Annotated in this window: 83 protein-coding genes and 1 pseudogene (1 of these 84 cut by a window edge); 37 read left to right on the top strand and 47 right to left on the bottom strand. The window is 71.9% G+C overall.

Annotated features, from left to right (window positions below; all coding sequences use genetic code 11):
* Positions 1-770: SDR family oxidoreductase (locus AP234_RS37230; protein ID WP_160330436.1), on the bottom strand; the 770-nt coding region annotated here is incomplete at its 3' end.
* Between the two features lie 71 nt (positions 771-841).
* Between AP234_RS37230 and AP234_RS13965 the strand changes: the two genes are divergently transcribed.
* Positions 842-2,989: an acetate--CoA ligase family protein gene (locus AP234_RS13965; RefSeq protein WP_055480040.1), complete on the top strand. Its 2,148-nt coding sequence runs from the start codon at positions 842-844 to the stop codon at positions 2,987-2,989.
* Positions 2,990-3,043: 54 nt separating this feature from the next.
* On the opposite strand, the gene AP234_RS13960 is transcribed toward AP234_RS13965, so the two are convergent.
* Both AP234_RS13960 and AP234_RS13955 read right to left on the bottom strand, forming a co-directional pair.
* Positions 3,044-3,709: an NIPSNAP family protein gene (locus AP234_RS13960; protein ID WP_235558161.1), complete on the bottom strand. Its 666-nt coding sequence runs from the start codon at positions 3,707-3,709 to the stop codon at positions 3,044-3,046.
* Positions 3,710-3,889: 180 nt separating this feature from the next.
* The gene (locus tag AP234_RS13955) at positions 3,890-4,753 is read right to left on the bottom strand and encodes an acyl-CoA thioesterase domain-containing protein (RefSeq protein ID WP_055480038.1); all 864 of its coding nucleotides are present in this window, start codon (positions 4,751-4,753) and stop codon (positions 3,890-3,892) included.
* A gap of 305 nt (positions 4,754-5,058) precedes the next feature.
* Here AP234_RS13955 and AP234_RS13950 point away from each other — a divergent pair, with 305 nt between their 5' ends.
* A complete protein-coding gene (locus AP234_RS13950; RefSeq protein WP_055480037.1) occupies positions 5,059-5,856 on the top strand; it encodes an FCD domain-containing protein in 798 nt (265 codons plus the stop codon).
* 54 nt (positions 5,857-5,910) lie between these two features.
* Here AP234_RS13950 and AP234_RS13945 read toward each other — a convergent pair whose 3' ends face one another.
* Both AP234_RS13945 and AP234_RS13940 read right to left on the bottom strand, forming a co-directional pair.
* Positions 5,911-7,623, bottom strand: a complete 1,713-nt coding sequence (locus tag AP234_RS13945; RefSeq protein WP_055480036.1) for a UGSC family (seleno)protein — start codon at positions 7,621-7,623, stop codon at positions 5,911-5,913.
* Positions 7,620-7,871, bottom strand: a complete 252-nt coding sequence (locus AP234_RS13940; RefSeq protein WP_055480035.1) for a hypothetical protein — start codon at positions 7,869-7,871, stop codon at positions 7,620-7,622. The genes AP234_RS13945 and AP234_RS13940 overlap by 4 nt, the downstream gene beginning before the upstream one ends.
* A gap of 181 nt (positions 7,872-8,052) precedes the next feature.
* Here AP234_RS13940 and AP234_RS13935 point away from each other — a divergent pair, with 181 nt between their 5' ends.
* Positions 8,053-8,460 (top strand): nuclear transport factor 2 family protein, encoded by a 408-nt coding sequence (locus tag AP234_RS13935; RefSeq protein ID WP_055480034.1) that lies wholly within the window; start codon positions 8,053-8,055, stop codon positions 8,458-8,460.
* Positions 8,461-8,486: 26 nt separating this feature from the next.
* On the opposite strand, the gene AP234_RS13930 is transcribed toward AP234_RS13935, so the two are convergent.
* The gene (locus tag AP234_RS13930; protein WP_055480033.1) at positions 8,487-9,251 is read right to left on the bottom strand and encodes an FCD domain-containing protein; all 765 of its coding nucleotides are present in this window, start codon (positions 9,249-9,251) and stop codon (positions 8,487-8,489) included.
* Between the two features lie 50 nt (positions 9,252-9,301).
* Here AP234_RS13930 and AP234_RS13925 point away from each other — a divergent pair, with 50 nt between their 5' ends.
* From AP234_RS13925 to AP234_RS13910, 4 genes are all read left to right on the top strand, one after another.
* Positions 9,302-9,898 (top strand): VOC family protein, encoded by a 597-nt coding sequence (locus AP234_RS13925; RefSeq protein ID WP_160330435.1) that lies wholly within the window; start codon positions 9,302-9,304, stop codon positions 9,896-9,898.
* Positions 9,895-11,448 (top strand): AMP-binding protein, encoded by a 1,554-nt coding sequence (locus tag AP234_RS13920; RefSeq protein ID WP_055480031.1) that lies wholly within the window; start codon positions 9,895-9,897, stop codon positions 11,446-11,448. The genes AP234_RS13925 and AP234_RS13920 overlap by 4 nt, the downstream gene beginning before the upstream one ends.
* A gap of 89 nt (positions 11,449-11,537) precedes the next feature.
* Positions 11,538-12,608, top strand: coding sequence for an acyl-CoA dehydrogenase family protein (locus tag AP234_RS13915; protein ID WP_055480030.1), 1,071 nt, complete (start codon positions 11,538-11,540; stop codon positions 12,606-12,608).
* Position 12,609: 1 nt separating this feature from the next.
* The gene (locus tag AP234_RS13910) at positions 12,610-13,740 is read left to right on the top strand and encodes an acyl-CoA dehydrogenase family protein (RefSeq protein WP_055480029.1); all 1,131 of its coding nucleotides are present in this window, start codon (positions 12,610-12,612) and stop codon (positions 13,738-13,740) included.
* Between the two features lie 101 nt (positions 13,741-13,841).
* On the opposite strand, the gene AP234_RS13905 is transcribed toward AP234_RS13910, so the two are convergent.
* The 6 genes from AP234_RS13905 to AP234_RS13880 all read right to left on the bottom strand — a co-directional run bounded on the left by AP234_RS13905 (position 13,842) and on the right by AP234_RS13880 (position 20,485).
* Complete coding sequence (locus AP234_RS13905; protein ID WP_055480028.1) at positions 13,842-14,606, bottom strand: ABC transporter ATP-binding protein; 765 nt, start codon at positions 14,604-14,606, stop codon at positions 13,842-13,844.
* Complete coding sequence (locus AP234_RS13900) at positions 14,603-16,459, bottom strand: branched-chain amino acid ABC transporter ATP-binding protein/permease (RefSeq protein WP_055480027.1); 1,857 nt, start codon at positions 16,457-16,459, stop codon at positions 14,603-14,605. The genes AP234_RS13905 and AP234_RS13900 overlap by 4 nt, the downstream gene beginning before the upstream one ends.
* Position 16,460: 1 nt before the next feature.
* Entirely contained in the window at positions 16,461-17,318 is an 858-nt protein-coding gene (locus tag AP234_RS13895) for a branched-chain amino acid ABC transporter permease (RefSeq protein WP_055480026.1), read from the bottom strand.
* Positions 17,319-17,322: 4 nt separating this feature from the next.
* Positions 17,323-18,525 carry an ABC transporter substrate-binding protein gene (locus AP234_RS13890; RefSeq protein ID WP_160330434.1) on the bottom strand — a complete coding sequence of 401 codons (1,203 nt, stop codon included), beginning with the start codon at positions 18,523-18,525 and terminating at the stop codon, positions 17,323-17,325.
* Between the two features lie 106 nt (positions 18,526-18,631).
* Positions 18,632-19,546 (bottom strand): alpha/beta hydrolase, encoded by a 915-nt coding sequence (locus AP234_RS13885; RefSeq protein ID WP_055480024.1) that lies wholly within the window; start codon positions 19,544-19,546, stop codon positions 18,632-18,634.
* Positions 19,547-19,573: 27 nt separating this feature from the next.
* A complete protein-coding gene (locus AP234_RS13880; RefSeq protein ID WP_055480023.1) occupies positions 19,574-20,485 on the bottom strand; it encodes an SDR family NAD(P)-dependent oxidoreductase in 912 nt (303 codons plus the stop codon).
* A 60-nt stretch (positions 20,486-20,545) separates the two neighbouring features.
* On the opposite strand from AP234_RS13880, the gene AP234_RS13875 reads away from it, so the two are divergent.
* Both AP234_RS13875 and AP234_RS13870 read left to right on the top strand, forming a co-directional pair.
* Positions 20,546-22,126 carry a flavin-containing monooxygenase gene (locus tag AP234_RS13875; protein ID WP_055480022.1) on the top strand — a complete coding sequence of 527 codons (1,581 nt, stop codon included), beginning with the start codon at positions 20,546-20,548 and terminating at the stop codon, positions 22,124-22,126.
* A gap of 139 nt (positions 22,127-22,265) precedes the next feature.
* Positions 22,266-23,204, top strand: a complete 939-nt coding sequence (locus tag AP234_RS13870) for a Gfo/Idh/MocA family protein (protein WP_055480021.1) — start codon at positions 22,266-22,268, stop codon at positions 23,202-23,204.
* A 189-nt stretch (positions 23,205-23,393) separates the two neighbouring features.
* On the opposite strand, the gene AP234_RS13865 is transcribed toward AP234_RS13870, so the two are convergent.
* From AP234_RS13865 to AP234_RS13835, 7 genes are all read right to left on the bottom strand, one after another.
* Complete coding sequence (locus AP234_RS13865) at positions 23,394-24,428, bottom strand: LLM class F420-dependent oxidoreductase (RefSeq protein WP_055480020.1); 1,035 nt, start codon at positions 24,426-24,428, stop codon at positions 23,394-23,396.
* A gap of 6 nt (positions 24,429-24,434) precedes the next feature.
* Positions 24,435-25,646, bottom strand: coding sequence for an acetyl-CoA C-acetyltransferase (locus AP234_RS13860; RefSeq protein ID WP_055480019.1), 1,212 nt, complete (start codon positions 25,644-25,646; stop codon positions 24,435-24,437).
* 24 nt (positions 25,647-25,670) lie between these two features.
* Positions 25,671-26,846 carry an acyl-CoA dehydrogenase family protein gene (locus tag AP234_RS13855; protein WP_235558160.1) on the bottom strand — a complete coding sequence of 392 codons (1,176 nt, stop codon included), beginning with the start codon at positions 26,844-26,846 and terminating at the stop codon, positions 25,671-25,673.
* 201 nt (positions 26,847-27,047) lie between these two features.
* A complete protein-coding gene (locus AP234_RS13850; protein WP_160330433.1) occupies positions 27,048-29,444 on the bottom strand; it encodes an SDR family oxidoreductase in 2,397 nt (798 codons plus the stop codon).
* The gene (locus AP234_RS13845; RefSeq protein ID WP_055480017.1) at positions 29,441-30,397 is read right to left on the bottom strand and encodes an alpha/beta hydrolase; all 957 of its coding nucleotides are present in this window, start codon (positions 30,395-30,397) and stop codon (positions 29,441-29,443) included. Before AP234_RS13845 ends, AP234_RS13850 begins: the two co-directional genes overlap by 4 nt.
* Complete coding sequence (locus tag AP234_RS13840; RefSeq protein WP_055480016.1) at positions 30,398-32,023, bottom strand: FadD3 family acyl-CoA ligase; 1,626 nt, start codon at positions 32,021-32,023, stop codon at positions 30,398-30,400. It lies immediately after the preceding gene.
* 29 nt (positions 32,024-32,052) lie between these two features.
* On the bottom strand, positions 32,053-32,865 hold the full coding sequence (locus tag AP234_RS13835; protein ID WP_055480015.1) for an enoyl-CoA hydratase-related protein: 813 nt from the start codon (positions 32,863-32,865) through the stop codon (positions 32,053-32,055).
* 99 nt (positions 32,866-32,964) lie between these two features.
* Here AP234_RS13835 and AP234_RS13830 point away from each other — a divergent pair, with 99 nt between their 5' ends.
* Positions 32,965-34,545: an AMP-binding protein gene (locus AP234_RS13830; protein ID WP_055480014.1), complete on the top strand. Its 1,581-nt coding sequence runs from the start codon at positions 32,965-32,967 to the stop codon at positions 34,543-34,545.
* Positions 34,546-34,846: 301 nt separating this feature from the next.
* On the opposite strand, the gene AP234_RS13825 is transcribed toward AP234_RS13830, so the two are convergent.
* From AP234_RS13825 to AP234_RS13795, 7 genes are all read right to left on the bottom strand, one after another.
* Positions 34,847-35,893 (bottom strand): ABC transporter substrate-binding protein, encoded by a 1,047-nt coding sequence (locus tag AP234_RS13825; protein WP_055480013.1) that lies wholly within the window; start codon positions 35,891-35,893, stop codon positions 34,847-34,849.
* A gap of 19 nt (positions 35,894-35,912) precedes the next feature.
* On the bottom strand, positions 35,913-36,764 hold the full coding sequence (locus tag AP234_RS13820; RefSeq protein ID WP_160330432.1) for an ABC transporter permease: 852 nt from the start codon (positions 36,762-36,764) through the stop codon (positions 35,913-35,915).
* Positions 36,765-36,790: 26 nt separating this feature from the next.
* Positions 36,791-37,591, bottom strand: coding sequence for an ABC transporter ATP-binding protein (locus AP234_RS13815; RefSeq protein WP_055480102.1), 801 nt, complete (start codon positions 37,589-37,591; stop codon positions 36,791-36,793).
* 122 nt (positions 37,592-37,713) lie between these two features.
* Positions 37,714-38,439, bottom strand: a complete 726-nt coding sequence (locus tag AP234_RS13810; protein WP_083502075.1) for an enoyl-CoA hydratase/isomerase family protein — start codon at positions 38,437-38,439, stop codon at positions 37,714-37,716.
* 57 nt (positions 38,440-38,496) lie between these two features.
* The gene (locus tag AP234_RS13805) at positions 38,497-39,258 is read right to left on the bottom strand and encodes an enoyl-CoA hydratase-related protein (protein ID WP_055480010.1); all 762 of its coding nucleotides are present in this window, start codon (positions 39,256-39,258) and stop codon (positions 38,497-38,499) included.
* Between the two features lie 95 nt (positions 39,259-39,353).
* A complete protein-coding gene (locus AP234_RS13800; protein ID WP_055480009.1) occupies positions 39,354-40,658 on the bottom strand; it encodes an acyl-CoA dehydrogenase family protein in 1,305 nt (434 codons plus the stop codon).
* Positions 40,655-41,374 (bottom strand): enoyl-CoA hydratase/isomerase family protein, encoded by a 720-nt coding sequence (locus AP234_RS13795; protein ID WP_055480008.1) that lies wholly within the window; start codon positions 41,372-41,374, stop codon positions 40,655-40,657. The genes AP234_RS13800 and AP234_RS13795 overlap by 4 nt, the downstream gene beginning before the upstream one ends.
* Before the next feature lie 52 nt (positions 41,375-41,426).
* On the opposite strand from AP234_RS13795, the gene AP234_RS13790 reads away from it, so the two are divergent.
* From AP234_RS13790 to AP234_RS13765, 6 genes are read left to right on the top strand one after another with little or no spacing between them, the layout of a single operon-like run.
* Complete coding sequence (locus tag AP234_RS13790) at positions 41,427-42,725, top strand: hypothetical protein (protein WP_200926503.1); 1,299 nt, start codon at positions 41,427-41,429, stop codon at positions 42,723-42,725.
* Positions 42,722-43,906, top strand: coding sequence for a CaiB/BaiF CoA transferase family protein (locus AP234_RS13785; protein ID WP_055480006.1), 1,185 nt, complete (start codon positions 42,722-42,724; stop codon positions 43,904-43,906). The genes AP234_RS13790 and AP234_RS13785 overlap by 4 nt, the downstream gene beginning before the upstream one ends.
* Positions 43,907-43,949: 43 nt before the next feature.
* Positions 43,950-45,065, top strand: coding sequence for an acyl-CoA dehydrogenase family protein (locus tag AP234_RS13780; RefSeq protein WP_055480005.1), 1,116 nt, complete (start codon positions 43,950-43,952; stop codon positions 45,063-45,065).
* Between the two features lie 20 nt (positions 45,066-45,085).
* A complete protein-coding gene (locus tag AP234_RS13775; protein ID WP_055480004.1) occupies positions 45,086-45,877 on the top strand; it encodes an enoyl-CoA hydratase/isomerase family protein in 792 nt (263 codons plus the stop codon).
* Positions 45,878-45,910: 33 nt separating this feature from the next.
* Positions 45,911-46,654 (top strand): 3-oxoacyl-ACP reductase FabG, encoded by a 744-nt coding sequence (gene fabG / locus AP234_RS13770; RefSeq protein WP_055480003.1) that lies wholly within the window; start codon positions 45,911-45,913, stop codon positions 46,652-46,654.
* Positions 46,651-47,115, top strand: a complete 465-nt coding sequence (locus tag AP234_RS13765; RefSeq protein WP_055480002.1) for a MaoC family dehydratase — start codon at positions 46,651-46,653, stop codon at positions 47,113-47,115. The genes fabG and AP234_RS13765 overlap by 4 nt, the downstream gene beginning before the upstream one ends.
* Positions 47,116-47,219: 104 nt before the next feature.
* Here AP234_RS13765 and AP234_RS39515 read toward each other — a convergent pair.
* The 3 genes and pseudogenes from AP234_RS39515 to AP234_RS13755 all read right to left on the bottom strand — a co-directional run.
* Positions 47,220-47,513: pseudogene (locus AP234_RS39515) on the bottom strand (amidohydrolase family protein); the annotation flags it as partial.
* 43 nt (positions 47,514-47,556) lie between these two features.
* Positions 47,557-48,753 carry an acyl-CoA dehydrogenase family protein gene (locus AP234_RS13760; protein ID WP_055480001.1) on the bottom strand — a complete coding sequence of 399 codons (1,197 nt, stop codon included), beginning with the start codon at positions 48,751-48,753 and terminating at the stop codon, positions 47,557-47,559.
* 95 nt (positions 48,754-48,848) lie between these two features.
* Positions 48,849-50,090, bottom strand: a complete 1,242-nt coding sequence (locus tag AP234_RS13755; RefSeq protein ID WP_055480000.1) for a CoA transferase — start codon at positions 50,088-50,090, stop codon at positions 48,849-48,851.
* Between the two features lie 90 nt (positions 50,091-50,180).
* On the opposite strand from AP234_RS13755, the gene AP234_RS13750 reads away from it, so the two are divergent.
* From AP234_RS13750 to AP234_RS13740, 3 genes are all read left to right on the top strand, one after another.
* The gene (locus tag AP234_RS13750; RefSeq protein WP_235558159.1) at positions 50,181-51,272 is read left to right on the top strand and encodes a MaoC family dehydratase; all 1,092 of its coding nucleotides are present in this window, start codon (positions 50,181-50,183) and stop codon (positions 51,270-51,272) included.
* Positions 51,273-51,487: 215 nt separating this feature from the next.
* Positions 51,488-52,237 (top strand): GntR family transcriptional regulator, encoded by a 750-nt coding sequence (locus tag AP234_RS13745; protein ID WP_055480101.1) that lies wholly within the window; start codon positions 51,488-51,490, stop codon positions 52,235-52,237.
* A gap of 425 nt (positions 52,238-52,662) precedes the next feature.
* Positions 52,663-54,333 (top strand): lectin, encoded by a 1,671-nt coding sequence (locus tag AP234_RS13740; protein WP_083502093.1) that lies wholly within the window; start codon positions 52,663-52,665, stop codon positions 54,331-54,333.
* A gap of 47 nt (positions 54,334-54,380) precedes the next feature.
* Here AP234_RS13740 and AP234_RS13735 read toward each other — a convergent pair whose 3' ends face one another.
* The 5 genes from AP234_RS13735 to AP234_RS13715 all read right to left on the bottom strand — a co-directional run bounded on the left by AP234_RS13735 (position 54,381) and on the right by AP234_RS13715 (position 60,800).
* Positions 54,381-56,462, bottom strand: coding sequence for an alpha-galactosidase (locus AP234_RS13735; RefSeq protein ID WP_055479997.1), 2,082 nt, complete (start codon positions 56,460-56,462; stop codon positions 54,381-54,383).
* Positions 56,463-56,560: 98 nt separating this feature from the next.
* A complete protein-coding gene (locus tag AP234_RS13730) occupies positions 56,561-57,619 on the bottom strand; it encodes a LacI family DNA-binding transcriptional regulator (RefSeq protein WP_200926502.1) in 1,059 nt (352 codons plus the stop codon).
* Positions 57,620-57,629: 10 nt separating this feature from the next.
* Entirely contained in the window at positions 57,630-58,982 is a 1,353-nt protein-coding gene (locus AP234_RS13725; RefSeq protein WP_055479995.1) for an ABC transporter substrate-binding protein, read from the bottom strand.
* A 28-nt stretch (positions 58,983-59,010) separates the two neighbouring features.
* Positions 59,011-59,844, bottom strand: a complete 834-nt coding sequence (locus AP234_RS13720) for a carbohydrate ABC transporter permease (RefSeq protein ID WP_055479994.1) — start codon at positions 59,842-59,844, stop codon at positions 59,011-59,013.
* Complete coding sequence (locus tag AP234_RS13715) at positions 59,844-60,800, bottom strand: carbohydrate ABC transporter permease (protein WP_200926501.1); 957 nt, start codon at positions 60,798-60,800, stop codon at positions 59,844-59,846. The genes AP234_RS13720 and AP234_RS13715 overlap by 1 nt, the downstream gene beginning before the upstream one ends.
* A gap of 642 nt (positions 60,801-61,442) precedes the next feature.
* Here AP234_RS13715 and AP234_RS13710 point away from each other — a divergent pair.
* Complete coding sequence (locus AP234_RS13710; RefSeq protein WP_083502073.1) at positions 61,443-62,723, top strand: cellulose-binding domain-containing protein; 1,281 nt, start codon at positions 61,443-61,445, stop codon at positions 62,721-62,723.
* Positions 62,724-62,786: 63 nt separating this feature from the next.
* Here the strand turns inward: AP234_RS13710 and AP234_RS13705 are convergent, their stop codons facing one another.
* Entirely contained in the window at positions 62,787-63,770 is a 984-nt protein-coding gene (locus tag AP234_RS13705) for a LacI family DNA-binding transcriptional regulator (protein ID WP_235558158.1), read from the bottom strand.
* Positions 63,771-64,216: 446 nt separating this feature from the next.
* Complete coding sequence (locus AP234_RS13700) at positions 64,217-64,969, bottom strand: creatininase family protein (protein ID WP_055479992.1); 753 nt, start codon at positions 64,967-64,969, stop codon at positions 64,217-64,219.
* A 173-nt stretch (positions 64,970-65,142) separates the two neighbouring features.
* On the opposite strand from AP234_RS13700, the gene AP234_RS13695 reads away from it, so the two are divergent.
* The 16 genes from AP234_RS13695 to AP234_RS13620 all read left to right on the top strand — a co-directional run bounded on the left by AP234_RS13695 (position 65,143) and on the right by AP234_RS13620 (position 82,899).
* Positions 65,143-66,531, top strand: a complete 1,389-nt coding sequence (locus AP234_RS13695; protein ID WP_152990399.1) for a transcriptional regulator — start codon at positions 65,143-65,145, stop codon at positions 66,529-66,531.
* Positions 66,532-66,644: 113 nt separating this feature from the next.
* Positions 66,645-67,961, top strand: coding sequence for an ABC transporter substrate-binding protein (locus tag AP234_RS13690; RefSeq protein WP_055479990.1), 1,317 nt, complete (start codon positions 66,645-66,647; stop codon positions 67,959-67,961).
* Between the two features lie 12 nt (positions 67,962-67,973).
* On the top strand, positions 67,974-68,906 hold the full coding sequence (locus AP234_RS13685; protein WP_055479989.1) for a carbohydrate ABC transporter permease: 933 nt from the start codon (positions 67,974-67,976) through the stop codon (positions 68,904-68,906).
* Complete coding sequence (locus AP234_RS13680) at positions 68,903-69,751, top strand: carbohydrate ABC transporter permease (RefSeq protein WP_055479988.1); 849 nt, start codon at positions 68,903-68,905, stop codon at positions 69,749-69,751. The genes AP234_RS13685 and AP234_RS13680 overlap by 4 nt, the downstream gene beginning before the upstream one ends.
* Before the next feature lie 5 nt (positions 69,752-69,756).
* Positions 69,757-70,866, top strand: coding sequence for a mandelate racemase/muconate lactonizing enzyme family protein (locus AP234_RS13675; protein WP_055479987.1), 1,110 nt, complete (start codon positions 69,757-69,759; stop codon positions 70,864-70,866).
* A gap of 64 nt (positions 70,867-70,930) precedes the next feature.
* A complete protein-coding gene (locus AP234_RS13670) occupies positions 70,931-71,764 on the top strand; it encodes an amidohydrolase family protein (RefSeq protein WP_055479986.1) in 834 nt (277 codons plus the stop codon).
* Complete coding sequence (locus tag AP234_RS13665; protein ID WP_055479985.1) at positions 71,754-72,572, top strand: amidohydrolase family protein; 819 nt, start codon at positions 71,754-71,756, stop codon at positions 72,570-72,572. The genes AP234_RS13670 and AP234_RS13665 overlap by 11 nt, the downstream gene beginning before the upstream one ends.
* On the top strand, positions 72,569-73,357 hold the full coding sequence (locus AP234_RS13660) for an SDR family NAD(P)-dependent oxidoreductase (protein ID WP_055479984.1): 789 nt from the start codon (positions 72,569-72,571) through the stop codon (positions 73,355-73,357). Before AP234_RS13665 ends, AP234_RS13660 begins: the two co-directional genes overlap by 4 nt.
* A gap of 10 nt (positions 73,358-73,367) precedes the next feature.
* Entirely contained in the window at positions 73,368-74,621 is a 1,254-nt protein-coding gene (locus AP234_RS13655) for a hypothetical protein (RefSeq protein ID WP_055479983.1), read from the top strand.
* A 32-nt stretch (positions 74,622-74,653) separates the two neighbouring features.
* Positions 74,654-77,128 carry a hypothetical protein gene (locus AP234_RS13650; protein WP_055479982.1) on the top strand — a complete coding sequence of 825 codons (2,475 nt, stop codon included), beginning with the start codon at positions 74,654-74,656 and terminating at the stop codon, positions 77,126-77,128.
* Positions 77,129-77,259: 131 nt separating this feature from the next.
* Complete coding sequence (locus AP234_RS13645) at positions 77,260-78,186, top strand: fumarylacetoacetate hydrolase family protein (RefSeq protein ID WP_083502070.1); 927 nt, start codon at positions 77,260-77,262, stop codon at positions 78,184-78,186.
* 231 nt (positions 78,187-78,417) lie between these two features.
* The gene (locus tag AP234_RS13640; protein ID WP_055479981.1) at positions 78,418-79,275 is read left to right on the top strand and encodes an FAD binding domain-containing protein; all 858 of its coding nucleotides are present in this window, start codon (positions 78,418-78,420) and stop codon (positions 79,273-79,275) included.
* Complete coding sequence (locus AP234_RS13635) at positions 79,272-79,736, top strand: (2Fe-2S)-binding protein (protein WP_055479980.1); 465 nt, start codon at positions 79,272-79,274, stop codon at positions 79,734-79,736. Before AP234_RS13640 ends, AP234_RS13635 begins: the two co-directional genes overlap by 4 nt.
* Positions 79,733-82,051, top strand: a complete 2,319-nt coding sequence (locus tag AP234_RS13630) for a xanthine dehydrogenase family protein molybdopterin-binding subunit (RefSeq protein ID WP_055479979.1) — start codon at positions 79,733-79,735, stop codon at positions 82,049-82,051. The genes AP234_RS13635 and AP234_RS13630 overlap by 4 nt, the downstream gene beginning before the upstream one ends.
* 213 nt (positions 82,052-82,264) lie before the next feature.
* The gene (locus tag AP234_RS13625) at positions 82,265-82,474 is read left to right on the top strand and encodes an acyl carrier protein (protein WP_055479978.1); all 210 of its coding nucleotides are present in this window, start codon (positions 82,265-82,267) and stop codon (positions 82,472-82,474) included.
* A 134-nt stretch (positions 82,475-82,608) separates the two neighbouring features.
* On the top strand, positions 82,609-82,899 hold the full coding sequence (locus AP234_RS13620) for a hypothetical protein (RefSeq protein ID WP_055479977.1): 291 nt from the start codon (positions 82,609-82,611) through the stop codon (positions 82,897-82,899).
* Here the strand turns inward: AP234_RS13620 and AP234_RS39170 are convergent.
* Complete coding sequence (locus AP234_RS39170; RefSeq protein ID WP_268778053.1) at positions 82,880-83,011, bottom strand: hypothetical protein; 132 nt, start codon at positions 83,009-83,011, stop codon at positions 82,880-82,882. The two genes, AP234_RS13620 and AP234_RS39170, sit on opposite strands and share 20 nt — an antisense overlap.
* 40 nt (positions 83,012-83,051) lie before the next feature.
* Here AP234_RS39170 and AP234_RS13615 point away from each other — a divergent pair, with 40 nt between their 5' ends.
* Complete coding sequence (locus AP234_RS13615) at positions 83,052-84,317, top strand: glycosyltransferase family 4 protein (protein WP_055479976.1); 1,266 nt, start codon at positions 83,052-83,054, stop codon at positions 84,315-84,317.
* A gap of 40 nt (positions 84,318-84,357) precedes the next feature.
* Here AP234_RS13615 and AP234_RS13610 read toward each other — a convergent pair whose 3' ends face one another.
* The 10 genes from AP234_RS13610 to AP234_RS13565 form a co-directional block, all read right to left on the bottom strand.
* A complete protein-coding gene (locus AP234_RS13610; RefSeq protein WP_055479975.1) occupies positions 84,358-85,836 on the bottom strand; it encodes a condensation domain-containing protein in 1,479 nt (492 codons plus the stop codon).
* A gap of 440 nt (positions 85,837-86,276) precedes the next feature.
* Positions 86,277-89,435: a non-ribosomal peptide synthetase gene (locus tag AP234_RS13605; RefSeq protein ID WP_055479974.1), complete on the bottom strand. Its 3,159-nt coding sequence runs from the start codon at positions 89,433-89,435 to the stop codon at positions 86,277-86,279.
* Entirely contained in the window at positions 89,432-91,303 is a 1,872-nt protein-coding gene (locus AP234_RS36210; RefSeq protein WP_055479973.1) for a non-ribosomal peptide synthetase, read from the bottom strand. The genes AP234_RS13605 and AP234_RS36210 overlap by 4 nt, the downstream gene beginning before the upstream one ends.
* Before the next feature lie 6 nt (positions 91,304-91,309).
* Complete coding sequence (locus tag AP234_RS36205; protein WP_055479972.1) at positions 91,310-92,728, bottom strand: condensation domain-containing protein; 1,419 nt, start codon at positions 92,726-92,728, stop codon at positions 91,310-91,312.
* On the bottom strand, positions 92,729-92,959 hold the full coding sequence (locus tag AP234_RS13590; protein ID WP_063842892.1) for an MbtH family NRPS accessory protein: 231 nt from the start codon (positions 92,957-92,959) through the stop codon (positions 92,729-92,731). It lies immediately after the preceding gene.
* Positions 92,956-94,446, bottom strand: a complete 1,491-nt coding sequence (locus AP234_RS13585; protein WP_055479971.1) for a condensation domain-containing protein — start codon at positions 94,444-94,446, stop codon at positions 92,956-92,958. The genes AP234_RS13590 and AP234_RS13585 overlap by 4 nt, the downstream gene beginning before the upstream one ends.
* The gene (locus AP234_RS13580) at positions 94,443-94,688 is read right to left on the bottom strand and encodes a phosphopantetheine-binding protein (RefSeq protein ID WP_055479970.1); all 246 of its coding nucleotides are present in this window, start codon (positions 94,686-94,688) and stop codon (positions 94,443-94,445) included. Before AP234_RS13580 ends, AP234_RS13585 begins: the two co-directional genes overlap by 4 nt.
* Positions 94,682-96,289, bottom strand: coding sequence for a condensation domain-containing protein (locus AP234_RS13575; RefSeq protein ID WP_083502068.1), 1,608 nt, complete (start codon positions 96,287-96,289; stop codon positions 94,682-94,684). The genes AP234_RS13580 and AP234_RS13575 overlap by 7 nt, the downstream gene beginning before the upstream one ends.
* Complete coding sequence (locus AP234_RS13570) at positions 96,289-97,839, bottom strand: AMP-binding protein (RefSeq protein ID WP_055479968.1); 1,551 nt, start codon at positions 97,837-97,839, stop codon at positions 96,289-96,291. Before AP234_RS13570 ends, AP234_RS13575 begins: the two co-directional genes overlap by 1 nt.
* Positions 97,836-100,731, bottom strand: partial view of a non-ribosomal peptide synthetase/MFS transporter gene (locus tag AP234_RS13565; protein WP_083502067.1) — the 3' portion only. Its footprint extends 2,681 nt past the window's final position; only the last 2,896 of its 5,577 coding nucleotides appear in the window; the start codon falls outside the window, past its right edge — the gene reads right to left on this strand; its stop codon occupies positions 97,836-97,838. The genes AP234_RS13570 and AP234_RS13565 overlap by 4 nt, the downstream gene beginning before the upstream one ends.

Genomic DNA, 100,731 nt, shown 5'->3' with positions numbered 1-100,731 from the left:
AGGAACTCGACGGCCGCCGCCACCTCGTCCGCCGACTGGCCGCGCCCCAGCGGGATGGTCCTGGCGAGCCATTCGTCCAGCGAGATCCCCTCCCGCTCGGCCAGCTTGGCCAGGCCCGGGTTGGGGAACCGCGGGTCGCCGGCCGCGACGCCGAGCGGGCAGACGGTGTTGCAGCGGATGCCGAGCGGGCCCAGCTCGCGGGCGAGCACGGCGGTGAGGTGGTTGACCGCGGCGCGTGCCACGCCCACCACTCCGGCGCCCTCGACCGGGGTGAGGCCGGCGTACGAGGAGAGGGTCACGATCGCGCCCCCGCCGGCCGAGGTCAGCGCGGGCACGCAGGCACGGGCGATCAGCCAGGCCGTGGTCAGGTTCCAGTCGAGGCCGCGCCGCCAGGCGAGCGGGTCCACCTCGGCCAGCGGCCCGTCGCCCAGGCCGGTCCCGGTGGCGCCGACGAGGTTGCAGCAGGCGTCCAGACGGCCCAGCTCGGCCACGGCCGACGTCACCAGTTCCGCGACGGACACCGGATCGGTCGGATCGACGCCGAACACCGGGACCGGGCGCCCGCTGATCGCCGACACCTCGTCGGCGACCGCGCGCAGCGCCGCGTCGTCGGCCCGGCCGGTCCCGGCGGTGTCCCGCCCGGCCGGCGTGATCGCGTCGGCCAGGACGAGCCGTGCTCCCGCCCTGGCCAGCCGTACCGCCGTGGCCCGGCCGATGCCCGGCGGCCGGGCGGCTCCCACCACCAGAACCGTTTTCGAACTGAGCTCCATGGCACTCCCACACGCTACAGTATTTCTATCTATCTTATCCATGATTGAATCTTTGAGCTAGGCTCCGGGGCATGACCACACGCGACCACGGAGGCGGCGCACTCGACGTCGGCGGCCGCCCGCTCGCCCTGCGAGAAATCGACTGGAATCCCCTGTTCGCCCCCCGCGTCGTCGCGGTGATCGGGGCGACCGACACCGAGGGCAGCCCGCAGCGGACCCAGTGGCGGCAGATCCGCGAACGCCTCCTGGCGCGGGGCGCTCTGGCCGTCCACCCCGTCCACCCCAGCAAGCCCGCCGTCGACGGGGTGCCCGCTTTCCGTAACGTCCTGGACATCCCCGAGGACGTCGACGTGGCCATCCTGCTCGTCCGCGACCCCCTGCCCGTGCTGGAGGACTGCGTCGCCAAGGGGGTGCGCTTCGCCTTCGTCTTCGCCGCCGGCTTCGCCGAGCTGGGCACGGCCGAGGGGGACGCGGCCCAGCGGCGCCTGGCGGAGGTCGCCCGGGGCCCGATGCGGATCATCGGTCCGAACACGAACCTCAACTTCTACGAGCCGTGGCGGGACGGGCTCCCCGGGCGCAGGCTCGTGGTGCTGACCCAGTCCGGCAACCAGGGCCGCCCGATCGTGCAGGGCCAGGAGCTCGGCATCGGGATCCACACCTGGGCGACCCTCGGCAACGAGGCCGACCTGGAGTTCGCCGACTTCGCCGCGCACCTCGCGAAGTCGCCGGACGTGGGCGCGATCGCCGCGTACATCGAGGGGTTCGCCGACGGCCGCACCATGCGCCTGGCCGCCGACGAGGCCATGAAGGCCGGCGTGCCGATCGTGTGCATCAAGGTCGGGCGCACCGGCCAGGGCCAGGCGATGGCCAAGGCGCACACCGGGCACCTCACCGGCCCAGACGCGGTGCAGGACGCCGTGTTCCGCCAGTCCGGCGTCATCCGGGTGGACGACATCGACGAGGCGATCGAGATCTCCGGCGCGTTCTGCCGCACGCCGCCCCTCGCGGGCGACCGGGTGGCGCTGTGCGTCATGTCCGGTGGTACGGGCTCGCATGTGGCGGACCTGCTCGGCGTGGCCGGCCTCCGGCTGCCCCGGCTGGAGGAGCGCACGCTCGAACGGCTGCGCACCCTGCTGCCGGGCTACCTGCACATCGACAACCCGGTGGACACCGGCGGCATCGCGACGGCCCGGCCCGAGGGGCGCCAGGTGCTCGAGGCGCTGCTCGAGGACGCGAACACCGACGTCCTGCTCGCGCCGATCACCGGGGTGTTCCCCGGGATGAGCGACGCGATCACCCGCGACCTCATCGCGCTGCACGCCCGGGGCGGCAAGCCGATCGTGGTCGCCTGGACGTCGCCGATCCGCGACGCCGACCACCGGGCGCTGTGCGAGGCCGGCATCCCGGTCTTCCACTCGTTCCGCACGGCCGTACGCGGCATCCGGGCGATGGCGGACTTCTGGGCGGCGCACCGCGACTACCGCAGCCCGTTCGAGGACGCGCCGCGTACGCCGTCCCCGGCCGCCGCGGCGGTGCGCGACCGGCTCGCCGCCGGACCCCGGGGCGCCGTGCTGGACGAGGTCGCCGCCAAACGGCTGCTGCGGGAGTACGACATCCCGGTGGTGGCGGAGGCCGTGGCCGCCTCGGCGGACGAAGCGGTCGAGGCGGCGGAGCGTTTCGGCTACCCGGTCGTGGTCAAGGCGCTCGCCGACGGCCTCGCCCACAAGTCCGACCTCGGGCTGGTGCACGTCGGGCTCGGCGGCCCCGACCAGGTGCGCGACGCCTGCGCCCGCATCGACACCGCCTGTGCGGCGGCGGGGGTGCGGCACGCGGGCGTGGTGGTCCAGCCCCAGATCACCGACGCCGTGGCCGAGCTGATCCTCGGGGTCAGCCACCAGCCGCCCTTCGGCCCGACCATCACGTTCGGGCTGGGCGGGGTGTTCACGGAGGTCATGCGCGATGTGTCGTTCCGGGTGCCGCCGTTCTCCCGGGCCGAGGCGCTGCGCATGATCGGGGAGACCCGGGCGATGACCGTGCTCGGCGGCGTACGCGGCCGGCCGGCGGGCGACCTCGACGCGGTCGTCGACGCGGTGATGCGGCTCCAGACGCTGGCCCTGGAGGTCGGCGACGCGATCGCGGAGCTGGACGTCAACCCGCTGCTGGTGCGCCCGCGCGGCAGCGGCGTGGTGGCGGTCGACGCGCTCGTGGTCGCGACCTGACCCCCACGACCGGCCGGCCCGTACGCCGGGCCGGCCGGTCGGCGCCGTCCGCCGCTATTCCGGCCAGTCCTCGCCTCGGTCGGCCCGGCTGGGCTGACGGCCGATCCGCATCGGGGACAGCGGGGCGTCGACCAGCAGCATCCGGTCGAACGACGTGACAGACGCCCGCAGGCGGGACTTCCATCCGCCGTCCGCCGGGTCGGCGTCATAGGCCGTCTCGAACTCGGCCCACTGTTCGTACGTGGGCACCGCCCAGAGCAGGAAGCACTCCGAGTCGTCGCCGAGCGCGGTGCGCCACGCGCCCACCGGCTCCCAGCCGAACCGCGCGTAGTACGGCACGGCCTCCGCGCGGACCAGCTCCAGGAAACCGGCCGCCCCGCCGGGCGCCACCTTGACCTGCTCGTGCGCGTACAGCTCGCCGCGTACGCCGTCGGCGCACAGCTCCTCGATCGTGCGGGTCCACGGCGCCGGCAGGAGCAGCCGGTCGATGCCGCCGGAGCGCATGTCGGCGGCCGCGGCCCACCAGGCGGCGAGCTTGGGGTCCTGCAGGTCGGGGTGGCCCAGTTCGTGCCGGAACGACGACGCCAGCCCGGCGAATCCGTCCTCCTCCCAGATGTTCACCACGCCCGGCCACCACGCGGTCGAGCCGACGATCCCCCACACCCCGTAGCAGAGCTGGTTGCGCTCCTCCTGCGCGATCGGACTCCAGTTGGCGGTCATGTGCTGCATGTACCGGCCCCGGTTGGGCCCGGTGATCTCGATGAACTCGTGGATGTAGATCTTGTCGTTGATGGCTGACCTCCACTCGGCCCTCGGCGCGGGGCCTCCCGCACCGGCCGTTTTCCACTAAATGTCAATCATTGCATTGAAAGGAATCGGCGGACTCGGGCGGCCGCCGGGTCAGCCCGGTATCAGCCGCGCGGTCTGCCCGGCGACGCCGGCGAGCGTGGTCCCGCCCGACCACATGACGACCCGGCCCACGGCCATGCGCTCGGCGCTGGCCACCAGGCTCACGTCGAGCAGGATCCACTCGGCCACGGGCCCGCCCAGCAGGCGCAGCGACGCGCTGACCGTGATCGCCCCGGCCAGTCCGGGAAAGGCCCGGAGCAGCAGGTACGGCACATGGTCGCTGACCACGGCCAGCCGCACCTCGTCGGGCGCGGCACACCGCAGCCGCGCCCACAGCAGCGCCGAGGCGGCCGCCCCGGCGCCGGGGCGCTCCCCCGCCTCACGGACGTCGAGCAGCACGGAGGTCCCGGTGCCGGGCCCCGCCCGGTAGGTGCGTTCCGGACAGTCCTGCGGAGCCGGCGGCCGGGGCGGATCGGCGCCCCAGCGGACCTGTCCCGCCGCCGGGCCGGCCACCGCGGCCCCGACGAAGGCCGGCCGGCCCCGGTCCGTCGCGGTCACCCGGTAGTGGCCCAGCGACCTCCCCTCGGCGAGCGGCTCACAGTGCACGCCGAGCCGGCTGCCCGCCTCGACCGGCCGCAGGTAGCTCACGGAGAGATCGGCCAGCCGCCGTCCGGTCGACCGCCGGACCGCGTCGGCGAGCATCCCGAGACCCCAGCCGCCGAAGAGCCGGCCGTTCGGGCCGCAGAGCTCGGGGCCCACCGGCACCTCGAACGACGATCCCGCCGGGCCCGGGACGAGGCCGCCGCGCGGCCAGGGCGCCTCGACCGGGTCCTGGCCCGCTCCTCGGCCGGAACCGTCCTGCTCGCCGCCCGCGTCGGCGGGCGCCGGGCACTCGGTCACGTGATCACTCTCCATCGGCTCTCCTGATCGTTTTCCCGCCGCCTTCGGTGCGACCACACGTCTCCCGGAGAACTCCGCTCCCGCTCCCGTCTCCCCGGACAGACCCGCAACCCTACTATCATAGTAATGATTGACAGATCTTGGACACACGCCGACGCCGGCCCGGGGCGTACGGAATCATCGACCGGGGAAGCCGGTTCCCACCGCGACTTTCCCGTCCTCGAAACGCTAAGCTATAGCTCTAATGATTGTATGATTGACGGCGTGATCAGCTAGATCTTGACATCGCCGGTCCGTAATCCTGATTGGGGAGGAGTCCCGTGCGGCAACTACGACAGCCGCGTCTCGCCGAGATCGTCGCCGCCAAGCTACGCGACGACATCTTGGAAGGTCGGCTGACAGAGGGTGACAGCCTCCCTCGCCAGGAGCATCTGTTCACCGAGTTCCGGGTCAGCCTGCCCGCGGTGCGCGAGGCGATGCGCATCCTGGAGACCGAAGGTCTCGTCTCGGTACGGCGAGGCAACGTCGGAGGCGCCGTCGTACACCTGCCCACACCCCAGCGCATCGCCCGCACCATCAGCATGGTGCTGCAGACCCGGCGGACCACGATGGCCGACGTGAGCGGCGCCCTGCTGCACCTCGAGCCCACCTGTGTCGCGCTGTGCGCCGAGCGGCCGGACCGCGCCGAGACGACCGTGCCGGAGCTGCGCCAGGTGATCGCCGAGCAGCACGAGGTCCTCGACGACCCGAAGCAGTACGCCATGAAGGCCCGGCGGTTCCACGAGAAGATCGTCGAGACCTGCGGCAACGAGACGATGATCGTCATCATCGGTTCCCTCGAGACGATCTGGACCGCCCACGAGTCCACGGTGTGGCTGGAGGCGTCCCTGAACGAGCAGGCCGCCCCCGACTCCCCGGTGGCGCGCAAGTCGCTGCGCGCGGCGCTGCGCGACCACGAGAAGATCGTCGACGCCATCGAGGCCGGTGACAGCGCGGCGGCCGTCAGGCTGGCCAGCGCCCACCTGTCCGCCACGCGGCGATCGAGCCTGGAGTCGACCAAGAACCACACGGTGAGCACCGAGCTGCTCGACAACCTGGACTACGGCTCCAGCCGTTGACGGCACAGGGCGCGGCCACCGGGAACGCTCTCCCGATGGCCGCGCCCGCGCTTGTCAGGGGACGACGACCGGTTTGGTCACCGAGTTGGTGCCCCCGAAGCAGAACTGGCTGCGCCCCGCCTTGGCGCCGACCACGAAGAACTCGAAGCACTCCGCCGACGGGTTGACCGTGACCATCGTGTCCGGGGCGTCGAGCAGCCACCGCAGCTCCGGGTGTGAGGTCTCGAAGGCGTCCATCGACTGGTTCAGCATCAGCTGGCGGAACGGCAGCTTGGTGCGCCGGTGGATCGCCTCCCTGATGCGCTCTGGCGTCCAGCCTGCCGCCGCGAAGGCCGCGGCGTGGTCGGGCGCCATCAGCAGCATGTTGGAGAACGTGCCGTGGAAGGGATAGCCGGCGGACAGGGGCGCGTCCTGCTTGATCAGCCACGCGCCTGCCGCCGGCGTGCCGACCGCGTGGCTGGTGAGCGTCGACCAGCTCTCGATGAGCCGCTCGGGGTCGGAGTTCTGGAAGTCGAAGAACTCCGTCATTCCGTACGGCACGTTCACGGTCACCGTCGACTGCTCCGGGGCGAAGCCCTGCTGGACCCGCCAGGGGTCCCAGGGCGTGGCCTCCTCGTTCTCGGCCACGCACGCGGAGAACTTCATCGGGGTGCCGATCGTGTCCATGTCGGTGATGCCCGGATAGGACAGCCCCACGTTCATCATGATGAGGCGCAGCGCCCGGCCGATGGCGACGTTGACCGCCGAGACGGAACCGGGGCCGAGCGCGCAGATCCCCCGGTTCATCCCGATCTCGTCGGCGATCGGGCCGGAGACCAGCACGAGAGGCGCCTGCGGCCCGGTCGACATCGCCCAGGTGCGCAGCCCGATGGACGGATCGAGGATGCACTCCATCATGGCGAGGATCACCGGCATCGTCTCCGGACGGCACCCGGCCATGACCGCGTTCGCCGCGACCTTCTCCACCGTGCCGATGCCGAATCCGGGCGCGAAGTCGCCGATCACGTGGTCGCCGTCGAGTCCGGACGCCTCCACCATCGCGTCGACCTTGCGCCGGGTCGGGGGCATCAGCGGCATTCCGTCGCTCCAGCCGTTGACCACGAACCGGCGCTGCATCTCGTCGAAGGCGTCGAGCAGGTCCGCGCCGTCGTAATGGAGTTCCGGGGCGCCCTCGAGGACCATCGAGTCGAACTCGGGCAGCACGTCGTAGACGGTGCGGTCGGTCGTCAGGCAGGCGACCACCTCCTCGAAGGAGTCGTCGACCATGGCGCGGATCTCGTCGGTCGTCCTGTTCGAGAAGCACTCGGGGACGATCACCGGGCACGCCTCGGGCACACCGAAGGTCTGGGCGCTGAAGCGGGCGTCCTCGGTGAAGATCTCCGCGGTGTAGCCGATCGCGGGGACGCCCCGGCGCTCCACCTCGCACAGATCGCGCACGAGCCAGGAGCAGCAGCTGCCGCAGTCGGCCGTGGTGGCGACCACGGCGTCGGCCCGCCGCTCGATCAGGTCGAGCTGCTCCTCGGACAGGTAGCGGGTCGTGCCGCCGAGCGCCCCCGTCATCTCGACGAACGTCACCCCGGTGAAGCGGGCGTCGATGAGCTCCCGGGCCCGCGCGAGCGCGTCCAGGCCGTTCTGCTTGCCGTTCCAGTACAGCACCACGGTCGCCCCGTCCAGCGTGGCCGGCCGCGGCGCCGGAGGGAACCGGTCGCCGTCGGCGCGTGACCTCGGCGTCGCGACCGGATTGACGATGGTCAGCCGCGTGTTCATGCCAGAACCTCCACCACGAGCTCCTTTTCGGGGTTGCGCCGGCGCAGCGTCTCGGCCATGAGCTGCCGCAGCTCGTCCTGCGGCAGGATGCAGACGTCGTCCCGGCAGTCGGGGCCCGCGCTGCCGGGCCGGTAGCCGACGCGGATCACCGCACCGTCCTCCGCCAGGAGGGTGACCTCGCCACCGTCCCGGCGGACCATCCGATCGAACTCGGCGACGAGTCGCGCCCCGACCGATGTCTCCGCCATGTCTGCGCCCTCTCCTTCGTATCACCGTTCCGGATAATCCAGGAACCTAGTCTTCTCGTATGCCCGTAATCAATAGCTCTGCCAGGGATTAAACCAGGAACCTATACGTCGCACTCAGGGTACGGTCATGAACGACGGCGGGCCTCTATGATTGCCATCATTTACATGTTAGGCTGCCGTCATGTCCGACGCCAGCCCGGAGCACGACGACGTGCTCATCCGAGCGCTCATCGGGCGCGCCGCGTACCTCGCAGACGAGGGCACTCCCGACGACTACCGCTCGCTCTACACCCATGACGCCACCTGGACCTTCGGGGCCGACACCCAGACCGGCGTCGACGAGATCGTCGCGGCCACCCGGCGGCGGCGCGCCGGAGGAACCAGCGGACCCGGTACGGCCACCCGTCACCTGGTGGTCCCGCTGCACGTGACCGTCGAGGGCGACGCCGCCACCGCGGTGTCGTACTTCCTCTTCTTCTGCGACACCACGTCGACGCCCGTGGTCCGGGTGTTCGGCGTCTACACCGACGAACTCACCCGGACGGCCGAGGGGTGGCGGATCCGGCGGCGCGTGAGCCGCGCGGGATGACCGGCCGCTTCCGGCCTCCCGATCCGCTACCCGGGGCCGCCGAACTGGTGGACGTCAGACCAGGCGATCACCTGCGCGGTCTGGCGGGGGTAGCCCTGCCTGAGCCGCCGGCCGAGCTCCTCCTGGAGCTCACGCATGGCCTCGCGGGCCCGTTCGGGGTCTCGCGCGGCCACCGCGGCGTGCACGACGCGAAGACGCGCCAGCACCTCGGCGCGGTGCGGCTCGTCCGGCACATAACCCCCGCTGTTGACGATGGCGCGCAGTGCCGGGCTGAGAAACGCGAGCAGCTCGTTGTGGCCCGCGGCGGCCAGGCGCAGCCAATATCTTTCGTACGCCTCCGCGAAAGCGCGGTAGGACCCCAGCCCGCTTTCGATCTCGTCGAGATCCGCGGCCATCATGGCCAGCTCCTCGTCGGTCGCGTGCCGCGCGGCGAGCTCCGCCACACCGGGCTCGATCACCGTCTTGACGTCCAGCACCGAGTGCAGCGGCGCCCCGGCGAACTGCAGCAGCAGCGCGATCGTCGAGGCGAGGTTGCGCCAGTCCGGCTGGACGATCTCCGGTCCCCCGTTCGGTCCGGGGCGCATGACGATCAGGCCCTGGTGTTCCAGGAACCGGAGGGCCTCGCGGTAGGTGCCGCGGCCCACGCCGTGGCGTCGCATCGCCTCGGCCTCGGGATAGTAGCGGTCACCCGGACCCATGCCCGCCTCGCTCATGGTCTGAACGATCTGTCGGGCCACCTCGAGGGAGAGCTTCGGGCGCCGCACGGATCCGGCGCCGGGTTCGGGGCGCACATGGGGATTGTATGCGGCACGGCCGGGCGTTCCGGCCGGAAGGAGGGACCGTGCACGATCTCGGAATAGTGAGCCTGTGTCACGTCGGCCTGGCGGTCCGCAGCATCGCCGAGTTCCGCGCCACATGGGGCGCCCTGCTGGGCGTCGAGAAGTGGCTCGTCCAGAAGGTGGAGCAGCCCGACGGACTGCTCCAGCTCCACGGCGAGCTGCTCGCCGGGTCGAGGTCCACGGTGGCCATGGCCCGGCTCGGCGACATCGCGATCGAACTCGTGGAGCCGCACCAGGGCCGTACGCGCACGTCGCAATGGCTCGACGAGCATGGCCCCGGCATCCATCATCTGGCCTTCTGGGTCGAAGACCTCGGCCGGGCGATCGACGCGCTCGGCGAGCGTGCCGAGGTGAGCTACTCCCTCGCCGCGCGGCGTCCCGGCCTGACGCCGCCGTGGGGGGCGGTGGTGCGCGGCAGCGGGGCGCCGCCCGTGGCGCCCCCGCCCGGCGGTCCGGGATTCTGGGCCTACGTCGAGGACCGGAACGCGCAGGTGCCGTGGTGCCTGGAGCTGCTGGACGCGGGCAGCGCCGACACCGTGCGCGCCATCTTCGGCGATCACCTCGTCTATCCCGATCCCCCCTGCGAGGACCAGCGATGACCACCACGCTCGACGAGCTTCTGGCGTCCGCCGCGAAGGACGCGGCCGACGTCACCGCGTTGATCTGCGAGGGCGAGGCGGTCTCGTACGCCGAACTCGACGAACGGGTCCGGGCGGGCGCCGCGGCCTGGCAGCACCACGGCCTGCGCCCCGGCGACCGGGTCGCGGTCTGGGCCGTGAACACGATCGACTGCACCGTGGCCATGTTGTCCGCCGTCATCGGCGGCGGCGTGCTCGTACCGCTCAACCCCCGCTACACGATGTCGGAGGTGGGCGAGATCCTGCCGCGGGCCGACTGCCGTTTCCTGCTCGCACCCGACCTGATCGCGGGCCGCCGGCTGGCGGAGGAGGCCCGGTCGATCGCCAGCGCCGCCGAGGTCGTGACGCTCGGGGAGAAGGTGCCGGAGGGCGGGGTGAGCTGGCGCGATTTCGTCGCGGCAGCGGCCGGCCGCCCGGCGCCCCAGGTGGCGGCCGGCGACATCATGACGATCCAGTTCACCTCCGGCACCACGGGCCGCCCGAAGGGCGCGCTGCTGCGGCAGCGGCCGATGATCGTGACGGCGCGCACCTGGGCGGAGGTGGTCGGGCTGCGGCGCGGCGACCTCTACCCGGTGACCTATCCGCTGGCGCACATCGGCGGTTTCAAGACCGGGCTCATCTCGCCGTTCCACGCCCGCGCGACCGCGGTGCTGATCCCGGTCGTGTCGGCCGAGTCCGTCGCCGACGTCGTCCGCACCCACCCGGTCGCGTTCCTCAACGCTCCGCCCGCCGTGCAGCAGTACATCCTCGCGGCCCGGCGGGCCGGCGAGATCCCGGGCGAGCTCGCGATCCGGACGGCGGTCATCGGGTCGGCGATCGTCCCGCCCGTCCTCGTCCAGGGTCTCGTCGACGAGCTCGGCGTCGACGACGTGATCATCGGCTACGGGCTCACCGAGGCCACCGGGGTCTGCACCATGACCCGGCCGGGCGATCCGCTCGACCTGGTCTGCGGCACGATCGGCCGGCCCATCGACGGCGTGCGCGCCCGGATCTGGGCTCCCGACGCGACCGGGCACCCGGTCGTGGGCGAGATCGAGATCACCGGTGACAACGTCATGGCGGGCTACCTCGACGATCCCGACGCCACCGCCGAGGTGATCCACGACGGCTGGCTGCGTACCGGCGATCTCGGCTGGATCGGCGACGACGGCTACGTGCGGATCGCGGGGCGTGCCCGGGATCTCGTCATCGTGGGCGGGTTCAACGTCTACCCCGCGGAGATCGAGCACGCGCTCGCCGAGCATCCGCACGTGCGGGAGGCCGCCGTCGTCGGGGTGCCCGACGAGCGCCTCGGCGAGATCACGGTGGCCTTCGTGGTGCCGGCGGACGGCACCGGGCAGGACTGCGCCGGTGAGGAGGCTCTCGTCGGGTGGTGCCGGGAGCGGCTCGCGAACTTCAAGGTGCCGCGGCGCGTGTGGGCGGTCGACCGCCTCCCCCGTGGAAGCGTGGGCAAGGTGGCCAAGCTCGAGCTGCGCGAACGCGCCGTCGAGCTGCTGCGCCGGACCGGCTGAGCGCCGTCGCCCGCCGCCGGCACTTGCTCACCGGATCCATCAATGAAACTATCATTGTAATAATAGTCATAATCCACCTTCGGAGTGGCATGGACATCCAGCTCAGCGCGGAGCAGCGAGCGTTCCGCGAATCCTGTGGCAAGCTGGCCGCCGATCTCGCCGCGCGGTGGCACCTCGGCCGCGGCCCGCACGACGTCGCCTCCGCCGTCCCCGACGAAGCGGCGTGGTCGCGCGTCGCCGAGGCCGGCTGGCTCGCGCTGCGCCTGCGTGAGGAGAACGGCGGCGCCGGAGCGAGCGTCGTCGACGTGACCGTGCTCGTCGAACAGCTGGGCTACCACGCGGTGGCGGCCCCCGTGCTCGGCACGGTCATCGCCGCCGAGCAGCTCCAGACGTGGCAGGCTCCCCCGGGCCTGCTTCAGGAGATCGCGGAGGGCGCGGTGCGGGTGGCGCCGGCGTTGGACCGCGACCTGACGGGGTTCGCCGGGACCGCGGCGGAGGCCCTCGCCTGGGACGCCGCCGGCGCCGAGATGGCGGTGATCCCGACGAGCGGGGCCGTGCACGGCCTCGGCGGGCCGCTGCCCTTCACCGACCTGACCCGCGAGGTCCGGCCGCTCGACGGCCGGCCGGTGGACCCGTCGTCGCTCACGCTCACCGCGCCCGGCGACGACGCGGCGGCGCGGCTCGACGCGTTCGCTCTGAGCCTGCTCACCGCCGATCTGCTGGGCACGATGCAGTCCGCGCTCGACGCGGCCCTCGATCACGCCCGCACCCGCGTGCAGTTCGGCGCGCCCATCGGGTCGTTCCAGGCCGTGCAGCAGCTTCTCGCCGACAGCCACGTCCTCGTCGAGGCCACCCGCAGCGCCTCCTACTACGCCGCCTGGGCGGCCGACGCGCTCGACGGACGCGCGGCTTCGCGCGCCGCGCGTACGGCCAAGGCGTTCGCCTCGCGTTCCGCCGTCGAGGTGTGCGAGAACGCCGTCCAGGTGTTCGGCGGCATCGGCATGACCTGGGAGGCGCCGGCGCATGTCCGGCTGCGCCGCGCCCACGCCGATCGCCGGGTGCTCGGTGACGAGCACCACCACCAGGGAGTGATCGCCGACACCGAGTTCTCCGGCCCGGCCGATGCCGGCCGCGCCGAAGCCGACCCCTCCAGGAGCTGAGATGGACTTCTCCGACGCCCCCGCCGTCGCCGACTTCCGGGCGGGGCTGCGCGCCTGGCTGCGCGACCATCTGGACGAGCACCGCGACGCCAGCGGATACGAATCCGCCGAGTCGGTCGAGCGGACCCTGCGCTGGCACCGCGCCCTCGCCGGGGCCGGCTACGTGGGCGTCTCGCTGCCGGCCGCCTACGGCGGGCGCGGCCTGCCGGACATCTACGAGGCCGTGGTCAACGAGGAGCTCGCCGCGGCCGCCGCCCCGCCGCCGCCGCCGATCGGCCACATCGCCCACGCCATCGCCGACTTCGCCGACGAGGACCTCAAGGCACGGGTGCTGCCCGGCCTGGTCGGCTGCGAAGAAGTGTGGTGCCAGGGGTTCAGCGAGCCGGGAGCGGGGTCGGACCTGGCCGGGATCTCCACCACGGCGACGCCGGACGGCGACCGGTTCGTCGTCAACGGCCAGAAGATCTGGACCAGCGGCGCGATGTGGTCGCGCCGGTGTCTCCTGCTCGCGCGTACGGAGACCGACCTGCCGCGCCATCGCGGCCTGTCGATGCTCGTCGTCGACATGGAGACCCCCGGCGTCGACCGTCGCGAGATCGTGCTCGCCAGCGGCAGCCGGGAGTTCGCCGAGGTGTTCTTCGACGACGTGGCCGTACCCGCCGCCGACCTCATCGGCGAGCGCGGCCAGGGCTGGCGGATCGCGATGCACATGCTCGCGTACGAACGCGGCCCCGCCGACATGGGCTGGGTCGGCCGGCTGGGCCGGGTGCTGGCCGGCGCGCGGGACGACGTGCGCTCCGGCCGGGTGACGGCCGACGCGCCGCTGCGCCACCGCCTCGCGGCGGCCGCCGTCGACGTCCAGGTGATGCAGTGGCACGTGACCCGGTCGCTGGCGAACCGGGCCGCGGACTCGACCGGTTCCGGCGGCTCGGTCGACAAGCTGCTCGCCACCCGGGTCGAGCAGAACCTCTACCGCGTCACCGCCGACCTCGCCGGGCCGTCCTTCACGGTGGGCCCGTCGGGGCCGTTCGCGGACTACCTGTGGTCGCGCGCCCAGTCGATCTACGGCGGCACCCAGCAGATCCAGCGGCAGATCGTCGCGCAGCGGGTGCTCGGCCTGCCCCGCGGCTGAATCGTGCGGATGCGAGCGGGAAAGAGAACCGCTCGCACCGCCGGAACGGCCGGGGCGGCCACCTCCTCAGGAGGTGGCCGCCCCGGCCGTTCGACACCGGACTAAGGCTCACCGGCCCCGTCGATCGCCGGGACCCGGCCCATGCAGACGTCCTTGAGCCGCTCGAGGTCGTCGATCTCGCCGACGGGCGAGCTCAGCGTCACCTTGCCGATGTCGAGCACGATGACGTGGTCGGCCACGTCGACGGCCGCCTCGACCGCCTGCTCGACGAGGAGGATCGCGAGGCCGGACTCCTTGAGCAGCGCCACCCTGGACATCACCTCGGCCACGATGGACGGGGCGAGGCCGCCGGACGGCTCGTCCAGCATGAGCAGGCGGGGTTTGGCCATGATGGCCTGCCCGATCGCGAGCATCTGCTGCTGGCCGCCGGAGAGCGAGCCCGCTGGATGCCGGCGCTTCTCCCGCAGCACGGGGAAGAGCTCGTAGACGCGGTCGCAGTCGGCGTCCAGCGCCGAGCGGCGTACGCCCAGCGTGTAGCCGCCCAGCCGGAGGTTGTCCTCGACCGACTGCTGCCGGAAGACCCGCTTGCCCTCCTGCACGTAGCTGATGCCGGCCTTGACCCGCCGGTGGGCGGCGAGGCGGTCGATGCGACGGCCGTCGTACTCGATCCGTCCGCCGTGCACCGGGTTCAGGCCGGCGACCGCGCGCAGTGACGTCGTCTTGCCGGAGCCGTTGCGCCCGAGCAGCGCGGTGACCCGGCCCGGCCACACCTGGAACGAGACGTCCCAGACCACGCGGAGGTCGCCGTACCCGGTGGCGAGCCCCTGCACGTCGAGCAGCGGCACATCGGGCAGCGGCGTGGTCATTTCGCCGTCCTCTCCGGAAGCGTCCCCGCTTCCTCCACGGCGGGAGCGTCGCCGGGTTCGACGATCCCGAGGTATTCGTCGCGGACCCGGACGTCGTTCTCGATCTCTTCTGGCGTGCCCTCGGCCAGGACGGCGCCGCGCGCCAGCACGACGATCCGGTCGGCCAGCGAGAGGACCAGGCCGAAGTTGTGCTCGACCAGGATGACCGCGCAACCGGCGTCGCGGATCCGCCGGATCACCGCGGCGAGCGTCTCGACCTCGGCCTCGTCCAGGCCCGAGGCGGCCTCGTCGAGCAGCAGCACCTTGGGCTCGCGGACCAGCGCCCGCGCGACCTCGAGCATCCGCCGCTGACCGAGGGGCAGCGTGGCCGCCTCGGTGTCGAAGAGGTGCGCGAGTCCGACGAGGCGCAGCATGTCCTCGGCACGAGCGAGGTCGTGGCGGCGGACCCGGCGGAACTTCGGGCCGCGCAGCACCGCGCTGAGGAAGCCGACCTCGTCGCTGGTGTACCGCCCGGAGATGACCACTTCGGCGACCGACACGCCCGGCGGGATCAGCGGCGTCTGGAACGTCCGGGTGACACCGAGCCTGGCGATGCGGTGCGGGGACGCGCCGTCGATGGCGGTGCCCGCGACGGTGATCCTGCCCGCGTCCCTGCGGTAGAACCCGCAGACGAGGTTGAGCAGCGTGGTCTTGCCGGAACCGTTGGGCCCGATGAGCGCGGTCACCTGGCCGGGCTCGGCGCGCAGGGAGACCTCGCGCAGCGCGCGGTTGCCGCCGAACGCCTTGGCCACCGCGTCCACCTCGAGCGCGCCGCCCTCGATGGGCGGCAGGTCGACGGCTTCCGCCGCGCCGCCCCCCGCCGCGCCGGCCGGCCGCCGGGGCCACAGCCCGGCCGCGCGGTCGAGCCGGCGGATGCCGGTGCGCAGGAGCCCGGCCACCCCGCCGCGCAGCAGGACGCCGCCGATCAGCAGGAACGCACCGAAGAACACCAGGGAGTACTCGGCGAAGTTGCTCGACTGGTCGTTGTTGAACTGGATGATCGACGCCCCGAAGACCGCGCCGTACACGCTCATCGAGCCGCCCAGGATCGAGGCCGCCAGCGCGCCGGTCGCCATGTGGAACGTGAACGCCTCCGGCGTGACGAACAGGTCGAGGTTGGCGAGGAGCGCGCCGCCGAAACCGGCGGGCACCGCGCCGATCGCGTAGCCGGTGAGCTTGGTGCGGAACACCGACATGCCGACCGACGACGCGAGCACGGGGCTCTGTTTCAGCACCTGGAAGGCGATGCCGTGGCGGGAGGCCACCACGTTGCGGAACACGGCGAACCAGATGATCGCCACGATGACGATCACGTAGTACATGGCGTCGGGGGCGAGCGACCGGCCGAACAGCGTCGGGTTCAGCATCGTCGACAGGCCCAGGTGACCGCCGGTGTCCTCCTCGAAGATGTCGACGATGTCGGGCACCAGCAGGACGAGGAAGAACGAGGTCATCGCGAGCGACCACGACCCGAGGCGCAGGCCGGGAATGCCGGTGAGAATGCCGACGGCGAGCGCCGCCAGCCCCGCCGCGACGATCTGCAGCAGGAGATCGGTGTGGCCGGCCGAGGAGAGCATGCCGGCCGTGTAGGCGCCCGCCGCGTACATCGCGGCCTGTCCGATGGCCAGCTGCCCGGCGTAGCCGAGCGAGATGTTGAGGCCGCTCACGACCAGCGCGAGGATCAGCGTGAGCTCGATCTGCCTGGTCAGCTCGTAGCCGGGCCCCAGCAGCGGCAGCACCAGCACGAAGAGCCCGATCGCCGCGGGGAACACCCAGGTCGGCACCTTACGGACGGCGGTCCACAGTTGGAGCATGTCACACGGTCCGTTCCTGGACGCGACCGAAGAGCCCGGTCGGCCGGATCATCAGGACGAGCAGGAGCAACACGAAGACGCTCAGGTTGGTGAAGTTGGAGCCCAGGTAGCGGGCGACGTACTGCTCGACGAGCCCGATCGCGAACCCGCCGAGCAGACCGCCGTACATGCTGCCGAACCCGCCGATGGCGAGGGCGACGAAGCCCTTGATGGCCAGGGCGGCGCCGAGGGAGGCGACCGCGAACGTCTTCGGTCCGATCGCCGCTCCCATCAGGCCGCCCAGGACCCCGGTGACGGCGAAGGCGGCGAACGCGAGCATGCGCACGTCGATGCCGCGCAGCGTGGCCGCCTCCTCGTCCTGCGACATGGCGACGACGGCGAGGCCGCCCATCCGCCGCCGGGTGTAGAAGGTGATCGCGACCACCAGGGCGACCGCGAACACCACCAGGGCGACCTCGACCGGGAAGACCCGGCCGCCGAGGATCGTGAGGACCTCGGCACCGGCGAAGAAGGGCACCTGCAGGGGCTGGGTGCCCCAGATGAGCTGAGCTACGCCGGTGAGGATCGTGCCGAACCCCAGCGTCGTGATGAGCTGCGTCTGGTGGTCGGACACGGGCCGGATCGCGATCCGTTCCTCGATCGCGCTGAGAACCGCGACCACGACCATCGCCAGCGCCAGGACGGCCACCGTCGGCAGCTTGAACGTCACGTAACCCGTGTAGGTCACGAACGCGCCGATCATCATCAACTGCGCCTGCGCGAAGTTGAAGGAGTGGGAGGCGATGAAGACGATGTTGTACCCGATCGCGACCAGGGCGTATACCGCGCCGAGCGACAGGCCGGCGTAAATCAGCGTCATGCCGTCAGTTCTCCGCGCTGCCGATCTGGCCGTCCTTCAGCACGCCGGGCGCGACGAACGTGTGCGTCTCGATCGGCAGTTGCGGCTGGTGGTCGTCGGCGGTGTAGGGGTAGGTGTCGTAAACGGCGGTGCCCGCCTTGGTGTTGACCTCGGGGAGCAGCAGCGCGTCGGCGACCGCCTTGGTGTCGTTGCTCTTGGCGTGGTTGGCCGCCGCGGCGAGCAGCATGACCGCGTCGAAGTTCAGGCAGTTGTTGAGGCTGGCCTTGATCTCGCCCATCGACTTCATCGCCTCGATGGCCTTCTTGGTGGCCTCGCTCGCGGTCGCGACGTTGACGCTCGTGGTCACCTCGATCTTGAGGTTCTTCGTCTCCGGAGTGCCGATGAGACCGTCCGGCGGCATGGTCGTCACGAGCGGGGTCGAGGTCACCGACGTGTCGCCGAGGATCGGCACGTTCCAGCCGAGCTTCGTGATGCCCTGGAGCACCAGGCCGACCGGGGCGCCGTATCCGTTGAAGACCAGGACGTCCGGGTTCTTGGCCTGCAGCGCGGAAATCTGCGCGGTCATGTCCAGTGCCTTGGCGTCGTACTCGACGACCGAGGTCTCGTAGCCCTTCTCGGTGAACACCGACTCCGCCAGCGCGCCGAACTGCTTGGCGTACGCCGAGTTGCCGTGCAGCACGGCGATCTTCTTGTACCCGTTCTGCTCGAACTGCGGCAGGTATCCCTCGACGACCGTCTTGAACGGCGCGGCGAGGTGGAACGCGTACGGATTCTCGGCCGGCTTGTTGGTGTCCGCCGAGTTGCCGGAGTCGAGGAAGATGATCTCGTTCTGGCGGAGGATGCCCGCCACCGCGGTGCTGACGTTCGACCCGGACGCCACGAGGTAGGCGTCGGGCCTGTCCTTGGCGATCTGGGCCCGGAGGTTGGAGAGCGCCTTCTGCGGGTCGGCGTTGTCGGGGGACTCGATGAGCTCGACCGGCTTGCCGTTGATGCCGCCGGCGTCGTTGACGACCTTGACGGCGGCCCTGGCCGAGATGACGCCGGTGGTCAGCTGGTCGGTCTGGCCCCCGGCGTCCGAGCCGGCGCTGATCATGATCTTGTATGGCGCACTGTCCGCCTGTGGCTCGTCCCCGCTGCCGCCACAAGCGGTCATCACCATGGAGCCGACTGCGGCTAGCCCGACGAGAAGTCTGAGGCGACGCTTCACGGTATCTCCACTTCGGAGGTGATCACACAATCTTGAGATAGTTATCTTAACTAAGATAGCTATGTTCATAATGATTGCATGGCACGCTGTTGCTTGGCAAGGCCGGTCAGGAGCTCAGCAGCCGCCCGGCCGCGTCGAGGAGCGCCGCCCGCGCGCGCCGGGTGACGTCGAGGTCGGGGAACATTCCGGTCGCGCCGTGGAACAGGCCCGGGTACATCCGCAGCTCCGTCGCCACGCCCTGGTCGGCGAGCCGGCGGGCGTAGTCGATGCCCTCGTCGCGTAGCGGGTCGGCGGAGCAGACGCCGATGTACGCCGGCGGCAATCCGCGCAGGTCGGCGGCCCGCGCCGGGGCGGCATAGGCGGGCACGCCGGTCACGCCCCGGAGGTAGTGCGCCCAGCTGTCCAGGATGTTCATACGGGTCCACATCGGCGTGTGCTCGTACCGGGCCGAGCCGGTCTCCGCCCGGTCGTCCAGGACGGGGATCTCCAGTAGCTGGGCGGCGAGGCGCGGGCCGCCTTCGTCACGGGCCCGCAGCGCGATGCCCGCGGCGATGCAGGCGCCGGCGCTCGAACCGGCGATCGCGATCCGCCCGGGGTCGACGGCGAGTTCGCCCGCGTTGGCGGCCACCCAGCACAGCACCGCGTGGCCGTCGTCGTGCGCCGCCGGGTACGGATGCTCGGGCGCGAGCCGATAGTCCAGCGACAGCACGAGGCCGCCGGTCGCCCGGGCCAGCTGCGCCGGCAGCGGCTGGTCTCCTTCCGCGTCGCCCATGACGAAGCCGCCGCCGTGCAGATAGACGATCGCGGGCGCCGCCGGCGCGGGCGCGGCGGGACGGAAGGTCAGCGCCGGGACACCGGCCGGCTCGGCACGCGAGCGGACGAGGTCGCCCGGGACCGCGAACGGCGGCCGGCCGGCGCGCAGGGCGGCGAGGCGGGCGCGCGCGGCGACCGGATCGGCGATGTCGGTGGTCGGCAGAGCGTGCGCGTAGGGGGCGAGCTCCGGATCGAGGAAGAGCGGCACGTTGCCCTCCGGGCTGAATCAGGTTCTTCAGTCGAACGGGACGACCGGAGCGGGGGCGGCGGTCGCGGGCTCGCCGTACGCGATGCCGACCGGCGCCTGCCGCGCGGAAAGGATCTCGCGAAAGGCCCGGTCCACGTCGTCGTAGGTCCATACCGGACGGTCGAGGACCGGCGTCATGATCGCTGGGTGGGTCATCAGTGAGAGCCCGGTCCCGGAGATGCGCACCACCTGGCCGTGCACGTCTCCGGCCCGGTCCGACAGCAGGTAGGCGACGACGGGAGCGTTGCTCTCGGGCGACGGCGCGGCGAACGGCGCGTCGGCGTGCCCCTTGGCGATGAGGTAGTCGTCGGTCATCCGGGTCATGTGACCGAGGGAGAGCGGCGACAGCGCGTTGACCCGGACACCGGTGCCGGCGGTCTCGGCGGCCCAGGCGTAGGTCAGCGAGGCGACCGCGCCCTTCGTGGCGGCGTAGAGGCTCATGTGCGGCAGACCCAGGTGGGCGCCGGAGGTCACGTTGAGTATGGCGCCGGAACCCTGCCGGAGCATCGGCCCGACGGCCTCGGCCGCGCAGTTGGCGACACCGACGACGTTGACGTCGAGGAGGCGGCGCAGCAGCCGGTCGTCGTACTCGACGAAGTCGCCGATCGCCATGAGCGCGGCGTTGTTGAACAGGCCGTCGATCCGGCCGAACTCGTCGACGCACCGCGCCACCAGGGCCGCGGCGTCGGCCCGTACGGAGACGTCGCCCGGTTGCGCGACGGCCCGGCCGCCCTCGGCCTCGATGCCGGCGGCCGTCCGCCGGGCGGCCACTTCGTCGATGTCGTTGACCACGACACGCGCCCCCAGCCGCGCCAACTCGGCCGCGGCGGCGGCCCCCACACCGCGGCCGGCGCCGGTGACCACGATCGCGTGGCCCGTGAGTCCGCTCGCCGCCTCCATGGTCACTCCTCACTTCGTCGTGAGGTTGTAAACATAGCAATAATAGAATAGACAGGCAATATGCATGACGTCATCGTGGTCGGCGCCGGAATCGGCGGTATCTACGCGGTGCACCGGTTCGCCCGGCAGGGCCTGTCGGTCGTGGGGGTCGAGGGCGCTTCCGGCGTCGGCGGCGTCTGGTACCACAACCGCTATCCGGGCGCGCGGGTGGATCTCGAGGGGATCTACTACTCCTACTTCGATCCCGAGCTCTATCGCGAGTGGACATGGACCGAGCGCTATCCGTCACAGCCCGAGCTGCTCGCGTACCTCGACTTCGCCGCCGAGCGGTGGGACGTCAAACGCCGCTTCCACTTCGACACCTGGGTCACCGGCGCCACCTTCGACCCGGCGGCCGACCGCTACACCGTGACCACCGACACCGGGCTCACGCTGCAGGGCCGGTTCCTCGTCATGGCCACCGGCCCGCTCTCCGCCGCGCGGGTGCCGGACTTCCCCGGGCTCGACGAGTTCCGGGGCGAGACCGTGCTGACCGCGCAGTGGCCGGACGAGCCGGTGGAGATCGACGGGAGACGGGTCGGCGTCATCGGCACGAGCGCGACCGGCGTCCAGGTGATCCCCATGCTGGCGCCTCGCGCCGGCCACCTCTATGTGTTCCAGCGGACGGCGAACTACTCCGTGCCCGCGCAGAACGGCCCGGCGGACCCGGAGCGCCACAACGCGCACGTCGCCCAGGTCGAGGAGCTGGCGCAGCGGTGCCTCCAGCATCCCGGCGGCACCGATCTGCCGCTCGGCGCCGGGCCGGCGGCCTCGTTCAGCGCGGAGGAGCGGACCGCCCTGCTGGAGCGGCGCTGGGCGTACGGCGGACACGCCATGGGCACGGTCTTCACCGACCAGGGCACCGACCTGTCCGCCAACGAGATGGTGGCCGAGTTCGTCCGGGCCAAGATCCGTGAGATCGTCGCCGATCCCGGCACGGCCGAGAAGCTCATGCCCACGGCGTATCCGATCGGCACCCGCCGGCTCTGCGTGGACACCGGCTACTACCGGACGTTCAACCGCGACAACGTCACGCTGGTCGACATCCGTACGGACCCGATCGAGCGGTTCACCGAGACCGGCATCCGGACCGGGTCCGGGCACTACGAGTGCGACCTGGTGGTGTTCGCGACCGGGTTCGAGCCCTTCACCGGTTCGCTCTACAGGGCCGGCATCCGCAACGCGGAGGGCGTCGGGCTCGCCGACCTCTGGGCCCGCGGGCCGCAGACCTACCTCGGGCTGCAGGTGCGCGGGCTGCCCAACCTGTTCATCGTCAACGGGCCCGGCTCGCCGTCGGTGCTGGCGAACTTCTTCCCCACGAGCGTGCAGCAGGCCGACTTCATCGGCGACCTGATCGCGCACATGGCCCGGCACGGGCACACCCGGGTCGAGCCGACGCGGGAGGCGCAGCGGGAGTGGACGGCGCACGTCGCCGAGATGGCCGCCCCGATGCTGCGCTACCGGACCCCGAACTACATGGTCCACGTCAACGAGGACGACGGGAGCCGGGTGTTCATCCCGTATCCCGGCGGATTCGACCGGCACGCGCGAAAGTGCGCCGAGGTCGCCGCGGACGGCTACGCGGGTTTCGCGTTCTCCTGACCGCCCGGCCGCCCAACCTTGTTGCTATCATATCAATGATGAGACAAAACTTGATGTCTACGGCGCCCTGTGCAGAGGTGGGCATGACCTTCCCCGCTGATCCGCGGCCGAACGTGCCGGTCGACCTGGTCGTGGTCCGATGACCGCCGTGCGTGTGGGCGTCATCGGCGGCGGCTTCGGCGCCAACGTGATGGCCCCGGCGTTCGCGGGCACCGACGACGTCGAGGTGGTCGGGGTCGTCTCGCCCCGCGACCGGGCCGCCGTCGCAGAGCTCTGCCGGCGCGACGACGTCGATCTCATCAGCGTCCACTCCGCGCCGGCCGCCCACGAGGCGGACGTCGTCGCGGCGCTGGAGCACGGCCGCCACGTATTGTGCGACAAGCCGTTCGGCGCCGACCTCGAGGCCGCGAGGCGGATGGCCGGGCTCGGCGCCGCCGCCGACGCGCTGTGCCTGCTCAACTTCGAGCTGCGTTACGAACCCTGGCGGCGACTGGTCACCTCGCTCATCGACGCCGGGACCATCGGCACGGTCGAGGCGATCGACTGGCACGAGAGCCGGCCCAACTGGCGCGTCCGCCCCCGGGGATGGCAGTCGGACCGTGCCGCCGGCGGCGGATGGCTGGGCGCCTCGGTCTCGCACACGCTCGACGCGATCAGGCTCTGGGCCGGTCGGCCCGAGATCGCGTCGGCCGCCTTCTTCGGCGGCACCCGTTCCGGCCTCACCGAGACCGGGTGCGCGCTCGCCGGCATCACGGAGCGCGGCGCCCGCTTCACCGTCGTCAGCGCCGGCGCGGACGCCCGGCTGGTCGCACCGCGTGTGGTGATCTCGGGCACGGAGGCGACCTTCGAGCTGCGCGCCGACGGCGGCCTGCGCCTGGACGGCGCGACGCTGCCGCCGGACGCGATCGACGCCGAGTGGGGCCCGGAGACGTTCATGACCGCCGTACGCACCTGGTGCGCCCTGGTCAGGGACGCCGTCGTGACGGGAGACGCCGCGGGCCTGCCCACGTTCGCCGACGGGCTCGCGTGCGCCGAGCTTCTCGCGGACGCCAGAGCCAAGGCGTCCTGGGCCGATTGAATCGCCGACCAGAATGCAGGGAGCGGAGCGGGAGGGAGCGAGGACCGCACGCCGGGCCCCGCTCGGCGGGGCCCGGCAGCGGACCGGAGCCTCCTCCCGGCGCAGCGACCGCCGCCGACCGGGGGCTTCCTCAACTCACGGACGCGGCGGGCGGGATACGACCGACCGGCGGGGTGGTCGGCCGTACGCTCAGCCCTTCACCAGCTCGGCGATGGCGGCGAGGCTCGCCGCGTCCCCGGAGACCAGCATCGTCGTGACGAGTGACGACCGCCAGGCGTCGAGCTCTTCGGCGATCTTGGCGCGTGGCCCCACCAGCGCGACCTTCTCCACCATCGCCAGCGGGATCGCGGCCGCGGCCTCCGCCTTGCGGCCGGCCAGGTAGAGCTCCTGGACCCGGGCGCACTCCGCCTCGAAGCCCATCCGGGCGAACGCCTCGTAGTGGAAGTTGGCCCCCCTGGCCCCCATGCCGCCGACGTAGAGCGCGAGCATCGGCCGGACCCGGTCGGCCGCCGCCTCGACGTCGTCGTCGAACTCGACGTTCACCCGGCACGTCGCCTCGAACGTCTCCGGGCCGCCGCCCTCCCCTCTCCGGGCGAACCCCTCGGCGAGGGCCGTGCGATAGTACGCGTCGTCGTAGGGTGAGTAGAACATCGCCAGCCAGCCGTCGGCGATCTCCGCCGCGAGCGCCACGTTCTTCGGGCCCTCTGCGGCCAGCAGGATCGGGAGGTCGTCGCGCAGCGGATGGATGGTGGAGCGGAGCGGTTTGCCCAGCCCGCTGCCGCCCCGATAGGGCAGGCGGTAGTGTTCGCCCTCGAACTCCACCCGCTCGCGCGCCATCGCCCTGCGCAGGATCGCGACGTACTCCCGGGTGCGGGCGAGCGGCCTCGGGTACGGCTGGCCGTACCATCCCTCCACGACCTGGGGGCCTGAGGCGCCGAGCCCGAGCACGAACCTGCCCCCCGACAGGTGGTCGAGCGTCATCGCGGCCATCGCCGTGGCCACCGGGGTCCGCGCCGACATCTGGATGATGGACGTGCCGAGCCGCATCCGCCGCGTCCGGCAGCCCAGCCAGGCGAGTGGCGTGAGCGCGTCCGAGCCGTACGCCTCGGCGGCCCACATCGAGTCGTATCCCAGGCGCTCGGCCGTTGTCACCAGGTCGGCGAGCCCCGGCGGCGGCCCGGCCCCCCAGTAGCCCAGCGCGAGTCCCAGCTTGAGTTCGCCCACCGCGGCTCAGCCGATCCGCTCGAAGACCGCGGCGATCCCCTGGCCGCCGCCGACGCACAGCGTGGCCAGGCCGAACCGCTGCTCGCGGCGCGCGAGCTCGCGGGCGAGGGCGCCGACCATGCGGGTCCCGGTGGCGCCGACCGGATGGCCGAGCGAGATCCCGGACCCGCGGAGGTTGACGCGCTCCAGGTCCTTGTCGCCGAAGCCCCACTCGCGCATCACCGCGATCGCCTGTGCCGCGAAGGCCTCGTTCAGCTCGATGACGTCGACGTCGGACATGGTGATGCCCGCGCGCTCCAGGGCGATCCGCGTGGCCGGGACCGGGCCGATGCCCATCCGGTGCGGCTCGACGGCCGCGACGCCCGACGACACCAGCCGCACCAGCGGCCGCAGCCCGAGTGCCTCGGCACGCTCCGCCGTGGTCACGACGCACAGGGCGGCCGCGTCGTTCTGGCCGCTCGCGTTGCCCGCGGTCACCGTGGACTCGGGGTCGACCGCCGCCCGGATGGGACGGAGGCGGGCGAGCGCCTCCATGGTGGTGTCCGGCCGCGGATGCTCGTCGGTGTCGACGATCACCTCGCCGCCCTTGACCGGTACGGTCACCGGCAGGATCTCCTCCGCCGCCCTGCCGTCGCGCTGCGCCGCCACGGCACGCGAGTGGGACAGGACCGCGAGGGCGTCCTGCTCCTCGCGCGGGATCCCGTACTCGCGGCGGAGGTTCTCCGCGGTCTCCAGCATGCCCCCGGGGACGGGGTGGCGGCGGCCGCCCGCGGTGACCCGGCCGCGCTCCAGGCTGTCGTGGAATCGGACCTCGCCCTGGCCGGCGCCCCAGCGGATGTCGCGGGAGAAATGGGCGGCGTTGCTCATGCTCTCCACCCCACCGGCGATCACGAGTTCCGCGTCGCCCACGCCGACCTGCCGGGCGGCGTACAGGACGGCCTGGAGCCCCGAGCCGCAGCGCCGGTCGACGGTGAGGCCGGGCACGGTGACCGGCAGGCCCGCGTCGAGGGCCACCACCCGGCCGATGGCCGGGGCCTCGCTCGTCGGATAGCAGTGCCCGAGGACGACGTCGTCGATCACCTCCGGGGCGATGCCCGTGCGGTTGATCAGGCCGCGCAGCGCCTGCGCGCCGAGCTCGGCCGCGGGCAGCGCCCGCAGCGCCCCGCCGTAGCGGCCGATCGGCGTCCGTACGGGTTCACAGATCACAGCGTCACGCATGATGCACTCCTGTCGTCAGCGGGATCACCGCGCGGTCGCGGTGCGGAGGAGCCCCCTTGCGATGATCACCTTCTGGATCTCGCTGGTCCCCTCGTAGAGGCGGTACAGCCGGGCATCCCGGTAGAAGCGCTCGACCGCGACCCCGTGGATGTATCCGCTGCCGCCGTGGATCTGCACCGCCCGGTCGGCGACGCGGCCGACCATCTCGCTGCAGAAAAGCTTCGCGCTCGACGGCGCCAGCCGCCGGTCGGCGCCGCTGTCATAGGCCCTGGCCGTCTCCAGGACCAGGGCGCGACCGGCCAGGAGGTCGGTCTGCGACTCGGCGATGAGCGCCTGGACCTGCTGGAACTCGCCGATGACGGTGCCGCCCTGCTTGGCCGAGGCGGCGTAGGAGACGCTTTCGTCGACGAGCCGGTGCGCCATGCCGACGCAGCAGGCCGCGATGTGCAGGCGGCCCTTGGCCAGGGAGCGCATCGCGGCGCCGAACCCCTCGCTCTCCACCTCGCCGACGAGGCGGGAGGCGGGCACCCGCACGTCCGTGAAGAAGATCTCGGATGTGGTCGAGCCGCGCTGGCCCATCTTCCGGTCCGGCGGCCCCACGGTCACCCCGGGCGTGTCGGTGTCGACCACGAAGACCGAGATGCCATCGGCGCCGGGGCCGCCGGTGCGGGCGAAGACCAGCAGGATGTCCGACCGGCCGGCGTTGGTGATGAAGCGCTTCTGCCCGTTGACGACGTAGTGGTCGCCGTCGGCGACGGCGCTGGTGCGCAGCCCGCTCGGGTCGGAGCCGGCCTCGGGCTCGGTGAGCGCGAAGGCGGCCACGCACTCGCCGGCGGCCATCCGCGGGAGGAACTCCCGCTTCTGCCGCTCGGTGCCGAAGTTGACCAGGACCTGCCCCGCGATGCCGTTGTTCGTGCCGAACATGGAGCGGAAGGCGGGCGTGGTGTAGCCGGCCTCCATCGCCAGCAGCGCGTCCTGGAGCGCGTCGCATCCCAGGCCGCCGTACTCCTCCGGAAGCGCGTAGCCGAACAGGCCCATCTCGGCGGCTCCGCGCCTGATCTCCTCGGGAATCTCGTCGGTCTCCTCGATGACGTCCTCCGCGGGCACCACGACCTCGCGTACGAATCTCCGGACCGTTTCCAGAACCGAGGCGAAGTCCCCGCCGTCCATCCCCACGCCCTCTCCAGTAGTCTCTATCATTACTATAATAGTATAAATACTGGGACGGTGAGGCGGGCCTAGGGAGTGTTGAAAAAGTGCTGTCCGTCGCGAGCGTGGATCCAGATGGATGCATCGCAGGGCGGAGGAGGAGCTCGTAGCCGGAGGCTACGGGCGACGAGTCCGACGCCGCGAGGCGCCATCTGGGCCGCGCGTAGCAGGACATGACTTTTGAAACACGACCTAGGCGGTGGCGCCGCCGTCGACGACGAAGTCGGCGCCGGTGCAGTACGCGCCGGCGTCGCTGGCGAGGAACGCGACCATGTTCGCGATCTCTTCGGCGGTTCCGGCGCGCGGCATCGGCTGGCGCGACAGGTCCAGGGCGGCGGCATCGATCATCGGCGTGTCCACCACCCCGGGGCAGACGCAGTTGACCCGGATCCCGCGCGGGGCGTACTCCTGGGCCGCCGACCGGCTCGCCCCGCGCAGGCCCCACTTCGACGAGGCGTACGGCAGCGCCCCGCCGTGGCCGCGTATCCCGGCGGTCGACGCCACGTTGACGATGGAGCCTCCGGTGACGGACATCGTGGGCGCGACGGCCCGCATGCCGAGGATCGGGCCGAGCAGGTTGACGTCGAACATGCCGCGCAACTCGTCCTCGGTCCATTCCTCCAGCGGCGCCTTGCGCCAGACGCCGGCGTTGTTGACCAGGACGTCGATCCGCCCGTGCATCGCCGCCGTCTCGGCCACCACCCGTGACCAGGCGGCCCCATCGGTGACGTCCAGCGGCCGGAACGACGCCGACGGGCCCAACCGGCCGGCCAGCGCCGTACCGTCGCGCTCGTTCGTGTCGGTGATCACGACGGTCGCGCCGAGCCGTACGAACAGCTCGGCCTCGGCCGCTCCCTGTCCCCTGGCGGCCCCGGTGATGATCGCGACCTTCCCGGCCAGACTGATGACGGGCCGGTCGGCCGTCGTACGAACGGCGCTCGTCGGGCCGGTCATCGCCTCGGTCCCCTTCCGCTCCGTCAGCACGAAGCCCTCGTATCCGTCGGCCCGCACCTGGTCGCAGATCCTGCGATAGTTGCCGAACCCGCCGATGTAGGGCATGAAGATCCGGCTCTTCCCCTCGATGTTCGCGCCCATGTACCAGGAGCCGGCCAGGGGGAAGAGCGTCCTGTGCGCGGCCTCGCTCACATGCTCGGTCCACTTGGCCGCCGCGTCGGCCCGCGCCTCGACCTCGGTGACGCCCCGGCGCCGGCAGTCGGCGATCAGGTCGATCAGCCAGTCCACCTGCTGCTCCGCGGTCAGGACCATGTTGGCGAGCACCGACGGGCTGCCCGGCCCGTTGACGGTGAACAGGTTGGGGAAGCCGGGGATCGCCATGCCGAGGTAGGTGACCGGCCCGTTCGCCCACGCCTCGCCGATCCCGGAGCCGCGGGCGCCGCGGATGTCGATCCGCGTCACCGCGCCGGTCATCGCGTCGAAACCGGTGGCGTAGACGATGGTGTCGAGTTCGTACGACCCGGTGGCGGTCCTGATCCCCCGCTCGGTGATCGCGGTGATCGGTTCGCGGCGCAGGTTCACCAGCGTGACGTCGGCCCGGTTGAAGGTCTCGTAGTAGCCGCTGTCGGTGCAGATCCGCTTCGTGCCGATCGGGTGGTCGACCGGGACGAGGTCGTCCGCGACCCGCCGGTCGGTCACGATCGCGCGGATCTTGGCTTCGGCGAAGTCGCGGGCCAGCCGGTTGACGGCCTCGTCGACGGTCTGGTTCGGGAAGGTCTTCCCGAACAGGACGCCGCCCTCCCGCCAACGCGCCTCGAACGCGGCCCGGCGCTCGGCCTCGTCGATCTCGAAGGCTCCCCTGGGGTAGGTCTCGTGCGGGGTTCCCGCGCCGCTGTAGGCCGACTTCCTGCGCCGCTCGGGATACTCCGCCCGGATGCGTACCTGCTCCTCCTCGGTCAACGGGCGGTTGAACGCCGGAACGCTGTAGTTGGGCGACCGCTGGAAGACCGTCAGCGAAGCGGCCTCCTCGGCGATGATCGGGATCGACTGGATGCCCGAGGAACCGGTCCCGATGACGCCGACCCGCTTGCCCGCGAAGGAGACGTCCTCGTGCGGCCAGCGCGCGGTGAACAGCACCTCGCCCGCGAAGTCGCCGGCTCCGGGGATGTCGGGCCGGTGCGGGGCCGACAGGCTGCCGGTGGCCAGCACCAGGAACCTCGCCCGGTACGCGTGGCCGGTGTCGGTGGTCACCGTCCAGGCCGACGAGCCCTCGTCGAACCGCGCGCCCTCCACCCGCCGGCCGAACCGGAAGTGCCTGCGCAGCCCGAACCGGTCGGCGACGTGCTCCAGGTAGGCGTGGATCTCCGGCTGGGTCGCGTAGCGCTCGCTCCAGACCCAGGAGTCCTGTAACTCCGCGTCGAAGGAGTAGGAGTAGTCGACGCTCTCCACGTCACAGCGCGCGCCCGGATAGCGGTTCCAGTACCAGGTGCCGCCGACGCCGGGGGCCGCCTCCACACCGATCGTGGTGAATCCCGCCGCGACCGATCGGTGCACCGCGTAGAGTCCGGCGAAGCCGGCGCCGACGACGAGGACATCGCAGGTCTCGGGCCGGGGGGTGTCGTCGCTGGTGTTCATGCGGGGGCCTTCCGAGGGGTCGCGCCGGGGAGGATCGAGGTGATGTCGGCCCAGAGGATGTCGCGGGCGCAGACGGCGGGCCCGAACGCGGCGATGGTCAGGAAGCCGTGGAACAGCCCGGGATAGTGGCGGTGGACGAGCGGCACGCCGCAGCGGGCGAGCGCCGCGGCGTAGTCCCGGCCTTCGTCGCACAGCGGGTCGAGCCCGGCGGTGACCACGACGGCCGGCGGCAGGCCGGCGTGATCGGCCGCCCGCAGCGGCGCCACATGGTGGGCGGGCTCCGGCACGGTGTCGCCGCCGAGGTACTGCCGCCAGTACCACCGCATCGCGTCCCTGGTGTTGAAGTATCCCGTGGCGTACCTGCGGTAGCTGTCGGAGTCGAACGACGGCTCGATGACCGGATAGACGAGGACCTGCGCCGCGATCGGCGGTCCGCCCAGGTCCCGCGCCATGAGGCAGACGACGGCCGCCAGGTTGCCGCCGGCGCTGTCGCCCGCGGTCACGATCCGGTTCGGGTCGCCGCCGAGTTCGGCCGCGTGCCGCGCCGCCCACCGCACCGCGGCGTACGCGTCCCGGGCGGCGGCCGGCGCACGGTGCTCGGGAGCCAGCCGGTAGTCGACCGAGACGACCACCGCCCGGGTGTGCTTCGACATCCGGCGGCAGAACCCGTCGTGGCTCTCGAGGTCGCACAGGACGAAGCCGCCGCCGTGGAAGAAGACGATCACCGGTAAGGGCTCGCCGCCGTCACCGTGCGGATGATAGATCCGCACGCGCAGCGGCCCGTCCTCGGTGTCGATCACGCGGTCTTCCGCTGCTTGGACGTCATCGAGGTTGTCGACCGGCACGCGCCGGGCCGCCACCGCCGCCCGCGCCTGTGCCCCGGTCATCAGGTGAACCGGTGGAAACCCCTGGTCCAGGACCTGCAGGAGTCCGGACACCTCCATGTCGAGCATTCACACCCCCTGGTGACGCCGGGGCGCGCCGCCGCGGAGGTCGCGCTTGAGGATCTTTCCGCTGGCGTTGCGCGGGAGCGTGCCGACGAACTCCACCGTCCGGGGGACCTTGAAGTTGGCCAGCCGCTCACGGGCCCAGGCGATGATCTCGTCGGCCGAGGCCTCGACGCCCGCGCGGGGCACGACGTACGCCTTGGGCACCTCGCCGAGCCGTTCGTCCGGCACGCCGATGACCGCCAGCTCCGAGATCGCCGGGTGCCGGGCGAGCACCTGCTCGACCTCGGCGGGCGAGACGTTGAAGCCGCCGACGAAGAACAGGTCCTTGATCCGGTCGGTGATCTTGAGGTTCCCGTCGGCGTCCAGCGTGCCGACGTCGCCGGAGCGCAGCCAGCCGCCGGCATCGATCGCCTCGGCGGTGGACTCGGGGTCCTCCCAGTATCCGGGGGTGACGTTCGAGCCGCGGATCAGCACCTCGCCCGGCTCGCCCGTCGGCAGATCGCACCCCTCGGGGTCCACGACCCGCAGCTCGACTCCCGGCAGCGCCCGCCCGTTGGACCGGGCGATCACCTCGGCGGAGTCGCCCTGACGGCACATGGTCGCCGTGCCGAAGCACTCGGTCATCCCGTAGGCCGTGATGAAGTGTTCGAACGGCAGCTCGGAGCGGGCGCGCTCGACCAGCGCCACCGGCACGACGGCCGCTCCCGTCGCGGCCACGCGCAGCGAGCCGAGGTCGTAGGAGTGACGCTCTGGGCTCTCCAGCAGCGAGTAGTAGACCGTGGGCGGCCCGTTCATGACCGAGATCCGGCAGGACTCCACGATCCGCATGACCTCGACCGGGTCGAACACCGCCAGGGGCACGATGGTCAGCCCGTGCATCAGGCAGGTGATCAGGCCCGCCTTGTTGCCGCCCGTGTGGAAGAACGGGAGCGACACCAGATAGCGGTCACCCGGCCGCAGCCCCCAGATGCGCCCGTAATCGGCGTACAGGTCCAGGCAGGGCCCGTGCGGGATCATGACGCCCTTGGCCGCTCCGGTAGTGCCCGAGGTGAAGATGATCTCGCTGAGGTCGCCGGGCTCGACGGCCAGGGCGGCCTCGGTCGCGGCGCCGGCCGGCACGGCGGCGCCTCCGGCAAGGAAGTCGCCCCAGCCCATCAGCCGCGGGTCGTCCTCGGACGCGCCGTCGAGCATGTCGACCACGATCAGGTCGGTGAGCGCCGCCTCGATCACGTCGTCGTCTTCGTCGCGCCGCCGTACGGCCGAGGCGTAGCCGTAGCCGAGGAAGCCGTCGTCGACGAAGACCGCCCTGGCCCGCACCCGGGCCAGGATCTCGCGCGCCTCCCGGCCGCGGTAGCGGGTGTTGAGCGGAACCACGGTGGCGCCGGCGCAGTGCAGGCCGAGCGAGGCGACGACCCACCGGTGGGTGTTGGGCGCCCAGATGCCCACCCGGTCGCCGCGCCGGATGCCGAGCGCGATCGCGGCGCGCGCCGTCTCCAGGGCGGCGTCGAGCAGCCCGCGGTAGGTCAACGTGGTCTCGCCGTCGATCACGGCGAGCCGGTCGGCGTAGCGCTCGGCCCGGTCCAGCAACATCCGCGGCACCGTCCGCGTCGCCGCCTGGTCAGTCTCCATTGGCCCTCCCGGCCCTGTCGATGCGGCCGTCACTTTCCGGAGAACTTCGGCTCGCGCTTGTCCATGAAGGCGCTCAGGCCCTCCCGGAAGTCCTGCGCCCGCGAGGAGATCTCCAGGGAGAACGCCTCGGCCGGCAGCTGCTCGCGCAGCGCGGCGTCGCCGGCCTGGTTGATCAGGGCCTTGGTGAGCCCGAGCGCCACCGTGGGCCCGGCGGCCAGCCTGGCCGCGAGCGCGCGTGCCGTCTCGCCCGCCGTCCCCGGCTCCACCAGGTCGTGGACGATCCCCCACTCGAGGGCGGTGCGTGCGTCGAGGCGTTCGCCGAGCATGAGCAGGCGGCGGGCCCGCATCGGCCCGACGGCACGCGTCGTCAGCCAGGTGGCGCCGCTGTCGGGCGTCATCCCCCGGGTGATGAACGGCTGCCAGAAGGTCGCCGAGGTGTCGGCGACCACGAAGTCACTGGCGAGCGCGAGCTGAAATCCGATCCCCACCGCGTAGCCCGTCACGGCGCAGACGACCGGCGCCTGGAGCTCGCACATCATGGGGATCAGCCGGTGGGCCTGCGAGGGCAGCCGCCGCTGGATCGCTCCCGGCCGCGGCCGCCCCCCGCCGCCGGAGTTGCGGGTGACGATGTCGAAGCCGCTGCAGAAGTCGTCGCCCTCGCCCGACAGCAGAACGGCGCGGACCGCCTCGTCGTTCTGTGCCGTCTCCAGGGCGTCGATGAGCGCGCGCAGCGAGCGGTCGCCCAGCGCGTTGCGCCGTCGCGGATCGTTCAGCCGCAGCTCCAGCACGCCTTCCGCCAGCCGAACGGTGACCCCCTCGACGGCGGGATAGTCGCTATGCATGCAAGCATTATAAAGATTGCCCCTTACCTCGCCACCCCTAATCACTCGATGTAGACTATCTTTATAATGATTGATGATCGCGTGAGGTAGGAGAGGCCGATGACCACGAGCGTTCCGCAGGGGGATGAACCACCCTCCCTGCTTTCGTACCGGCGACCCGAGCCGTCCCTGGTGCGGCTCATCGAAGAGCTTCCGGCACTCGACGAGGCCACCGTCGTGCACTCCACCGGCGGCGCGCTCACCCTGGCCGGGCTGCGCGCCGCCGTGTCCCGGGTGGCGGAGGGGCTGACCCTGGCCGGCGTCCGGCCCGGCCACCCCGTCGCCGCGCTCGTCGGATCGGGGACCTCCGGCGTGGTGGCCATGTTCGCGGTCTGGACGGCGGGCGGCGTCTACATGCCGATCAACGGCCGCCTGACGAGCCACGAGGTGGCGGAGCTGATCGGCGACACCCCGGTCTCGCTCCTCCTCGGCGCCGCCGCCGACCTCGACCGGCAGATCGTCGACGTCGGCATGGTGGAACTGGACGAGAAGGATTGGACCGTACGGCTCCGGCGGCCGGTGACCGACGCGGCGCCGGCCTACGACCCCGAGATCGCCCTGGTGCTGCGCACGTCCGGGACCACGGGAAAGCCCAAGTCGGTCTTACTGCGGCACGGCGGCACCATGGACGCGCTGGACGCGAGCCTGCGCAAGCTGCGCCGGCAGCGTGTCTCGGAAGCGCGCGAACCGGCGACGACGATCCGGGTCAATCTGGTCCCGCTGTCGCTGGCGCTGTGGGCCGGGATCTTCAACACGCTCTTCTCCTTCCGCGCCGGGTTCGGTGTGGTCCTGCTCGACCGGTTCACCCCGGCGGGCTTCGCCGAGGCGGTGCGCGCGCACCGGCTCACCTCGACCGTGCTGGCGCCCGCGATGATCACGATGCTCTGCGACAGCGACGAGGTCGAGATGCTGGAGCCGCTGAAGATCGTACGCTCGATCACCGCGCCGCTCTCCCCTGTCACCGCGCAGCGGTTCCACGACCGTTTCGGCGTGCTCGTGCTGAATTCGTACGGCCAGACCGAACTCGGCGGCGAGGTGGTCGGCTGGACGATCGACGACATCCGGCGTTTCGGCACGGCCAAGCTCGGCGCGGCCGGCCGGCCGTACGACGACGTCGACGTGCGCATCCTCGACGAGAACGACCGGGACCTGCCGATGGGCGAGCGCGGCCACATACACATCCGCTCGCCCTACCGGATGCGCGGGTACGCGACGCCGCGCCCGAACGGCGAGGACCGGTTCGTGGACGGTTTCCTGCGCACGGGCGACGTCGGCCGCCTCGACACCGACGGGTTCCTCTGGATCGAGGGCCGGATCAGCGACATGATCAACCGTGGCGGGCTGAAGGTCTTCCCCGACGAGGTGGAGGAGGTGCTGAGGCGGCATCCGGCCGTACGCGACGCGGCGGTCGCCAGCGTGCCCGACCGCCGCCTCGGCGAGGTGCCCCACGCCTGGATCGTGGCCGCTCCGGGGCGGCGGGTCGATCCCGCCGCGCTGGAGGCGTGGTGCCGCGACCGCCTGGCCCCGTACAAGGTGCCGGTGGCCTTCACGGCCGTGGACACGATGCCACGCAACGAAGCGGGCAAGGTGCTGCGCCGCGAACTGCGGGCCACCGCACCACCCCACCCACCCCGGCCGTGATCTTGCGAATACTCGCATGCAGGTACCGAGAACAGGGACTTCGCGTTCGCGATCTTGCAGTTTCTCGCAGACCTACCCACTGAGCAGCGAAAACATGGTTCGTGATCTTGCACTTATCAACTGCAAGATCACAGACCGTATAGGCGCACGTCAGAGGGCTCGCGTGCGAGAAACTGCAAGATCACGGGGGGGACAGCGGAATCGGCCGCGGGTCCGGTGCTGGAAGGCACTCGGTCCCGCGGCCGATCGTCGTCAGGTCAGCGTGGTCAGGTCAGGGCGATCGCCGCCCGGCTCAGGTGATCTAACCGACGGCCTCGGCGCGGATGCCGTCGTCCATCAGCCGATCGACCGGAAGGATCTCCGGATAGGTGAGGATGCCCTCGACCCGCATGAACATCTCCTGCATCTGGGTCAGGGTCTTGTCGTTGACGGCCAGGCTGGCGTCGAAGGCGTAGAGACCGCCCCCGCTGATGGTGTTCTCCGGCACCTTCATGAAGTCCGCCAGCATCTTGACGATCTCGGCGTCCTTGCGCCAGTCGCCCTCGAACCGCTTGACGGCGCAGGCGTTCGCCTTCAGGAACCGCACACCGGCGTCCCGGTCCTCCTTCAGCAGCTTGGGCCCGTACATGATGCCCGCCGTGGTGTCGCTGCCGTAGGCCTGCTTGGAGTCGGTGAGCGCGTGCGCGATGTCCTGATCGACCGCCTTCTGGGTCTCCGGCGCGAACAGAAGGGCGCCCTCGACGCCCTTGTTCTTGAGCGCGGGCACCATGTCGGAGCTGCCGAGCGAGACCAGCTCGACGTCGGCGAAGGTGAGACCGCCCGCCTCCAGCGACCTGCCCAGCAGGTAGGAGGTGGCCGAGCCGACCGAGCCGAGCATGGCGACGCGCTTGCCCTTGAGGTCGGCCACCGACGTGACGTCCTTGACGCCGAACAGGCCGCTGGGCGCCTCCTCGCCCTCGGGCGTGTTGATCGAGCCGAGAGAGGCGACCATCTTGAGCTCGGCGCCCTTGGCCACCTGGTTGAACATGCCGGCCGACGGCGACCCCACGTAAACGTCGATCTTGTCTGAGGCGAGGAAGGCGATGGCGTCGGCCGGGTTCCTGATCGGCTGGAACTCGACCGTCAGGCCCTCGTTCTTGTAGCAGCCCATCGCGTCGGCGACGAAGGCCGGGGCGAGCGAGGTGCCGGAGATGTAGCCGACCTTGAGCGTGCGAGAACTGTTACCGCCGCCGGTGGCCGTGGTGTCGGCCGTCTCGTCGCCGCCGCAGGCGGTAAGACCGCCGAGCGCGAGGATCGAGACGGCGAGCGCGACCACGACGCGACGGCGCGGAAAGAACCGTGCGGTCACGGGTGTTCCTTTCGGGGGATCATCTGTTCCAGGGAGTGAGCAGCCACTGGACGCCCCGCAGCACCAGGCCGAAGGCGACGCCGATCAGCGAGATCGACACGATGCCGACGTACATGTGCTCGGGGACGCCGAGGTTCCATGAGTTCCATACGAGAAAGCCCAGGCCGGCGTCGGCGGCGACGAACTCGGCACCGACGATGACGATGACGGCGAGTCCGGAGGCGATGCGCATCCCGGTGAGGATCTGCGGCAGCGCGGCGGGCAGGGTGATGTGCCACAGGGTCGCCCAGCGGGAGGCGCCGCAGGAGCGGCCCACGTCGTGATAACGAGAGGAGACGCCGCTGACCGCGTCGATCGTGTTGATCAGCACCACGAAGAAGCAGGTGAGCGCGACCAGCAGGATCTTGCTCGTCTCGCCCAGGCCGAAGATGAGCAGGAGCAGCGGCAGGATCGCCAGCTTGGGCACCGTGTACAGGGCCGAGATCGTCGGCTCCAGGGCCACCCGCAGCAGCCGGACCGAGCCGATGACCAGTCCGAGGAGGACGGCGGTGAGGCCGCCCAGCAGGTAGCCGGCCACGATGCGCTGCAGGCTGGCCAGCACGGACTCCTGGTAGACACCGCTCGCCACGAGCTCGGCCCAGGACTCGGCGATCGTCGTGGGCGCCGGGAAGTAGTTGCTCTCCAGCACCCCGGCCGCGGCCAGATACTGCCACAGGGCGACGAGCGCGACCGGTACGGCTATCGCCACGCCGCGCTCGGTGAGCCTGCGGCGCCGGGCGTACCCGCGCGGGTCCGTCTCCGCCAGTCCGGGCTTGATCGACCGCCAGCCGCCGCCGGCGGCCGCCACGCCACCGGCGTCTGAGGAGCTCACGGAGCCTTGGTCGCGGATCGCGGCGGTCATGCGGGTTGCAGTTCCCTTCGCAGTCGGTGCCAGATCTCGTCGCGCAGGGTGGCGAAGTCGGGCGAGGCGCGGATTTCGTCGGGGTCGCGGGGCCGGTCGAACGGAACGTCGATCACCGTGGCGATCCGGCCGGGCCGGGCGCTCATCACCGCGATGCGATCCCCCAGCAGGAGCGCCTCGTCGATCGAGTGGGTGACGAAGACGACGCTGTTCTGGTTCGCCTGCCACAGGTCCAGCAGCTTCTCCTGCAGGAGCAGGCGGAGCTGGGCGTCCAGCGCGGCGAGCGGCTCGTCCATGAGCAGCAGCTCGGGTTGTACGGCGAGGGCCCGCGCGATCGCGACCCGCTGTTTCATGCCGCCCGAGACCGTGTCGGGGTAGGCGTCCTCGAACCCGGCGAGGTCGAGTTGCGCGAGCCAGTGATCGGCGAGCTCCCGGGCCCGCGACCGGCGGACGCCGGTCTGGAGCAGCGGGAAGATCACGTTGTTGCGGATCGTCTTCCACGGGAACACCGAATAGTCCTGGAACACGACCGCCGACAGCGACCGCGACGGGTCGTCGTGCCGCATCTCCAGCGTGCCGCTCGACGGCTTCTCCAGGCCCGCCATCACCCTGAGCAGGGTGGTCTTGCCGCAGCCCGAGGGGCCGAGGAGGCAGAGGAACTCGCCGTCGCGTACGTCGAGGGTGATGTCCTCCAGCGCCCGTACGGAACCGGCGCCGGTGGAGAACACCTTGCCCAGCCGCCGGACCGCGATCTTGACATCGGTGGCCGGAGTGCCCTCGTGCGGTAATGGCGGCATCGTCAACGCCTTTCCCGGAGCGCCACCGCAGCGCGTCTCCTGTAGTTCAATGATTGATAAGATACGGAGCGTGGTGGGCGCCTACAAGCCCTAACCTAATATTCGGTCATACCGAAACGGTCTCAGCGGGGCGTCGTCAGCTCCCGTGCCACCCTCGACTCGATCTCGAAGGCCTCCGCCAGCGTGCCGCGCGAACCCTCGCCCACCGCGCGTTTGAGTGCGCGCACCGCGGCGGCCGGCCGGGCGGCGACGAGCTCGGCGATCTCCAGGGCCCGGTCGAGCGCCGTTCCGTCCGGCACCACCTCGCCGACGAACCCCCATTCGCGCATCCGCCGGGCGTCGTAGGGCTCTCCGGTGAGCATGATCTGCATCGCGGCCGGATGGCCGATCTGCCCGGGCAGGCGGGCCACCGATCCACCGCTGGCGATGAAGCCGTGCCGCACCTCCGGGAGGGCGAACCGCGCCGACTCCGCGGCCACGCGGATGTCGGTGGCGCCGACGAGCTCCATTCCCGCGCCGTAGCAGACGCCCTCGACGGCGGCCACCACAGGGACGTCCAGCACGACATCGCGCAGCAGCGCGAAGTGCACGTCGGCCCACACGTCGGCGGCGGGCTCGGCGCGTACGGCCGCCGCGATGTCGTCGGAGAACGTGGCCAGGTCGGCGCCGGAGGAGAAGTCCGCTCCCCCGGTGACCACGACGGCCCTGGCGTCGCCCTCGCCCGCCTCACGCCACGCCGCGGCGAGCGCGCGGAAGCCGGCCAGATCCAGCGCGTTGCGGCGTGCCGGCCGGTCGAGGGTGATCAGCACGACCCTCGGGCGGGGCTCGGTCACTACGATCATCACCATCTCCTGATCATGAAAGGGGTCGCGGGGCGGGACGGCGCGGCGGGCCGTACGACCACGTCACCGCCGTCGTATGCGGTCGCGCAGCCGGGCGACGGCCTCGGCATGGGCAGGCTGCCGGACCGACCAGTCCTGGCCGATCTGCTCGATTTCGGCCGCCATGACGGGATCGGTGAGGGCCCGGCTCAGCCGCATGGTGGCCTTGGTGCGGCGCACCAGCTCCGGCGACCGGCCGGCCGCCCGTGCCGCCATGCGGTTGACCACGTCGAGCAGCTCACCGTCCTCGACGGAGCGCCAGACGAGCCCGCGCAGCTCCGCCTCCTCGGCGGTCAGCACGTCGCCGAAGAGCACCATCGCGGCGACGCCCTGACGGCCGACACGCTGCTCCAACCGCCACATGTGCCCGCCGCCGGGGTGGATCGCCACGTCGAGGAAGCGCGGGTCGAAGGTGGCGCTCCGGGCGGCCACCACCACGTCGCACGCCAGCACGAAGCTCACCCCGGCCCCGATCACCGGCGCGTGCACCGCGGCCAGCACCGGGATCGGCAGCCCGGCCAGCGCCTCGAACCCCCGGTAGACGGCCGTCGGGTCGTCCGCCGGCACGCCGAGCGAGCCGAGGTCGCCCCCGGCCGAGAACACCGGCCCCTCGGCCCGCAGCACGACCGCCCTCGCCTCCCGGGCGCGCGTGATCTCGGCGCACGCCTCGGCGAGCTGCCCGACCAGCACGGGGTTCAGGCTGTTGCGCCGCTCGACGTCGGCCAGCGTGATCCACGCGATCTGCTCCTCGACCGCCAACCTGACGGCCTGTCGTTCGGTCACCATGTCCTCCAGGTGGGTGTCTCGCGGCCGTCGGACGGCGGTCTCAGCGGCGCAGATCGAAAGCCGGTTCGGGGCGTGGCCGCGTCCGGGCGGGGGGCTCAGCTTCGGGGCAGTTCTCGCCAGGGCCTGCCCCGGTAGGGGTCGAAGTCCTTGGGGAGGCCGAGCACGCGTTCCGCGATGACGTTCTTGTTGACCTCGGTGGTGCCGCCCTCGATGGTGTTGGCGCGGCTGCGCAGCATGCCGCGCACCTCCGCGGGCATGGACCGCCAGTACTCCTCCGGGGTGGCGGCGGAGCCGGGCCAGGCGAGCGCGTCCTCGCCGGCGAGGTTCGCGGCCATCTCCTGGATGCGCTGGTTGAGGTCGGTGCCGTGCACCTTGCCGATCGAGCTCTCCGGTCCGGGAGGCAGGTTGCCGGCGATCCTGGCGCGGACCCGGCGGTTGGTCCAGGTGCGGACCTGCTCCTCGCACCACAGCTCGACGATGCGGGCGCGGGTCGCCTGGTCGTCCCAGCCGCCGGGCAGGCCGGACTCGGTGCGCCGCCGGGCCAGCCGGACGAGGTGTGAGGCGCTCACGCCGCCCACGCGGTCGACGCCGCCCCCCGAGCCGGACCCCGACACCATCTGACGCTCGCCGGCCAGGGTGGCCTGGGCGACCCGCCAGCCGGCGCCGGGCTCGCCGACCCGCTGGGAGTCCGGGACGCGGGCGCCGTTCAGGAACACCTCGAAGAACTCCGCCTCGCCGCCGATGTGCGGCAGCGGCCTGACCTCGATCCCGGGTTGGCGCATCTCGATCAGGAAGTAGGTGATGCCCCGGTGCTTGGGGGCGTCGGGATCGGTGCGGGCCAGCAGCACGGCGAAGTCGCCCTGGTCGGCCCAGGTCGTCCACACCTTCTGACCGGTCACGATCCAGGTGTCGCCGTCGCGCTCGGCCCGGGTGGACAGCGAGGCGAGGTCGCTGCCGGAGCCCGGCTCGCTGAAGAGCTGGCACCAGAACTCCTCGGCCCGGGTGATCGGCTTGAGGAAGCGCAGCCGCTGTTCCTCGGTGCCGTACGCGAACAGCGCGGGGGCGGCGAGGTTGAGACCGAGCGGGTTCAGCCGGGGCAGGTGGTAGGCGCGCAGCACCTCCTCCGCCGCCACGGCCGCGGCCCGGGTCCAGCCCAGCCCGCCGTACCGCACCTCCCAGGTGGGCGCGACCAGGCCGGACGCACCGAGCACCGGGTACCACTCGCGGTACTCCCGCCGGGTGCGCACCGCGCGTACGGCACGCGGCCCACCGCGCTCGCCCGCTTCACGCCAGGCGGCGGGCACGTTGGCCGCCACCCACGCGCGCACGGCCTCGGCGGCGAGATCGGGGCTGACATCCGGCCCGGTGGGGCCGGCGAGGGGGGCATCGGTATCGGTCAAGGCTGAACCTCTCCGTGGTGGTGAGCGGTGCGTGCGGCGGTCAGGCCGCGATCCAACGAACGCCACAGCGCCGCCTTGAGTCCGCCCGCGACCTCGGGGTCGGCGCGGGCGATCGTCTCGGCCACCCGCTGCGCTGCGTCGAGCAGTTCCGCGCCGTCGACCACCTCGCCGACCAGGCCGAGCCGCCGCGCCCGGGCGGCGTCGAGCCGCTCGTGCGCGCCGATGAGCACGAGCCGGGCGGCGACCGCGGCCGGCAGCCGGTGGGTCAGGCCGATCGCCTCCCAGGCGCTCACCTGGCCGACGCTGACGTGCGGGTCGAGGAAGGTGGCGTGGCTCGCGGCCAGCACGACGTCGGAGTCGACGACGAAGTGCAGTCCGCCCCCGGCGCACACCCCGTTGACCGCGGTGACGACGGGTTTGCGCACGCCGAGGTGCCAGCCGGTCAGCTGGAGCGCGCCCTCCCGGGTCCGTCGGCTGGATTCGCGCAGGCTGGCGGGGTCGCGGGCGAGCGCAGCCATGTCCAGCCCGGTCTGGAAGGCCCGGCCGCGCCCGGAGACGACGATGCAGCGCACCTCGTCGTCCGCGTCGAGCTCGCGCCAGGCACGCGGCAGCTCGGCCATCATCACGGCGTCCATGGCGTTGCCGGCCTTCGGCCGGTCGAAGACGAGCCAGCCCACCGGCCCCCGACGTTCGACCACCAGCGTCTCGTACGTCATCCGACCCCCTGTTCCTCGACAGGCAAAGCATATATAAGATAGCAAAGAAAAGGTGAGAGAAGGCAGGCAGCAGCAGATGGCTCCGACGGACGAGAAGACCCGTCCCCGCATCACGGACGAGGGGGTAGCGGCGCTGCGCGCCCGCATCGGCATCCCCCAGCCCAACCCCGTCCCGCCCCACTACCTGAGTCCGGGCACCGACGCGTTCCGGATCGTCGCCCGCTCCTACGGCGACGACAACCCGCTCTGGTGCGACCCGGACCACGCCACCCGCTCCCGCTGGGGGCGGCCCATCGCCCCTCCCTCGCTGGTCGGCGGCGACAGCCTGATCGGCGAGGACGTGCTCACCGCCGAGGACCTGGCCAGGCAGGACGAGGTGAAGGGCGACCCGCTGCGTGGCGTGCACGCCTTCTACTCGGCCTGCGAGCGCGAGTGGTGGTCGCCGCTGTACGCGGGCCAGGCGGTGCATCGGCGCAACGCCCTGGTGGGCGTGCTGGACAAGCCGAGCCGGTTCAGCGGGCGGGCCGTGCACGAGTGGAACGCCAACGTGTTCGCCACGGCCGACGGCACCCCGCTGGCCGGCCAGTACCGGCTGATGATCCGTACCGAGCGCAGCGAGGCGCGCAAGCGCAAGAAGTACGACGAGGTCGCGATCGAGCCGTGGAGCGAGGAGCGGATCGCGGAGATCGACGCGCAGTACGCCGCCGAGCGGGCGCGCGGGCCGGAACCGCGCTGGTTCGAGGACGTCGAGGAGGGCGAGGAGATCAGCCCGCTGGTGAAGGGCCCGCTGACCGTCACCGACATGGTGTGCTGGCACACCGGGATGGGCATGGGCGTGTACGGCGTCGCCCCCCTGCGGCTGGGATACCGGAACCGGCGCCGCATTCCGCGCTTCTACCACCGCGACGAGCTGGGGATCTGGGACGCGATGCAGCGGGTGCACTGGGATCCCGAGTTCGCCCGGCGCTCCGGCAACCCCACGACCTTCGACTACGGGCGCATGCGCGAGACCTGGATGATCCACGCCTGCACCGACTGGATGGGCGACGACGCCTGGCTGTGGCGGCTGCGGGTGGAGTTCCGCAAGTTCAACTACGTCGGCGACGCTCAGTGGATCACCGGCAGGGTGGTGCGCAAGCACCTCATGGAGGACGGCAACGGCGTGCACCCGGCCGTGGACCTGGAGCTGGCCGCCACCAACCAGCGCGGCGAGGTCACCGCGCCGGGCACGGCGACCATCCTGCTGCCCAGCCGGGAGCACGGGCCCGTCGTCCTGCCCCGGCCGATGGGTGGCGCGACCACGCTGGACGGCACGCTGCGCGCCGCGATCGAGCACTTCTCGCGGTCATGAGCGGCCCGCTCGACGGCCTGCTGGTGGTGTCGATGGAGCAGGCCGTCTCTGCGCCGTACGCCACCCGTCAGCTCGCCGATCTGGGCGCCCGCGTCGTCAAGGTGGAGCGGCCCGACGGCGGCGACTTCGCCCGGCACTTCGACACGTACGCCAACGGCACCGGGGCGCATTTCGCCTGGGCCAACCGGAACAAGGAGTCGCTGGCGCTCGACCTCAAGGCGCGGCGGGGCCGCGAAGTGGCCGGGCGGCTGATCGCGGGGGCGGACGTGTTCGTCCACAACCTCCTGCCGGGGGCCGCCGGCCGGCTCGGCCTGGACGGCGCCGGTCTGCACGCGGCCCATCCCCGGCTGGTCGTCTGTGAGATCTCCGGCTACGGCACCGGCGGCCCCTACGACGACCGCAAGGCCTACGACCTGCTCATCCAGGCCGAATCCGGGCTGACCGCCATCACCGGCAGCCTCGATCGGCCGATCAAGCCGGGCATCTCCGTCGCCGACATCGCGGCCGGCATGTTCGCCTTCTCCAGCGTGCTCGCCGCGCTGCTGCGACGCGGGCGGACGGGCGACGGCTGCGTGCTGGAGATCTCCATGCTGGACGCGATGGCCGACTGGATGGGCTACCCGCTCGTGGTGCGCAGGCACGGATCGGCGCCGGACCTCGCCTCCGGGATGAGCCACCCGGCCATCTCGCCCTACGACGCCTATCGGGCGGCCGACGGGCGGCTGGTGACGGTCAGCGTGCAGAACGACCGCGAGTGGGCCAGGCTCGCCGCCTCCGTGCTGGAACGGCCCGAGCTGGCCCACGACGCGCGCTACGCCACGAATCGGGCGCGCGTGGCCAACCGGGCGGAGATCGACGAGCTGCTCGCGGCCGTCATCGGCCGGATGGACGGCGCCCAGGCCGTCGCGACGCTGCACGCGGCCGGGATCGGCTGCGCCCTGGTGAACGACCTGCCCGAGGTCGTCGATCACCCCCAGCTCGTCTCGCGCGGGCGCTGGCTGACCGTGCCCGGCCCGGCGGGACCGGTCACCGCACCGCTCGCGCCGCCGGTGACCGCCGCGTGGCACGTCCCCGACGGCCCGGTGCCCGCCCTGGGCGAGCACACCGACGCGATCCTGCGGGAGCTGGGCTACGGCGAGGCGTCCATCCGGCGGCTGCGCGACGACGGCGTCGTCGCATGACCCCGAACAGACAGCCCGGGACTCCGGACGGACAGGAGCGGCCATGACCACCACTTCGGAAGAGGATCTCGAAGAGTTCCGCGAGAGCGTACGCGGCGCGCTGTCGGCCACCAGCACCTCCGCGGCGATCCGCACGGCGATGATGACGGAGCGCGGCTGGGACGAGCCCACCTGGAATCTGCTGGTCCGGCTCGACCTCCCCGGCCTGATGCTGCCCGAGCGGCACGGCGGCAGCGGCCTCGGGGCCGCCGAGTTCGCGGTCGCCGCCGAGGAGTGCGGCGCCCGGCTGGCCTGCGCGCCGCTGTTCGGCACCTCGGTGCTCGCCGTCCCCCTGCTGCTCGAGCTCGGCGACGAGGCCGCGATCGCCCGGTACGGCCCGCGCATCGCGCGCGGCGAGCTGACCGCGACCGTCGCGCTCGCCGAGGCCGGCGCCCGGTGGGACGTGTCGGCGGTGCGCACGGAGGCGACCCCGGCGGCGGGCGGGCAGGGCGGCGGCTGGCGGCTGCGCGGCGCCAAGAGCCACGTGGTCGACGGCGCGGCGGCGGACCTGCTGCTGGTGGTGGCCCGCACACCGGACGGCCCGGCCGTCTTCGCCGTCGAGCGCGACGCGGCAGGGCTGACCGCCGAGCCGCTGGTCACCCTGGATCTGACGCGCAAGATGGCACGGGTGGAACTGGACGGCGTCAGCGGAGAGCTCGTCGGGCCGGTCGGCTGCGACGCCGCGCTGGCCGCCGCGTCGGACCTCTCCCGGGCGCTGCTCGCCGCCGAGCAGACCGGCGTCGCGCAGCGATGCCTGGACATGGCCGTGGACTACGCCAAGACGCGCATCCAGTTCGCCCGGCCCATCGGCTCGTTCCAGGTCATCAAGCAGCGGCTCGCCGACGCGCTGATCCAGGTCGAGTCGGCGCGCTCCGCCGTCTACACCGCCACCCGGTCGCGGGAGCCGGCCCGCGACTCCCGGGTGGCCGCGCTCATGGCGAGCCGGGCCTCGACCTGGGTCACCGCCCAGACGATCCAGCTGCACGGCGGCATCGGCTTCACCTGGGAACACGACGCGCACCTGTACTTCAAGCGGGCGCGCACCAGCGCTCACCTGCTCGGGGAGGTCGACGAGCACATCGCCGCGCTCGCCGGGATGCTCGAGCGCGAGATCGCCTGACACGAGAGGACGCGACCGGCATGACGTACGAGACGATCAAGATAGAGCGGCAGGGCCGCGTGGGCTGGCTGATCAACGATCGGCCCGATGTGCTGAACGCCATGAACAACCGGATGCGCGACGAGCTGGCCGACGCGTGGCTCGAACTGGATCGCGACCCGTCGGTCCGGGTCATCGTGCACACCGGCGAGGGGCGGGCCTTCCAGACCGGCGCCGACCTCACCGAGGTGGCGACCGACGGCGTGGGCATGCAGCGCTACCAGGACAGCATGCTCGACTTCGACCTGAGCTTCACCTCCTGGCACCAGAAGGTCACCAAGCCGGTCATCGCGGCCGTCAACGGGCTGTGCGTCGGCGGCGGCCTGCACTTCGTCGCCGACGCCGACGTCGTCATCGCGGCCTCCGACGCGACGTTCTTCGACCCGCACGTCAGCGTGGGGCAGGTGACCGCCATCGAGGCGATCGGCCTGGCGAAGAAGATCCCGTTCGAGGCGGTCATGCGCATGGCCCTGGTCGGCGCCCATGAGCGGATGACCGCCCAGCGGGCCTACGAGCTCGGCATGGTCAGCCAGGTCGTCGACCCGCCGGAGACGCTGCGCGAGGCGGCGCAGGAGCTGGCCGAGAAGATCGCCCGCAACTCCCCCGCCGCGATGGCCGCGACCAAGAAGGCGCTGTTGGCCGCGCTGGAACTCGGGCTCACCGACGCGTGCAAGGTGGGCACCCAGCACCTGGTGAGCCTGTGGGGACATCACGACCAGACCGAGGGACCGCTCGCCTTCGTCGAGAAGCGCGAGCCTCGGTGGGCGGAATGACGGGAAACGACGGAACTGAGGACGTGCGTGAACATGAAACTGCTTGAGGGCCGCGCGGCCGTGGTCACCGGCTCGGCGCAGGGCATCGGCCTGGCGGTCGCCACGGTCCTGGCCCGGCACGGGGCGTCGGTCGTGGTCAGCGACATCAACGCGGAAGGAGCGCAGAAGGCCGCCGCCGATCTCGAGGCGCAGGGGCACCGGGCCCTGGCCGTGCCGTGCGACGTGACCGACGAGCAGGCCGTCGGCGCGCTGGCGGACGCCTGCCGGGACGCGTTCGGATCCCTCGACGTGATGGTCAACAACGCCGGCGTCACCCGTGACGCGTCGATGCCGAAGATGACCCTGGAGGACTTCAGGACCGTCGTCGACGTACACCTCCTGGGCGCCTGGCTCGGCACCCGCGCTGCGGGGCGGTTGATGCGGGACCAGGGGCGGGGGTCCATCATCAACATCTCCTCCATCTCCGGAAAGGCCGGAAACTTCGGTCAGACCAACTACAGCGCGGCCAAGGCCGGCATCGTCGGGCTGACCAAGGCGGCCGCCCGCGAGCTGGCCCGGCACGACATCCGGGTGAACGCCATCCAGCCGGGGCCGATCCGCACCGCCATGACCGCCGCCATGCCGCCGCGGGTGCTGGAGCAGATGCTCGCGAACATCCCGCTGGGCCGCATCGGCGAGCCGGAGGACGTCGCGAACGCCGTACTGTTCCTCGCCTCGGATCTGGCGGCGTTCATCACCGGCACGGTGATCGAGGTGGCGGGTGGGAGGCACATGTGACCCGCGTGTTCCGCGACCTCGAGGAGTTCCGGGCCGAGGCGGGCCGGACGCTCGGGACGAGCGACTGGCTGCCGGTCGACCAGCGGCGGATCGACATGTTCGCCGAGGCCACCGGTGACCGCCAGTGGATCCACGTGGACCCGGAGCGGGCGGCGCGGGGGCCGTTCGGCGGCACGATCGCACACGGCTATCTGTCGCTGGCGCTGCTGCCCGCGCTGGTGGGCCGCATCTACCGGATCGAAGGCCTGCGCATGTCGATCAACTACGGCCTGAACAAGGTGCGTTTCCCGGCCCCGGTGCCGGTCGGATCGCGGGTACGGGTCACCACCGTGCTGCAGGAGACGAAGGAGGCCGCCGGCGGCGGCGTCCAGGCCGTGCTGCGGTCGACGATGGAGATCGAGGGCGGGAGCAGACCCGCGATGGTGGCCGAGACCGTCAGCCTCTTCCACCCGCACGGCTGAACGGGCCGCCCCTCCGGAGGATCGCGATTCCGGAGGGGCGGCCGGCGGCTCACCAGCTCTTGAGCGTCGGCAGCACCCGGTCGGGTCGCGTCCAGGTACGCCTCGACGAGCCGGGCGTAGCCGCCGAAGAGCGAGTCGACGGGGAAGTTGCTGCCGAAGAACGCCCGGTCGGCGCCGAAGGTCTCCAGGCACGCGTCGATCCACGGGCGCAGCGCCGCGCCGTCCATCGTGTGCAGCGCCATCGGCAGGCCGGAGATCTTGCAGTGCACGTTGTCCAGCTCGGCCAGGCGCGCCAGGCCGTCCCGCCAGGCGGAGAAGTGGCCGGGCTCGCCGCCGTCCGGCCAGCCGGCGTGCTCCAGGACCACGGTGAGCCCCGGGACCTCGCGCAGCGCCGGCAGCCACGCGGCGACCTCGCCGGGGCGCCCGGAGGCTCCGTGCCCGTCACGAGGGCAGCCGGTAGTCCTCCAGCACGCGGCGGCCGATGATCATCCGCTGGATGTCCGCGGTCCCCTCGCCGATCAGCAGCATCGGGGCCTCGCGATAGAGACGCTCGATCTCGTACTCCTTGGAGAAGCCGTAGCCGCCGTGGATGCGGAAGGAGTCCTCGACGACGTCGCGGCAGTACTCCGACGCCAGATACTTGGCCATCCCGGCCTCGAGGTCGTTGCGCCGGCCGGAGTCCTTCCTGCGCGCGGCCATGACCATCATCTGGTGCGCGGCCTCGACCTTGGCGGCCATGTCGGCGAGCCGGAACAGCACGGCCTGGTGATCGGCGATCCGCCTGCCGAAGGTCTCCCGCTGCTGGGCGTACCGCACGCCGAGCTCGAAGGCGCGCAGCGCGACACCGCAGCCGCGGGCGGCGACGTTGACCCGGCCGACCTCGACGCCGTCCATCATCTGGTAGAAACCCCGCCCCGGTGTCCCACCGAGGATCTGCCCGGCCGGAAGGCGGTAGCCGTCGAAGAGGAGCTCGGTGGTGTCGACGCCCTTGTAGCCCATCTTGTCGATCTTGCCGGGGATCGTGAGGCCGGGCTCGACCTGGCCGAACCCCTCCTTCTTCTCCACGAGGAACGTGGTCATGTTCCGGTAGACGGAGTCGGCGCCCTCGTCGGTCTTCACCAGCACCGCGACCAGGTTCGCCGAGCCGCCGTTGGTGAGCCACATCTTCTGGCCGTCGATGACGTACTCGTCGCCCTCGCGCACGGCCCTGGTGGTGATGGCGGACACGTCGGACCCGCAGCCGGGCTCCGACATCGAGAACGCCCCGCGGACCTCGCCCGTGGCCATCCGCGGCAGATAGCGCCGTTTCTGCTCCTCCGTCCCATGCTGGATCAGCATGTAGGCGACGATGAAGTGGGTGTTGATGATCCCCGACACGCTCATCCAGCCCCGCGAGATCTCCTCCACCACCAGTGCGTAGGTCAGCAGCGACTCGCCGAGACCGCCGTACTCCTCCGGAATGGTCAGCCCGAACAGCCCCATCTGCCGCATCCCGTCGACGATCGCCTGCGGGTACTCGTCGGCGTGCTCGAGGCGCCCCGCCTCCGGAAGGATCTCCTTGTCGACGAACTCCCTGACGGTCTGAACGATCTCCTGCTGGACGTCGGTGAGTCCCGGAGTCTGCGCGAGCCTGCCCATCGGTCGATTCCCTTCTCATGCGGCCTTCCCGCCTGCTGATCGGGCAGAGCTCGCGGCGGCGGGAGGGCGGGTCGAGATCTGCGGCCGGGCCGGTCCTATCGCGGTGCGGACACGATCCTGCGCTCGTACAGGTCCCCGATCTCGTCGTCACGCAGACCGAGGTCACGGAGGATCTCGTCGTTGTGCTCGCCGAGCACCGGAGCCCGTACGACGTCGCGCCGCTCGGCTCCCCGCAGGGTGATGGGAGAGCCCGGCGCGAGATGCCTCCCGATGCCGGGATGCTCGACGACGTCCATCATCGGGTTGGCGCGCAGCTCGCCGGCCTGCTCGCGGACGAGTTCGGCGAACGTGCGATAGGTCGACCACAGCACGGACGTGCCGCGCAGCCGGTCCCGGAGCCACGCGAGGTCGTGATCGGCGAACCACCTGCCGAGCAGCGCGGCCAGCGCCTCGCGGTAGGTGAAGCGGTCGCCCTCGGTGGAGAAGTCCGCTCCGAGGGCGGATTCGAGCGCGGCGACGGCCTCGGTGAGCCCGGCCACCGCGACGAGGTCCCGCCAGTGCCGGGAGGTCAGCGCCACCACCATCACCCGCCTGCCGTCACGGGTGGCGAAGTCGCGGGCGAAGCCGCCGTACAGGTGGTTGCCGATGCGGGGCCGGTCGACGCCGGCGACCTCGGCCTCGGCGAGGAAGCCGAGATTGGCCGCGGTGGCGAGGGCCACGTCGTGCAGCGCCACCGTCATCGACTGTCCCCTGCCGGTGGTCCGGCGGGCACGCTCTGCGCCGAGGATGCCGATCGCCGCGTACAGTCCGCACGCCACGTCCCAGGCGGGCAGGACGTGGTTGACCGGGTCGGCGTGCCCCTCCGGGCCGGTCACCATCGGGAATCCGATCTCCGCGTTGACGGTGTAGTCGACCGCCGGGGCGCCGTCGTGGTGGCCCTGGATGCGCAGATGGATCACATCGGGCCGCCGCTCCGCGAGCGCCTCGAACGCCGGCCACGACCCCGCCGAGTTGGTCAGCACGATGCCGCCGCCCGGGCCGGACTCGGTGATCAGGCGGGTGACGAGTTCCCGGCCCTCGTCCGAGCGCAGATCGACGCAGAACGAGCGTTTCGCCTTGTTCAGCCCGGCCCAGTACAGGCTCACCCCCGAGGGCGCCAGCGGCCACCGGGAGTGGTCGGGCGCCCCGCCGAGCGGATCGACCCGCACCACGTCGGCACCGAGCTGCGCCAGGGTCATGCCGCCGAGCGGCGCGGCGACGAACGTCGAGACCTCGACGACCCGCAGACCGGCCAGCGGCCTGCCCGGCAGCGGAGCGGTTCCGGGAGCGAAGACCATCCGCACACCCTCTCCTCGATTTGTACGGCCATATTCACGGTCGAGATGGCCGCTGTCAATGGGGAGGCGGTTGACCATGAGGTGCCGGGCGTGAGAGTTTGGCCGTACATTTTCTCCGAGTCCGGATCGCCGCTGGAGGACGCGATGAACCCCGCCGAGCCACACCGCGTGCCGGTGGACGGCCCCTACTTCGAGGACCTCCACGTCGGTCAGCGGTTCGAGGGCGCTCCCGCCGTGACGCTCACCGAAGGCCTGGCGACCGCGCATCAGGCGATCGTCGGATGCCGGCTGCCCCTGGTGCTGGACCACGGCCTGTCCCGCCGGGTGATCGGCGACCCCGAGAGCCTCGGCGGCCCCGGCGGTCTCGCCGCGCCGAACCTGGTCTGGGACGTGGCCATCGGGCAGTCGACCCTCGCGACGCACACCGTGGTCGCGAACCTCTTCTATCGAGGCGTCGTGTTCCGCCGGGCGCCCCTGCTCGGCGACACCCTGAGCACGGTCACCGAGGTCGTCGGGCTGCGGCAGAACTCACGCCGGCCCGGCCGGGCCCCGACCGGGCTGGCCGAGCTGCAGATCGGCACGGTGGATCAGCACGGCCGGCCGGTCCTCGATTTCCGGCGCTGCGCGATGCTGCCGCTGCGCGACGCCGAGGTGGACACCGGCCACGCCGACGACCTGTCGGGGGCCGGGGCGTCGCCTCCGTCGCACGAGGAACTCCGTACGATGATCTCGCGCTGGGACCTGCCCGCCTACCGCGCGCAGCGGCCGGGCCCGCACTTCGCCGATCTGACCGCGGGGACCGTCTTCGACGTGGCGGGCGGCGACGTCGTCTCCTCGGCGCCCGAGCTGGCCCGGCTGACCCTGAACGTGGCCAAGGTGCACCACGACGCGTCCGCGAGCGGGGCGGAACGTCTCGTGTACGGCGGTCACACCATCGGCATCGCGCTGCACCAGGCCGTACGCGCCCTGCCGGACATCGTCACGGTCGCCGGCTGGCACGGCTGCGACCACCTCGGCCCGGTCCGCGAGGGCGACACGCTGACCAGCACGATCGAGGTGGAACGGCTCGAGCCGCTCGCCGAGGGCGGGCTCGCCCACCTGCGGTCCCGGGTCCGGGCGAGCCGCCCGGGGCACGCCGCCACCGACGTCCTCGACTGGCGCTACATCGCCGTACTCGCCTGAACCCCCTCCCCCCTCCCATGCCGTGATCTTGCGAAGACTCGCAGCCGACCGGTTCCTTGCGAGAATTCGCAAGATCACGGGGTGGGTTGGGGGGGTGCGGGCCGGATAGGCTTGACGGAGACTCGTCCGCAGTGGCGGCGATGGAAGGACCTTCACCGTCACCCTTCCTTCCGAGCGGAGGGTGCCGCACCGCGTGCGTGGAAACCGAGGTGGGCATGGTTGCGAGCGCCGGTCGCCGGGAGAGCGGCTATGCCGTGCTCGCCCGGGAGGTACGCAACCAGATCCTGCAGGGCCGCTACGCGGACGGACGGCGCCTGCCGACCGAGGCCGAGCTCGCCGAGCTGCACGGGGTGAGCCGCCAGACGGTGCGGCGCGCCTTCCAGGAACTCGTCGCGGAGGGCATGGTCTACCGCGTTCCGGGGCGTGGGACGTTCGCCACCTCGCGGAACGGCGCCTACATCCGGCAGTTCGGCTCGGTCGAGGACCTCATGGGCCTGTCCGTCGACACGCGGATGAGCATCGTCGTGCCGCTGCACCGGCGGGTCGACGTGGACGCGGCGGGCCGGCTGCGGCTGTCCGGCGACGCGGTCTACGCTCTCACGTTCCTCCGGCTGCACGACGCGACGCCGTTCTGCCTGACCACCGTGTTCCTCCCGCCGGAGATCGGCGTGAAGCTGACGTCCGTACCGGAGCTCGGGACCGAGGGGGCGACCAGCGACGTGACCGTCATCGGGCTGCTCGACACCCGGCTGGAGGCGCCCATCGCGCAGGCGGACCAGAGCATCACCGTCGCCCTCGCCGACCCGTCGATCGCCCGGCGGCTCGGCTGCCCGACCGGTCATCCCCTGCTGCGTGCCGACCGGCTCTACTTCGACACCGATGAGCGGCCGGTGGAGCTGGCCATCAGCCACTTCCTGCCCGAGCACTACTCCTACCGGACCAACCTGCGCCGCAGCCTCGCCTAGGTCACCGGTCGGCACGCCCAAGTGTTACCGCTCTCACATGCCCCCGTCAATGCGTTCTGGACGCCGAGCGGTCGTGAACATTCACCACAGCGCCGGTGGGGCCGGCGGGCGAGCGGGACTGTCCACCGGACTCCGGCATGCCCCTGAACAGGCCTCTGAACAGATGAAACCGGAGGTCCAGGGGAGGACGTCCGCTTTCGCCGGCCCCCCTCACCCACTCCCGGGCGACGCCCCGACGGACGGTCGGGTCTTGACAGGCGACAGCGGAGCTTCTAAATCCATATGTTATCGATAACACCGAAGTTGCCGTCCGCGTCTCCGCCGCCGCCACCCAGTGCGGCCTCCCCCGCCGCGCCCCAACCCGAGGAGAAGAGACAGTGCACCGATCACCCGCCCGTTCATCCGCCCCCGCGGCAGGCCGCCGCATGCGATCCCCGGCCGTCGCCGCCGCCGGCCTCCTCACCGCGATCGTCACCGCCTTCGCCTGGGTGGTGGCGCCGCCGGCGTCAGCGGCACCGGAACCCCTGGTCAGCGCCGCTTCCGGCCGCTGCCTGGACGTCGCGGGCAACGTCGACACGCCGGGCACCGCCCTGAACATCTGGGACTGCAACGGGCAGCCCAACCAGGCGTTCGAGTTCACCTCGGCCGGTGAGCTGCGGACGATGAACGGCACCCGGTGCGTGGACGCCTACAACAACCAGACCTCACCGGGCACCCAGGTGATCATCTGGTCGTGCAACGGCCAGGCCAACCAGAAGTGGCAGCGGAACTCCGACGGCTCCATCAAGGGCGTCCAGTCCGGCCTGTGCCTCGACGTCGACCACGCGAACACCGCCAACGGCACCCCGGTCATCCTGTGGACCTGCAACGGGCAGAGCAACCAGCGGTGGACCGGCACCACCGGAGGGGGCGGCAGCACCCTCGTGGTCGACGCGAGCAGCGTCGTGCGACCGGTCAGCCGGGTCGGGTCGGGCATGCTGTACGGCCTGGCCGACGCGAACACCCCGCCGGTGTCGATGATGCAGCCGCTGAAGCTGAAGCAGCTCCGGCAGCCGCCGCCGCTGCACGAGCACCGGCCGAACGGCTACCCGAACCCGATCGGCGACACCCTGGACATCTGGCGGAACGCCGCTGCGATCGGCGCGGTGATCACGGTCGACATGGCCGACAGCTTCGACGGGTTTCCGTACCACTGGACGAACTGGAACGACTGGTACAGCCGGATCGACAAGATGATCGCGGCGGCGAAGTCGGCGGGCGTGACCAACATCGACTCCTGGGAACCGTGGAACGAGCCGGACTGGACCTGGCCCTCGGCGTCGGGGGTCTCCTTCAACGAGGGCTGGGTGCGCACCTACCGGCGGATCCGGCAGAGCGAGCCGAACACGGCCATCATGGGCCCGAGCTACTCGTACTGGGACGTCAACCGGATGCGGTCCTTCCTGACCAACGCCAAGGCCACGAACACGGTGCCGGAGGTGGTGTCGTGGCACGAGCTCAGCGGCTGGCGGCAGGTCGTCGGCAACGTCCAGGCCTACCGGAATCTTGAGCGTGAGCTCGGCATCTCCCCGCGGCCCATCTCGATCAACGAGTACGCCTCGACCGGCGAGATCGACGTGCCCAGCAGCGCGAACCACTACGTGGCGCAGTTCGAGCGCGCGGGCGTGCGCGACGCGCAGCGGGCGTTCTGGTACGAGGCCGGCACACTCAACGGCCTGCTGTACAACGGCCGGCCGACCGCGTCGTACTGGATGTACAAGTGGTACGGCGATCAGACCGGCGACATCGTCAAGGTGACGCCGACCACGAACAACAACGACGGCGTGGCCGCCTACGACGCCGGCGCACGCGCGTTCAGCCTCGTCTTCGGCGGCGCGTCCGGCAACAACACGATCCGGGTCGACGGGATCGGCGGCCTGGGCTCCTCCGTCACCGCCACGCTGGAGTACGTCCCGGGCTCGGGACGCACGACGAACGTGTCGGCGGCGACCCGGCTCTGGTCGACCGCCTACCCCGTCACCAACGGCGGCGTCACGATCCCGATCACCGGCGAGGACCCCTCCGGCGCCTACCGGCTCACGCTGACGCCCCGGTAGGCCGCGACGGCCGCCGGCGTTCGGGGCGCCGGCGGCCGCACCCGTCGTCAGGGTTGCTCACGGACCAGGTGGACCAGGGCGCCGGCGTAGTCGCCGGGGGCCAGGTCCGCGAACAGGCCGTGGGTGAGCAGGACCGCGCCGTGATGGATCCGGCCGGTGGCCCGGTCGCGATAGCGGGCCTGGGCGTCCAGGCCGCGCAGCGGGATGCCGGCGTCGGCGTGGCCGAACCGGCGGGCACGCCGGAAGACGAGGACCACGAGCTGCCCGCCGTCCCGGGCGAGGTACTGCACGGCCGACAGCTCGCCGTCCGGCGGCAGCAGGCGGTACTGCCGGCCGTGCTGGACCAGCGGGCGGATCCGCTTGTATTCGGCGACCAGTTCGGCGGCCCGTTCCAGCTCCGCTTCGCTCCACTCGGTCAGAGCGCCCCCGATGGCGAGCACCCCGGCCATCGCGACGTGGAAGCGGAAGTCGAGCGGGACCTCCCGTCCGGTGTAGGGGTTGGGGCTGTCGGTCACCCAGGCGCCCATCACGCGCGCCGGGTAGAGCTGGGAGAAGCCGTGCTGGATCTCCAGCCGGTCGAGGGCGTCGGTGTTGTCGGAGGTCCACACCTGGTCGGTACGTCGCAGGATGCCCAGGTCGACCCGGCCGCCACCGCTGCTGCACGACTCGATGCGCACACGAGGGTGGGCGGCCCGCAGCCGGTCGAGCACGTCGTACAGGGTCCGGACGTGGTCGAGCCACAGCCGCTCGTCCGGGCCGGCCTCGGTGAAGGGGCGGTTCATGTCCCACTTGAGGAAGTCGATGTCGTTCTTGGCGAGCAACTCGTCCAGAGTGCGGTACAGCCAGTCGGCCACCTCGGGCCTGCTCAGGTTCAGCACGAGTTGGTTGCGGTGCCGGGTGCGGCGCCGGTGCGGCCGGTGGATCACCCAGTCGGGGTGGGCGCGGTAGAGGTCGCTGTCGGGGTTGACCATCTCGGGCTCGACCCACAGGCCGAACCGCATGCCCAGCTCGTGCACCCGGTCGATCAACGGCCCCAGCCCGTCCGGGAAGCGCCGCGGGTTGGGGTACCAGTCGCCGAGCCCGGCGGCGTCGTGGGTGCGGGCGCCGAACCAGCCGTCGTCCGTCACGAACAGTTCGACGCCCATCCGCGCGGCCAGCTCGGCGAGCCGGATCTGCCCGTCCAGCGAGACGTCGAAGCCCGTGGCCTCCCAGGAGTTGTACAGCACCGGCCGCGTCTCGCCCGGGTGCGGCAGCACGTGCCGGAGCTGGTAGTCGTGCCAGGCCCGGCTGGTCGCGCCGAACCCGCCCTCGCAGTAGAGCCCGGCGCAGACCGGGGTGACCAGCTCTTCTCCGGCGCCCAGCTCCCAGGTCACCGGGTCGTGGCCGAACCCGGCCGACATCGTCACCCGCTCGGTGGGCAGCCGCTGCACGGTCAGCCGCCAGCTGCCGCTCCAGGCCAGCGCGCAGGAGTAGACCACCCCGTGGTCCTCGGTGGCGCCGCCGTCGTCGATCATCGCCCAGGGATTGGCCTGGTGACCGGTGACCCCGCGGCGGCTGGTCAGCATGGTCTCCCCGTACGGAAGCTCGGCCCGGTGCAGCCGGGTCTCCGCGCTCCACTGCCCGCGTACGCCGCTGAGCCGGTATCCGGCCGACCGCGGCAGCACCCACGTGGCCGAGTCCGCGCGCACCACGGTGACCGGATCTCCGCCGTTGCGCAGCACCAGGTGGCGCTCGATCACATCGCTGTCGCCGTACCGGCGGTAGTGGCACGCCACGGTCAGCGGATAGTGCCGGTCGGCGAACTCCAGGACGAGCCCGTCGTCGGTACGGCTCTCGCCCGTGAAGACCAGCTCCAGGTCACGGGTGCCGTCGGCGAAGCGCACCTGGAGCCCGGCGACCCCGAACCGCATCGCCCCCGCGGCGGACAGGTCGAGGACCCCGTCGGCGGGGTCCTCGAATCCCCGGTGGGCGGGTCTCGGCCGATCCAGCAGAGTGCGGGCCTGCTCCAGGGTCAGCCGCGGCCCCCAGTGGAGGGCGTGCAGCCGGTCCTCCGCGTCCAGATGCAGGACATAGGAGGACGCCGGCCCGGACAGGACCCACAGCCGGCGCGAGGGGTCATGGACGATCATTACGACCTTTCGGGGGATGCGGCAGGCCACGCGGACACGCCGACGCGGCCTGATCGCGCTCGAAGCGGAACAATCAGGAAAGAAAGTCACTCAAGAGGTCACGCGTTTCGCGACAGCGGACCGCTGCTCTCTCTCAGGATGAGTGCGGGCTCGTCCCACACGGGGACCGGCGCGTCCGCCTCCGGCTCCAGCTTCCGGTGCAGCAGGCCGAAACACGCCCTGCCGAGCCCTTCGAAGTCCAGGCGGACGGTGGTGAGGGAGGGGTTGAGGTACGCCGAGGCGGGCGAGTCGTCGAAGCCGATCACGCTGAGATCGCCGGGGATGTCCCGCCCCGCCTCCCGCGCCGCGCGCATGACGCCGAGGGCGAGGTCGTCGTTGCCGCACAGAACGGCGGTCACCGACCGGTCCTCCAGCAGGCCGCGGGTCGCCAGGTAACCGGAGCGCGGGCTCCAGCCGCCCTGCAGCGGTTCTGGGGCCGGCCTGCCCGCACCTTCCAGCGCGTCCAGCCAGCCCCGGGTGCGCTGGCCGATCGTGCTGGTGGAGGAGGGGATGGCGAGGTAGTGGACGGTCCGGTGGCCGAGGCCGAGGAGATATCGGGTGGCCTGCGCGGCCGCGGCACGGTCGTCGAGCCACACCTGCCACCGGCGGTCTCCCTCCGACTCGGGATGGTGCTCGACCGCGGCGGTCACGGCCACGTCGGCGGGCAGGGCATGCAGGGCCCGGAGCCCGGGCTCGTCGAAGGCGATCACCATGACCGCCTCTCCCGGCCGGTTGAGCCGGCTCACCACGTCGGTCATGCTCGAGCCGCTTTCGAGCACGCTGATCCCGACCGAGAAGCCCGCTCCTCTGGCCGCCTCCTCCATCCCGCGCAGCGTGGCGGCCGCACCGTACAGGGCGGTGTCGGAGGTCAGCACGGTGACCGAGCGGACGGGGCCGCCCGCGAGGGCCTGCGCGAGCCGGTTGGGCCGGTAGCCCAGCTCGGCGATCGCGTCGAGGACCTTGGCGCGGGTCGCCCCGCTCACCCTGGCCTTGCCGTTGATGACGCGTGAGACGGTCTGCTGGGAGACACCGGCCACACGGGCGACATCCCAGATGCTCGCGGACCGGACCCGGCCCGACTGATCACCCTGACCTTGCATGTGACCGGTAACCCCCATGTTGCCGAGTTTACTTGATCGCGTCGTTGGACTCTTTGTTGATCTTCGTGGCGGCGTCCTGGGCCGACATCCGGCCGAGCCACACCTGGTTGAAGATGTCGAGCGCCTTCACGTTGTAGGTGGCCGACGACGGCGTGAGGGGATAGCCCATGGTCGTGCCCTCGGCGGCCTTCTTGAAGCCGGTGACGTCGACGCCCTTGGCCTGCCATGCCTGGACGAAGACGTCGTTCAGGCTCGGAATGCCCGGCCAGACCGAGCCGGCCTCGGCGACGATCTTCTGAGAGTCCGGGGAGGTCAGCCACTTCACCAGCTCCCACGCCTCCTCGGGGTGCTCGGTCCCCGCGTAGATCGCCTCGGACAGGCCGTTGTAGACGCTGCCCTTGCCGACCGGCCCGGCCGGCAGGTCGGCGACGCCGAAGCCGCCGTCCGGCAGCGCGGTGTTGTACGCCCGCAGCATCCAGCTTCCGTCCATGGCGGTCGCGGCGTCGCCCCGGCCGACCACCTGGTCGAGACTGGGGCCGTTGGGCGGGTTGGTGACCGCGGCCGGGACCGCGACGTGATACTTCAGCCGCAGGTCCTGGACGAACTGAATGGCCTGGACGCAGGAGGGCTGGTCGATGGTCCACCTGCCCCACGGGTGGTCCTGGAGCCGGCAGCCGTTCTGCAGGGCGAAGTTCCACCAGTCCTGCTGACCGGTCGGGGCCTGCAGGGCGATGCCGTACCGCTTGATCTTCTTCTCGTCGAACCCGGCCTCGCCGGGGTGCCTGCCGTTCTCGTCGACGGTCAGCTTCCGCAGCACCTCGACGAAGGTGCCGCCGTCATCCGGGTTCCAGGTGAGGTCCTCGAGGTCGGCCGGGGTCAGGCCGGCTTCCTTCAGCGCCGCGGTGCTGTAGACGAGGGCGATGGTGTCCCAGTCCTTGGGCAGGCCGTACGTCTTCTCCCCCACCTGCCAGCCCTCGACGAGCTTGGGGTCGTAGATCGACATGTCGATCTTGTCGGCCTCGATGCGCGGCCCGATGTCGGTGAGCACGCCCTGCTGACTGAACTGGGGGAAGTAGGCGACGTGGTTCCAGAACACGTCCGGTCCCGTTCGGCCGGCGATCTGGGTCTGCAGCTTGCTCCAGTAGTCGTTCCAGTTGTTGAGCTCGATCGTCACCTTGATGTTCGGGTGGCGCCGGGTGAACTCGGCGAGCGACTTCTCGATCGGCGGCTTCTGCACCTCGTCCCACATCGCGTAGCGGAGGGTGACCGTGCCGCCGGGCCCGGAGTCCGACGCCGAGCCGGAGTCGTCCGAGCCTGAACCGCATGCCGTGGCGAGGGCGAGGACGACGACCGCCGCGAGTATTGTCGTGATTCTTACCATGTGGAAATGCCCTGTCTCTCGGGGGGTTTCACTTGAGTCCGGTAAGGGCGATCGACCGGACGATATGGCGCTGGAACAGCAGGAACACCGCGATCAGCGGCAGCAGCGCGAGCGCGGCGGCGGCCAGCACGATGTGGTACTGCGAGGTGTACTGACCCTTCAGCGCCGAGATCCCGAGGGTCACGACCCTCGTGTAGTCGCTGTTGGTGATGATCAGGGGCCAGAGCAGCGTGTTCCAGGTCTGAATGAAGGTGACGGTGGCGAGGGTGGCCAGGATCGGCCTGCTGAGCGGCAATATGATCTTGAGCAGCACCGCCCAGGTGCTCGCCCCGTCGATCTGCGCGGCCGACTCCAGGTCGCGCGGGATGGTACGGAAATACTGCCGGACCAGGAAGATTCCGTACGGCGTGCCGAACGCGGTCGGCAGGATCAGCCCCAGATAGGTGTCGATCATCCCGAACTCCCGCATGATCAGGAAGAGCGGGACCAGCGTGACGATCTGCGGCACCATCATCGTGGCCAGGTAACCCCAGAACAGCGCGTCCCGGCCCGGGAACTCCAGCCGGCCGAAGGCGTACGCGGCCATCGTGCCGAAGACGAACTGTCCGAGCGTCACCAGGCCCGCGTACACCACGGTGTGCAGCAGAAAGCCTGACATGTCGTACTCAGACCAGACTTCGGCGAAGTTCTGGAAGGTGACCGGATCGGCGGGCACCCATGCCTGGGTGGTGAGCACGTCCTTCGGCGGCTTCAGCGCCGAGTTCAACGTCATCAGGTACGGCGCGAGCGAGATCGCCGCCCCCGCGAGCAGCACCGGATACAGCGCGATCCTCTTCATCGTGGCCTTCAGGTTGTTCGGCATCAGGAGAAGTCGTAGACGGTCCGCTTGCGGAAATAGAGGAACTGTCCGAGGGTCACCAGCAGGATCAGCCCGAACAGCACCATCGCGAGCGCCGAGGCGTAGCCGGTCCGGAAGAGCTGGAACGCCTGCTGGTAGATGTGGAAGTTCATGGTGTCGGTCGCCCCGCCCGGCCCGCCCTGGGTCATCACGAAGACGGTGTCGAACATCTGGAACGATCCGATCGTGTTGGTGACCAGCACGAAGAACATCGACGGCCGCAGCAGCGGCAGCGTGACCCTGAAGAAGCGCTCGACCGGCCCGGCGCCGTCGATCTCGGCCGCCTCGTTGATCTGCCGGGGGATCGCCTGGAGCCCGGCCAGCAGGATCAGCATCGTGTAGCCGGTGTACTGCCAGATGTTCACCGACGCCAGTACGGGCATCGCCCAGGCCGGATCCGACAGCCACTGGGGGCCGTCGATCCCGATCCCGCCGAGCAGCCGGTTGACCGCACCGTACTTCGGGTCGAAGATCCAGGACCAGATGATGCCGAGGGCCACCGGCATCGCCATCCAGGGCAGCACGTACAGCACCCGCAGGACCTTGCCGCCGCGCATCCGGCGGTTCAGCGCGAGCGCGAGCAGCAGGGCGAGCACGGTCTGCACGGGGATGTTGAGCAGCACGTAGTAGACGGTGTTCCACACGGATCGCCAGGCCTCGGCATCGGCGGCCAGCTCCCGGTAGTTGCCGAGGCCGACGAACGCCGGATCGCCCATCAGGTTCCAGTCGAAGAGGCTGAGCGCCAGCACCCCGAAGATCGGTGCGACCAGGAAGAGGACGAACCCGATCAGGCTCGGGGCCAGCAGGATGTAGGCATCGACGATCTCTCGGACCCTCCGGGGCAGGCCCGTCCGCCGACGTCGCCGAGGACGACCGGCGGGCGCCCTCGGCGAGTGCCTGACGGTGATATCAGTGCTCACGTTCCCACTCCTATGCGGTGACGGAGACGGCGGAGGCGACGAGCCCGCGGGTCGGAGGCGGCCCGCGGATCCGGCGGCACCCCCACGGTTGCGTACGGAAGTGTTACCGATAACACGTCGAAGGTCAACGGTCGTCGCCAAACCGAAACATGCCGCTCCGGCGATCCTCGGTGAGCTGGGCAAAGACGAATCAACGGCATCGGGCGGAGTGAGTTATCGCTCACCTTCCGCCGACATCCACTCAGAGCCGGCGGCCGTCAGACCGCGACGACGCCGGAGGGTCCTCTCACCGCGGCGGTACGTCGCCGTCCACCCCCCAGATGCGATCCGATAAAAAGGTTTTCGGATGGTCTCTCACCTATTTCTCCCGCCATGTCGTCGAAGTATCTTGCCCCGTCAGGAGCAGGCCACTATCTTCGGCAGCATCGCGGCCGATACTTTCGAAAAGGTTTCATGCGCCGGTCGCGGAAAGGAGGCCTTCCACAGACACACGACGAGCGCCGAGGTCAGGCGGCGGCTCACCCCTTCGCGGCAACGCCGGTCCAGCGATGGCGATGCCGCGCCCCCGGTGGAAGGGCGAGCGTGCCACGTGATCTCGCACTCGGCCGGGGGCCCGAGGCGTACAACACGAAGGAGAGACGAATGCGCCCCCCATGGCGAGCCCGCACCCCCGCTCCCCCACCGCCCACCGCCTCCGAGCCCACCTGGCGGAGGTTCTGCCGGCTGGTCGCGATCATCACGCTGCCGCTCCTGGCCGTGACCGGGACCGGTCTGGCGAACGCCACGAGCGCGCAGGCGGCCGTCGCCTGCCGCGTCGCCTACGCCGTCACCGCCCAGTGGGGCGGCGGCTTCACGGCCGACGTCAGGATCGACAACCTCGGCGACGCGGTGAACGGCTGGCGGCTGGCGTGGTCCTTCGACGCCGGCCAGCGGATCAGCCAGACCTGGAACGGAACGCATGCCCAGAGCGGCTCCTCGGTGACGGTCTCCGACGCCGGCCACAACGCGGCGATCCCCTCCGGCGGCAGCACCTCGTTCGGGTTCAACGCCTCCTGGAGCGGCGCCAACCCGGCGCCGGCCGCCTTCTCCCTCAACGGCGTGGCCTGCACCGGCTCCCCCGGAACCCCGACGCCCACACCGACGCCCACGCGCACGCCGACCCCCACCCCGTCACCCGGCGGGAACGCCTGGAACCCGCCGAGCAACCTGGTCGCCCCGCTGAACCAGGTGTGGCAGCACGTCGAGTCGACCTACCCCGACCTGTACCGGTTCAGGAACTACATCTGGGACCAGATCATGGCGGGGAAGGGCGACATCAACTACTGCGTACGCTGGGACTCGGGCGCCAGGGTGTCCGCCGCGCTGCGCGACCGCATCCACGCCAACCTGGCCCGCCAGTTCGACAAGTGGGTCGACCAGCTCGAAGGATGGAACGGCTGGCCGTACCCCGACGTGAACGTGAAGGTCGTCGGCTGGGCCGTACGCGACCGCGCCCAACTGGAGTGGACGGACGACTCCGTCGACATCTACGTCAACGACATCAGGGAGAACGCCCCGCAGTGCGCACCGCCGTGCGGCCGGTTCTTCCACCAGGACGGTGACTACTCCGGCTGCCCGGGCGGCGTGGCCCGTCATTACGACATGTCGCTGTGGCTCACCGCCGGGATGAGCGGCGGAGCCGGCGGCGACTGGGGACAGCGGATCGGCAGCGAATACTACGTGAACGCGCTCGACAGCGAGAACATCCACATCCTGCTGCACGAGATAGGACACGGGTTCGGCCTGGACGACTTCTACGACTGGACCCCCACGGGCGTCTGCTGCTTCATCATGAACGCGGGCAGCGCCGCCCAGATCACCGAGTTCGACAAGTGGATGCTGCGCGACTGGTGGCGCCACCTGAAGAACCGCTACGGCTACTGACCACCCAGGCCTCCGGGACCGGCGCCGCCGGTCCCGGAGGTGCGGGTACGGCCAAAGCCCCGATCACTGGGAGCTCCGCGGTCCCGTCGAGTCGCGGATGACGAGTCTGCAGGGCATGCGGTGCACGCCGGGCGTGGCCCTGCCGTCGATGGCCGCGAACAGGTGCTGGGCGGCGGTGCGGCCCAGCGTCTCCAGATTCATGTCGACCGTGGTCAACGCCGGTCGGGTCTCGGTGGAGAGCACCTCCCAGTTGTCGTACCCCACGACCGCGACGTCGTCCGGCACCCGGCGCCCCCGCTCCCTGGCCGCCTCGATGAACCCGGCCGCGATCTGGTCGCTGCCGCAGACCACGGCGTCGATCTCCGGCTCGGCCATGAGCAGCATCTCGGCGGCGTGCCGCCCCCACCGCTGGGACCAGGCGCCGGAGAGCGTCTCGCCCACCTGCGCGAGGCCGGCGTCCGCCAGGGCGGCCCGCAGCCCCTCGGCCCTGTCCCGCGCGGCCTTGTAGTCGAGCGGCCCGGTGATGTGGGCGATCCTGCGGCGGCCCATCGCGAGCAGGTGGCGGGTGGCGAGCCCGGCGCCGTCCACGTCGTCCGGCACGAACGACACGTCGTCGGAGCAGTCGGACGGCGCGTACGCGTACACGACCGGAATCGGCAGGTCACGGCTGATCGACGGGCGGGGGTCGGTGCTCTCCCCCACCACGATGAGACCGTCCACCCGCCTGGACAGCAGGGTCCTGATGTGGTGCTGCTCGCGAATGGAGTCGCCTCTGGCGTCGCAGAGCATCACGGCCATCTCCCCGGCGCCGAACGCGTCCTCGGCCCCCAGCAGCACCGGAATGCCGAACCTGCCCACGCTGTCGCTGGTCAGCAGCCCCACCGTGCGGGTCTGACCGGACAGCAGGCCCCTGGCCAGCGCGTTCGGCTGGAAGGACAGCTGCTCTGCCGCGGCGAGCACCCGCATCCGCGTCTCGGCCCGCACGTCGTCCTTGCCGTTGAGCGCCTTGGACGCGGTCGCGATCGACACACCGGCGAGAGACGCCACGTCGCTTATGGTCACCGCACGTGAACGCCTACCCGCCATCTCGATCGAAATCCTTCTAACTCGGCTGATCTGCTATCTGCCAGCATAAGACATCGTCGGTCACGAGATCCTGGCACCCGTTTCCGAAAACCTTTCAGAAGCAGCCGTACGCCCGGGATCACCACACACCCCACACTCCCTGGCCGTGATCTTGCGAATACTCGCAGTCGACGCCAGGAGCAGGCACTTCGCATTCCTGATCTTGCGGTTTCTCGCAGGCATGTCCGATGAACAGCGAAAACACCGTCCGCGATCTTGCATTGCGGCGCAACTGCAAGATCACCAAACGCCTGGGTGCAGGCCAGGCGGTACGCCTGCGAGAAACTGCAAGATCACGAAGGTGATCTGCGCAGGCCAAGGGGCTTCCCTGCGAGAATTCGCAAGATCACGGGGGAAGGGGGGCGGGCTCAGGGCGCGATCTCGGCGAACCGGTCGAGGAAACCGGCGAACTCGGCCACGAGGTGATCGACCAGGGACCTGCCCGCCTCGGGCGTCGCCGGCGCGACGGGATCCGTGACGCCGTTCATGCGGGCGACCCAGTCGTGCCGGGCGATGAAGCCTCCCGCGATGACCGGGGGCTGCACGCCGGCGGCGGGCGAGGAGGCCGGCGAGGACGCGCCGACGGGAACGTCCAGGCCGAGGAGCAGTGCGGCCTCGAAGGCCCCGGCGTGACCGGGCACGTGCCGGATGCCCGCTTCGGCGGCCAGCTCGACCAGCCGGTCCCCGCCGAGGGTCCAGTACGACGCGGCCCCGACCGTGATGTCGTGGTCGAGCACGGCGTCACGCGCGGCCTGGCGGATGATGTCGTCGTTTCCGCCGTGGCCGTTGAAGACCACGATCCTGCGGAACCCCGTGCGCGCCGCGCTGTCGATCAGGTCGCAGAGCACGGCGAGCAGCGTACGGCCGCGCAACGAGAGCGTCCCGGCGAACGGGAGGTGGTGATGGGAGGAGCCGTAGGCGAGCACGGGGGCCACGAGGACCGGTGCGCGCGCCGCCGCGGCGGCCAGCAGCGCCAGCCGCTCGCTCACCGTCGCGTCGGTGCCGACCGGCAGTTCGCCGCCGTGCTGCTCGGTGGCGCCGATCGGGATGACCAGGGTCGCCTGCGGTGACAGTCGAGCGAGATCGGAACTGGTGAGGGCACTCAGGGTGTGAGACCGCAATGCTGGCTCCAGTGGTGGATGGTTCGCGGCGGCGCCGGCGCTGTCCTGTCGGAGGCATATTACGAGCTATTTACGTACAAAATCCAGCGTCGGCGACCGGCCGACGGCAGCCGACGGCCCTGCGAACGGTGGTCGCGCCCCGACGAGCTGCGGTTACGAACTATTTTGTTTACATGCCCGGAATGCAGCCCGTCCCTCCCCGCGCCCCGCGCACCCGGCTCGGCATCGTCGTGCCGGCGGCCAGCGAGAGCGTCTTCCACGCGGCTCTGACCCTCCTGCAGGGGGTGGCGGCGCGGTGGGTGCGCTACGACGACGAGGGGGAGATCGAACCGGTGGTCCGCGCGGTGCTCCAAGACGTGGACGCCGTCTTCTTCGCCGGGCCGATGCCGCTGGACCGGTGCCGCGCGCTGCTGCCGGAGGACCTCCCGGTCGCCGCGGCCCGCCAGGGGCCCATCGACCTGGCGCTGGCCCTGCTCCGCGCCCGCGAGCAGGGGCTGGCGCTCGCCCCGGCGAGCGTGGACACCTTCGACGAGCACGTCGTCGAGGAGCTCGCCCGCGAGCTCGGCCTGCCCGTCAGGGCGCTGCGCGCGCTTCCGTACGCGCCCGGCCAGGACGTCGAGGAGATCGTACGGTTCCACCTCGAGACGCGGCGGCGCCACCAGACCCATTACGCGGTGACGGGACGCAGCAGGGTCTACGCGCGACTGCTGGAGAGCATGGACGTCCCGGTGTTCCGCGCGGTGCCGACCGTGGCCTCGATCCGCTCGGCGATGAACGAGGTGGTCCTGCGCGCGGTGTCGGCCCGGCATTCGAACCTGCGCTTCGCCGCGGCGGTCTACCGCCTGCTCGAGGACTCCGGCCTCTACGAGGCGGGGGTCGAACAGGTCAACACGCTGCGCATGTTCTTCGACGCCGCCGAGTTCGGCGAGGCCTGGGTCGAGCCGCGCGGCGACCAGTCCGTGCTGGTCTTCGCGCACAAGGGACTGCTCGAGGAGATCACGAACTCGTGGACGGCCGTACCGCTGCTCGAGGAGGCGCGTACCCGGCTCGGCGTGCGCATGGCGGTCGGATTCGGGGTGGGCGAGTCGGTCCGCGACTCGGTGCGGCACGCGGAGATGGCGGTGCGCCGGGCGATGGCCGAGGGCGGCGACGCGGGCTACCTCATGACCGAGGACGGACTGGTGATCGGGCCGATCGGCGTCGCGGCCGACCCGCTGCGCTACACGTACAAGGCCGACGACCGGGCCGACGACCGCGGCCTGCGCGAGCTGGCCAGGCAGGCCGGTCTCGGCGTGTCCACCCTCTCACGCCTGGCCGACCTGGAGCGGAGGCTGGCCGGGGCGGGCGCGAGCGCCGAGGAGATCGGGCAGGCGCTGCGGGTCAGCGTGCCGAGCGGGCGGCGCATCATCCGCGTCCTGCGTGAGAACGGCCTGGCCCTGCCGATCGGTCTCGCCCAGCCGGCCAAGCGCGGCCGGCCGAAGAACCTCTATCGCCTGGACATCAACCGCCGGTTGAACGGATCGGCCGAGCAGTCCGGCACCCGACCGCATCCGGGCTCTTGACGCGCCTCGCGGACGGCCTGCACACTGGGGCGAACCAAATACGAACCATTTCCGAACATGGCCGTAAATCCTTGCCCCTCCCCGGAACAGCGTCGGGGAGAAAGGAGCAGAGCGTGGAGCCGATCCAACGTCGCAACCTCCTCCGGGGAGGCTCCCTCATTCTCGTCGCCGGCATGGTCAGCGCGTGCGGCGTCTTCGGCGGAACCTCCGGCGGGACCGACTCCCCGGGGTCGGCTTCCGGATCCGGTCCGGTCTCCCTGGAGTTCTGGACGATCAACCTCAAAGAGGGCTACACGCCGTACATCGAAGGGGCGATCAGCCGCTACGAGCAGGACAACCCGGGCACCACGATCAAGTGGGTCGACATCCCGGACTTCGAGCAGACCCAGAGCAAGCTGCTGGCCGCGATCAGCGGCGGAGCCACCCCCGACGTCGTCAACATGACGCCGTTCATCCTGCCGAAGTTCGCCGCCACCGGCGCCGTGTACTCACTCGACGAGCTGACCCCCGACACCGCGTCGATCGCCGCCGAGTACAACCCGGGGCTCTGGGACGCGGGCGTGATCGACGGCAAGCCGTACGCTATCCCGTTCTACGGCAGCGTCTCCGCCCTGATCTACAACACCGAGCTGTTCGGCAAGGCCGGGCTCGACCCCGACAAGCCGCCGGCGAACTGGGACGAGGTCTTCGCGGCCGCCAAGAAGATCCACGAGAAGACCGGCGCCTCGGGGTTCGTGCAGACCCTGGACGACTTCGACGACGCGGGGAACCCGTCCGACATCCTGGCCGGCCAGGCGGGCGCCCCCCTGCTGTCCCCCGACGGGAAGAAGGCCGCCTTCGCCACCCCCGAGGCCGTGGCCCACCTGGAGCAGTACGCCACCGGGGTCAAGGAGGGCTGGATCGACCGCACGTCGGTCAACGGCGGCGTGATGGACGGCGCCAAGGTCCTCGCCCAGGGCAAGACCGCGATGGTCTTCCTCGGGCCGTGGATCCTGCGCTGGCTCGAGGACAACACCGACGCCGAGACCTTCAAGAAGTTCCGGGTCGCCGTGCACCCCGAGGGCGCCGGCGGCGCGGCCAACGGCTTCCTCCAGCACTTCGCCATCCCCAAGGCGAGCAAGAACCCCAAGCAGGCGCTCGACTTCGCCCGCTACTTCAGCTCGACCGTGCTCGAACTCGCCAAGCAGGCGCCGGTGCTGCCCGGAGTGGAGTCCATCGCCGAGGACCCCTACTTCCAGTCGACTCCCGAGACGAAGGTGATCGTCGAGCAGGAGGTCAAGTTCTACTGGCCGAAGCATCCGGCCGTGGCCGAGCTGTTCGCCGCGCTGCGCACCGAGTTCCAGGCGGCGCTGCTCGGCGACAAGACCTCCGAGGCCGCGCTCCAGGACGCGGCGCGTGAGTGGGATCGGATCCTCGCGAATGGCCAGTGAGCGAGTGGGCCTGTGAACGACTCGGCACTCGAGACGCGGCGTGGCCGCGCCGCCCGTCGAGCGCGGCCGGGACGGACGTGGCGCACGGTCAGGGACTCGCGGTGGGGATGGCTGCTCGCCGTCCCCGCCGTGGGGCTGATCGGCGGTTTCGTCCTCTACCCCGCCCTCAACACCCTGCTCTACAGCTTCACCGACTTCAACGGCCTCACCCCCGCCTCATGGGTGGGGATGCGGCAGTACACCACGCTCGCGACGGACCCCGTCTTCCACCGGACGCTGCTGAACTCCGCGCTCATCACGGTGGTGGTGACCGTCCTGCTCGTCTGCCTGCCGCTGCCGGTGGCGTACTGGATCCACCGCGGCATCCCGTTCCGCCGGTTCTTCCGCACCGTGCTCTACCTGCCGGTGGTCGTGCCGATCATCGTCTCCTCGGTGGCGTGGAAGTGGATGCTCGACGAGGGCGGCCTGGTCAACCACGTCCTCCTCACGCTGGGGATCGTCGACGAGCCGGTCTCCTGGCTCTCCGATCCCGGCTGGGCGATCTGGTCGGTGGCCGGGGTGATCGTGTGGCGGGCGTTCGGCATCTACCTGCTGATCTACCTGGCCGGGCTGTCCACGCTGCCGGACGAGCACTTCGAGGCGGCCGCCATCGACGGGGCCGGGCACGTACGGACGTTCGCGAACATCGTCGTGCCGCAGCTGCGCGGCTCGATCGTGCTGAGCTCCGTCATCGCCTTCGTCGCGGCCATGCGCACCTTCGACGAGATCTACGTCCTGACCGGAGGCGGTCCGGTGAACGCCAGCAAGAACACCGCGTACTACATCTGGGAGTCGGCCTTCTCGTTCTTCAAGTTCGGGTACGGCAGCGCGATGGCGGTGGTGCTCCTCGTCATCGTCCTCGGCCTCGTCCTGCTCGGGCTGCGCCTGGCGAAGGGGGCACGATGAGAGCGGCACCTCGCGGCGCGTTCGGCCCGATCTCCCGTACGGTCGTCGTCGCCATCCTGGGCATCGCGTCGGTGGTGGCGGTCGGTCCGATGCTGTGGCTGGTCTCCACCTCGTTCAAGGACCGGGGCGACGTCTTCGCCGTGCCGCCCGAGTTCATCCCGGCCGACCCCACCCTGGACAACTACGCCTACGTCTGGGGCCAGGCCGACGTCCAGCAGTACTTCGTGAACAGCCTCCTCGTGTCGGCCGGCACGGTGCTGCTCAACGTCTCCGCCGCGGCGCTGCTCGGCTTCGCCCTGGGCCGGTTCCGCTTCAGGGGGCGGCGGCTGCTGTTCCTGCTCGGGCTCAGCACGATGGTGATCCCCTTCCCGGCGATCATGCTGCCGCTGTTCGTCGCGACCAAGGAGATGGGCCTCACCGACAACCTGCTCGGGATCATCATCCCGACGGCCGCGATCAACCTGTGGCTGTCGGTCTACATCCTGCGGGAAGCGTTCGGCGGGCTGCCCGACGAGCTGGAGGAGGCCGCCGTCATCGACGGCTGCTCCCCCGCCAGGCTCCTCTTCCGCGTCATGCTGCCGCTGGTCAAGGCGCCGCTGGCCACCTCGGCGATCCTCGTCTTCACCCTCACCTGGAGCGAGTTCCTCTGGCCCCTGGTCATCATGCGCGACCACGCCAAGTTCACGATCTCGGTCGGGCTGCAGTACTTCATGTCGACGCTGACCTCCAACTGGCACCACATCGCGGCCATCGCGGTGATCGCCTCCCTGCCCGTCGTGGTGATCTTCCTGGTGCTGCAGCGCTACTTCTTCTCCGACGTCCTCGCCGGTTCCACCAAGGGATGAGCATCATGAAAGTCACGCGGCTGGAGGCCGTACCCGTCTCGGTGCCGTTACGTGAGCCGTTCACCTCGGCGCTCGGGGTCCAGTCGACCTCCGACTACGGCATCGTCATCGCCGAGGCCGACGACGGCACGATCGGGCTCGGCGAGATCTCGCTCATCTGGCACGGCAACGGCGCCGCGCTGTGCGACCTGGTCGACCGGTCGCTCGCACCCGTGGTCGTCGGGACCGACCCGTTCGCGCTGACCCGGTTCCAGGAGGCCGCAGCCGAGACGCTGGCCTTCGGCAGGCACTCCCTGACCGCCGTCGCCGCGGTCGAGACCGCGCTGCTCGACCTCGCGGGCAAGGCCGCGGGCCGGCCGGTGTACGACCTGCTCGGCGGGCTCGCCCGCGACCGGGTGCCGCTGTCGATGTCGCTGCCGATCGCCCCGCTCGACGAGGTGCTCGACCGGGCCCACCGGCTGGTGGGGGCGGGCTTCCGCACGCTGAAGGCCAAGGGCGGCGCCGATCACGACCGCTTGGTGGAGGTCGTCGCCGCGCTGCGCGCCGAGTTCGGCCCCCGGATCGGCGTCCGCGTCGATCTCAACATGGCCTGCCCGCTGGTCAAGGACGCGCTCCGGCTGATCGGGCGGCTGGAGCCGTACGACGTGCTGTCGGTCGAGCAGCCGCTGCCGGCCGACGACGTCGAGGGCATGGCCGAGCTGTGCGCCAGGTCCACGGTTCCGATCATGGCCGACGAGAGCGTGTGGTCCGTCGGCGACGCCTGGCGGGTCCTGCGTGCGCGTGCCGCCGACATCGTCAACGTCTACGTCCCCGAGGCGGGCGGGCCGACCCGGGCCAGGCGGATCGCCGACCTGTGCGCGGCCGCCGGTGCGGGTGTGGCCGTGGGCAGCATGCCGGAGCTCGGCATCGGCACCGCTGCCGCCGCCCATCTGGCCTTCAGCTCGCCGAGGCTCGACCAGCCGAGCGACGTGGCCGGGCACCTCTACCACGCCGACGACGTCGTACGCACCACGCTGACCATCGAGAACGGCTTCCTGCTGCCGCCCACCGGTCCCGGGCTCGGCGTCGAGCTCGACCGCGACCGGCTCGACGCCTACCGGATCGACCGTTCCTGACGTCCGTTCCCGGCGGCCGTCTCCGACGACCTTTTCATTCCCTGCGAGCCGGAAGAGAGGATCTTTGCGGTATCTCGATTGCAACACCTTCATCGGCCGTCCGTCCGGACACCGGCCGTACCTCACCCGTGCGGTGACGGCGGCCGGCCTGGTCGCTGAGATGGACCGGGTGGGCGTCCACGACGCTGCCGTCTACCACGCGCTCGCCCATGAGTACGCCCCGCAGGTCGGCAACGAGCTGCTGCTGCGCGAGCTGGCCGAGGCGCCGGACGGCGTACGGGACCGGCTGCGCCCGGTCGGGGTCGTGCTGCCGCCGCACACCGGCGAGATGCCCGAGCCGGAGCCGCTCGTCGCCGGGCTGCTCGGGGCGGGCGTGCGGATGGCGCGGATCTTCCCGTCGTCCGTCATGGCCGGGCACCGGTTCTCGCTCGCGCCCTGGTGCTCGGGGGAACTGCTCTCCGCCCTCGAACGCGTGCGCATGCCGCTCGCCGTCGACTTCACCCTGTTCCGGCGGGGTGAGCCCCCGTGGCGGGAGATCCACGACCTGGCGGAGAACCATCCCGGCCTTCCGGTGATCCTGATGGACGTCCAGGGCCGCAACAACCGGACGCTCTATCCCCTGCTCAAGCGGTTCGGCAACCTGCACATCCAGTCGGCGGGCTTCAACGTGCACGGGGGGCTCGAGGATCTGTGCCGGCGGTTCGGCGCGCACCGGGTGGTCTTCGGATCGGGTTATCCGCTGCGGTCGATGGGCGGGGCGCTGCTCCAGCTCCAGCGGGCCGACCTGCCCGCGGCCGACCGCGAGCTGATCGCGTCGGGCACCCTCACCCGGCTGCTCGCCGACGTGGGCACGGCCGGCCGCGCGAAGGAGAAGGAGGCGATCGGCAATGCGAGCTGACTGGCCGCTGGTCGTGGACGCCCACTGCCACCTCGGCGCGTTCCGCAACTTCCACATCCCCGACAACGACATCGACGGCATGGTCCACGTGATGGACCTGCTCGGCATCGACGTCGCCGTGGTGGCCGCGCACGCCGGGATCTACGCCGACTACCGCTTCGGCAACGACCAGGTGATGGCCGCCGCGGCGCGGCATCCCGGCCGCGTCCTCGGTTACTGCTGCATCAACCCCAACTACTCGTCGGAGGTCGCCGGCGAGCTGGAGCGCTGCTTCGCCGACCCGGCCTTCCGCGGCATCAAGCTCCACCCCGAGCTGCACGGCGACTACCCCCTCGACGGTCCCGCCTACCGGCCGGTCTGGGAGTACGCCGCCGAGCACCGGGTGCCCGTGCTGTCCCACAGCTACTTCGCGGGAGACCCGCTGGGCGTGTTCGCGGCGCTGGCCGACGAATATCCCACGGTCCCGCTGCTGCTCGGCCACGCCGGGCTCGACTACGGCCTCGACCGGGTCGTCGGCGTGGTCGCCGAACGCCGGAACATCCACCTCGACCTCACCGGACCCCTGTCCTGGGACGGCGTGGTGGAGTATCTGGTCGGCGAGCTCGGGCCCGACCGTCTGATCTTCGGGAGCGACATGCCGTTCATGAACGCGCCGCTGCAGCTCGGCGGCTGCGTGTACGCCCGGGTGGACCACGCCGCCAAGGAGCGCATCCTCGGCGCCAACGCCGCCGCGCTGTTCGGCATCGAGCCGGGCGACCGGCGAGACGCCGCCCTGGCGGAGGTCGGGGAGAGCGGGGCGCCCGCATGACCGGCCCGACCGGGTCGGCCGCCCCGACCGGCGGCACGGGCGCCAAGCGGCTGGCCGGGCGCACCGCCCTGGTGACCGGGGCGGCGCGCGGCATCGGCAGGGCGATCGCCGCCCGGCTGGCCGCCGAGGGCGCCCGGGTGACCGCCTGCGACATCCAGGGCGACCGGCTGGCCGCCGTCGTCGCCGGTCTCGGCGCTCACGGCGAGGTCGAGGCCCTGGCCGCCGACGTCGCCGACCACGAGGCCATGGCCCGGCTGCTGGCCGGCCGGGCCGAGCCGTACGACGTGCTGGTGAACAACGCCGCGATCGCGCCGCGCATCCCTCTGCGCGAGCTGCGCCCGGACGACCTGCGGGAGGTGCTGCGCGTCAACGTCGAGGCGGCCGTGTTCCTGAGCCGGGAGGCCGGCCGGGCGATGTGCGCCGCCGGTCGCGGCTCCATCGTCAACGTGGCCTCGGTCAACGCGATGCGCGGCCAGCCGGACATGCTGCACTACAACGCGTCCAAGGCGGCTCTGGTGTCGGCCACCCAGACCCTCGCCGTGGAGTTCGCCGGGCACGGGGTGCGGGTCAACGCGGTCTGCCCCGGCTCCACCTGGACGGAGATCTGGGAGGAGGGCGGCTGGGGCGAGGCCGACCGGGCCGCCTTCGCCGAACGCATCCCCCTGGGCAGGTTCGCCAGGCCCGAGGAGATCGCGGCGGTCGTGGCGTTCCTGGCCGGGGACGACGCCTCCTACGTCACCGGGCACGCGCTGGTCGTCGACGGCGGCCTCACCGTGCGCATGTGAGGGGGAGCCGATGCCCAGCACGGTGGCCGGGGAACCGCCGGAGAGCTCGATCTTCTGCGGTCCGCTCGACCTGGCCGGAGAGGGGATCGACGCGGTGCTGCGCAACGTGCGCGAGCGCGCCGGAGTCGACCGGATCGCGCCGGCCGTCGCCTATCACGCGGCCCGCGACGTCCTGCCGCACAATCCCCTGCGCACGGTGGCGGACGGCGGCGCCGGCGTGTGTTTCGCGCCGGAGTGGGACCGCTACCCGGCGGCGCTGCGCCCGGCGCGCAGCGCGTTCGCGCTGGGCCGCGACCTGCTCGGCGAGCTGTGCGACCGGGCCGGCGCCCACGGGGCGGGGGTGGACGCGTGGATCGTCTACCTGCACGACGACGGGGACGACGGCGCACGCCCCGGTGTGGTGCGCAACCTGTTCGGCGACGCCTACCCGCACGTCCTGTGCGCCGCCGATCCGGAGGTCCGCGCCTACGCGGTGGCGCTCACCGAGGACGTCTGCCGCTACCCCGTCGGGACCGTGCTCGCCGAGGCGCCGCACTGGCTGCCGTTCGACCACGGCCACGGCCACGAGCGCCGCTCTGTCCCGCTGGACCGGACCGCCGCCCTGCTGCTCGGGCTGTGCTTCTGCGCGCACTGCCGTACGGCCGCGGCCGATCTGGGGGTGCCCGTCCCTGATCTGCTGGCCGCGGCGCGGGCACACGTCGAGGCGTGCCTCACGGGCGCCGCTCCCCCGGACCGCTCCGCCCGGGCCGTGGCCGCCGCCGGGCTGGGACGCTACCTCGAGGCCCGATGCGCCCGGGCGACGACGCTGATCGCCGAGCTCGCCTCGGCCGCCGCCCGGTCGGGCGCCGGCTTCCGGCTGATCGACCTGTCCGCCGGCATGCTCGGCTGGGCGGACGGACGCCCCGGCGGCCCCTTCGGCGTCACCGCGACACGTGAGCTGGGCGTGGACCCCGCCGCCGTCGCCGCCACCTGCCCGATCACGACCACTCCGTACGCCCGCGACCCGCTGCGGGTGCGCGACGAGATCGCGGCGTACCGCGCCGAGGCCGGGCCCGCCGCCCGGCTCGGCGTCGCACTGCGCCCGATGAGCCCCGACTGCGACTCCGCCGAGAACCTGGCCCGGAAACTCGGCGTCGCCCGTGAACTCCACGTGGACCGCGTGGATTTCTACCACTACGGCCTGAGCCCGCTGGCGGCTCTGGACCGGATCAACGAAGCGCGCGCCATCGCCTCTCGCCGAACGCACGTCGAGGAGGAACCTTGATGCAGCAAGGCCGAAGAAGCCTCTTAGCAGGCATGATCGCGACACTGGTCGGCACGGGCGTGTTCGCCGTGCCCGCGCGAGCGGACCAGGCGGCGACCCCGCCCCCGCCGCTCGCGGCCGAGCAGGTCTGGCCGAACCTCAGTGAGCCGTACATCCAGGGCGTACGCGAGGCCCTGCGCTCGGGCACCGACCTGTGGGGCGAACACCTCATCTCCACGCCCGAGGGCCCGACCTTCGAGAACATCAAGGACTACCTGGTGCCGATCGCGACCGGCGGCGTCGCGGCCGGAGAGCCGGACACCGGGGCCATGGGCGTCTCCGACACCGGCTACCACTACCTGCCGCTCACCCTGCCCAAGGGGGACACCGCCGAGACCCAGACGCCGCCCGAGCCGACGGACAACCACTACGCGCTGCACACCGCGGACGGCAGCGGGATCACCGCGGACTGGCACACCCCGTGCGAGGCCGCGCCCTGGACCAAGGACTACTCCGAGGCGTTCAACGCGCGCTGCGGCGACTTCTGGCAGGCCCGGTTCTTCGTCGGCGCCGACGGCGGCGAACGCTACGGGAGCGACCTCGGCCGGCTGTCCGGCCCGCGGCTGCTCGACGGATATCTCCCGGTCCTGCGCACGGACTACCGCGACGCGGCCGGGGTGAGCTACACCCAGGAGTCGTTCGCCACGCGGGTGCCGGAGACCTCGTCGCTCGTCAGCCTCGTGAAGATCACCGCCACCGGCTCCGGCTCGGCCCGTGCCGCCAGGCTCCGCGTCCACGTGAAGGATCCCGACGGCCCCGCGCTCTCCCTGGACGGGCGCAAGGTCACCGCGGGCGACCGCACCTATCTCCTCGCCGACGGGCGGCCCGCGCTCTCCGGCGCCGATCTCACCTACGACCTCGACCTGTCGAAGGGGCCGCGCACGGTCACCCTGGCCGTGATCAACAACCCGGCGAAGGTGCGCGGCAACGGCGCCTCCGTCCTCGCCCCCGGCCGGTACGCCAAGGCACGCGACGAGGTCGCGGACTACTGGAAGCGGAAGCTCGCCGGCGGCGCGAAGATCTCGATCCCCGAGCAGTACCCCACCGACGCCCTGCGCAACCTGCTCATCCAGAACCTCACCATGGGCTGGCGCTACAGCATCGGCAACTTCTACGAGCAGCAGTACGTCCCCGAGATGGTCGACACGATCTCGGCGCTCGGCGAGTTCGGCTTCACCGAGGACTACCGCGGCAACCTGCAGACCCTGCTCGACCTGACCAAGGAGGGCGGCCCCGCCTACCCGGTGATGTACCGGAACTGGGAGCAGGGCGCCAAGCTCCTCGCCACCGCGCGCTACTACCGGCTGACCGGCGACCGGAAGTTCGTCGAGCACAACCTCGACAAGCTCCGCGGCTACCTCGACGACTACGTGCGGCAGGCCGCCGCCGACCCGAACGGCATCCTGGAGAAGCAGCGCTGCTGTGAGGACAACTGGGACGCCGGCTACTGGACGCACGCCCAGATCGTCTCCTGGTGGGGCTGGCGCGACATGATCGAGGTGTTCCGGCGAATCGGCCGCCAGGACCTGGTGGACGCCTACGCCGGGCCGTACGACGCCTTCACCGGCAAGCTGCGCGCGGCGGTCGACGCGTCGAAGGCGGAGCTGCCCGACGGCTCGCTCTTCGTGCCGCGTGAGCTCCTGTCCGGCGACAGGCCGTACGACTCGATCACCGAGAGCCGGGACTCCAGCTACTGGAACCTGCTCACCTACTACGGCTACGCCTCGGGATTCTTCACCGAGGAGGAGAACGCCAAGCTGCTGAAGTACGTCCATACCCACGGCGGCACGTTCCTCGGGATGGTGCGGTTCAACTACACCGGCCAGTCCATCGGCGACTGCAGGCCGGACGGGCTGGCCGGCTACGAGGGGACCGGCGTCGACCAGGTGTACGGCTACCAGTACAACCGCTTCCTCGCCGAGAACGACCAGGCCGACCGGCAGGTGCTCGCGTTCTACGGCCAGCTGGCCCACGGGTTCTCCCGCGACACCTTCACCGTGGGGGAAGGCGCCAACCTCGACCCCTGCCCCGGCAAGTTCTACCGCGGCAGCTGGCTCGCCCCGCTCAGTGCCAACAACGCCGCCTACCTGAAGAACCTGCGCGAGATGCTCGTGCACGAGGAAGGCGACGAGCACGGCAGGCCGACCGGGCTGCGGCTCGCCTCGGCCACACCGCGCGGGTGGCTCGCGGACGGCAAGAGCATCGGCGTCACCGACCTGCCCACCGTGTACGGCCCGCTGACCTACACGGTGACCTCGCGGCTGTCGGACGGCGTCGTCAGCGCCGACGTGCGGCTGCCCTCCGGTCTCGGTGACGACGCCACCGTCAAGCTGCGGCTGCGCGTGCCCGCCGGGCACACGCTGTCGGGCGCAGAGGCGGGTGGCCGCGCCCTTCCGGTCGACGGCGACACGATCGACCTCACCGGACTGCGCGGGAACGTCGACGTGACGGCGAGATTCTCGCGCTGACCGACCCTGCCGGAGGCGGTCACCCGGCGATGGCGCGCCGCCACCGGCAGCAGGCGGGCGGGGCCCGGTTCGGGCTCCGCGGCCCCGCCCGCCGTCCACTCGTCCCCCGAAGTGAAAGCAGACGGATCGCCATGCAACTTGTCCGTGTCTCTCTCCCCGGCGCAACCTCCGAGGGCGCTGCCGGCGGCCCTGTCGGCGGCGCTTCCGGAACCGCTTCCGGCGGCGCGGGGCCCGCCCGCTGGGCGGTCCGCGGCGAGGACGGCGACCGTCCGCTGCCGGACGACTTCACGCTCGGAGCTGCGCTCTCGTCCGACCTCGACCACTTCCGCCGATCACTCGGCCGGGTCCGCGCCCCCGCGGCGGCACCGGCCACGCTCACGGCCCCCGTCGACCGCTGGACCGAGGTCTGGGCCGCCGGGGTCACCTATCAGCGGTCGCGGGAGGCACGGCGGGAGGAGAGCAGCGAACCCGACATCTACTCGCGGGTCTACGACGCGCCGCGGCCCGAACTGTTCTTCAAGTCACTCGGCTGGCGGGTGCGCGGGCACGGGCAGGCCATCGCCGTACGATCCGACTCGACGTGGAACGTCCCGGAACCCGAGCTGGCCGTCGTCGTCTGCGCCAACGGGGAGATCGCCGGATACACCATCTGCGACGACGTCAGCTCCCGCTCCATCGAGGGGGAGAACCCGCTCTATCTTCCCCAGGCGAAGATGTACCTGGGCGCGACCGCGCTGGGGCCGGGCATCCGCCCGTCGTGGGAGATCCCCGACCCCTACGACCTCGGCATCCGCATGAGCGTCTTTCGGGGCGCCGAGGAGATCTGGACGGGCACGGCGTCCACCGGGCAGCTCCACCGGCGGCTCGACGAGCTGGTCGAACACCTGCTTGCGGCCGACCGCTACCCAAATGGGGTGGTCCTGGCCACCGGGACCTGCCTCGTCCCCGAAGGGGACTTCACGCTGCTGCCCGGAGACGAGGTACGCATCGAGATCGACGGGCTGGGCGCTCTCGTGACGCCCGTACGGAAGACCGGCGACATCGACGCGTCGCCCTGATCTCCTCGGCACGGCCCATCGTGGCCAGTCGGGCGGGGTGAACGGGCGCGGCCGGCTGGCCACGAGCCGCCGGGCCGTGATCAGAGATCCGGCCACGGTGCGTGTCATCGGCGTTACTCTGATGTCACCATCAGGGGGTAATTCGCCCTCATCCTCTGGCGTCTCGGACACATCATTCGTTAACGTCCGCTTTATGTCCAGATGAGGATTTCTTCTCCCCCGGGAATCGCCATGAAACCCGCGCCATTCACCTATCATGATCCCCCGACCGTCTCCGAGGTCCTCGGCCTGCTCTCCGAGCACGGCGGCGAGGCCGCCGTCCTGGCCGGCGGTCAGAGCCTGATCCCACTGATGAACCTGCGCCTGGCCCGGCCCGGCGTCGTCGTCGACGTCAACCGGGTGGCCGGCCTCGACCACGTCGAGATCGGCCGCCACGTCGTCAGGATCGGCGCGACCGCACGGCTCGCCGATCTGGAGCGGCACGAGGGCCTCGCCGAGGTCCTGCCCGTGCTGCCGGCGGCGATCCGGCACGTCGCGCATCCGCAGATCCGCAACCGGACCACCCTCGGCGGCAGCATCAGCCACGCCGACCCCTCCGCCGAACTGCCCGCCGTGCTCCTGGCGACGGGCGGCCGGGTGCGCCTGGAGTCGGTGCGCGGGTCGCGCCGGGTGCCCGCCGACGACTTCTTCCTGTCGCCCTTCCGCACCTCCCGACGCCCCGACGAACTGCTCACCTCGGTCGAGTTCCCGATCGGCGGCGGCCTCCGGTTCCTGATGGACGAGGTGGCCAGGCGCGAGGGCGGCCTGCCCGTCGTCTCCGTGGTGCTCGGGGTGCGCACGGGCGCCGGCGGGCCGGTCGCCGAGGCCAGGGCCGCGGCCTCGGGAGTGGCGGACCGCCCGGTCCGCCTGCGGCGCCTGGAGCGCCACCTGACCGGCGCCGACCTGGGCGACCCGGTCGTACGGCGAGCCGCCGCCGACATGGCGGGGCACGGCCTCGAACCCCCGGACGATCTGCGCGGCGGCGGCGCGTACCGCATGTCCCTGCTCCGCGCCCTCGTCGAGCGCCTGCTGGAAGGAGCGGCGGCATGAGAACGATCAAAATCGTCGTCAACGGCACGGCACATGACGTCGAGGTGGAGGATCGGACGCTGCTGAGCGATCTCATCCGCCACGACCTCCGCCTCACCGGCACGCACGTCTCCTGCGAGCAGGGCGTCTGCGGCTCGTGCACGATCCTGCTGGACGGGCGGCCGGTCCGCTCGTGCCTGATGCTCGCCGTGCAGGCGGAGGGGCACGAGGTGGAGACCGTCGAGTCGCTGTCCGGCGGCGAGGCCACGCCGGAGTCCCTGACCTCCCTCCAGCGGGCGATGAGCGACCAGCACGGCCTGCAGTGCGGTTTCTGCACGCCGGGCATCCTCATGAGCGTCACCGCCGCCCAGCGCGACGGCCTCGACGCCGAGGAGACCATCGCCGAGGTGCTCGGCGGTCACGTCTGCCGGTGCACCGGCTATCGGGGCATCCGCGCCGCGATCAGGCAGGTGCTGCCATGAGTCTCATCGGGGCCCCGGTGAACCGGGTGGCCGACCACGTCCTGCTGACCGGGAACGCGCGGTACGTCGATGATCTGCAACTGGCCGGGATGCTGCACGCGACCGTGCTGCGCGCCCCCGTCGCGCACGCGCGGATCACCGCCTTCGACGCCTCGGCCGCGCTCGCGCTGGACGGGGTCGTCGCGGTGTTCGGCCCGGAGGAGATCGCCCGGCACACCGAAGCACAGCTGTGCACCTGGCTGATCTCCGGCCAGAAGATCGTTTCGGTGCCGATCGCGGACACCGTGGTCCGGCACGTCGGGCAGCCGATCGGCATCGTCGTCGCCACCAGCCGGGCGCTCGCCGAGGACGGGGCCGGCCTGGTGCTGGTCGAGTACGCGGAACTGCCGGCGGTGACCGGCGTCGAGGCCGCCGTCGCGCCGCAGGCCCCCCTGCTCTATCCGGAGCTGGGCGGCAACGTGCTGGCCGACGTCGACTACGGCGATCCCCGCGAGGAGATCGACCGGGTCGTCGCCGGGGCGGCCCACGTGGTCGAGCGGCGCCTGGAGGTGCCGCGCGCCGCGCCCAGCGCCATGGAGACGCGCGGTGTGCTGGCCGCCTTCGAACACGGTTCCGGCGAGCTGACCATGTGGGCCTCCAGCCAGAATCCGCACATGACCCGCTGGCACCTCGCCCGGGTCCTGCGCCTCCCGCTGCACCGGATCAGGGTGATCCAACCGCGGCTCGGCGGCTCCTTCGGCTCGAAGGACCATCTCTACCAGGACGAGGCGATCGTCTGCCTCGCCGCCATGCTGCTGCGCCGGCCGGTGAAGTGGATCGAGGACAGGACCGAGCACTTCACCGCGACCAAACACGGACGCGGCGGGGTCTACCGGGCACGGCTGGCGCTCGACGCCGACGGGGACTTCCTCGCGCTGCACGCCGACATCCTGGGCGACGTCGGCGCCTTCCCCTCGACCGTGGGCACCGGACCGTTCCAGGTGACCGCGCTGATGCTGCCGGGGCCGTACCGCTATCGGGCCGTGGGGGCGCGGCTCGTCGCCGTGCTCACCAACGCCACCCCCACCGCCGCCTACCGTGCCTACGGGCAGAACGAGGCCGCCTGGATCCGGGAGCGGCTCATCGACGAGGCCGCCCGCGAGCTCGGCCTGGACCCCGGCGAGCTGCGGCTGCGCAACCTGGTGACGGCCGAGGAGATGCCCTACACCACCCGCCTGCACCTGCAGTACGACACCGGCGACTATCCCGGGGCGCTGCGCCGCGCGCTGTCACTGTCCGCCGGCGCGGTCCGCTCCCGCTCCGGTCGGGTACGGCGGGGCGTGGGCGTCGCCATGAACGTGGAGTTCACCGGGCTCGGGCCGAGCGGGCTGCTGCAGATGCTGCCGGCCGAGTACAACGGGTGGGAGGAGGCCCGGGTCCGCGTCGAGCCCGACGGCGGGGTGACCGTGTTCTCCGGCATCTCCGACGTCGGCCAGGGCACCGTCACCGGGCTCACCCAGCTCGCGGCGGAGGGGCTCGGCATGCCGATGTCCGCGATCATCGTGAAGGTCGGCGACTCGGCGACCGTCCCGGTCTCACTGCTCGGGGCCGCGGCCAGCCGGGGGCTCATCGTGGGCGGCACGCCCGTCTTCCGGGCGGCGGCCCGCATGCGGGAGCGGTTGATCCGGATCGCGGCGGAACGCCTCGATCGCGAACCCGCGGACGTGCACTTCGACGGCGCGGTCTTCCGTACCGACCACGACGAGGTGACGCTGCGGGAGCTGGCCCGCGACGCCTGGATGGGCTGGAACCTGCCCAAGGGCGAGTCTCCGGTGCTGGAGGAGACCGACGTCTACGATCCGCCCAACCCGACCTTCGCCCCCGCCGTGCATGTGGTGCAGGTGACGGTCGACCTGGACACCGCGATGGTGCGGGCCGAGCGCTACTGGGTCGTCCACGACTCCGGGGTGATCGTCAACCCGAAGCTCGCGGACGGGCAGATCATGGGCGGCATCGCACAGGGCCTCGGCGCCGCGCTGCTGGAGCGGGTGGTGTACTCGCCCGAGGGCGTGCCGCGCACCACCACGCTGCTGGACTACCCGCTCCCCGTCTCGGGGGACGTGCCCGATGTGGTGATCGAGCACATGCACACGCCCAGCTCCGTCACCCCCCTCGGGATGAAGGGCCTGGGCGAAGGCGGGACGATCCCGTCCACGGTCGCGATCGGCAACGCGGTGGCCGACGCCGTGCCGGAGATCGCGCATGCCGTGCTGGAGGTCCCGCTCACCCCCACGAGGATCCACGCGCTGCTGTCGGACGCCGGTCTCGCGCGCTAGCGGACGCCGTCCTGCCGCGTGGGCATGGGTCGTGCGGAAGGTCGGCGTCGCCCGCAGCACAGTTCGGCGACGGCAGCGGGCCGAACAGCCAGTTGCCGCGGCACGTCGCGTCGGGGCTGCGGAAAACTCCTCGTTCGCCGTACGCACGTTCACCGCGTCCGCGCTGGAACGGCATGAGGCGGTCCCCGAGCCCGAGGGTGTTCCCCTGATCGCGTGCGGCCCGGTCTCCGGCCTCGATCTGCAGGTCATGGACCCGGACCGCTCCGGCCCCGTTCTCGACGGCGGTCCACGCTCAATCTGTGCGTCGACATCGAGGAGGCCACCGGCCTGCTGGTCGAGCCGACCCTGGCCTGGGACCATCCCACGATCGACGCCATCACGGCCCATCTCACCGAGCTCCTGTCCCGGCGCTCCGGCGTGTGACTACGCGGCCTTGGTCTCGCTGTGATCGGAGGAACGTGTTGGCCGCCGGACGGACATGTCAACGGCGGCTCATGGGATGCTGGACCGACCCCGATCACAAGGAACCGCGACCACATGGAACTGGGAGACCGGCGATGACCCACCCTCTCGGCATGCCGCCCGCACCTCGGCGCACCCCTCTCGACGCGGAGGAGCGGGTCCGGGCCGAGGAGACCTTCTCCACCCTCGTCGCCCGGCATCTCGTCACCGAGGGACGGTTCAGGGTGAGCGCCGACACCCCGGAGATGGTGGAGCTGTTCCAGCAGGTCGCCCGCAGGGTGGGCGACATGCTCCGGCGGCCCGTGGTCAGCTACGCCAACGGCAGGTACATCGTGATCACCTTCGGCGGGGAGGGAGCCCCCGGCCTCACCCCTGCGGACGCGTGAGCGAGCCGTACGTCGGCGGCGCGCTCAGCCGATAGACCCGCGCCGCCGTGCCACCGAAGACCACGCCCCGCTCGGCCTGCCGGACGCGCCCGAGTACAGTGCCCGCATGCACCCCGAGTCCGTCGCCGGCCTTTCCAGTGGGGAGTCGGCCGATGCGCCTTCCTGACCGGGTCTACGCCGTCTGCTCGGAGGTCCCGCCGGAGGTCGTGGGCGGCCTGGGGCGGTACGCCGAGCGGATGATGCCGGTCCTCGGCGAAGGCGGCGTCCCCGTCGTGGTGTTCGGGACCGCGGGCCGCGGGCGGGCGCGGCGGACCGAACGCTTCGGCGACGTCACGCTGCACCGGCTGACCGCGGCGGGCCTCGGCCTCGCCGGGAATCCCCGTCTGCCGCGCGGGCTGCGGCTGCCGGCCAGGACGGCCGGGCTGCTCGTGTTCAACCTGCGCGCGGCCGTACGCGTCCTGCGCGCCGAGGCGGGCCGCACCCGGGCGGAACGGCACGGCACGGTGGTGGCCGTGCACGACTGGATGGGCTGCCCGGCCGGAATCGTGTGCGGGCTGCTCGGCCGCGTGCCGGTGGTCTTCCACGTCCACACCCGCGAGCTCAACGCGGCCCCCGGGCGGCGCCGCCCGCCTCATGCCGCCCTGCTCGACGCGCTGGAGACCGTACAGGCCCGGATGGCCCGTCTCATCGTGGTGCCGAGCGCCACGATGCGCGACGAACTGACGGCCCGGGGCTGGCCGGCCGACCGGATACGCCTGGTGCCGCACGGCTTCGAGGCCCCCGAGCTCCTGCGCCTGACCGGGCTTCCCGACGACGAACGCGACCGGGTCCGTAGGGAGATCAGACGCCGCTACCTACCCGGCGGCGAGGGCAGGCTCATCGTCTTCGCGGGCCGCCTGGCCCCCCACAAGGGCGTCCACACACTCGTGCGGGCCGTGCCCCGGCTCGTCGAAGAACACCCCGGCACCCGGATCGTGCTCGTCGGCGCCGAACTCCCACAGACCGACGACGCGGCGGTGCTGGCCCGGTCGATCGAGGAGACGGGCACCGCCGCCCACGTGGTCGCCGAGAACCGGTTCCTGCCGTCCGCCGAGGTGTTCGCGCACTTCCTCGCCGCCGACGTGTGCGTCTTCCCCTCCACGTACGAACCGTTCGGCCTGGTCGCCGTCGAGGCCATGGCGCTGGGCCGGCCCGTCGTGGTGGGACCCGGCTTCTCGCCGGAGGTGGTCGGGGACGGCGCGCTGCGCTGCGTACACGACGACCCGGAGGAGCTGGCGGAGGCCCTGTTGCACTGCCTCGACGATCCCCGGGAGGCGGCCGGGCTCGCCCGGCGGGGCGCCGAGCACGTCCGGCGGCACTACAGCTGGGCGCTCACGGGAGAGCGCACGCTGGCGGTGTACGGCGAGGCCATGCGGTGACACCGGCGCGTTCGGCCTCGACCGGCCGGTGGCTTGAAGATCAGGCCGTGCCGTCGTACGCGCTGATCCCGCACACCTGCGCGGCCGCGGCCATCGGGACGTCTTCGGTGAGGCCGCGGACCAGCAGCGCCTCTACGCCGAGCAGCATCGCCCGCGCCGTGTCCTGCGACAGGTAGGCGGTGTCGACGATGAGGCCGAGCTGCCCGGTGTGCAGGGCCGTGCCCACGGTGAAGAACACCTTGAACCTGACCCCGGGCCAGGTGTCCGTGACGTGCGTGCTGGTCCGCTCGGCGAGGCGGGCCGGATCCTCGTCGTGGACGGATCTGGGCAGGCCCGGCCAGGTGGCGATCGTCCGCCGGTCGTTGAAGAACGCGTCCAGGTCCGGCTCCCGGCCGCGCAGGCGGCCGATCTCCTCCCGCATGGCCTGCATCGCGAACGGGTCGTACTGCGCGCCGCGGTACGCGGCGAGCGCGCCGTGATGCGCCGCCCGGCAGGTGGCGGCGAAGTCGGAGCCGGGCAGGTCGAGCGCGAACAGCCCGTCCTGCTCGACCGTGCCGACCATGGCCCGGGTGCGCGGTTCGCGGCGGTTGCTGTGGACGAGCTGCATGACCGCCCTCCGGCGGCCGCTCACCGTGGCCAGGACCGTCGCGCAGGCGGCGAGCAGGACGCTCGTCGTGCTGACCGACCAGCGCTCGGCCAGCCGTTCCGCCGCGACGGGAAGTGCGACGGACTCCATGCCGACCTCGATGAACCGGGGGTCGTCCGCCTCGCGCGGGAGGTGGTCGAACACGTCGAGCGGCGCCTCCTCCAGCACCGAGCGCCAGTATCGGACCGATCTCGCCGAGCGGGCGGCGAACGGCTCCGTGCTCTCCAGGGCCGCCTGGTCCATCGGCTGCCACTCGGGGGGCGGCGTCCGCTCGCCCCTGAGCAGCCCCCGCCACTCGACCGCGAGCAGGTTCAGCGCCTGGAAGTCCACCGCGAGGTGGGTGAAGGCGAGCCCCAGCGCCCGCGGCCTGCCGTCCTTGAACACGATGGCGCAGCGCAGCGGCAGCTCTTCCCCATGGGTGAAGACCCTTCCGCGCAGCTCACCGGCGAGCCGCTCGGCCACCCGCAGCGCGGGCTCCGATCCCGCCTCCACCAGCCGTACGACCAGCTCGCCGTCGCGCTTCACCCGCTGCACGGGCCCCTCCGGCGTGGCGGCGAAGGTGGTGCGCAGGCTCTCGTGCCGCTCGATCAGCCGTCGCAGCGCGTCCAGCACCGCGCCGAGGTCGCGTTCGCCGTAGACGGGCAGCACCCAGGGGCAGTTGAGGAAGGTCTGGCCGTCCCCCATGAGGTGAACGGCCCGCCACATCAGCCGCTGTCCCCACGTCAGCGGCGCCTCACCGGCGCGTGCCCCGGTGAACGTCACGGTCGCGGACTCCGAGAAGGATCCCCGGGTCATCGCGGCGACCTCGCCGGGTGGTCGGCGCAGGCAGCCGAGGAACGGCGCCTCCTGTCCGGTGGATTTCGGCGAGAGCATCCGAAAGTTTTCGATCCCCAGGTTTCAGAATCCGCACCGTATACCGCCATAGAACGCCTCATCTCGACCACCGTGAATCCATCACAGGGCAGAATAGGCAACAACGACGAGCCACGGTGCCGAAACCATAAATATAGATACCCGAAAGTTTCACCCCCCCACCCCAAACCCCACCCGTGATCTTGTGAATTCTTGCAGGGCCACCCCTCGACCTGCGCAAACCAATCTCGTGATCTTGCAGTTCCTCGCAAGCGAGCCACCCGACGTGCACCTATGTGTTAACCGATCTTGCACTCGGCGATGAAGTGCAAGATCGCCAACACCGTTTCCGCTGCTCACGGGCGGGATCTGCGAGAAACTGCAAGATCACCAAACGAGATGTGGCTGCTCTCGGAGCGGGCCTGCGAGTATTCTCAAGATCACAGGCATGGGGTGGGGGGTTATGAGTCGAGCAGGGCGGCCGCCTCCTCGTCGGTCATGGCGGACAGCTCGGCGATCAGCAGCTCCTCCACGGCCTCCGCGAGTTCGGCGACCGTGCGCTGGGCGAACAGGGTCCTGATCGGGACCTCCACCCCGGTGGCCGCGCGCAGCCGGGCCGCGATCCTGGTCGCCAGCAGGGAGTGGCCGCCCAGGGCGAAGAAGTCGTCGTGGACGCCGACCTCCACCCCCAGCAGCTCGGACCAGACCGCCGCCACGAGACGCTCGGCGTCGGTGCGCGGCGGCACGTGATCGGCCCGCGGCTCGGCCTGCCCCGGGTCCGGCAGCGCGGCCCGGTCGATCTTTCCCCTGGTGGTGAGGGGGAAGGCGGCCAGGCGTACCCACCGGGTGGGCACCAGGTGGCGGGGCAGCGTGCGTTCCAGCTCGAACCGGAGGTCGGCGGGGTCGGCCGTGCCGGCGACGTAGGCCACGAGGTCGTCGCCGCGCGCGGTGACCAGCGCCTGGTTCACCCCGGGGTGGGCCAGCAGCCGCGACTCCACCTCCCCCGGCTCGATGCGGAAACCGCGCACCTTGACCTGCGCGTCGAGGCGGCCCAGGAACTCCAGCCGCCCGTCGGCACGCCAGCGTGCGCGGTCACCCGTCAGGTAGCGGCGGGACCCCGGCGCGCCGTACGGGTCGGGCACGAAGGCGGCGGCCGTGAGGGCCGGGCGGCCGAGGTAACCCCTGGCCACGCCCGCACCGCCGATGGCCAGCTCCCCCACGGCGCCGCGCGGCAGCGGCTCGCCCCGCGTGTCCAGGACGTGGACGGAGGCCGCCCCCACCGGGACGCCGATCGGCACCCGGCGCTCGGCCGCGTCGGCCACGTCGGCCACGTCGCCCGGGCCGTCCTCCGGATCGCCGCACAGCTCGCCGCCCAGGTCGGCCGCCGTGGCGATCACGGTGGCCTCGGTCGGGCCGTAGGTGTTGACCAGGCGCACCGAGTCGCCGAACCGGGCCCGCCACCGGGCGACGGCGTCGGACGACACCTGCTCCCCACCGAGGATCACCAGCCGCAGGTCCGGCGGCCAGGCGATCTCGTCGATGTCGTCGACCAGGTGGTGCCAGTAGGCGGTCGGCAGGTCGAGCACGGTGACGCCCGCGCCCTGCGGCGAGGCGAGCAGGTCGGGCAGGGTGGCGGCGCCGTCGGGAAGCAGCACCAGCGTGGCCCCGGCCGCCAGCGCCGGGAAGATCTCCTCGACGTGGGTGTCGAAGCTCAGCGAGGCGAACTGGACGATCCGGTCGCCGGGGGCCAGGCCGTACGCCTCGCGCATCCAGCGGACCCGCGCGGCGACGGAGCCGTGCTCGATCAGCACGCCCTTGGGCACGCCGGTGGATCCGGACGTGGAGATCACGTACGCCCCGTCCCGCCCCGTGACCGGGACCGCGTCGAAGGGCGGAGCGTCCGCCGGGCCGCCGGAGGTGGCGAAGGGGGCGATGACGGTGGCGAACGGCGGGGCCTCGCCGTCGGTGACGAGATAGGCCGCTCCCCGGTCGGTCATGGCCAGGTCGGTCAGCGAGGCGGCCAGGCGCTCGGGCGGGTCGGCGGGGTCCAGCGGCAGATAGGCCGCGCCGGCCCGCCAGATCGCGAGCAGGGCGGTGATCGCCTCGACCGAGCGGGGCAGGCGCACCCCCACCACGTCGCCGCGCCGGACGCCCCGCTCCAGCAGGGAGGCGGCCAGCCGGCCGGCGCTCTCGTGCAGTTCGGCGAAGGTGACCGACCGCTCGCCGCAGGCCACCGCGGTCGCGCCGGGGAGCCTGGCGGCCGTCTCGGCGAGCAGTTCGGGCACGGCCGGGCCGGGCTCGGCCGCCCCGTCGCCGGCCAGCCGGTCGATGTCCGCCAGGTCGGCGTCCGTCCACAGGCGCAGGGCCGAGACCGGGGTGGCCGGGGCCGCCGTGATCGACTCCAGCAGCAGGTCGAACCGCTCGGCCAGCCGTGCGATGGTCTCGGGCGCGACCATGCCCGGGTCGTGGCAGAAGGAGACGATCAGCTCGCCGTGCTCCCACCACGCCTCGACCAGCAGGTCGCCCTTGAGCTGGCGGTAGCCGTCGGTGAACCCCTCCACCGTCAGTTCCCCGAAGGGCGGGGGCACGCCGTCGTTCTGGCTGTGCAGGATGAACATGCTGGGCATCAGCGTGTCCGGCTGCTGCCGGAACCGTTCGAACGGGACGCCCGGCCGGCTCATCGCCGCCAGCGCCTCGGTGCGGGTGCGGGCGAGGAACTCGGTGAAGGACGGGTCGCCGCCGAGGTCGGCGCGCAGCACCACGGTCTGGGTCAGGTAGCCGACGAGCGGCTCCAGCTCCACCCTGTCGCGGCCGGCGACGGCGGTGCCGACGAGGATGTCGCGCCGGCCGGTGTGCCGGAAGATCAGCACCTGGTAGGCGGCCATCATCACGGTGAACAGCGTCGTCCGGTTCTCCCTGGCCAGCCGGTCGAGCGCGTCGGCCAGCCGCGCGGGGAGCCTGCTGTGGTGGTAGGCGGCGTGCCCGGGGCGGTGGCCGGGGATCAGCCGGTCGAACGGCAGATCCGGGGGCGGCGGGTCGGCCAGGCGCTCCTGCCAGTACGGCACCGCACGCTCGGCCCGCCTGCGCTGCCAGCGGGCGTAGTCGCTGGGCTGCACGGGCAGCGGCCTGTGCCGGGGCTCGCGGCCCAGCACGCGGGCGGTGTAGAACCCGGCCAGGTCGTTGACGAGCACGTTGAACGACCAGCCGTCGGCGACGATGTGGTGCAGGGTCAGGCACAGCACGTGGTCGTCGGCGCCGAGCTCGATCATGGCGAGCCGCACCGGCGGCCGGGCGGCCAGGTCGAACGGCGCGTTGACGCGTTCTGCGACCAGCCGCTCGGCCTCGGCGACCGGATCCGCGGCGTCGCGCGCCGACAGCCACTCGATCGGCAGCTCCGCCGAGGGGGCGGAGTCCGTCCAGGGCACGCCGTCCACCTCGACGAAACGGGTGCGCAGGCTCTCGTGCCGGGCCACCAGGTCGGCGACCGCGCCGGTGAGGACGTCGCGGTCCAGCGGCCCGCGCAGCCGGCGGACCTGGAAGACGGTGTAGGTCGCGTCGTCGGGTTCGAGACGCTGCAGCAGCCACAGGCGTTCCTGGGCCGGGGACAGGGGCGCCCTCATGCGTCCGGCGCCAGTTCGTCGAACAGGGTGGACAGTTCCTCGGCGCTGAGGCCGTCGAGCTGGTCGCGCAGGGCCGCCACCCCGATCAGGTCGAGGTCGTCGGGATCGAGCCGTTCGATCGCCTCGGCCAGCCCGGCGACGGTCGGGTGCTCGAACAGCGTCACGATCGGCACCGCCACCGCGAACGCGGCCTGGATCCTGGCGATGATCTGCGTGGCGGTCAGCGAGTGCCCGCCGAGGTCGAAGAAGTCGTCGTCCACGCCGACCGGCTCCTCGACGCCCAGCACCTCGGCCCACATGCCGGCCAGCTCGACCTCCATCGCGGTGACCGGAGCGCGGTAGGGGACGCCGACGGTCCTGGTCCACTCCGGCACCGGCAGCGCCGCGCGGTCGAGCTTGCCGTTGGGCGTGAGGGGCAGGGCGTCCAGCAGGTTCATCCGGCCGGGCACCATGTATTCGGGCAGCCGCTCGCGCAGCCGGGTGCGCAGGCCGGCCCAGAGCGCCGCCGCGTCGATCTCCGTCCCGGCGGCCGCGTCGGGGACGACGTGGGCGACCAGCCGAGGCTGGCCGTCGGGGCCGGCATGGACGCCCACCGCGGCCTGCCGTACCCCGGGGCCGGACCGCAGCACGGTCTCGATCTCGCCGAGCTCGATGCGGAAGCCACGGATCTTGACCTGCTGGTCGGCGCGGCCGAGGTATTCGAGCCGGCCGTCGGGGGTGACCCTGGCCAGGTCGCCCGTGGCGTACATCCGGGCGCCCGGCCGGTCGGAGAAGGGGTCGGGCAGGAAGCGGGCGGCGGTCTGCGCTGGCATGCCGTGGTAGCCGCGGGCCAGGCCGGCGCCGCCGATGTACAGCTCGCCGGCCTCACCCGCCGGCACGGGCTCGCCGTCGGGGCCGAGGATGTGCACGCTCGTGCGGGCGATCGGCTCGCCCAGGTCGATCGGGGCCGGGGAGGGCGCGACCCGCCCGGCGGTCGACCAGACGGTGGTCTCGGTCGGGCCGTAGACGTTCCACAGCTCGGCGCCGCCGGACAGCAGCGCGTCGGCCAGGTCGCGGGGCAGCGCCTCGCCGCCGCACAGGCGCAGGCGGACGCGGTCGGGCACCCCGCCCGAATCCACCAGGATGCGCCATCCGGCGGGCGTGGCCTGCATGGCCGTGACGTCCTCGGCGACGGCGCGCTCGCGCAGCGCCGGGCCGTCGGCCGCCTCCCCCGCCGAGACGACGACCACCCGCGCGCCGCAGATCAGCGGCAGGAGCAGTTCGAGTACGGAGATGTCGAACGACAGCGTGGTCACGGCGAGCCACGCGTCGGCGCTCGTCAGAGCGAGGTCGGACGCGAACGACTCCAGCAGGTTGGTCACCGCGGGGTGCGGCACCGCCACGCCCTTGGGCCGCCCGGTGGACCCCGACGTGTAGATCACGTACGCCACGTCCCCCGCGACGGGTTCAGCGGCCGGGCCGCCGGGAACGGGCGCGTTCGCCGGGATCCCGCCCGGGGTCAGCTCCAGCACGTCGGGTACGCCCTCGACCAGCGCGCGGTTCACCTCCGGCCAGGTCAGCACGAGGCCGATGCCCGCGTCCTCACGCATGAGGCGCAGCCGGTCGGCGGGGAAGGCCGGGTCGAGCGGCACGTAGGCGCCGCCGGCGGCCCAGACGGCAAGCACGGCGACGAGCATCCCGCCGGTCCGCTCCAGGCAGACTCCCACCGGGACCTCCGGCCCCACGCCGCGCTCGCGCAGCACCGCCGCCAGGTTCTCGACCCGCCGCCACAGCTCACCGTAGGTCAGCTCGCCATCCGGCGCGCGTACGGCGACGGCGGCCGGAGTGCGGTCGCACCAGCGCCGGACGAGGTCCAGCGTCGAACTCATGAGTCATCAACCTTTCCACTCGGACAGCCGGAGGTCGGGGTCGGCTCCGACCCGGGCGATCAGCCCGGTGAAGTCCTGGACCAGCCGCCGCGCGGTCGCGGCCGAGAACAGATCGCTGTTGTATTCGAAGTAGCCGCCCAGACCCTCCGGGCCGCGGTAGACGTCCGCCCACACGTCCGCCTTGGTGCGCCCGGTCTCCGGGGGCGGGTAGACCTCGACGGACAGGTCGCCCATGCTGGTGCGCAGCAGGTCGTCCTTGGGCAGGTTGTGCAGGTTGAACATCACCTGGCACAGCGGCGGCCTGCTCAGGTCGCGGGGCAGCCGCAGCGCCCCGAGTATCCGCTCGAACGGGACGTCGGCACGGGACAGCGCGCGCAGCGTGTCCGGCCGGATCCGCGCCAGGACCTCGCGGAAGGTGGGATCGCCGGACAGGTCGGCGCGCAGCGCGATGGTGTTGGAGAAGTAGCCGATCACCGGCGCGTACTCCGAGCGGCCGCGCCCGGCGACGGGCACGCCGACGCAGAAGTCGTCCTGCCCCGCCGCGGCGCCGAGCGTCCACTGGTAGGCGGCGAGCAGCGCCATGAACAACGTGCACCGCTCCCGCCTGGCCACCCCCTCCAGCCCGGCGATCACCTCGTCCGGCACGGCGAGGGGCTCCTTCGCGCCGCGTCCGCTCCACCGGGGCGGGCGCGGACGGTCGCCGGGGAGGTCGAGCGCGGGAACCCCGGCGAGCCGCCCGGTCCAGTAGTCGAGCCGTTCCCGGCCGGACGTCTCGGCCTCGCGGCGTTCGGCCGCGACGAAGTCGGCGTAGGTGACCGCGAGCTCCGCCAGCACCGGTTCCCGGCCCTCACGGCGGGCGGCGTAGCACTCGGCGAGCTCGCGCATGAGGACGTCGAGCGACCATCCGTCACCGGCGATGTGATGCAGCACGATGCAGAGCACGGCGTGCTCGCCGTCGACCTCCATGAGGGCGACCCGCATCGGCGGCTCGCGCTCCAGGTCGAACGGCCGGTTGAAGAACGCGGCCACGGCCTCGTCGACGACGGCCTGCTCGCCGCCGCCTGGCCGGATGCGCTCCAACTCCACGGGGGCGGGCGGGGGGACCACCTGGACCGGGCGGTCGCCGTCCAGGCGGAACCGGGCGCGCAGCACGTCGTGCCGCCCGGCCACCCGGGTGAACGCCCAGGCCAGCGCGGCGGCGTCGATCGGGCCGCGCAGCCGTACGCACCACAGGATGTGGTTGCCGCTGTCGTCCGGGTCGAACCTGCTGAGGAACCACAGCCGCTCCTGACCGGACGACAGCGGCCCCGAGGGCAGCCGATCCGCGGCCCGGTCGGCCAGGGAGCGGCGCAGTGCCTCGCGGCGGGCGGGGGGCAGCGCGGCGAGCCGCCGCAGCAGCGCCTCCCGCGTGTCCGGCGCGGTCACCTACACCCCGCCCCGTACGCTGCGCGGCCGCATATCGGTCCAGACCTCGGCGATGTGGTCCAGGCACTCCTGGCGGGTGCCGGAGAACCCGGTCGGCGTCCAACCGGCCGGGATCTCCCTGCCCTCCCACCAGATGGAGTACTGCTCCTCGTCGTTGACGACCACCCGCATCGAGCCCTCGCCCGGCGGCTCGGAGTCGCGTTCGCCGGTGTGGCCGATGTTTTCGCTCATGTAAGTTCCTTCTCGATGGCAAGGGCCAGGTCCCCGCGCCCCCAGTTCTCAGGTGAACAGACGGCGGGCGAACAGATCTCGGGCGAAGAGGGCTCGGGCAGGCAGATCTCGCGTAACCGGTCGAGCGGCACGTCCTCGGTCACGCTGCGCACCAGCAGCGTCTCGACGCCGCGCAGCATCGCGTACGCGGTCGGGCGGGGCAGGTAGGCCGTGTCGGTCAGCAGATAGAGCTGGCAGGTGTGGGTGGCGGGGCCGGTGGCGAAGAACACCTTCGCGTCGACCTCGGACCAGGCGCCCACGAAGAACGTCCGGGTGCGCCCGGTCAGCTCGGCGGGCTCGCCCCTCGGCCGGTTGGGCCAGGTCGGCACGGTACGCACGTCGTTGAAGTACGCCGACAGGTCGGCCGGGCCGACCTCGTCGCGCAGCCGCATCATCGCGTAGGGCTCGTAGTGCGCGTGCCGGTAGGTGATCAGCGCCTGCCGGTGTCCGGCCCTGGCGGCGTCGGCGAACGTGCCGTCCGGCAGGTCGAGCGTGAACAGCCCGTCCTGTACGGCGGTGCCGACCATGTCGCGCAGGCGCGCGTCGTGGCGGTTGCCGACGATGAACTGCATGACGGCCTTCCGGCGGCCGGTGACGGCGGTCAGCAGCGCGGCCGCCGCCGACAGCAGGACGCTGGTCGTGCTGACCGACCAGCGCGCCGCCAGCGTCTCCGTGGCGGCGGCCACGGCGGCTGACTCCATGCCGATCCGGACGAACCTCGGGTCCTCCGGCGTTCCCGGCGGGTGGTCGAAAAGCGTCGCCGGGACGTCACGCAGCACCGAGCTCCAGTGGCGCAGCGTCCGCTCGCCGCGGGCCCGGCCCGCCGCGCTCTGCTCGTGGGCGGCCTGGTCGCGTGGCTGCCAGGCGACCGGCGGCAGCCGCTCGCCGGTGAGCAGCGGCCGCCACTGCGCGGCCATCACGTCCAGGGCCCCGGCGTCCACCGCGAGGTGGGACAGCGCGAAGGCCAGCGCCCTGGGACGTCCGTCCGCCGTCACCACGGCGCAGCGCACCGGCAGTTCCCCGCCGTAGTCGAAGCCCTTGGCCGCCAGCTCGGCGGCGACGGCCGCCGCGACCTCGCGCGGCCTGCCGCCGGCGGCGTCGAAGACGCCGACGGTGAGCCGTCCGCGCGCGGCGATCCGCTGCACGAAATCGTCCGGCGGCGCTCCCGGATCCGTGCCGCCCCCCGCCGCCCCGGCGGACGGGCTGATGGTGGTGCGCAGCGACTCGTGGCGGGTGATCAGCCCGGTCAGGGCGCGCAGCACGGTCGGCAGGTCCGGCTTGCCGGCGACGGGCAGCACCCACGTCATGTTGAAGTACGGATCGCCGTCGTCGAGCCACCTGGTGATCCGCCAGATGGCGCGCTGACCCCACGTGAGGGGCGCCTCACCGCCGTCGGCCGCGAACTCGACGGTCTCAGAGCCGAGGCGGACGAGGGCGGGCGCGGTCATCGCCCGGCCGCCGTCGACCGCTCGGCGACGTGCCGGGCGAGCCCGTCCAGGGTGTCGAGGCTCGCCGGGTCGGGGTCCAGCTCGACGTCGAACTCGACCTCCAGCGCGTCGATCAGCCGCAGATAGGCGAGCGAGGTGACGCCCAGCGCGGGCAGCGTGCAGTCGGCCGCCAGGATCTCCGCGACGCCCGGGTCGCCGTCGCAGGCCTGGGAGATCAGCTCGGCGAGGCGCTCCCTCAGCATGTGTCCTCCCGCGCCCGCGCCACCTCGGCGGCGATGCCCGCCGCCGTCGGGTCGTCGATGAACACCTCGAACGACAGCTCGACGCCCAGCTCGTCGCGCACCCGCGCGATGATCTGCGTGATCGACAGCGAGTGGCCGCCGAGGTCGAACAGGTCGTCGCCGGGTTCGATCTCGTCGACCTTGAGCACCTCACGCCAGATGCCCAGCACCGCGTCCAGCACGTCGGCGCCCACGCCACCGGTCTCGTCACCGGCCGCGTCACCGGCCGCGTCGCCGGGCGTTTGGGCGGCCGGGACGGCGGACGGCGCCAGGGGCGACGGCCGGAGGGGGGACGGCACAGGCAGATCGGCGAGGGCTGCCCCGGGCCGGTCGGCGACGGCCCGCAGCAGCCCGGCCAGGTCGGCGGCGATCGTCTCGCACGCCGCCCGGTCCAGGCATCGCGGGTCGTAGCGGAACTCGGCGGTCATGCCGCCGGGCGCGTCGACCGCCTGCAGGTGCAGGGTGCCCCGGACCGACCGGTTGAACATCGTCCAGTCGACCGCGGCACGCAGGCCGGGCAGCAGCGGGTCGGCGCCGCGCCTGCGGTAGCTCACCGAGACCGGGGTGAGCGAGGTGCGCGGGGAGACGCCGCCCAGCGCGCGGGCCACCGGCACCTCCCGGTGACGGTAGGCGGCCCGCAGCTCGGCGCGCACCGCCCGGGCGAACTCGCCGAACGTCCCGTCGGCCTCCGGCGCGCCGGCGACCCGTACGGGCAGCTCGTTGACGAACATGCCGACGTGGTCGGCGGTCTCGTCGGTCCGGGTGGACACGTCGGCCGACACGATCGGATCGGCGTTGCCGTACGCCCGCAGCAGCGTGTGCACGGCGGCGAGCAGGAGCTCGAACCTGGTGACGCCGAGCTCGCCCGCCGCCGGGCCGAGGTCGGGGACCCGTACGGCCACCGCCTCGCCGGGGGCAGCGAGCACCGAGGTGCGGCGCAGCCCCGGCAGCAGCAGCTCGCGCTCGTCGCGCCAGCGCGGGCGCCAGAACTCGGCCGCCGCCGCCAGCTTCGCGGCGACGCGGGCGTGCTCCTGCGCGACGGCCTCGCCGTAGGACAGGCCGAGGGGCGGCAGTACGGCGCCGCCGTACGCGGCGGCGAGGTCGCGCAGCAGGATGTCCTTCGACATGCCGTCGAAGGCGGCGTGGTGCGCCACGGCGAGCAGCAGGTGCCGCATGGCGTCCGACCGCAGCAGCGTGAACCGGACGAGCGGCCCGTCCGAGAGCTCGAACGGCTCCGCCACCGACCGTCGCACCGCATCCGCCGCCTCGTCCCCGAGGTCCTCGATGTCCTTGATGCTGCCGACGTCCTCGACGCGGAACGGCGGGGCGTGCCGCGCCGGCACCAGCCGGAGCTCCCCGTCGCGCTCGGCCAGCGCCGAACCGAGCACGGGATGCCGCGCCACGACGGCTTCGCAGGCCGCCCGGAGCGCCGCGACGTCCAGCGGCCCCTCCAGCAGCACGGCCAGCGGCATGTGGTGGACCGGGCCCCAGCCCGCGCCCGTCCGCTCGGTGAGCCACATCCCGTGCTGGGCCAGGGACGCCGGGCTTTCCGGTGGTCGCATCACACATCCTCCGTTCGTGGGGTGGGCTCCGTCTGTGGAGCGGGCGCCGAGGCGTCGAGCAGACCCCGCAGTTCCCCCTTGACGACCTTGCCCGTCTGGTTCTTCGGCAGGGCGTCCGTGATCAGCATCCGCTCGGGGATCTCGTGTCTGGCCAGTCGTTCGAGCAGGAAGCCCCGGATGTCGCCGGCGGTCAGGCCGGGCCGGACCGGCACGACGGCGGCGGCCAGCACGGTCCCGAGCGCCGGGTGCGGCACGCCGAAGACGGCGGCCTCCCTGATCTGCGGATGCTCGTACAGGACGGCCTCGACGTGCAGCGTCGAGACCTTGAAGGCGCCGCTCTTGACGACGTCGCTCTCCCGGTCGGTGAGGAACAGATAGCCGTCCTCGTCCAGGTAGCCGACGTCGCCCATGCGGACCCAGCCGTCCCTGAAGGTCTCGGCCGTGGCGCGTTCCTCGCCGTAGTAGGAGCGGGTGGCGGTGGGCGAGCGCAGCCAGACGTGGCCGACCTCGCCAGGCGGCAGCGGGGTGCCCTCACGGTCGGTCACCCGCAGGGCGCTGCCGAACGCGGGGCGGCCGAGCGCGGCGGGCCTGGCCGGGTCGTACACCATCACGGTCTGGGCCGGGGCCGCCTCGGTGGAGGTGTAGTAGTTGGTCAGCGTGGCGTTGGGGAAGGCGGCGGCCAGCCGGGCCGACAGCGCCGGGGGCAGTGCCGCGGCGGCCGACCCCAGCAGGACGACGGAGGACATGTCGTGCCGCTCGTGCAGGCCGGCGTTGAGCAGCTCGACCGCCATCGTGGGGACCACGAAGACCGTGCCCACCCGGTACGACTCGATCAACCGGGCGAACCGGCCGGGGGTGAACTGCCCGGGGGTGAGCACGGTGGGATGCGCGTCCAGCGCGTTCATCAGCATGGTCTGGCCGGCGTTCGTGCCGATCGGGAAGGCGTGCAGCAGATGCTCCGAGTGCCGGAACCGCCGCCGGTTGGGCCTGGTCTCGCAGCCGTACACGAGGTTGGCGTGGCCGGCGCCCACCCCCTTCGGCCGGCCGGTGGTGCCCGAGGTGTAGAGGATCTGCGCCAGGTCGCGCGAGCGCGGGCCCGGCCCGTGCGTCTCCCCGAGCCCGTCCGCGCCTCCGGCTGGGCCGTACGCCTCGAGGGCGGAGGCCGGGATCGTCCGCCCCACCCCCTCGGGTGCGGTCAGCCGGTCGTCGTGGACCACGGCGGCGGCCCCGCAGTGGGCCAGCATGGCGGCGATCTCCGGGGGCGCGAGCCGCTCCGACAGCGGCACGGCCACCGCTCCGGCCTGCTGGACGGCGAGGTAGGCGACGGCGAAATCGGTCCAGGCGCGGTGGCCGAACAGCAGGCCCACCCGGTCGCCGTGCCGTACGCCCTCGGCCCGGAGCGCGGCGGCGGCCGCGGTCGAGCGGCGCAGCCAGTCGGCGAACGTCAGCGCGTCACCGCCGGCGACCTCGATCGCCACCCGGTCCGGCTGCTCGGCGGCCCGCGACCGGAGCAGGTCCGGCACGGTCCGCGGCACGGGCCCGCCCGTCATCGGACCTCCTCCATCACGCCTTCACCCGTCGCGCGTTCACCCACGGCGTCTTCGTGTAGGGCGGCGATGCCCACCACGTCGTCCGGCATCGCGTCGGCCACCTCCAGGTCCAGGCGGGACAGCGACCGGGCGCGCAGCGCCGTGCCCCCGATCAGCAGGATCGCCACGCCGCAGATCAGGTACATCAGCCCGATCCCGCGCCCCTCGCCGGTGCCCATGACCACGCCCAGCGTCGAGGACAGCGGCCCGTCCGGCGTCATCAGCGGCTCGAGCACGGCCGACGCGTACGGCGCGACCAGCCCGAACCCGATCGGCATCGTCGACCACGCGATCATCGTGTTGAGCGCGAACACCCGCCCGTGGTACCGCTGCGGCACCTTGACCTGCACGATCGTGGCGTAGATGCCGTTGACCAGCGTGAGCGCCATCCCCATGCAGGACGCGCCGACCGCGATGACCATGAGGTCCGGCCGCAGCCCGGTGACCACACCGGCCACCCCGAGCGCCAGCGTGAAGAGCAGCATGCCGCGCACGCGCAGCTCACGCGGCCCGCCCCAGACGCTCATGGCCAGACCGCCCAGGAACGCCCCGAGGCCGGAGGCGAACGAGATCCGGCCCACGTCCTCGAGCGTCCCGAACGCCAGCACCAGCGGCGAGATCATCAGGAACAGTGGCGACAGGAACACGTTGAGCACGGCGAAGAAGATCAGAATGCCGCGGAAGCCGCGGTGCCGCCACGAGTAGCGGAACCCGGCGATGATCTCGGTGGTGACCGTCTCGCGCCGATGCCAGGCCATCATGCGGGGGAAGCGGATGAACAGCAGCACCCCGACGGCGAAGGCGTAGCTGATCACGTCGAGGGCGAGGATGCCCCCCAGGCCGATGGTGGCGAGCAGCCCGGCGGCGACCAGCGGCACGATCAGCTGAGCGACGCCGGTGACCATCTGGTTGATGCCGTTGGCGTGGCCCAGGTAGCGCTTGGGCACGATCTGCGGAATGGCCGAGCCGTACGCCAGCCGCTGGAAGGTGAGGGCCACCGACAGGCAGACGAGCAGCGGGTAGATGTGCCAGCTCTGCAGCTGGCCGGTCCACAGCAGGATGCCGAGCACGAGCTGGATGGTCAGCGCCGAGCTGTCGGCGCTCAGCATGACCTTCCTGCGGTCCATCCGGTCGACGACCGCTCCGGCGAGCGGCGCCACCAGCAGCCCCGGCACCAGCGCGATCACGGCGAACAGCGCGAACCTGGCGACCGATCCGGTGGTGAGATAGATCCAGATCGGGATGGCGAACTCCGTCAGGGCGGAGCCGATGATCGACACGAGCTGGCCGGAGGCGACGGCGATGAAGCGCCCCATGCTCGGCTCCGGCCCGTGGTCCTCCGCGGTCGCCGGCACGTCGCCCGCCCGGGCGATCCCGTACAGCCACCAGGTCGCGCCGTCGGCCTCGGTCGGATTCGGCGGCGGCCGCTCCCCCGCCACGGCCGGATGCGTCGCCGTGATGATCTCGGCCAGTTCCTCGGCCCGGTAGCGGATGAAGAAGTGGCCCGCCTCCTTGAGCACGACGAGCGCGCTGACCGGCGTCAGGAAGTGCCACTCGCGATAGCGCTCCTCGTAGTACTCCGTGGCCGGATCGCGCTCGCCGACGATCGTCACGAGCGGCGCGCGCAGCGGCGTCACCTGGCCGTCGAGCAGCTCGGTGAAGTACCGCTCGGCGTGCTGTGCCTCGGCACGCATGTTGCGTACGATGTGGCGGGCCTGCTCCGGGGTGAGCTCGCTCAGGTCGACGCCCATGGAGACCAGCCAGTTGGCGTAGGCACGGTCGGAGGCGACGGCCGAGGCGCGGGCCAGGCGGGACAGCGCGTTGAGCACCCGGCCGCGTGGCTTGGCGAACGGGAAGGCCGCGCCGATGTAGACGGCCTCGGGGATCCGCCCGGCCTCTTCCAGCCGGCGCGCGACCTCAACGGCCAGGGCCGACCCGACGCTGCTGTGACCGTAGACCACGACCGGGCCGTCCACCCGCTCCAGGACCTCGGCGGCGCAGCGGGCGGCCAGCTCGTCGAAGGGCAGCGGCTCCTCGGCCAGCCCCAGGTCGTGGCCGGGCACGGCGAGCGACAGCAGGCGATATCCGGCGGGCAGCGCGTCGGCGAGCGGCTGGTAGACGACCGCGCTGCCGCCTCCGTACGGCACGCACACGTAGGTCAGCCGCGCCGGCCCGGCCTGCCGGGGCGTCAGCTCGTGCAGCAGCCGCCCGGACCGTCTGGCGTCGGCGGGCTGGTCGGCCAGCGCGGCCAGCGCGCGGACGGTGGGCTGCTGGAACAGGTCCATCAGCGAGACGCCGGCGCCGAGCGTGCGGCGCATCCGGGCCACGACCTGGGTGGCGAGCAGCGAGTGGCCGCCCAGGTCGAAGAAGTCCGCGGTCACGCTCACCCGGTCCATGCCGAGCACCTCGGCCCAGATGCCGGCGATCACCTGCTCGGTCGGGGTGCGCGGCTCGGCGTAGTCGCCGCCGCCGAACACCGGGGCGGGCAGCGCGGACCGGTCGAGCTTGCCGTTCGGGGTCAGCGGCAGACGGTCCATGACCGTGACGGCCGCCGGGACCATGTGCGCGGGCAGCGCCTCGGCCACGTGGTCGCGCAGTTCCTCCGGCAGGGTCGTCGCCGGGTCGCCGCCCGAGCCGTTCCGGCCGTGCGCCACGACGTAGGCGAGGAGGTTGCCCCGGTCCGCCAGCACCACCGCCTGGCCGACCGCGGGGTGTTCGAGCAGCCGGGCCTCGATCTCACCGGGCTCGACCCGGTAGCCGCGCACCTTCACCTGGTGGTCGGTGCGGCCCAGGAACTCCAGCTCCCCGTCCGACCGCCAGCGGGCCCGGTCGCCGGTGCGGTAGAGCCGGCCG

It is taken from the genome of Sphaerimonospora mesophila, from assembly GCF_001417795.1.
GTDB lineage: Bacteria > Actinomycetota > Actinomycetes > Streptosporangiales > Streptosporangiaceae > Sphaerimonospora > Sphaerimonospora mesophila.
Note: the sequence above shows the minus strand (reverse complement) of the source record. Positions and strands in the feature narration are given on the sequence as shown.

Bases quoted from the DNA above. Each gene is read 5' to 3' on its own strand.
- AP234_RS13965 (WP_055480040.1), top strand. From the start codon at position 842: ATGACCACACGCGACCACGGAGGCGGCGCACTCGACGTCGGCGGCCGC.
- AP234_RS13960 (WP_235558161.1), bottom strand. From the start codon at position 3,709: ATGACCGCCAACTGGAGTCCGATCGCGCAGGAGGAGCGCAACCAGCTC.
- AP234_RS13955 (WP_055480038.1), bottom strand. From the start codon at position 4,753: ATGGAGAGTGATCACGTGACCGAGTGCCCGGCGCCCGCCGACGCGGGC.
- AP234_RS13945 (WP_055480036.1), bottom strand. From the start codon at position 7,623: ATGAACACGCGGCTGACCATCGTCAATCCGGTCGCGACGCCGAGGTCA.
- AP234_RS13940 (WP_055480035.1), bottom strand. From the start codon at position 7,871: ATGGCGGAGACATCGGTCGGGGCGCGACTCGTCGCCGAGTTCGATCGG.
- AP234_RS13935 (WP_055480034.1), top strand. From the start codon at position 8,053: ATGTCCGACGCCAGCCCGGAGCACGACGACGTGCTCATCCGAGCGCTC.
- AP234_RS13920 (WP_055480031.1), top strand. From the start codon at position 9,895: ATGACCACCACGCTCGACGAGCTTCTGGCGTCCGCCGCGAAGGACGCG.
- AP234_RS13915 (WP_055480030.1), top strand. From the start codon at position 11,538: ATGGACATCCAGCTCAGCGCGGAGCAGCGAGCGTTCCGCGAATCCTGT.
- AP234_RS13910 (WP_055480029.1), top strand. From the start codon at position 12,610: ATGGACTTCTCCGACGCCCCCGCCGTCGCCGACTTCCGGGCGGGGCTG.
- AP234_RS13905 (WP_055480028.1), bottom strand. From the start codon at position 14,606: ATGACCACGCCGCTGCCCGATGTGCCGCTGCTCGACGTGCAGGGGCTC.
- AP234_RS13900 (WP_055480027.1), bottom strand. From the start codon at position 16,459: ATGCTCCAACTGTGGACCGCCGTCCGTAAGGTGCCGACCTGGGTGTTC.
- AP234_RS13895 (WP_055480026.1), bottom strand. From the start codon at position 17,318: ATGACGCTGATTTACGCCGGCCTGTCGCTCGGCGCGGTATACGCCCTG.
- AP234_RS13880 (WP_055480023.1), bottom strand. From the start codon at position 20,485: ATGGAGGCGGCGAGCGGACTCACGGGCCACGCGATCGTGGTCACCGGC.
- AP234_RS13875 (WP_055480022.1), top strand. From the start codon at position 20,546: ATGCATGACGTCATCGTGGTCGGCGCCGGAATCGGCGGTATCTACGCG.
- AP234_RS13870 (WP_055480021.1), top strand. From the start codon at position 22,266: ATGACCGCCGTGCGTGTGGGCGTCATCGGCGGCGGCTTCGGCGCCAAC.
- AP234_RS13860 (WP_055480019.1), bottom strand. From the start codon at position 25,646: ATGCGTGACGCTGTGATCTGTGAACCCGTACGGACGCCGATCGGCCGC.
- AP234_RS13855 (WP_235558160.1), bottom strand. From the start codon at position 26,846: ATGATAGAGACTACTGGAGAGGGCGTGGGGATGGACGGCGGGGACTTC.
- AP234_RS13850 (WP_160330433.1), bottom strand. From the start codon at position 29,444: ATGAACACCAGCGACGACACCCCCCGGCCCGAGACCTGCGATGTCCTC.
- AP234_RS13845 (WP_055480017.1), bottom strand. From the start codon at position 30,397: ATGCTCGACATGGAGGTGTCCGGACTCCTGCAGGTCCTGGACCAGGGG.
- AP234_RS13840 (WP_055480016.1), bottom strand. From the start codon at position 32,023: ATGGAGACTGACCAGGCGGCGACGCGGACGGTGCCGCGGATGTTGCTG.
- AP234_RS13835 (WP_055480015.1), bottom strand. From the start codon at position 32,865: ATGCATAGCGACTATCCCGCCGTCGAGGGGGTCACCGTTCGGCTGGCG.
- AP234_RS13830 (WP_055480014.1), top strand. From the start codon at position 32,965: ATGACCACGAGCGTTCCGCAGGGGGATGAACCACCCTCCCTGCTTTCG.
- AP234_RS13815 (WP_055480102.1), bottom strand. From the start codon at position 37,591: ATGCCGCCATTACCGCACGAGGGCACTCCGGCCACCGATGTCAAGATC.
- AP234_RS13810 (WP_083502075.1), bottom strand. From the start codon at position 38,439: ATGGTGATGATCGTAGTGACCGAGCCCCGCCCGAGGGTCGTGCTGATC.
- AP234_RS13805 (WP_055480010.1), bottom strand. From the start codon at position 39,258: ATGGTGACCGAACGACAGGCCGTCAGGTTGGCGGTCGAGGAGCAGATC.
- AP234_RS13795 (WP_055480008.1), bottom strand. From the start codon at position 41,374: ATGACGTACGAGACGCTGGTGGTCGAACGTCGGGGGCCGGTGGGCTGG.
- AP234_RS13785 (WP_055480006.1), top strand. From the start codon at position 42,722: ATGAGCGGCCCGCTCGACGGCCTGCTGGTGGTGTCGATGGAGCAGGCC.
- AP234_RS13780 (WP_055480005.1), top strand. From the start codon at position 43,950: ATGACCACCACTTCGGAAGAGGATCTCGAAGAGTTCCGCGAGAGCGTA.
- AP234_RS13775 (WP_055480004.1), top strand. From the start codon at position 45,086: ATGACGTACGAGACGATCAAGATAGAGCGGCAGGGCCGCGTGGGCTGG.
- fabG (WP_055480003.1), top strand. From the start codon at position 45,911: ATGAAACTGCTTGAGGGCCGCGCGGCCGTGGTCACCGGCTCGGCGCAG.
- AP234_RS13760 (WP_055480001.1), bottom strand. From the start codon at position 48,753: ATGGGCAGGCTCGCGCAGACTCCGGGACTCACCGACGTCCAGCAGGAG.
- AP234_RS13755 (WP_055480000.1), bottom strand. From the start codon at position 50,090: ATGGTCTTCGCTCCCGGAACCGCTCCGCTGCCGGGCAGGCCGCTGGCC.
- AP234_RS13745 (WP_055480101.1), top strand. From the start codon at position 51,488: ATGGTTGCGAGCGCCGGTCGCCGGGAGAGCGGCTATGCCGTGCTCGCC.
- AP234_RS13740 (WP_083502093.1), top strand. From the start codon at position 52,663: ATGCGATCCCCGGCCGTCGCCGCCGCCGGCCTCCTCACCGCGATCGTC.
- AP234_RS13735 (WP_055479997.1), bottom strand. From the start codon at position 56,462: ATGATCGTCCATGACCCCTCGCGCCGGCTGTGGGTCCTGTCCGGGCCG.
- AP234_RS13730 (WP_200926502.1), bottom strand. From the start codon at position 57,619: ATGGGGGTTACCGGTCACATGCAAGGTCAGGGTGATCAGTCGGGCCGG.
- AP234_RS13725 (WP_055479995.1), bottom strand. From the start codon at position 58,982: ATGGTAAGAATCACGACAATACTCGCGGCGGTCGTCGTCCTCGCCCTC.
- AP234_RS13720 (WP_055479994.1), bottom strand. From the start codon at position 59,844: ATGCCGAACAACCTGAAGGCCACGATGAAGAGGATCGCGCTGTATCCG.
- AP234_RS13710 (WP_083502073.1), top strand. From the start codon at position 61,443: ATGCGCCCCCCATGGCGAGCCCGCACCCCCGCTCCCCCACCGCCCACC.
- AP234_RS13695 (WP_152990399.1), top strand. From the start codon at position 65,143: ATGCCCGGAATGCAGCCCGTCCCTCCCCGCGCCCCGCGCACCCGGCTC.
- AP234_RS13680 (WP_055479988.1), top strand. From the start codon at position 68,903: ATGAGAGCGGCACCTCGCGGCGCGTTCGGCCCGATCTCCCGTACGGTC.
- AP234_RS13675 (WP_055479987.1), top strand. From the start codon at position 69,757: ATGAAAGTCACGCGGCTGGAGGCCGTACCCGTCTCGGTGCCGTTACGT.
- AP234_RS13665 (WP_055479985.1), top strand. From the start codon at position 71,754: ATGCGAGCTGACTGGCCGCTGGTCGTGGACGCCCACTGCCACCTCGGC.
- AP234_RS13660 (WP_055479984.1), top strand. From the start codon at position 72,569: ATGACCGGCCCGACCGGGTCGGCCGCCCCGACCGGCGGCACGGGCGCC.
- AP234_RS13655 (WP_055479983.1), top strand. From the start codon at position 73,368: ATGCCCAGCACGGTGGCCGGGGAACCGCCGGAGAGCTCGATCTTCTGC.
- AP234_RS13650 (WP_055479982.1), top strand. From the start codon at position 74,654: ATGATCGCGACACTGGTCGGCACGGGCGTGTTCGCCGTGCCCGCGCGA.
- AP234_RS13645 (WP_083502070.1), top strand. From the start codon at position 77,260: ATGCAACTTGTCCGTGTCTCTCTCCCCGGCGCAACCTCCGAGGGCGCT.
- AP234_RS13640 (WP_055479981.1), top strand. From the start codon at position 78,418: ATGAAACCCGCGCCATTCACCTATCATGATCCCCCGACCGTCTCCGAG.
- AP234_RS13635 (WP_055479980.1), top strand. From the start codon at position 79,272: ATGAGAACGATCAAAATCGTCGTCAACGGCACGGCACATGACGTCGAG.
- AP234_RS13630 (WP_055479979.1), top strand. From the start codon at position 79,733: ATGAGTCTCATCGGGGCCCCGGTGAACCGGGTGGCCGACCACGTCCTG.
- AP234_RS13620 (WP_055479977.1), top strand. From the start codon at position 82,609: ATGACCCACCCTCTCGGCATGCCGCCCGCACCTCGGCGCACCCCTCTC.
- AP234_RS13615 (WP_055479976.1), top strand. From the start codon at position 83,052: ATGCGCCTTCCTGACCGGGTCTACGCCGTCTGCTCGGAGGTCCCGCCG.
- AP234_RS13610 (WP_055479975.1), bottom strand. From the start codon at position 85,836: ATGCTCTCGCCGAAATCCACCGGACAGGAGGCGCCGTTCCTCGGCTGC.
- AP234_RS13605 (WP_055479974.1), bottom strand. From the start codon at position 89,435: ATGAGGGCGCCCCTGTCCCCGGCCCAGGAACGCCTGTGGCTGCTGCAG.
- AP234_RS36210 (WP_055479973.1), bottom strand. From the start codon at position 91,303: ATGAGTTCGACGCTGGACCTCGTCCGGCGCTGGTGCGACCGCACTCCG.
- AP234_RS13590 (WP_063842892.1), bottom strand. From the start codon at position 92,959: ATGAGCGAAAACATCGGCCACACCGGCGAACGCGACTCCGAGCCGCCG.
- AP234_RS13585 (WP_055479971.1), bottom strand. From the start codon at position 94,446: ATGACCGCGCCCGCCCTCGTCCGCCTCGGCTCTGAGACCGTCGAGTTC.
- AP234_RS13580 (WP_055479970.1), bottom strand. From the start codon at position 94,688: ATGCTGAGGGAGCGCCTCGCCGAGCTGATCTCCCAGGCCTGCGACGGC.
- AP234_RS13575 (WP_083502068.1), bottom strand. From the start codon at position 96,289: ATGCGACCACCGGAAAGCCCGGCGTCCCTGGCCCAGCACGGGATGTGG.
- AP234_RS13570 (WP_055479968.1), bottom strand. From the start codon at position 97,839: ATGACGGGCGGGCCCGTGCCGCGGACCGTGCCGGACCTGCTCCGGTCG.